Below are 115343 nucleotides of genomic sequence, written 5' to 3' on the forward strand. Positions count from 1 at the left end.
AAACGCGAGAACGTGCGGATTTGGAACGATGCGACCGGCATCTCCTACATGAATACGTCTAATTTCGGATTGGTCCATCTGACCGATACCGCGATTCGAACGGAGCAGGCGGTGAAGGCTCCAGGTTCGGTCGTCATCGACGGCAATGAAGATGCGAACGTTTGGAGCAAAGCGAAGACGATTGCCACGAGCAGACAGGTTAACGGTCAAGGCGGTGCAACAGGTACGGCGAAGGTCATATGGGACGATCAGTACCTCTACGTACTCGCTACGGTAACGGACCCTGTTCTAAGCGACAAGAGCTCCAATCCATGGGAGCAGGACTCGGTTGAGCTGTATGTGGATCGTAACAATCATAAGACGGCTGCATATGAAGCGGATGATGGACAATATCGGATTAACTTCAAAAATGTGCAGTCGGTTGGCGGCAGCGGCGCAAGCTTGTCCCAGCTGACGTCAGCTGCGAAGCTGACCGAGAATGGGTATGTGGTAGAAGCTCGGATCGCACTCCCGGGCGCGAAGGTCGGACAAACGATCGGCTTCGACTTCCAAATTAATGACGACGCGGACGACGATGGGGTCCGTGATGCGGTGCGAATTTGGAGCGACACATCCGATATGTCGTGGAGCACGACGGAGAAATTCGGTCAACTGCTTCTCGTTGCCAACCCGAACGGCAGCGGTAGCGGGCCAGGCAATAGTGGCGGTGGCGGCGGCCTCATTGTAGTTGCCCCCGGCAAGGACGACAGCGGCGATACGAACACGGATGACGGCGATGGAACTGGCAGCAGTGGAGACGATAGCAATAGCAATAGCAATAGCAATAGCAATAGCAGCAAACCGGTCTTTAAAGATGTGCCTGCCAACAGCAGCGCTGCACAAGCAATCGCTCATCTTGTTGAGCTTGGTATTATCAAAGGCGTAACGAACGATACATTCGCGCCGAACGCGCCGATTAACCGTTCGCAGCTCGTCTTGATGCTTGTTCGCGCTTTAAACCTCAAGACAGACAGCAGCAGTCCGTCCGGATTCGTTGACGTCCCTGCTAGCCGAAGCGATGCGTCCGCGATTGCTGCAGCTGTAGAAGCGGGACTCGTCCAAGGAGCGAACGGCAGCTTCCGTCCGAACGACTCGATGACGCGCCAAGAAGCGGTTGTCGTCCTCGTGAGGGCGCTCCGCTATGCGGCTGACAAGCTCGGCCTGGATGCCGGTTCGTTATCGCTTTCGGAGGCTGCAGCTTTCCAAGATGGCAGCTCGATTTCGAAGTGGGCAGCCGACGATATTGCGACTGCGGCATCGCTTGGTTTGGTGAAAGGAGATCCTGCCGGCAATTTCCGTCCGCAGGACGTTATCTCGCGCGGAGAGACTGCGATACTGGTGGATCGCGTTCTGGCCTTGCTGTCGCAGCTGCAAGACAAACAGAATTAAAAGCTAAAGTAGGAATTTAAAAACAGTCGGTCAGAGCAGCGTCTCTGTCCGACTGTTTGTTTGTTCGCCCCCCATTCAGGTGCGACTATGGGGCCGTGCGCTGAATTAAGCGCGGCTGAGCCACGCTTAAAGGTGCGAAACTTTCACCGAGGGTCGAATAAGTGTGGCATCGCCACTCTAATAGTCTTGTCAACGTTTCGCTGCAAGGCTTTATGTCTCGATTGGTTCAATCAATTCAGCAAAATCGTTGCGGACGCTGCCGACCGATGCAGACACCGGATAAGCATCCATCAGCGATTCGTCGAATGGCTGGAACAAATGCTGCAGCCGAGCCGGGTCGCTCACCTTGCGGTCCAGCCATAGCGGCTCGTCCTCTGGACGAAGCAGCACGGGCATCCGATTATGAATCGGTTCCATCAGTTCGTTCGGCGAGGTGGTCAATACGGTGCAGGTGCTCAGCTTGGAGCCATCTGCTGCAACCCAAGTCTCGTATAAGCCAGCCATGGCGAACGGCTGGCGATCGCGCATGACGATGCGCATCGGCTGCTTCGTGCCGTCTTGGCGCGTCTTCCATTCATAGAAGCTGTCGGCAGGGATGAGGCACCGTTTGCGGCGCACCGCTTCTCGGAAGGCAGGCTTGTCCGCTGCGCTTTCGGCGCGGGCGTTGAGCATCTTCGAACCGATCTTCGGGTCGTCCGCCCAAGGCGGTACAAGCCCCCACTTCAGCTCGCCAAGTCGATTCTGCTCCCCGTCATTAATGATTGCGAGCACGAGCTGGCCAGGAGCAACATTATATTGCGGCCGATGGTAGGGCACATTCGTATGCCCAATCATGAACCGGAGCATCATTTCTTCAAGCGAAACGGTTAAGGTGTAGCGTCCGCACATGCAGCAGTCTCCTCCCGAGCTGGATTTCGCACTTTCGCGGTTCTGATCATAGCTATCGCTTATTATACATCGATTACGAGGCATACGCATGTTTGGTTGATGATTATATATGTCAAAGTTAACAGATAATACAATCTGATCGCATCTACAAAGCTTGCGGCTTGTATAGATCGCAGGAGTTGATTGGGAGAGGAAGGATGTGCGTGACGAACGCTCACCGCCGCCGTGCTGCTCGCCTTATACAAGGCGGCGCGGCGCGGCGTCTTGGTGCCGCAGCGGCTGCTGCGGTGCTTCGTGTGCTGCGGCTGCCGATAGATGCTGTTGCTTATGCGATCCGCTACGCGGTAGGCAAGTGGCGTGCCATGTCGGCGTCTCAAACAATGGCGGCTTCGGCTTCTATACTGCCGCTGGATCAGCCGCTTGTCGCAGCGCTGACTGCGTCCTGGCGCAAGCTGGAGCATCCGCAGCAGATGCTTGCTGAAAGCAGCTTGAGTGCCGCTGATCGCACGCTGCTGGACTACATTCGCGGAGAGACGGCACGGCTTAACCGAAACAATGTAACACGCACGATCGCTTATCTAGCGATGTATGAACGGCGCCCCGAGCTGCATTGGGCGCTGCTGGCGCATATGGTGTCACGCAACGGCGGTTGGAATATGACGGATCTGCAAGGCGAATGGCTGCCCCGTTTGCTCAGTGAGCGTAAGCGAGACGACATTTTTTTATTTCTAGAGCGGGCTAATGCACTAATATTCGGTGATGCCTATCCGCAGCTTCTGCTGTACGAACATAGTGTGCGCATCCGCCGCCCGTTGTTTCATTTGCTGCCGCTGCTTCGGGTTTCCTGCTTCATGCAGCCGGTGTGGGAGCAGTTCTGGACAACGCGTAACAGCACGGTGCTGACGGTCGCGCTCATTGTGAATGAACAGAATTATATCGAGAGCCGAGTGGTGCAGCATCCGTACTATCGGAAGAATGTCATTGATACGCTGTTCTTCGGTATGCAGTCACTTCTCCAGCTCAATGCCATTCTGCTGCCATATGCACATGGGCAGAAGCCGCAGGAGCTTCGGCTGGCGGGGCTTATTCTCGAACGATTCAGCAGTCTCTATGAACGGATTGAAATTGGCAAAAGGCTGTACGCGCTGCTGTTCGCTGTACCTCGTATCGGAGAGGGAGTGGCTGCCTTTGCCCGCAGCGTACGCCATACAGGATCGCGTGCCGATTATGCGCCACACCTGTTCGAACGGCTGCGCGAGCGTCCGCCCCAAGTACCGTACAAGGAGCGGCTGCTTGGCGGTCAATTGAAGGCTGGTTCGGAGCGCCCTTACAGCCCGGCACTAGCGGATGCATGGCCAGATCAGAAGATCGAACCGGCAGAGCCAGGGGATTGGTTCACGAAGGCGGCGGACGTCGTCTCGTATTTCGAGCGTCTGCCGCTTCCGAATACGTTCGAGATGACGAACGAATACGGTTTTCTACTCGATAAGCTGGAGCTTGCGGCAGCTGCATCTTTTCGTCCGGAAGCGGAAGTGGAGGAGGAGCTTCGTGAGCCGGGACCACCATCTCACGATCACACGATTGACATGAGGCCCTAATCAATGGTATAAAGGGACGAATACGAACAAGCAACGAAGGGAATTCAGTAGCGTACGTTTCCATGCCTCAGAGAGCCGGCGGTTGGTGCGAGCCGGAGCATGCGCGATTCGCGAATTACGTCCTGGAGCTTCTTCTGTCCGAACCCGCATCATGCGGAAGGTCAAGACGGTCGTCGACCGTTATCCGACAAGAGTGGAATATGCCTCGTGCATGTTCAACATAGGGTGGTACCGCGATGACTCGTCCCTGTCTATTGACAGGAACGGGTCTTTTTTGCGATGTACGGCCAATAATTAGTTCATGTTCAAAAAGTACGGTTTCCAGCACCTGATGCGAGATACGCTTCTTGTGATGCTTCGTGATCAAAAGCGGACTTTTTGAACGACCTCTATTAAGATGAACCATGACGAAGGAGAGATTGTTCTTTATGACGCAACCAACTGCAACGGGCATTGCGACCGATTTCCTGGAAGAACTCGAATATCGCGGCCTTATTCACCAAACAACGAACCGCGAGGCATTGCTGGAGAAAATGAGCAATGACCGCGTCGTGCTGTACTGCGGCTTTGACCCAACGGCAGACAGCCTGCATATCGGCAGCTTGCTTCCGATTCTGATGCTGCGCCGCTTCCAACAAGCGGGCCATAATCCGATCGCACTGGTCGGCGGCGGCACGGGCCTGATCGGCGATCCAAGCGGCCGCTCGACGGAGCGTTCGCTCAACACCGACGAGACGGTAGCGCAGTGGACGGACAGCCTGAAGCGTCAGTTGTCCCGCTTCCTCGACTTCGACGCACAGGATAACCCTGCGAAGCTCGTGAGCAACTACGACTGGCTTGCGCCGCTCGACATCATTACGTTCCTGCGTGATATCGGCAAGAACTTCACGGTCAACTACATGCTGGCGAAGGATTCGGTTGACTCGCGTTTGGCGAACGGCATCTCGTTCACAGAATTCAGCTACATGATTCTGCAAGCGTACGACTTCTACCGTCTGTTGTCGGAGCACAATTGCTCGCTCCAAATCGGCGGCAGCGACCAGTGGGGCAACATCACAGCGGGTCTCGACCTGATCGGCAAAATGGGCGGAGGCGACGCATACGGCATTACGATGCCGCTCGTTACGAAGAGCGACGGCAAGAAATTCGGCAAATCCGAATCGGGCGCCGTATGGCTTGATTCGACCAAAACGTCCGTGTACACGTTCTATCAGTTCTGGATCAACACGGATGACAACGACGTTATTAAGTTCCTGAAATATTTCACGTTCTTGAATCGCGAGCAGATTGCGGCGCTCGAGTCCGAAGTTAGCGAGCGTCCAGAGAAGCGCGCAGCGCAGCGCGAGCTCGCTCGCGAAGTGACGCGTCTCGTGCATGGCGACGCAGCAGTGGAAAGCGCAGAGCGCATTACGGAAGCGCTGTTCTCCGGCGACGTAACGAAGCTGAACGAATCCGAGCTCGTAGAAGCGCTTGCTGGCATGCCAACGGCTGAACAGCCTGCAGGCGAAGAGCCGCTGCTGATCGACCTGCTGATCGCATCGAAGGCGGCACCGTCGAAGCGCCAAGCGCGCCAAGACATCGAGAGCGGCGCTGTCTACGTGAACGGCGAGAAGACGACGAGCATCGAAGCTGTCGTCACCGCTGCGCAGCGTCTGCACGGTCAATACGTCGTGCTGCGCCGCGGCAAGAAGAACTACTACCTGGTGCGTTTCGTTTAATCACTGACGCGCAAGGGTTGAATGAGAGGCGCATATCTCCGAATGGAGGTATGCGTCTTTTTATGTCCGATGCAGGACTTAGCGTGCTAGTGCTGCCCAAAGTGCCGGATGTGCGCGAATAAGGCAGGGAAAAGTATCCTGTCCCCTCTCGAACGCTGGGCCCAGGCGGATAGTATAGATAAAAGTATGCTATCCAACGTTGATCACCGGATGTGCGCGGATAGGACAGGAAAAAGTATCCTATCTCTCCTCGAATACCGGACCCAGGCGGATAGTATAGATAAAAGTATGCTATCCACCTCCGGTGTGCCGGAAGTGTGCGAATAGGGCAGGAAAAAGTATACTATCGACCATCGAACACTAGGCCCGGGCGGATAGTATAGAAAAAAGTATCCTATACACCGCTAGGCACCGGGTGTAGGGCTAATAGAACACTTAAAAGTATCTTATCCATCGCCGACCAGAGCGCCGCCGTCCTCGCAGACAGCCGCACCTTATGCCTGCACATCATCCACACCCCAGCCGCCTACCCAGGCGGCTTTTTCGCGTCTACAGCGGGCCTTCCGTCATATTTTGTCAACGAAAATGGGCTGGTATAGGAACGTGCGTTCTGTATATAATAAGATTGATTAGGGGAACATACGTTTCTGTTCAGGAGGGGTTGGAATGCCGGTTGCACGGAAAGTGGCCGATGGCGATGCACCCTGCGTCCTTAGTGGGACGTTTCGTCCGGTGAAACGCTATGGCTGTTAAACGAACGGTGATGCTTGCGGACTGCCAATCGTTCTATGCCAGCGTCGAGAAATCGCAAAATCCAGATTACGCAGGCAGGCCAATCGTCGTTGCCGGCGACCCGGAGCGGCGCTCGGGCATCGTGCTTGCCGCCTGCCCGCTCGCTAAGGAGAAGGGCGTGACGACGGCCGAACGAGTAGGAGAAGCGGTAGCGAAATGTCCGGAGCTCGTCATTGTCCGGCCTCGGATGTCGGAATACATTCGAGTGTCGCTGCAAATCTCGGATATTTACCGCTCCTACACCGATCTGGTGGAGCCCTACAGCATCGACGAGCAGTTTATCGACGTGACAGGCTCGCTGCATCTGTTCGGCGGGGATGTGCAGAAGATGGCGCAGCACATGCAGCAGCAGGTGCTGTCGGAGACGGGCATCTACTGCCGCTTCGGCATCGCAGAGAACAAAATATTGGCGAAAACCGCGTGCGACAATTTCGCGAAGAAGAACGCTTCGGGCATCTACGTACTGGAGAAGGATCGGTTGGCGGACTCGCTCTGGAAGCTGCCGATCAGCAAGCTGTTCATGGCGGGCAATCGGATGACGTACCATTTTCGCGCGATGGGCATCGAGACGATTGGAGATTTGGCAGCCATTCCGCTGGAGCGGCTGAAGCAGCTGATGCGGCGCAAGTTCGGCAAGAACTCAGACATTAACGCCGAGCTGTACTGGCGGATCGCCAACGGGGTGGACGACAGCCCGGTGACGCCGGGCACGCATGAGTCGCCGCCGCAGTCGATCGGGCATCAGATGACGCTGCCCCGGGATTATGGCACGCTGGAGGAGATTAAAGTCGTCGTGCTGGAGCTGACGGAGCTCGTATGCCAGCGCTGCCGCAGCAAAGGCTTCATGGGCCAGGTGATCGCGGTCGGCTGTCAGGGAGCAGACTTCGATCGGCCGACGGGCTTCTTCCGCCAGTTCAAGATGGCGGATCCGACGAACGTGACCAACCACGTCTATCGGGAGGCGGTTCGGCTGTTGGAGCGGCATTGGGACGGCAATCCGGTTCGCAAGGTTGGCGTGACGCTTGGGCAGTTCAGCAACAGCGAGCAGTACCAGCTGTCGCTGTTCGATGATCGGGAGCGCTTCATGGCATTGGAGCGGGCAACAGATGCACTGAAGGAGAAGTACGGGGATACGGTCATTATGCGCGCAGTTTCGATGACGCAGGCTGGTCAAGCGCGGGATCGTTCCGGCAAAATCGGAGGTCATTACAAATGAGCAAAAAACTTCAAGGCAACGGCCTATGGGAATCGAGCCGGATGATGCTGCCCGAGCACAAGCTTGAGCTGATCAACAGCGCCAAGGAACTGAAGCGCCGCGCACCGGTCGAGCTGGATGAGCATGAGTGGGAGCAGATCGAGCGGCTCATGATGGAGTCGCATCAGCTGCGGCATCCAATCGAGCTGCGAATGTACCACCCGTATGAGGAGACGAAGGTAATCGGAATAGTCGATCGGGTTGACAGCTATCGCGGGCGGTTTATGGTGGACGGCGAGTGGTTTGACATGAGACATATCGAGGGGGCAGAGCGCGAGAGCGGAGAAGTGGATTAGCCGGCACGGGCAGCATAGTCAGGGAAGGCGAAAATAGGTGCAGAAATGCACCTACGAAGAACCGAAGCGCCGCCCAACGGGAACGTAGGTGCAGAAATGCACCTACGAAGAACCGGAGCACCGCTCGGCGGGAACGTAGGTGCAGAAATGCACCTACGTATAACCGGAGCGCCGATCGGCGGAATGTAGGTGCAGAAATGCACCTACGAAGAACCGAAGCGCCGCCTGGCGGGAACGTAGGTGCAGAAATGCACCTACGTATAACCGGAGCGCCGCTCGGCGGGAACGTAGGTGCAGAAATGCACCTACGAAGAACCGAAGCGCCGCCTGGCGGGAATGAAGGAGCCTAAATACACCTGCGTTGAGCCAGATAAGTCGCCTGGCGGGAACGCAGGTGTGTTTAGGCTGTCCTCATTCGTATTATACAAGCCTTGTACATAATTGTCGGACACGCTATCCAAAATAAGAATTAGCTGGAAAATGACTTGGCAGAGGAGGGCTTGCGCTTGTTCGGCTCAAACAAAGGCAACCGAAACGGCAATAAATCGCAGCCGCAAGCGCGGGCGGACGGCAGCAAGCTAGAACCGCTCAGCCCCAATCTGACGGCGAGCCTGCAATCGATTCGCGCCAAGCTGGGCAACAGCGGAGACGTCATGATTCGAGCGCTGCGCAGCGACGCAATGCCCGGTTTGGAAATGGCTGTCGTCTACATTCGAGCGATCGTGGAAGAGGATCATATTCATCAGAACGTCATTCATCCTGTCATGGGTTGGTCGGCTCCGCTGGAGCCGGCGACATGGATGGAGACGCTTCGTCAGCGGGTTATCTCGACGGGCGCAACGAAGCTGATTCATTCCATTGACGATGCGATCTATGCGCTGCTGGACGGTCAATGCCTCGTGATGACGAATGGATTCGGCCAAGCGGTGGCAGCCGAAACGAGCGGGGGCGAGATGCGGTCGGTCTCCGAACCCAATACACAGACGGTTATTCGGGGCCCGCAGTACAGCTTCAACGAAAGTATGACCACGAATGTCGGCTTGCTGCGCCGCATTGTTCGCTCCGCAGATTTTCGGATGAAGACAATCACCGTGGGCCGCAAGACCCGTACGTCGGTCGGCATCATCTATATGGACCAGATTGCGGATCCGAAGGTCGTGGATGAAATCGAGCGGCGCATCAATGAGATCGACATCGATGGCATACTGGAGAGCAATTATATTGAGGAATTTATATCGGATCAGACGTTTACGCCATTCCCGACGATGATGAACAGCGAACGGCCGGACACCGTCGCATCATCGATACTGGATGGACAAATTGCGATACTCGTCGACGGAACGCCATTTGTGTTAATCGGGCCAGCGACGTTTTTTCATTTTTTCCGTTCGGCAGAGGACAATTATCAGCGGTTTGATATTTCCTCCTTTCTGCGGATTCTTCGTTATGTAGCGTTTCTGGCATCGATGCTGCTGCCGTCTCTCTTCATTGCCATCACGACATTCCACCAGGAGATGCTGCCGACACCACTGCTTATTAGCCTGGCGTCACAGCGGGAAGGTATTCCATTCCCAGCTCTAGTCGAGGCGCTGCTGATGGAGTTTACGTTCGAAATATTGCGCGAAGCGGGCGTTCGAATGCCAAGGGCGATCGGTCCTGCCATTTCGATTGTTGGCGCGCTCGTGCTAGGGCAGTCTGCCGTTCAAGCGGGGCTAGTATCGCCAGCGATGGTTATAGTCGTCTCGTTCACGGCCATATCGAACTTTGTGACGCCTCAGATCAGCATGGCAAGCGCGTCGCGCCTTATCCGGTTCACGCTGATGCTGCTGGCTGGTGTGCTCGGTATATTCGGCATTATGGCCGGCGTGTTGTTCCTACTCATTCATATGACAGGGCTGCGATCTTTCGGCGTACCGTATATGGCGCCGTTCGCGCCTGTATATAACCAGGTTTGGCCGGATATGATCATACGATTGCCATGGTGGGCGCGTGTATATCGGCTATTAGCAACAAGCAAAGTGAATCCGCATCGGCAGCAAGGCGGAAGGCCAAGCCATCAGAAGCGGAAGTAGAGAATAGATCATCATGAGAGGGGTAAGCGGTATGCGGTACCGATTGAAATGCACAGTCTGCTGCGTACTGCTGCTCAGTTTATTGTGCATCGTGATAACCGGCTGTGGAAGCCGAACAGAGCTTAACGAGATCAGTATCGTGTCGGCATCGGGTGTCGATTGGAAGGATGGCAAATGGGTTATGTCCTACCAGCTCGTCCTTCCACAAGCGATTTCGAGTCATGGGATGGGGAATTCGACGGGGGCGGCACCGGTTAATGTGTTCTCGACTTCCGGCGATACGATACGTGGTGCGATTAGCAAGGCGAGCTACGAGATGTCGCGGAGGCTCTATTTTTCACAAAATCAGATTATTGTCGTCAGCGAACAAGCGGCGGAGCACGGACTGACGAACTTGTTCGACGCTTATTTGCGTAACCCGGATTCCCGCGAGACGGTCAGTGTATTCCTGACGAAGCTAAGCGCGCGTCAGGTGCTGGAGCATCTCATTCCACTGGAAGAAATTCCTGGTGAGGCTATCGAGCGCATGAGTCTTAATGAAGAGAAGAATGGCTCCACGCTGCCGCATATGTCGATGTACCGTGTGCTGCTTGATCTGCTTGGACCAACCAAAGCGACAGGTGTGGCGAGCATTGATATTTCCGGTGAGGACCCGCTTAATTCCATGCAGAAGATGTCGAAGACCTACTCCAGTTCCAAAATCAAGCTCGGTCAGCTCGGCATTCTGCGGGAGGATAAGCTCGCAGGCTGGATCAGTCATACCAATAGCTATGGCGTGATGTGGATGCGCAACCAGATTCGCAACAGTTCGTTGTGGTTTCCGTGCAGCAGCGAGCAGCCGGCAGAGCAGGCTGTAATGCGCGTGAATCGAACGAAGACGAAGCTGAAGGCGAAGAAGGACGGCGACAGCTGGAAGCTGCACGTCCAAATCCGTGCCAAAGGAACGCTGTTGGAATATCCGTGCGATAGTGATCTGAGCAAGCCTGCAAGTGTGGAAGAGCTGGAGAAAGCCGCCGCAGCCAAGATCGCGATGCTCGTACAAGATAGCTTCAAGGCGGTTCAGGGGGTGAAGGCGGATATTTTAGGCTTCGGCGAAGCGGTCCGACTTCAATACCCGAAGGAGTGGAACGCCATGACATCACGATGGAATGAGGAGATTTTCCCGGAGACGAAGGTGGAGACCGATGTGCAAGTGACCATCGAACGGACGGGTATGAGCACAGACTCGTTCCGCAAAATGCAGAGCAAAGCCGGCTCCTAGGAGATCAGACAGAGGGGGCGCGACAATGAATCGAATCGGAACCTATCAACTGTTCGTGATGGTGATTATGTTTCATATCGGCAGCACCCCCTTGTTCCAGCTTGGGAGTAAGGCGAAGCAGGATTCTTGGCTTGCCGTGCTGCTTGGAGCCGCTGCGGGGCTGCTCGTGATGGTTGTGTTCGTCATGCTGCAGCAGCGTAAGCCGGATGCAAGCCTCGTTGGCCTGATGCAGCTGGCGGTGGGGCGCTGGGCAGCGGCTGCAATCGGGCTGCTGTATGCGGTCTATTTTGCCTATCAATCGATGCGCAATGTGCGTGATTTCGGGGAGCTGACATCCCTATCGCTGCTGCAGAACCATCCGAAGTGGCTCATCATGGCGGTTATCCTGCTCATTGCGTGGTACACGGTAGTGAATGGGAATGAAGCGTTCTTCCGCACAACGCAGCTGCTGTTCATCGTCATGCTGGCCAGCTATTGCTCGCTCGCGATTCTTATTGTAAGCAATAGGCTCTCGCGGCTGAGTATGCTGCGCCCAGTCATGGAAGAGGGACCGATGCCGGTCGTTCATGCCGCGCTGCCAGACATATTCTCGTTTCCGTTTACGCAGGGTGTTATTTTTCTCGTCTTCTGGAAATACGTGGCGAACTGGAAAGCGGTACGCCGCGCCTCCTATTGGGGTTACATTGCCAGTGCGCTGTTCATTGTGTTCATGAATGCGATGAGCATGACGGTGCTGGGACCATTGGCAGCCACATCTTCCTTGCCATTTCTAGAAGTTGTACAGCTCGTGCAAGTAGGGAATTTCATTGAACGGCTGGATGTCGTCGTCACACTGCTGATGTTTATTGGCTTGTATGTGAAGCTGACCGCCTTTTATTTGGCTGCCGTACTTGTTCTGCGCGAAATTGTCCGTGTACGAACGAAATGGACTGCATCAATTCTTGGGGGGATTATTTACGCTGCATCGTTCGCGGAGCGCAACAATACGATCCATCTGTGGCTCGGACTTGGTATCAGCTTGAAGCTTAGCCTTGTGATGCAGGTCGCTATACCGACCGTTCTTCTCGTGCTTGCCCTTCTACGTTTACAAGGGGCGGAGAGACCGGCAGGAGCACAAACGGCGGCAGAAAGGAGCGGTGGCTAAAATGGAGCGCATCGGTTCGCATCAGCTGTATGTCGGTATCATTATGTTCGTTCTTGGCAGCGCTCCGCTTTATGAGCTCGGTGTGGAAGCGAAGCAGAATGCACCGCTTGCTATGCTGGTAGGCGCTTTAGCGGGTCTGCTTCTCGTTGGCATGTATTTATATTTGTATCATCGTGCGCCAGAAGCCGGGCTAACCGAGCTGTATCGACTTCATTTTGGGCTGTGGATCGGCAGCGGCATCGCCTTCGTTCATGGAATGGAGCTCGCCTTCGAGGCGACGCATCTGCTGCGAGAATATGGCTATCTGACGACGCTTACGCTGCTGGAATCGGCTCCTGGATGGCTCATGATGCTGATTGCCTGCCTCCTGGCAGGCTACACCGTTATCAAAGGTGTCGAAGTATTGTTCCGCGTAATCGAAATTTTGTTCCCGCTCACGTTAACGAGCTATATCATGCTCGCGGTCATGCTCTACTTGAACAAGCTGCCGGACCTGCATCGGCTGCTGCCCTTTGTCGGCTTCGGATCGATTATCCGGGCTGCATTGCCGACGATCATGGTATTTCCATTTGGACAAATCATTGTGTTTCTTGCGATTTGGAACTATGTGCGCGAGAAGCAGCGAGTAACGAGAATGACGCTGGCTGGATACTTGACGGTTACGGCGATGCTGACGTATGGCAATGCCATGATTATGGCTGTTCTTGGACCGCAGTTAGCCAAAGGGTCATCGATTCCGCTGCTGCAGGTCGTGCAGCTGATTGAGCTGGGCGGATTTATCGAACGACTCGATATTATTGTGACGCTGCTGCTGTTCTTTGGCCTATACGTAAAGCTTGCGATTGGATTTATGGCGGTCGTGCTGATCGTACAGCCGTTGTTCAAATGGAATCGCACCGTATGTGCGTGGGTGATCGGCACGCTTCTGTTTACGATCGCTCTTCTTGAACGGAACTACACGACGCATGTGTGGCTGGGGCGTTATTTTATGAACAACTATGTGCTTATTTTTCAGCTTGGCATACCGGCCGTTATGCTGTTGATTGGCCTCCGGCGGGGGAAGACACCGATGCCAGCGATAGATTCAGAGATGATTATAAAATAAACCATTCACCTGAGTAAGTTGTCCAATCACAGAAGTCGAACGCGCCATACTGTATAGTATCTTGAATTACAGGAGGTGAATCGCAATGGGTACTTTTTTGGATATGAGAAGTTCCATGAATGCGAATGCATCTGGCTCGATCGGTGTTAGCTTGACGACTGTTCCTCAGTTGTTCGGTATCATCGGTTTGCAAACGAAAAACGTGGCTAACCCAATCGTAACGCTTGCGGGAACGGTTGGCATTAGCGGCGGTCTGCTTGGCAATACGTTCACAATCGAAATCGTTCGTGGTGTAACGGGCGGCACAACGATCTACACGCTGCAATCGGCTATCGCTCTGGACGTGCTGAACGGCTCTACTGAATACAGCTTCCATGCACAAGACTTGTTGGCTCCTGCAGCTGCAGAGACGGTATATAGTGCGTTTATTTCTGGCGGCCCGCTGGCTGTGCTGACAGGCGCGCGCAATGGCCCAGAAACTTTTTACGGCATCGCATCGAGTTCCGAGTAACTTACGTCACTTTCACAACAAAGGAAGAAATATGCGTCCCTGCCCAGGGACGCATATTTTTTTGCGCGATGATGGGCACAGACGTCCATGCAGACCGTACAGGAGCCGCATACGATAGGGAACAGTCTATGCGCGCAAGGAGGTCTTCCGTGATAACGATAAGCTTGTGCATGATCGTGAAGAACGAAGAGGGGGTGCTTGCGAGGTGCCTCGATTCGGTGGCCGATCTTGTCGACGAAATCAACATCATCGACACGGGATCGACCGATGCAACGAAAGAAATTGCGGCGCGGTACACGAGCCGTATTTTCGATTTTGAATGGATTGATGACTTCGCAGCGGCACGCAACTTCGCATTTGAGCAGGCTACCTGCTCCCATATCATGTGGCTGGATGCCGACGATATCGTGCTGGAGAAGGACCGTAAGGCGTTCAAGAAGCTGATTGCCGAAATGCCTGACGATATCGACTCCATTATTATGGAGTACCATTTGGCTTTCGATAAAGCAGGCAATCCGGCTGCCGGCGCCCGCCGCAACCGAATTGTTCGACGTGAGAAGGGCTACCGCTGGTATAACCCCATTCATGAATACTTGGACGTGACCGAAGGCAGAGTATACGTCTCCGAAGTAGCCATCTCGCATGAACGGATGGGCGATCACTCGGTGCGGAACATGGATATTTTCAAGAAGAAGCTGCTTCATGGGGGCGAGAAGCTCGAAGGACGCAATCAGCTGTATTATGCCAACGAGCTCGTCGATCAGCAGATGTATGCGGAAGCAGTTGAGCAATATGAGCAGTTTGTACAAGGTGAGAACGAGACGCCGGAAGATTGCATGTACGCCTATAGCAAGCTGGCGGAATGCTATCATCAACTGAATCAGAAGCAGAAGAAGATGCAGTCGCTGCTGTTAGCCTTGCAGTTCACGGTTCCACGGGCGGACCACTGCTGCTCGATCGGATACAGCTTCGAGGAAAGAGGTCAGTATGACGCAGCGGTCCACTGGTATGAGCTCGCGCTGACGCTGCCAAAGCCGAAGTTTCATATGGGTCTGCTCAATCTCGTGTGCTGGACATGGATGCCGCATGTGCAGCTGTGCATTTGCTATGCCAAGCTGGGCGAGCTCGAGCAAGCTTATAAGCATAACGAGAAAGCACTTGCTTATTTGCCTGACGACGTTAATCTGATCGACAACAAGCTGAGGCTGGAGCAGGCACTCGGGTTAACAACACAGCCGCAGACGGAGGATCTGGAGCAGGTACGCGATACGTCGGAGTCGGTTCGGCCTGAGGGGCCAGACGGCGGGACGGAGGAGCCATGCTGACGAGTATCGTTCTGGTCACTTTCAATAAGCTTGATTATACAAAGCAGTGCATCGAGAGCATTCGGCAGCATACCGAGCAGGGGAGCTACGAGATCATCGTCGTCGATAATGGTTCAAGCGACGGCACGCCGGATTGGCTGGCGCAGCAGGTCGATGTTCGCGTCATCGCCAATGCAGGCAATGAGGGGTTTCCGAGGGCGTGCAATCAGGGGCTGGAGCAGGCAGCGGGCGATCTGCTGATGCTGCTCAATAACGATACGCTCGTCACAGCGCGTTGGCTGGAAGGACTGAAGACAGCGCTGCTCAGCTCGTCGGCAATCGGTGCAGTCGGGCCTGTTACGAATGCAGCCTCTTACTTAACGAGCATTCCGGTGCCTTATCGGGACGGCGAAGGGATGGAGTCGTTCGCTGAATCGTATAACCATTCCGACCCGGCGAAATGGGAAGAGCGGCTGAAGCTGATTGGCTACTGCCTGCTCATGAAACGAGAGGCATACGAGAAGGCCGGGCCGCTCGATGAACGATTCGGCATTGGCAATTACGAAGATGATGATTTGAGTCTGCGAATTTGGCTCGCAGGGTATAAGCTGCTGCTCTGCCATGATACGTTCATTCATCATTATGGAAGCGTGACGTTCGGGGAGAACATGCAGCAGTTTCAAGAGCTGATGAGCGGCAATTCCGAGCAATTCATGAGCAAGTGGGGCTTTCGGCCGGAGCTGGCACTTCAGATACGGATCGATCTGCTAGGCATGATAGAGAGTGAGTTTAAGTCCAAAGGGCCGCTTCGCGTCATGGAGATTGGCTGCGGCTGCGGCGGCACGTTGCTGGCAATCAAGCATCGATATCCGGGCTCGGAGCTGTTTGGTGCAGAGCGGAATGAAGCGGCGGCACGCATTGCGAGTGCGGTTGGCATTAACGTATTCCGCTCCGGTCGGCCGAATGAGTGGGCGATTCCGGATGGAACGCTCGATATGGTGCTTATCGGCGATGCGCATGCCTATGCGGCACTGCCGCAGTCGATGTCGGCGGTTGTACGAAAGCTTCGCATTGGCGGCTGGATCGCAGCAGGCTGCGCGAACCGCCGGTTTTACCGATTCAGCAACCGGATCGCCGAAGGGGAAGCCATCGATACTTCGCTGCTGCTCACTGTGAATGAAGCAGCAGCTGTCATGGCCGAAGCGGGCGTTGGTGGTTTGCGGCCTGCGCTTGCATTGGAGCCGGAAGGCGAGCGCGACCGGGAAGGGATTATACTTGCCAGCGTCAGAGATGACGATGTATCGGACAACGAGAGGATGGCATCCTACTTCGTGCTGCTGGGACGGCGAAGCGCTCCAGCGAAGAGCGTGGGCAATGCGTTCACTGTATCTAAGCCTAATAAACAGAATGAGCAGATAGACAAAGTGATTCAGGGGTCTTTACGGTCGGAGCAGCAAGAGGCTCGCATACCCGCTGCTGCGGGAGATACCGTAGGCAGCGTCGAGGAAATCAAGGAACAGAATGATATCGCTTTTACAGGCGAACGTCTAGTTGTGAACGCAGAAGTGAAAACGCAGTTCCGCGATGTATACGATGAGCATATGGTGCGGTATACAGCTGCGGAGAAATACGTGTCCGGCTTGCATGTACTTGATGCGGCTTGCGGAGCTGGCTATGGCTCGCGCATGCTGTTGGATGCTGGAGCGGCATCTGTCATCGGTGTCGATATTGATGCGGAATCGATTCGGTTGGCGCAACGCGATTACGGCAAGGCCGGCATGGTATTCATGCAGGGAGATGTGCTTCGACTTCCATTCGCAGACGGCACATTCGATGCAGTTGTGTCTTTCGAGACGATCGAGCATGTCGAGGATGGCTATGCATGGGTGCAGGAATCGGCTCGTGTGCTTCGTCCCGGTGGGTTGTTTATGGTGTCGACGCCAAACCGTGAGGTAACGAACGCGTCGAACTATTGGGAAGAGAAGCCGTTTAATCCCCATCATCGGTTCGAGTATAGTATCGGAGAGCTGCTAGGTGACCTGCTGCGAGAATATACCGTTGAAGCACTCTATGGGCAAAATTGGATCGACGATTCCCAGTTTGCCGCCATGCGATGGTTGAGAGAAACGAACGAGATGACAGTGGAACGCGAGGCTTGCTATCGGATTGCTGCGACAGGCAGCGAGCTGCTGCCGTTCCATCAGTTCCGCAGCGGCAAGCCGATGTATATCGTTGCGATCTGCCGCAAACGGATGGGAGGCGCATAAGGGATGAAGGTCGTCATTCTAGCTGGAGGCCTCGGCACGCGGATTAGTGAAGAGTCGCATCTTAGGCCGAAGCCGATGATCGAGATCGGCGGGAAGCCGATTTTATGGCATATTATGAAAATTTACTCGCAGCAAGGGTTCACCGATTTCGTCATTTGCCTTGGATATAAGGGGTTCGTCGTCAAGGAGTACTTCGAGCATTATTTCCTTCACGAATCGGACGTAACGTTCGACTTTCGCGGCGGAGAGCGCACGGTGACGAAGATTCATCGTCATCAGGCTGAGCCGTGGCGCGTTACGTTGGTCGATACAGGGCTTGATACGATGACGGGCGGACGTCTGAAGCGAGTGGCTCGCTATCTCGAGGATGAGACATTCCTGCTCACCTACGGTGATGGCGTGGCGGACATCGATTTGCATCGGCTGCTTGCCCATCATCGCTCGCATGGAAAGCTGGCGACAGTGACAGCTGTTCAGCCCGTTGGCCGATTTGGTTCTCTCGTGCTTAGCAGCGATCTGTCCGTAGAGACGTTCGCGGAGAAGCCGCGTGGGGATGGACACTGGGTGAGCGGCGGGTTTTTCGTATTCGAACCTGGTACGCTGGAGCGGATTGACGGAGACGAGACGATGCTGGAGAAGGAGCCGCTCGAGAGACTGGCGCGAGAAGGGCAGCTGACAGCTTATCAGCATACCGGCTATTGGCAGTCGATGGATACGATGCGGGATAAAGCGCTGCTGGAGGAACAGTGGCGATCGGGCAGCGCACCGTGGCGTCTATGAGGCTGCTAGCCGGCTTATGCTGAGGCGTGAATAGCGTGAAGCGAAGGAAGACTGGGAGGACAGCAGGTGAGCGGAGAGCAGTTGTTTTGGCAGGGGAAGCGGGTGTTTATAACCGGGCATACCGGGTTCAAAGGAACGTGGCTCAATCTATGGCTGCGCATGCTTGGTGCTGAGGTTGTCGGTTATAGCGACGAAATGCCATCGGCGCCAGCCATGTATCGGCTATGCGGTTTTGAGCATGACATACCGTGGGTGCGCGGCGACATAAGGGATGGCGGCAGATTACAGCAGGCGCTGAGGGACGCGAAACCGGATATTGTGTTCCATCTCGCTGCACAGCCGCTCGTTCGTCGTTCTTATGCGGAGCCTGCTGAGACGTTCGCAATTAATGTGAGCGGCACGGCGAACGTCCTCGACAGTGTGAAGGAGCAGTCTTCCGTTCGAGCGGCGGTCATCATCACGTCAGACAAATGTTATGCAGGAACAGCATCGGCGACCGGGTTTATCGAGTCTGACCCGCTTGGGGGCGCTGATCCTTACTCGTCTAGCAAGGCGTGTGCGGAGCTGGCGGTGGATGCCTATCGCCGCTCCTACTTCAGCGATGGCAGCGGAGGCGCATCGATTGCAACCGCACGTGCGGGTAACGTTATCGGGGGCGGCGACTTTGCGGAGGATCGCATTGTACCCGATATCGTGAGGTCGGTGCAAACGGGACATCCAATTAAGCTGCGCAGACCAGATGCGATACGTCCGTGGCAGCATGTGCTGGAGCCGTTGTCCGGCTATATGCAGCTTGCGGAGAAGCTGTATGCGAACGGATCGTCCTATGCAGAGGCTTGGAACTTTGGTCCATCGGTTAACCAGGAAATGACGGTGCGGGAGCTCGCAAGCTCGATGGCAGCGAAGTTAGGAGCGCCGCCGTTAATCATTCCAGACGCCGATGCGCCGCCAGAAGGTCCATATGAGGCAGCCGTATTGCGGCTGGACAGCACGAAGGCGCGCATGCGGCTGAATTGGAAGCCGGTGTGGAGTACAGCCGAAGCGATCGACTATACGGCGGCATGGTATGAACGATGGTTCAAAGGCGCACCAATGCGAGAGCTCGCCATGCGTCAAATTCGGGCGTATGAAACGGCAGCAGCTGTGTGTAACCCAGCAGCGGAAAGCGGGGATTAAGGCGATGGACAACAACGCAGCGGACGAAGCTCAGCCAGTTGTGCAGAAGAATGGCGATAGCGATCATCATGCGTCGACGGTTTCGGCTGCGAACGGAGGAACACATCCGCAAGGGGCAGCACATGCCTGCCGCGTATGCGGAGGTGGACCGCTGACACGCTGGGTGCACCTGCCTGCAATGCCGCTGACGGAGGAGCTTCGTCCGCCTAGTTATTCGGACTCCCCGTATCTCGCCGATATCGATGTGTACCGCTGTGCTGTCTGCGGTGTGTCCCAAACAGTAGGTGAACGCGATCTGTCCCCCTACTATGTGGACTACGGCTATACGGTCGGTCAATCGCCATTCGCCGCAAGGTTCATGCAGCGGCTTGCGGATACAGTGCGCGACCGTTTCGGACTGCAGGAGGGCTTTAAGGTCGTTGAGATCGGTTCGGGAGATGGCGCACAGCTGGCATGCTTCCAGCGCGCTGGCGCCGAAGTGTTCGGCGTTGAACCTTCCGCTGAGCTGTGCCGGGAGAGCCGGGCTCGTGGTGTTCCAGTAATGGAGGCGCTGTTCATGCCGCAGACGGCGGCGCTTCTGCCAGAAGAGTTCCAGCCAGCGGATGTGCTGCTCATGACGTATACGTTCGATCATCTGCCTGATCCGTCCGGTACGCTGGAGGCGGCACGCAGAACGCTGCATCCGGGTCGCGGCTTGCTCGTACTCGAGGTGCATGATCTAACACGTATCGTGGAACGTAGAGAATACTGTTTGTTCGAGCATGAGCATTACACCTACTGGACAGCGGAGACACTGGGATGTGCGCTGGCGCGCAGCGGTTTCCGGCTGCTGACAACAGAGCTGCTGCCAGAGCATGAACGGCGCGGCAATTCGCTGCTCATTGCTGCTGCGGCGATGGATGCGGCACATTCGCCAGAGAGCGAGGTACAGCTGGCTGAGTGGTCTGCGCTTGATTACGATAAGTTCCAGCAAGAAATGGATCAAGGGATTGCAGCGCTGGATGCATTCGTCGAGGCGGAGGCTTCGCAAGGACGTACCGTTGCTGGATACGGAGGCGGCGGAAGAGGTGTCATGACGATGGCGGCCATGTCGTCGGCATGGCGAATTTCCTACGTATGTGATGCGAATACAGGGCTTCACGGGCTGCTTGCTCCCAAATCCCGCGTTCCTGTTGTTGCGATCGATCGGTTGTCAGAGGAGCCGGTCGATACACTCATCGTATTCAGCTATGGCTATATGGCCGAAATTCGTGAAGCCGTTGAGAAGCTGCCAGGAGCGCCGAAACAGATTGTCTCGATGCTTGATATTTTGAAGTGAGGGATCGCGTATGGAACAACAGCAAACGCGAGAGGTCAATCGAGGCCATGTGCGATGCGCCGCCGTTGTCACTGGAGCAGCAGGCTTCATCGGAGCGGCTGTATGCCGCGAGCTGCTCAGCAGAGGATGGCGTGTCTATGCCGTTATCCGTCCGGGTTCAAAGGCCGAGCGGCTGCCGCATGGACATGGGGCGCTGCAGCTTGTGGAAGGCGATTTGATGCAGCCTGCACAGTGGGAGACGCAGCTTGAGACAGCAGCAGCTGCGGGCGAGCGTTTCGACAGCTGGCTGCAGCTTGGATGGGAAGGCGTTGCCGGTTCCATGCGCAATGATGATTCGCAAGCAGCGAACGTTGAAGCGACTGTCGAATCGGTACGTCTAGCAGCGCGCCTTGGTTGCAGCAGCTGGATTGGAGCCGGGTCACAAGCCGAATATGGGCAAATGGAAGGCCGCGTGGATGAAGGAGCAGCAGAAACGCCGACGACAGCTTACGGACGTGCAAAGCTTGCGTCGGGCAGGCAGGCGCTGGAAGAGGCTGCGCTTCATGGGTTAAGCGGCTATTGGGTACGCATCTTCAGCGTCTATGGACCTGGCGATAATGGCAGTTGGCTCATCCCAGGGCTGATTCGTCAGCTCATGGCGGGTGAAAGTCCAGCGATGACGTTCGGCGAGCAGCGCTGGGACTATCTGTACATTGATGATGCAGCAGCTGCATTCGCTGCGCTTGCCGAGCAGTCTACAGCTGCCCGACATAAACAGTTAGCTTCTGAAATGGCGTATGGCGGTGCGAATAATCGAGTGTTTCGTAAGCCTGGACGAAGTTTCTATCCATCGCACGGTGTCTACAATCTTGGATCGGGAGAGAGCCGAACGATTCGTCATATCGCAGAGCTCGTTCGCCAAGCAGTCGCTGCACGGCTTCCTCGCAGTCTGCCGTCGGACAATAAGCGTGTGCCGATGATCCGATATGGCGTCGTGCCTTATCGCGATGATCAGGTCATGATGATGGAGGCGGACATTGCTAAGCTGCAGCGGGAGACGGGCTGGTCCCCGCAGACAATGCTGACTCAAGGTGTTGGGCAGACGGTCGACGCTTATGCCGACGTTATCGATCGAGACCGGGGCGCAGCAGTCAAACGCGCCATCGTCACAATGGCTTATCGTTCCAACTCCTCGCATGTCGGTGCAGCGCTATCTGTCGCAGATCTGCTGCTGGCGCTTTATTACCGTATCCTGCGTGTTGATCCGCAGCAGCCGGCTGCGCCAGATCGAGATAAGCTTGTGTTCTCCAAGGCACATGCGAGTACAGCGCTCTATGCGGTGCTTGCAGAAAGGGGCTACCTCCCGCGAAACGTCCTAGACAGCTATTCAATCGATGGCGGCCAGCTGCCGGGCCACTTGGACCGCAAGTCAGCACCGGGCATTGATAGTTCGGCCGGATCGCTTGGGCACGGACTTTCAATCGGTGTGGGATTCGCGCTAGCGGATCGGCTGGCTGGCCGCGACAGCCGCACGTATGTCGTGTTGGGCGACGGTGAGTGCAATGAAGGATCGGTTTGGGAGGCGGCGCTTGTCGCTGCATCCTTGAAGCTCGATCATTTGATTGCAGTAGTGGACTGTAATGGCTGGCAGGGCTTTGATCGAACAGAGCCGCTGTCGTCAATTGCATCACTCGGGGACAAATGGCGTGCGTTTGGCTGGGAAGTCGATGAAGTCGACGGTCACGATTCGAACGCACTGGTCAAGGCACTGGATACGAGAAGCCAGAACGGTCGTCCGAGAGTCGTACTCGCCCGCACGGTGAAGGGCCACGGCGTGGACTTCATGGCAGACACGCTCGAGTGGCATTATAAATCACCAAACACAGCACAGTGGAAGGATGCGATCGCGCAGCTTGGCGGCGAGGAGGGAAAGGGATGAGGAATGCATTCGTACGGGAGCTGCTGAAGCGCGCTGAGACGGATGAACGCATTTTCGTCATTACCCCGGATCTCGGGTTCTCCGTGTGGGAGCCGTTTCGCGAGCGTTATCCGTCTCGATTCGTCAATGCTGGTATCGCGGAGCAAAATGCAGTCGGCATGGCCGCTGGTCTTGCCCTATCCGGCCATGTCGTGTACGTGTACAGCATCGTCCCGTTCGTGACGATGCGAGCCTACGAGCAGATCCGCGTCGATGCTGCCTACATGAACACCGCCGTCCGTATCGTCGGCGTTGGTGCAGGCTTCGCTTACGGCGGTCAAGGACCGACGCATCATGGGCTGGAGGACGTTGCGCTCATGCGCGCGCTGCCGAATATGACCGTATGCTGCCCGGGCGATGACATTGAAGCGCGTGAGCTTACAGTGGCGAGCTTCGATTGCACAGGTCCAATGTATATTCGACTCGGCAAATCAGGTGAGCCACGTGTGCATCACCCAGACACACGTATTGCAATCGGTGAACCGATCGAACTATTGGCGGGATCGCAGGTCGCAGTACTTGCAACGGGCACTGCGCTTGGCCGCGCACGTGAATGGGTGGAGCGGCTTCGCGTGGAGGAAGAGCCGATCGAGGCGGCGCTCGCGAGCGTGCCGACGGTGAAGCCGTTCCCGGCGGAGCTCATTGTAGAATACGCTAAGCGAGGCATTCCGATTGTCACCGTCGAGGAGCACAGCGTCATCGGCGGGCTTGGCTCTGCTGCGGCAGAGGTGCTGGGAGAGCTGGGGGCGGGCGTGCCGCTGAGGCGGTTCGGTTTGCCGGATGCTTTTTGCCGAGAGGTTGGGAGCCATTCGTATTTGCTGGAGCGTTCGGGCTTTCATTATGAACGATTTAAGGACATCGTGAGAGGAGCATGCGGACAATGACAGAATCGTTCACGCCGATGGGCATGATCGGCAAACATCACAGGCCATCCGATTTCGAGGCGTACCGATTGACGGAGGAGACGTTCGAGCAGTCGCAGCTGTCGGTGTTTAACAAGCTGGAGGCTTTTCCTCGTTTTGCAACGAAGCGCAGTCTGGCGAAGTTTCTGTGTCGTCACGAAATATTCAAGCATGTGCTCGGCGTAACGGGGAGCATCGTCGAATGCGGCGTGTTTAATGGCGGCGGGCTGTTCACGTGGGCGCAGCTGTCCAACATTTACGAACCCTCCAACCATACGCGCAAAATCATCGGCTTCGACACGTTCGCAGGCTTCCCATCCGTATCCGATGAGGATAAAGAGCCTGACGATGAATTTAAAGCGGGCGACTTAAAAGGTGAGACGATCGAGCAGTTGCACCATTCGATCAAGAAGTATACAGCTGAGCGCTACCTGTCGCATATTCCGAACATGGAGCTTGTGCAGGGTGATTTCATGACGACAGCAGATGATTATGTGGCGCGGAACAAGCATCTACTCGTTTCGCTGCTCTATCTGGATTTCGACCTGTATGAACCGACGAAGAAAGCGCTGGAAGTGTTCCTCCCGAGAATGGGCAAAGGGTCGGTCGTCTGCTTCGATGAGCTGAACTGCGCTTCGTTCCCTGGCGAGACGAGCGCGCTGCTGGAAATGCTGCCGATTCGCGATACGACGATCCGTCGGTTTCCGACGGACCCTTGGGTGTCGTATGTCATTCTGTAACGAAATGAGGCCGGTCGGATGAGCGAGGAGGAACGCAAACAGTCTGGAGCAGAGGGCGATGATCCAGACGAGGAATCCGTTGCCGTCGACTCGGTTCGAGGTTTATACCATCTGGGCGAGAACACGATCATTGAAGAGGGCTGTGCCATGCACGGCAGCAAGGAGATCGCCATTGGCAGCCATGTATTCGTACGGACGGGCGCATGGTTTAACATTTGTACCGACGTAACAGGTGAGCGGCCCAAAATAATCATCGGCGACTATTGCCAGTTCAATAAAAGCGTCCTCCTATCAGCTGCGAATCGAATTCGAATCGAACGGTTTGCGATGATTGGTCCTCACTCGTTCATCATGGATACCCAGCATGAATATCGGCATATCGGAATTCCGATTTCCATGCAGGGCATCACCGAGACGGAAGGCGCAACCATTATCGGTGAAAGCACATGGGTCGGCGCAAACTGCGTCATTAGCGGTCCGCTCACGATTGGCAGAGGTTCTGTCATCGGGGGGAACAGTGTCGTGACGCGGGACATTCCCGACTATTGCGTTGCTGTAGGCAGCCCAGCCCGAGTGATCAAAATGTTCGACACCGACACAGCGGATTGGATCGCAGTGAAGTCGAAGGAAGACGTTGCTGCGGTGATGCGCAGGAGACGGGAGCGTCCGGTACTATCGATTTGTATTCCGACCTATAATCGAGCTGCCGACCTGAATCGTTGTCTGCAAACCATCGTTCATCAGATCGGCGACTGCTCGTTATTCGAGGTTGTTGTATCAGATAATGCGTCGCCAGATGGGACACAGCAGGTGCTTGCTGCTTTCGCTGAAGTCTATCCGAATATGAATTTGCGTTACTGGCGCAACGATGAGAATATCGGGGCGGAGCGGAATATTATCAAGCTGCTGGATGATGCGCGTGGGGACTACGTGCTGCTGCATGGTGACGATGACTTCTTCACTGATCTAACGATTATGCCTATGCTGAATCTCATTCAGATGAATCGCGATTGCTCGGTTTTTTTCTTGAATGTGCTCAATGACGATGGCCGGGTCCATCGGATGGAAGGACTGAGCACATTCATTGAGACAGCTTCGCTTCATTCAGGGTTTATTTCCTCCGTTATGATTCAGCGCGAAGCCTATCGCCAAGTTGAGGATAAGACGAAGTTTATCGGCTCCGGCTTCAATCACATTTATTTGCAGTTGGAGGCGCTGCGGTATAATCCGCATTTTGCAGTTGTCAATAAGGCTATGTTTGGGTATGCAGGCAACAAGCCGACTGGCTACAACTTCGGTAAGTTTTTTATCGATGGGTATTTGAGCATATTAGATCATTATCGTTCTTATGGACTGTCGGATGAGGCGCTGCTGAAGGAGAAGCGGACGATGCTGGCAACTACGGTGCTGCCTTGGTATAAGCGAATTGTCGAGGAACAGCTGGGCGCCGACATCAGCGGGTTTGAAGAAATCTATACCGCACATTATAAAGATGAGCCTTATTTCAAAGCGATTCTGGAATGGATAAGAAATATTAAGCCCTTGACGAAGGAGAGTCAAGAATAAAGCCTGCAGACTTAACAGTCGGCAGGCTTCTTATTTGTTGTTTCATGATAGACGAACTTGCGCTGCGTCCAGTAGCTGAACAGGAACAGTACACCTTCGGTAATCAGTTTGGAGATGAGAAGTGGAATGTGAGCAACCTCGTTTAAGCCGTACATAAGTCCGTAATTCAATGTCAGGATGAGCAGCACGAGTGCAAAATATTTCGGCATCGAGCGCCGAACCTGCGACTGTCCTTCATCTGTGAATACGAATCGACGGTTCATCGTGTAATTGACAAGGGAGCTGCACACTCTTGCGCCGACGACTGCGAGCAGCAGGTTCGTTGTTAGCAAATGAATGAGCAGCAGCATGCCATAATCGATCGCTGCACTTAGCAGCGAGGCGCCGCTGAACTTTAATATAGGCAGATAGACGGCGATCGAATCGGCCAATGGACGAAAATGGGACGATTTATTTTCTTCCAAATAGACGGTTTCGATCGGGATCTCCTTCAGGCGATAGCCCGCTGAGCGAGCCTTCAGCAGCATGTTCATCTCATATTCGAACCTGTCGCCGGGAATGGAGCAGAGCCAGTCGAGCATATCGTTGGAAAATCCGCGCAGACCCGTCTGCGTATCATGAATGGCAGAGCCGGTGGTGAACTTATAAATTTTGCGCGTTGCAGTATTGCCGAATCGGCTCCGCAGCGGCACCTCGCCTGTGAATTGTCGGCTGCCCAGCACGATATGGTGCGGCAGCTTGTCCACGGCATCCGCAATGCGCATAATGTCCGCGGGTAGATGCTGGCCGTCGCTGTCTGCGCAAATTACGCCATCGCGTCTGCCTAATTTCTTAATATATTGAAAGCCGGTTTTGAGCGCACGGCCTTTGCCCATATTGTGTTCATGGGTTAGCACGGTGCAGCCAAGCTGCTTCGCTGTTGCAAAGATTGATCGATAATCGTCCCCGCTGCCGTCATCGACGATGACAATATGAGGGGTATCGACTTCGATGAGCTGATGGATAAGACCGATCAGCCGTGCGTCCGGCTCGTAGGATGGAATGAGTACCGTCATGTTATCTCCTCCTTACATGGATTCTAGGTGTCTGATTTATGCACCGACATAGATGATGTCGCTGACGCCGCGCTCTTGGCCTTTACCCTGAGGGTTGTTAATGACTTTGCCCATGAAATACATCGTGGACGAGCCGCCGCCATCGAGATTGTAAGCGTCCGTTGCGCCAAGATCCTTGAACAGATCTGCGAATTCAGTCAGTGTCATACCGCGGCTGTAGTTCTGGGAGCGGCCATCAACAACGACGAGCACATAATGGTTAGCATCAATGATGCCGATACCGGTTCTCGGATTCGCATTTTGAATCGAACGATTGCCGAAGTTTGTGTCGATCTCGACATGCTCGAAGTCACTCGCAACTTCACCGTCTTGCACCAGAATTGGACCGAAGGAGAAAGTATTCGTAACGCCTTGAGCAATCAGATCAGCAGAAGAAACTTCTGTTTCGTCATAGCTCTTCATAGTCCCGTCCTGGAACAGGGCTAAGCCGTCACGAGCAGGCTCATCCCGGTAGAGCGTCCCGTTCCGAATAATGACACCATCGTCTCGGAACCCGTAGTAATCACCATTAATCGCGAGCACCGCATTGCTGCTCTCTGCAATCGTGGAGGTGTTCTCCGTAATGTTGCGGCCGAACTTATTGTCAGCTAGCGCAGTTTGAATAGTAGCGCCGTTCTTCAGCGTGACATCGGCAACGAAGTAGGTAATCATATCGCTGCCAGAGCCGGTCTGGACCTTCTTGATGTTGATCGTCTCGTTGTCGCTGCTGTAATTCCAGTCATCGTAGGTCGCGTGAGCGGATTCGACTGTGGAGGTTGATGCCGTTGTTGTAACGACTGCTTCCACGTGTTCAATCAGATATCGATCGGCCAGCTTGTAGACAACTGTACCGACGGTAAGGACGAGCACTAGTGAGGTGCCAACCCATATTTTTCGAGCGCGGCTCCATTTCTTCAATGTGAGTTCCTTCTTTCATTAGCAAATTGTAAAGGCGTTTGAGGTAACGTCATTGTCGCACCGTCTTCTGAATTGGTTATGAGCCTTGGCTGAACATGCGCTGAAAGAAGAAAAGGGGAAAGAAAAAAGCTCTTCCGACTAGCGGAGATGAACTCCGACTAGCAGAAGAGCTTTGTGGTTGCGCTTGTATCGCAAGTTGATGGGAAGCAGAATCGCTAATCCGTCGTCCATTAGTTTCCGCCGCTACCGCCGTTTGAAGCCAGCCACCAGAACACGGCTAACAGCAAGGAGGTAATGACAACGGATAGGACGACGAATATGCGAGCGAATCGTTGCTCCCTTGTGCTGCCATTCAATTCATAACAAACCCCCGTTTCGTAGCTGCGAAGGTTCGATTATGTAAAGTCGTACCTAACAGCAATTAGGTAGAACATAACAGATATGGCGATAAAGGGGCAACGAAAATCGTTTTGCGGTATTCCGTAAACAGAACTGGAATATCGAGTTAAAACGCCCAATTTCCGTTTATAAGAATAGGCTCTTTGGTACCATCGTGGGTAACGCCGTATATGTTCAGTTCAGCTGATCCGACCATAAAGTCGGTGTGAGCCATGCTTCGGTTGAGTCCGCGTTCCAGCAGCTGTTCCTGGGATAAGTCAGCGCCACCTTTGACGCAGGATGCATAAGCGCTTCCTACGGCCAAATGGCAGGAGGCATTCTCATCGAACAGTGTCTTATAGAACAAAATATTCGACTCCGAGATCGGTGAACGATGGGGTACAAGCGCAATCTCACCGAGATACTTGGCACCTTCATCGGTTTCAAGCAGCCCTTGCAGCGCTTCCTCGCCTTGCTCGGCTGTTGCACTTACGGCACGACCATTCTCGAATGTGAAAGAGAAGCGGTCGATGATGTTGCCATTGTAGCTAAGCGGCTTCGTGCTGGATACGGTGCCGTTAACGCCAGTACGAAGCGGGGCAGAGTAAACCTCTTCCGTTGGCAGGTTCGGCACGAACCAGACGCCTTGGCCGTTCGCTTTGCTGCCGCCGAGCCATACATGATCAGCCGGCATCTCGATCGTGAGATCGGTACCTGGCGCTGTATAGTGAAGCTGCTTATACTGCTTCTCAGTCAAATAAGTTGCTTTCGAACGCAGCTGTAGGATATGTGCCTCCCACGCAGCGATTGGATCTGGCTGATCGGCACGCACCATTTTGAAGATCGCATCCCACAGTGCGGGAACCTGCTCTTCCTGTGGCAGATTCGGAAATACCTTGGCTGCCCATGCAGCGGAAGGTACGGTTGCCAGCGACCAGCTGAACTTGAACGCCTGCGACAGCTGGCGGTACTTCTCGTTCGATTGCCGCAGCACACGGTCGGCATTCCGAATGCGCTCTTGCGGTACGCCTTTCAGTAAATCAGGGTCGGCGGAGCTGATCGTGACGGCTGCGGCACCTTTTTCAGCCATCTCCAGCTTCTCACCAGCGGACCAAGTCGGAACTTCAAGGAATGATTGCTCTGGGGCGAGATCGTATCGAATGCGGGAGACAACGTCATCCATCCAGACGACCTTCACCTGGTAGGCGCCAGCCTCATACGCCTTCTTCACTACAAGCCGCGCCAGCTCCGGCGATTCAATCGTCGCGTTCAGCATAAGCGATTGTCCAGGTTGAATGTTCGCCCCGATCTTTACAATGATGTCTGCGTAGTTATGGAGCTTCTGTTCGAATGTCAGCAATTGAACCATCCTTTCTTTGCCGTGCGTAATGGAATTGTACGCTTCTATTGTAGGGGATTGTGTTAGGAAGATTCAAATGGGAGGGGCCCATGGCGAAGATAATCGTACATATCGCAGAAATTCGCTCCATTCGTGCCGAAAGTAAGTATTTTCTTTTTGAGCAACTTAATGTATGATCACCCCCTTTATTTTCCTGAGGATAACGAAAGGTATAGGCAGAGAAACTCGTGGTGCTCTGGCGGCTGGTTCGTACGCAGCAGGAAATAAAGTAGGATAACTTTTAGCTGCATAGTCAGATTGAGCAGGCATAGTATATCGATAACGGTTGCAACAGGGTAGACGAGTTCAATCATCATTTCGTGGGGGAGATGAAATTATGAAGAAGTTTATTATCGGTTTTCTTGCAGGCGGTTTGATCTTTGGTACAGCGTCAGCTTATGCGGCGGTGAAAATCAGTGTGGATTATAATCGTGTGAATACGGTCTACGTAGATGGTGTGAAGAAGACGATTACAACAACGAATAAGCCGATCTATATCGATAGTACGAACGATGGAAAGGATAATGGTGTTACATACTTCCCGAGCACGCTTCTGCCGGAGCTTGGATATCAGCCAAGCCGGAGCGGCGATACGGTCTTTTTGAACGCGGCAGGCGCAGCCTATTACCCGATTCGATTCAACGATTTTACGCCAAATTCTAATGTCATTGCGGTCGAACAAGTTAATACGACGGGCGCCTTGGCGGATGTTGTGTTCAATGGCGCGGTGCTGATCAATAGTCAATCAGGTGCGACGTATCGAAATTACATGAAAACCGAACTGGGCACGCTTCTCAATAAAACGAAATCGCAAAGTGAATTTACACTTAAGATCGACGAGAAATATCGTAGATTTCAAGGGACATTGTATTTGGGCAAAAGCGATCTGGGTAAGATTCCTTCCAAGCCTGTACAGCTCGAAGTCAACTTGACCGATGACAGTGGCAAATTGATCAAATATAAGACGTATACGGTTAGTAAATTGACACGCACACAGACGATTAACATACCGCTTCGCTATATTAGCAGCATTAGCTTCAAACTATCGAATGACGGCAGTGAAACGGCAGATGCTGCTATTCTTGAGCCTGTGTTTATTAAGTAATGCAACGAAGGAATGATAATGACATGCTAACGGAATAAGGAGGCTGCGATCGTTGCACTGGCTGGTGCAGTGGTCGCGGCTTTTTTTTTGAATCGGAGCTAAATGTTTATTCCATTCGGGAAAGTACTCACTTGTTGATTAGCGCTTCGATAAACGGCTCATCAACAGGAGTAGATGTTCCTCGGCAAGCTCTAGCAGTGTGAAGCTTCTGTCTTCGATCTGGGAAGTAAGCCTAGCTGCTTCTTGTTTGGCGAGGTTATATAACGGTTCATTAATGGACTGATTGGATAGATCTTGCCGGAGCGGGTGGTTTTTTTATAGAGGCAGAAGTACGAGAACTAATGCTCGAGCGAGTGTCGGATTCACTCCATCATCTGCAGCCCACAAGAGGTCAACATCTAGAAGTGTTCGAGCGGATGATGGAGTGGTTGCGTGTGGGTGGAGATATAGGCGTATAAAAAGGTACTGGCGCCGCTTTATCGGTTTTCTCGTCCGTGATTACCTGCAGCAACTTCGGGCAGCGTATGCTCAACTTCCAGCCCATAATCAAGGCAAAGTGCATGTAACCCGCCAAAGTAGCCTTGTCCAATCGGATTGAATTTCCATTCCGATTGATAGCGGTATAGTTCACCTATTATGATAGCGGTTTGTTTGGTCAGTTCTTCTCCAAAATTGAAATAAGCGATTTCTTGATGTGCTGATGGATGGATCAAACGAATCATGATTTCAGATACTTGATCGAAACAATGATTCCGTTCCTCATCCTCATAGATCGACAGTGCGAATGCTAACCGTTGGACATGCAGATCCATTCGGTTGAAATCAATTTGAAAGTGCGCCTTATTCGTATTGATTTTGGTATAAACAACTGACCCACTGCGATGATCAGGATTTCCATAGAAAATGCAGTCGCCGTCCTGTTCGCATGTCCCATTCAGATGGAGTAAGAATGAAGAAGCATCAATATCCATGTCAGGGTTTAGCAAATTCCATTCGACCTCTACTAGAAGACGATTGTTCGGGTTGGAGATACCTATTTTTTGGCCACGTATAAGGTGAGTTCCCGAATGACGTGGTGCCGGGGCAGATTCTGAAGAGACAGTTTTCTTGGCTTTTTTGGCCGATGGCGCTGAGAACGGAGTATAACCGCCATTATACAGCTTTCCGATTTTAAATCCGAAAGATGAGGATAGCGTTCTTGGACTATCGGCATGATGCATGGATAATAATTTCATCAGAAGCAAGGCACATGCATTGGCATCATCAAGGGCATTATGGTGATTCAAGGGTATGTTATTGATTTCCGCTAAGTCATTGAGCCGATAAGATGGCAGATCCGGGGTTAGCCTCTTGCTAAGCTGATACGTACAGTAATATTCCAAATTCGGGTATTCGATATAGCCGTTGTCTAAACAGTAACGTAAGACACTCATGTCAAAGGACGCGTTATGAGCAACGATTGGTTTTCCTTCAATCTTTTCTCGAATGCGCGGCCATAATTCCACGAAGCTTGGCATGTCTCTGACCATTGCAGGCGTTATGCCATGAATACCGATATTGACGGCATCAAACGGTTGTAAGGGATTGATTAGCCAGTGAATCTTATTAACAATTTTACCACCTTGAACCTCAACAAGACCGATGGAACAAGCGCTTGAGCGATTTGAATTGGCAGTTTCAAAATCTATGGCAATGAAGTCCATATCCTTTGGTTCCTCCGAAACGATTATATTAAGAAAATATCAATTATATCATGACTAGGAATGGCAAGGGAGGATCCTTGTAGGAAGTGCGGGGATTTTGTTCTTCTAAATGAGGATAAACGCCTCTCACAAAAAGCCAACCAGCAATCGCTGGTTGGCCTTTTTTTGTACTGTCACATTGTCCGGTTATCTATTCACGTCTACTACTTCTCATCCGAAGGCTCCTGCAATGCTCCGAACAGTCCCGTGATCGTTTCGGCCATATGACTTGCTGACTTCAGCTGTGCCTCTTCTACACGGAATACTCCGCTGCTCTCTCCGTGCTCCTGGAAGGCCAAGCCGAGCCATTCATAATCGTCCGAAGCGGAATTCTTCTTGAAAGCAATCAGATTAGGCGAGATCAACGATCTCTCCGTAATCTCAGGCATGTCCTGTGCAGGGAAGCCCTGTTCGTCTGCCCATTGTTTAAGCGATGGGAAGTAAGAGCCGATATTGCCGATCAAGCAGCCCTGACAGCCCCCGTTGTCAAAATATTGGACGAACTGCTTGTCATCCTCCGGGTCCACAAGCTGAATACTTGTCGAGCCGTTTGCACCAACATCTGCTGATTGAACGATCCATTCTTTGGGCGCAAGCAGAAGAACACCGTTAATCCCGTATCCTTGATTCATCCAATAAACGGCCAACTTATCTTTCAAGTCAGATGGAATTGCGTAATCGATGTCAGCCAAAGGCTGCGCTGGAACGAGCGATCGTGGATGCTCGGGATCATCATCGAAGGCATATTGACCTTGGATACAACGCAAAGGCAATGGCTGCAACTGGTCGTCTTGCCCGACTTGAACCGTACCGCATTCCGTGATTCGACTGACGGTTGCAGTTTCTGTTTGATCCGTTTGTTCAACTTCCTTCTCTCCAGGTTCACCTTGATTGGTCTTAGAGATGGCTGGCGTTGGCGTTTCGTTAGTATCAGTTGCTGTCTTTGATGTACATCCCGTTACGTTTAATGAAAACAATGCTAATAGTACGATAATTGTGTTCGTGAATCGCATAACTATGCTCCTTTATGTAGGTTATCTGACTTAGTCAACAATAAAGACGAAACCTTACCCATAAGGTTGCAGCTCGTTCCAAAATATTACTGAAGTGAAACAAATGATGTTGACAGTTCCAGTTATTTCTACTACTATAATTCATAGTAATTATATTGGAATAATATAATTAGGAGGATGAGAAGTGTGAGCGATGTATTGAAAGAGGTATTGGCTGCAAATGAAACGTATGCCGAATCTTTCGGCGAGAAGTCTGCATTGACGATTCCGCCAGCTCGACGATTTGCCGTTCTCACATGCATGGACGCTAGATTGGATCCAGCGAAGTTTGCAGGGTTAGCCGAAGGTGACGCTCATGTGATCCGCAATGCAGGTGGACGTGCCAGCGATGATGCAATTCGCTCTCTTGTTATCTCTTATAAACTCCTTGGAACGAAAGAGTGGTTCGTCATCCATCATACGGACTGCGGCATGGAAACATTCACGAACGAAACGATTCGCGGCCTGCTCGAGAACAGCCTTGAAACTGCGCAATTGACGGAGCAGGGGTGGAAAGATGTAGGGCAAGGACCAGGCTCCAGAGCGGCTCGTTACATCGAATTTCTGACATTTAATAACTTGGAACAGAGCGTTGTAGACGACGTTGAACGTATTCGTAATCATCCGCTGGTACCGCACGAGATTCCGATTTATGGTTATATCTATGACGTGAGAAGCGGTCGATTGATCGAAGTGCCGGAGGCAACGCGAGTCGGAAGCGCAGCGGCGACTGCTCATGTATAAATGATAGGTTATGATAAAGTGCGGGAAACTTTGCGCGGTTCGCAAGGTTTCTTTTTTTTATTTTCATAAAGAAAGCACCCTCGCAAGGAGAGTGCTTTATATGCCGTATGAAGGAATTCAAACGACAAAATCAACGAACTCTGGCGTACGAAGCATGCCATTTTTAGTCCAATTTCGGGTTCGTACCTGAGCTTTTAGAGGAGGCTGAATGTATACAAAGTCTCGATCCTCAGCACACTTAATCTGTTGGGCTATGCTATAGAATGCCTTGCGAGCCATTGAAGGTACAGCAAACTCAATCACGCCAACTGTTTTACCTTGATACTGTGCAAGCCAACCAAACTGGTTTTTACGGTAACCAGTCAGTTCAACATTGACGTAAGTATAGTTAATAATTTTTAGCCAATCAGAGCTTCGCTCCCCTACATACTTTGAATCCCGTTTCTTCGCAACGATGCCTCCAAGGTTTCTTTGTTTCATAAGATCAAACAGAGCCTTCCCGTGTGCTTCAACATTTAACATAAGGCTGTAGTATGCGTTAGGCTGCATTATCTTCTGTAACAGCAGTTTTCGTTCCCACAATGGTTTAGATCGAACATCCTCACCGTTATAGTATAGGATGTCGAATACGTAATAATGAACTGGCTTAGACTGAGCATACTCACGGATTTTGGTTGATTTAGATGCTCTGAATCGCTCCATGATTAACTCGAAGTCGAACCAACCCTCTTCGTCCATCCTCGCTACTTCACCATCTAGGATAACGTCACAGTCCTTAATCACAGGCACGTTATGTAGTTCTGGATATTGTCTTGTGACCTCATGGCTATGCCTCGTGTAAAGCGTCACCTTACCCTTATTCAATGACAACAGCAAGCGATGTCCATCTATCTTGGGTTCAAATAAATATCGTTCGTCGTCAAAAGGACGTTCGATTTTTTCTAGTAACATTGGTTCAACAAACACAATGCTACACCTCCGTATATCATTGGTGATATACAATTGTATCATGTTATATTCGTAAAATAATTCTGAAACGAATGCATATATATCCAACTCATACCACAAATTATTACCGTAAGAATACTTCTAAGGAGTTGACATATATGGCTAGAAACAATCAACTGGTTGTTCCAGGAGCTAAAGCGGCGCTGAGCAAAATGAAAGTGGAGATTGCACAGGAATATGGAATCGCTTTTACGCCTGATGGTTACAATGGAAACTTAATAACTCGTGACGCTGGTACGATTGGTGGCAATATTACGAGAAGACTTGTTCAGATGGCTGAACAATCTTTGGGTGGACGGATGTAATAAGCAGGAGAGATTGAGCAGACCCCGTCATTTAATGGCGGGGCTTTTCAGATTAATATAAAAAAATCGACCCCCGCTTTTCAGCGAGGGTCTTTCATGGGAGAGGAGAACGAATACTTATGGTACAGATGTGGATGCCGCGTCGTTATTGGGTTTTGTAAGTCAGCAGTAGTGCTCAAAGTAGTCGAAAAGAGTGGGCTTTTGCGAATTTGGTCGACAATCGGTCGACAATCGGGTGGACAGCGATCACTTTTAAATATCGTCGAATACAGACGCAGCTGCCTGATCCACGCTCTCAAAAATATGTCCGTAGATCTCGAGCATTTTTATATTGGAATGCCCAAGGCGCTTGGCAATTGCTTCTGAGTGTATCTTCTTGTATATCATCCATGATGCTGATGTATGTCTCAAATCATGCAGACGTATAGGTTTCAAATTGTATCTTCGATGAAAGTCAATCCACTTCTTAGTAAACCAACCGGGTGAATAAGGTTTACCATCAGGATGGCAAAATACATACGAGTATTTACCGCCTTCCCATTGGTCATCTAGCTCACTTAACTCATCAGCACGCAACTCCTGAAGTGCCTGAAGTTCGGTAATTAATGTTTCGGATAGCGCTATTCTTCGCGACTTCTTATTCTTTGGAGGTTTTCGTAACGGCTCTCCGTCCTTGAATTTAGGAATTGTGTCATCAATATATAAGTGCTTGGCTTCAAAGTTTATCCTGGACCATTCTAGACCGGCTATTTCAGCTCGGCGCATCCCTGTAGTAAACGCAAGCGTTATGAGCGCCCTTATTTGAGCGGATTCATATTCTAATGCATCGAATAGCAGTTTGATTTCTTCCTCATTATAAACTTCCATCTGCTTGATATCGTCTTCCTTCGGCTTTTTAACTCCGACCATCGGATTATCCGTAATTACTTTCCATTCCTCAGCCTTCGAAAATATGCTTTTAAGCACGCGATAATTATAGACAAGTGACGCAGACTTTAGTGGTCCCTTCCCGTCCAACCGGGCATGTGGCTTACGTAAAGAGTCCATGAATGCCAAAATATGCATTGTATTGATATTGTCCATTTGCATATGACCGAAGTGAGGTGAGATTCTTGCATTTGTATGGAATAAATAACTATCGATCGTTTTCTCTTCGAGCTCAACCAGGACGAAATTTTTCTTCCATTCTTCAATAAAACTCGCGAAGCTCATTTTACCTGGCGTGATGTATACACCAGTTTCAACCGATATTTGAAACTTAGTTAGTTCGGTATTTAGATATTCTTCTAGTCGTTTAGGGGCTCGTAAGAGTGCGGGATCTTTAACTCGAATGGTCTTGGTTTTCCTAATGCGATTCCCTTTGGCATCATACCCAAGTTCGGCTGTAAGCAGCCAAGAATTTTCTCCTCTTCTTCGTTTATTAGGCAATGTTTAGCACCTCCTGATTGATTGTGTACTGATGTGAAATCACCAGTCGTACTGTAATCTAACGGTTCTTTGCAGTGCATATTCGATATCTACAATTCGTATTTGTAAGTAATCAATATCATGAGCAGGAAAGGGCAACTTCATATCATCTAGAAATTTCATCACGACGGCCATTCGCACACCAATCAAATTGGGATCTGAGGGGTGCAGTACGTACGCTGAAGCAGGAACCTGAAATGAGAGTGCATCTAGTCCCTGCAGATCCGCTGAAGTTTGTTGATATCTGCTGAGGGTACTTATATAAAGAGTTGAATCCCAATCATACTGATGTACTCTAATAAGCAGGGAAGAAGGCCGGTCATCTTGTAAAACTATAACAGTCCGATCGTCCACATTAGTTTGTTTAAAAGAAGTTAGCTCGGGAGGAGACCAAGATGCTCTCTGCAATTGGGCTGCACTTCGTGTGTGATTTATTCGATGAAGCATTTGTGTGATTCGACGTTCGACAAGCTTGTATGGTAACAGGAATGATTCTGTCAATATTCTAAGAAAGTTAGATTGAGTTGCATAGGGTGTAAATTCTTCAAGTAAGTATGCAGGCATGGATGCATACAGTTGAAACGCTTCTGCTTGTGTTTCCTGTAGTTGACGGAATAGAGGGGACATACAGGGGTCGTTTTGTAGTCCGACATGTCGAACAGGGTGACAGAGTTCGTGGAAAAAGTGCTCACGCATCTTTTTAAGTGGCATTTGATTATTAAGAAACATAAAGCAATATTCTCCCTCATGCCATTGTGCAAAGGATGGCCCTTCATAGATTTTAACCTCAACTTCGTATATAGGAGCAACTCGATCGATCCCCAGATCAGTTGCATTAAATATCCCGGCTGCTTGGTACTTCTTACTGATCCAGCGTTCTAAATCATTTTCTCTATATAAGGAAATGTCAAATGTGCTCATGATGCCCTCCGAAAACGAACGTGTGTTCTAGTTTATGTTGAAAAGAAAACCCCAGAGGGGTAAGAAACTTATTTATCTTGATTCTTTACTTTGCGGAAGGCTTTTATCGCTGCTTCAGCTGCAGCACGAGCTATCTCCAACTCTTCCTCGGAGTATTTGTCTGACCCTCCAAAAAAAGCACGACCAACATCTGTTTCGTAATCTGCTCCCTGTTCTTTAATTCCTCTACCTGTATTGGCTTCACTTTGTAATTCTAAATATTTAGTTACTAATTCATTTTGTGTTCTGCCAAGCAAGAAGTCTACCGATGTTTCATAAAAATCAGCAAGTTTTTGAAGCGTGTTTTGACTGGGCTGTTTCTTATCTGACTCATAATAGGCAATCGTGCTTTGACTTAAGTTAAATCGATCCGCCAGTTCTTGTTGCGATATTCCTTTTCGATCACGTAGTTTTTTTAGCCTCTCACCAAAGGTTGGCATTCAGACAACCCTCCTTATGTACTCATCATATTATTACTATTGGTCATAATAAAGAATTATGACTAACTGGTATAATTACTTGTTGACAACATGACTAACGGTCATATAAAATCAAGTCATAGTTAATGACTTATAGTCATAAAAGGTGGTGGTGTAATTGAAAAACGACCGAATGATTGCTCTTCGAGATAGCAATAATCTTACTCAAGAGCAGCTAGCAGAAGCAGTAGGTCTCTCACAAAGTATGATTGCTCATATTGAAGCTGGTCGAAAAGAGCCCAGTAAAAAATTCAAGATATCAATAGCCAAGCACTTTAATGTTTCAGTTGAATGGCTTTTTTATGAAGAAATTAATGACCAAAAGTCATTATTCTATGTGTCATAGGAGGAACTCGCATGAAAGACAGTTTAAAGTCGTTTGAATCCTTTTTAGTAGCGGCAGCTAGTCCACAACCAGATAATTTAATCGTTATTGCAGAGTACATTAGCTTTGAAGGAAGAGCATTCGCTAAAGAGGTCTCCAATACAATACAGGCACTTGAACAAATCAAAGAAATTGTGAATCAGGTGCTAACTAATAATCATCCTTCGGAAGAGAAAGGAAGAGATAGATGAAGCGCCAAACATTGAACGTTCACGAAGCTGCCGATTTTATCGGAGTATCCAGCTGGCTAATATACGACATGGTGAGACGCAAGGAAATCCCAGCGATCCGCGTTCGGACTCGGATATTCTTCCGCGTTGAAACACTTGAGAAGTGGATGGAAGCGAAGGAAGCTGAAGCAGTTGAAGCAACTGCATTGTAGGAGAAACGCGATGGAGACAATGGGTTGGGTTCCAAACCTAGAAGGATGCCCAGCTGCCGGGGGATCGGCAACTGGGCAATGGATGGAGATAACAGTAGTGGCATTACGAGGTTAACGTACAAGGGGAACAACGGTATGGCTTAATTTTACAACAGAATATCGACCTTTGGTTTACCAATACCCTATGCAATTTTACCAATTTGGTAAAAAGGAAAGGAGGGATGGGGGTTGGAACGCGCACTAGGCTCATTGTTGACTGCCTGCAGAGAACGAGCCGGTCTAAGCCAAGGGGAACTTGCTGATCTAATGAATCGTTCGCAGGCATGCATTTGTAGATATGAAAACAACCGTAGACAACCGGATTTGGATACGATCAAGGAATGGGCAGATGTAACAAATGCACGAGAAGTTATCGTAGCTTACTTGTATGGAGCAGATGGTATTTCCATGATTGATCGGATTTTAAGCCCGACAGGAACGGCTTAAAGGCTTGAGTGTACCAAATTGGTACAAATAGCCCCTGTATTGGTACACCTCGGTACGTAGGGATTTATTACAATTGAATATAGGAGTGATTGAATGATCCACACATGGTGGTGGCAGGCGATCGGGACGCTATCGTTTCTGGCAGTGATCGTCGGAGGGTTTCTTAATATGTTCGAGATTCGGACAGTGGTCGTAAAAAAAGAAAAAAGCCCAGCTGCGAACTGGACTTTAGGTAATACCGCTTACAGAAATTATAACACGAATCGACATAATCAGCAATGGAGGAAATCGTCATGAGAAAACAAGTATACGTGATGGCCTTCTATCGTTGTGAGGTCTGCGAGGACGTGTATGCGATCGACGGAGGCGTTACAGAAGAGCCAGCATGCCCTTATTGCGGACAAACCTATTGCAAACATTTGAAAGATCAGGAGATTTCCTTGCCTGCGAAAATAAAACGAATCAAATAAGCAAGGCGACGAAGGTTGAGATTTACCTTTGTCGTCGGCAGCTCGAAGAGCCGATCGGCTGGATCGAGCGCCGACGATGCAGGTAAGGTGCATCAAGCTCATTGACAACTTCACAGGAGGGATAAGTATGAGTATTTCAAAGAAAGAGCTTCAAGATAGAATCATTGCTCTACTTGCTGAATCTGGATTGACGTTTCTAGAGGCTAGAAAGACATTGTCAGAGACAGCACAGAAATTAGAAACATTAGCTATGCATCAGCAAATGGGGTATCAAGAAGCAAATTAAGACAACATGGGGGAGAGGGAATGGCTAGAGACGGTTGTGTTGACACAGAGACCGCGCTGCTGGACTTCTGCCTGCAGCTAAGACGAGAAAGTACTTTCAACCCTGAAGAGCTATTGGCAGCGCTTGCTTTCTGTGCTGGGAACACAATATCCCGTGATTACGCAAACTGTAAAGGTGATGTACTGGTGGCGTTTAGCAGACTTACGCAGGACGCCGTCAGCGTCACGGATGCACGAATAAAAGGCATTATGGCTCCCATAAGGGGATGAATGGGGAGGGGGAATGATGGCTAAGGAAGCCTATTATTTCTCGCACGACAGTAACGCGCGTCATGACCCAGACATTGGGCAAATGCGCAGCGTATACAAAATGTTAGGGTACGCATGGTTTTGGGTGCTAATAGAAATGATGCGAGATGCAAACGAGCACAAATTATCTATGCAAGGGAAATACATTTGGAATGCATATGCATCCGAATTGCAATGCAATGCAGAAGAAGCAAGACAATTTGTAGAAGATTGCATTAATGAGTTTAACCTTTTTGCATCAGATGGTCGGTTTTTTTGGAGTGAATCGTTGCTTCGCCGAATGGAGAAAAAAACGACGACGAGTGAAAAAAGATCGGCTGCTGCAAAAAAACGGTGGGATAAAGACCGCACCAATACTGAATTTCCCGACGATAACATGCAAATGCATGACGTTAGCAATGCAATTGCAATGCAAGGAAAGGAAAGTAAAAGAAATAAAAGTAAAGTAAAAGAAATAAAAGAAAAAGAAATAAAAGATAAGACCGCATTTGAAGCTTACACTTCAAATCCTGTTTTGCTCAGCTCTCTTAATTCATTTATCGAATTTCGTATGAAAATCAGAAAGCCTATGACAGACAGAGCGGTGTCGTTGTTGCTTTCTAATCTGGACAAGCTTGGGAAAGATGATAAAGAAAAAATATCCATACTGGAGCAATCCATTCTGAACGGGTGGCAAGGGATATTTGCTCTAAAGGATCAGGGAGGTGCAGCTAATGCAAAGCCTAGGGAATTCACTCAAGGGGTTCGATCTGGAGGCCATTCGGGCCAGAGCGAGTATGCTCACCTCGACAAGCCAGGTTGGAGTCGCAGAGCCTGAATACAAGTGTGCAATATGCAAAGACGAAGAAGGCTATATCGTCAAAGATGATGACGACCGGGAATATTGGAGAATTTGCGAGTGCAAATCTATCAGACGAGTTGAAAGGCTCATGAGGTCGAGCCACATAACTGACGAGTTCCGCCAGAAACGGTTTGGAAACTTCAATCATGTTGGTAGACCGCAGGTTGTAGTAGACGCGTTTGAGGCGGCACGAGAGTACGCCAATGTATTCAGAGAGATTCGCAGTAGCCGGCAGAACAGTATAGCTCTTCTAGGACGTCCTGGGTGTGGCAAGACACATTTGCTCATGGCGATTGCTAATAAACTTCTGAGCTCTGGCGTAGGCGTTGCATACTTTCCATGGGTTGAGGGTTTCAACGATCTGAAGAGTGACCTAGACGCGGTTGCTGAGAAAGTATACAGGTTACAACAGGCTGAAGTGCTCTATATCGATGATTTGTTTAAAGGGCGCAAAGAGGTTACACCGTTCCAGATAGAGCAGCTATTTGCAATTATCAACTACCGTTATCTTCAGCATAAGCCTTTATTGATCAGCTCCGAGCGGACAGTTAGCGATATGTGCGAGATCGACGAGGGCATAGGAAGTCGGATTTATGAAATGTCCAAAACCTACAGAGTCACGCTGCAAGGCGGACAAGAGCTTAATTACCGGCTATCTGGAATGTAGGGGGGCGGTATAACGTGAAAGCGTACATAGACGATTACGATCTGTACGATCTGGATTTCAACGAGTGGTTACGCCTAGGGCTTGAAGAGTTTGGGCTAGAAGGGCATCCAGGTGAGTTTGAATAGAATCTTATGGATTGATCTTCCAGAGGAGGGAACCACATGAAGCAAGGGAAACGGCCCACAAGGAAGCAGAAGGAGCTTATGAGCGCATACAAGCTGCATCCTGATAACTGGCTTGTGCTGAGCGACACACCGCAGGAGCTGCTTCTTCTCAATCGAGTAAAAGGAACAACGCGGACCGTTCGAAAGGGAGCCTGATATGCTTGCTAGTCGGCAAAAAATCTACCTAGCCTGTGAAGATATGAATTTCGCCTGGGACGAGGTCGAAGTCCGCAAATTCCATGAGCTATGGAAAGCAGGCGTCGGGATATTCGACATTGCCGAACAGCTTAAACGAGATCCCGATGAAGTAGCGCTACTTATCATTGACCGGAGTAGACAGCATAGAATACAGCCGAGAACAGGCGGCATATGGGGAGAAGAGTACTTTGAGATTCGGAAATACATTGAAAGTCAGAAAGACAAAGGTAAACCACGAAGAAGAAAGGGAAGCGGCGCAAGCAAGGCAACTGTTAGCGACGTTGAAGGCATTGAAGCATCTGAAGCCAGGTGAAGAAACAATGGTAACCATTGCTGAGCAAACATTCATTATTTGCAAAGCGACTGAGGAAGATGTCTTTCGGATCGGCTGCGGCTATTACTGTTTCGATTAGGAGGGAAGCTAGATTGCCAGAATACGAGAAGCAATTCGTGATGATTCAGCGGGCTATTCAGAACTGTCGAGTTAGCATCGAGGTTGTCGCTATAACGACAGATAACCGATTCGCTGCGATTCTGAATGGTGTATTACGAGCATTCGTCGTATCACAGTATTGCAATGCCTCTTATACGTGGCACAGCTCAGGCGGCAGCATTATGGACCGTGGGCCGCTGCAGAGCCTGCCTGACGAATACAAATACGTCGATGATGTAGTCGGTGGCCAGATGGAGTTGGCGCTGTGATGAACTGGACAGTGGCATCGCGGGATGAGCTAGACTTTATCGCCAACCGTGATCCAGAAGCACCGATCGAATACAGGGTTGCGGCAGCTGCTGAGCTGAAGCGGAGAAATCGTCAACGCCGACAGGAGGAAGCACTATGTTTCGCCGCCTTATAGCAGATATCGATGCGAGCTGGTGGTACATTCGCCATTATCGATTAAGTTGGCATTAATGGTTCTATAAGAACCACTAGTGGTTCCATAAGAACCACAAGAAAGGAATGCGGCATGAATCCATTTGATGATTTGGAATATGGTTCCCAAACACTTGAGCTCCTAGCCACAAACCTTAAAGACCCGGATGTTCTGCATGTATTTCAGCAAGTTTGGAAATTTCGAGAGCGGAACGGCTTTAAAAAGACATACCTGCCTGATTGGTCAACGAAACGGCGGCGGTATGACAATTCATTTTTAATCTTAGAGGCAACACGGTTCATCTACAGGGACGAGCGTGGCTCCAGTAACCCATATTTCCCAACAATCAGGGGAAAGCAATTGGCTTTATACCTTATCAATGATATAGGCATGGATAAAAGCGGCTTCGTGAAGCTCAACGACGAACAGTTCGTAGCGTTCATGAGTGCGAGGGGAGGAACCGAGCAGAATGATTAAGTCGAGCTTTAGAGAAATGGACCTTGGAGCGATCCGTTCGGCAATAGCCCCGTTCGCATTGGGAACGGAGGTTGAGCAGCGTCTCAGCAATATGCCGGATATAAACATCGTAACGCTCGGACAGGGCGGTGGACGCAAGGGTGCGGAGCTTGCTCGTTTCGGCTGGGATATATGGATGGTCAACTCAGCAACGGTGGATATGATGGAGCATGACTGGATCGATCGAAAGATTGTCCTAGTTGATCCCGATCGCGGCAAGATAGAGGGGACAGCCAAGAATGCAGCGGTCGGACATGCCATCGCACAAAAGAATATGAAAGAGTTCAAGAAGATTGCCATAGAGACCCAAGATGCTGATCTTGTTGTAATTCCGGTCGCACTTGGAGGAGGACAGGGAAACGGGTCCATCCCAACAGCTGCCGAGTGGATCGTGAAGGTTCGAGAGATGGCTGGTAAGTCGAGAACCGTAGTATTTATTGCATCGCTCCCGTCGCGTGACGAATCGAACCCGGACGTTTGGAAGAATGCATTATCTGGGCTGAAGTACCTGCAAGAACTCATTGCCAGGAAGCAAATCGGATCGGTAATGCTCATAGATAACGAGCTCATCCGTAATTATTACGAAAAAGAGAATCGGCTTAAATACCATAACCGATCGTTCTCCGCACTTGATTATAGCAATATAACCGTGGCGAAGACGTTCTTTGAAATCATGACGCTGCCGCTGCTTGGCGGTCAGGTATCGCTTGACTCGGCTGAGCTAATGGAGATATGGAGCACACCAGGCTGGATCACCGTTAACGAACGGGAGTTCAGTTTTACTGACGAGATCAGCTTAGAGCACGAAATCGAATCACTATTCGGTAAGAATGAGGTACTGGCTTCCCTTAATGTCAGAAACAGTATTGCCGGAGGAATCGCCTTAATTACAGGCAAGGGCAAGAGTGTTTCCCCAGTCATTATAGACCAGGTGAAACCATTGGCGAACAAGTTTCTCGGGAAGCCGAGCGTACTTCACTCGGCGGTCATACAGACCAATTCGATCACGACTCATTCATACCTGATCGGGCTGTCCGTATCTCCGAAGCTGCCGGACTCGCTGCTTGAATCGCTCATGATGAAGTATGAAGAAGAGAAGAAACGTAAGGAGGAGCGAGAAAGCAATGCTCTCCAATCTCTCTCGGCACTTGGTGGGTTCGATAGCGTGTTTGATCAGAAGATGTCAGCATCGGGGAGGAAGCAAGTCTCTCTCGATGATTTGGAGCCGATAAAGGAAACCGGAAAGAAACGGGTCACGCTCGACGAGATATAACAGGTAGGAGTGTGTGTGATGGTCAGAACTAATAAACGTAAGGGGACCGCTACCCCTACCGTTCCTTCTACCCGATCTGTAGCGGGTGCGATATTCAGTTTGAAAGAAACAATGAAGCGTGAACTAGGTATTGAAGCCGAAGTGTCAGTACGCATTCACGGTTGGACATTCCCTGAACGGCTAGCCAAATTAGCCTTGAAGGATATGATATCGGAGGTTATGGAGTGGGAAATCCATTACAACCACTATGACGGTACCCAGCACCTCGAAGAGTATTCCGTTTGGTCAGCACAAAGTGGGGGTGGTCGGGGGAAAGAGCGTATTTCCATATTTACGTCCAAGAAGAAACGCGCTGCTACTCCCTTACCAAGATCCACAAAGAAATATAGCCCCATTGCATATGCTACGCACTGGATTCGGCAGCTTGTTAGGGAACTATACGGGGTTGATGCAGATGTGCGTATATCGGTTCATGTTGATCGTTCTGATTACTGGTTCTCTACACCAAAAAATGCTCACATCAAATCGGAAGAGACAGCTATTGAGCTAATGCAAAAGATTCAGGCGGGTACCAACTGGGAGATACAAGACTTTGAAAAGTATAGTATCTCTAAATACTCCAGAACAGCACGACTGGAGGGAAGCGGAGTCGAGTTTACTTTCTATCTACCTAAGAAGAATGAGCAGGAGATGTTAAGTGAATGAAAAGGAGGACTTATCAATGAGGCAATTAATGCGAGAGATGGTCGTCGATAACTTCGCCGGCGGTGGTGGGGCTAGTACCGGCATTGAACTTGCCATCGGGCGTAGTGTGGACGTAGCAATAAATCACGATCCGGCTGCTATAGCGATGCATAAAGCAAACCATCCCGATACGGAACACTATTGCGAGTCTGTATGGGATGTTGATCCGCGTGAAGTAACGAAAGGTCAGCCGGTAGCGCTGTGTTGGCTATCTCCAGATTGCAAGCATTTCTCAAAAGCCAAAGGTGGCAAGCCACGGGAGAAAGGTATTCGTGGACTAGCTTGGGTGGCGGTTCGATGGGCGGCGACTGTGCGGCCACGAGTGATTATGTTGGAGAATGTAGAGGAATTCAAAACGTGGGGACCGCTGTTAAAGGACGGAATGCCCGATCCAGACAAGAAGGGGCGAACGTTCCAAGCGTTTATCAATGCTTTGAAACGTCAAGGGTATGATGTCGACTATCGGGAGCTGCGTGCATGTGATTACGGAGCTCCAACGATTCGAAAGCGATTCTTCCTCATTGCTCGCTGTGATGGACGTCCGATCATTTGGCCGAAGCCAACACATGGTGATCCGAACAGCATAGAGGTGAAACAAAAAAAGTTGAAGCCTTGGGTGCCGGCAGCTGATGTCATCGATTGGTCACTTGAGTGCATGAGCATATTTGAACGAAGGAAGCCATTAGCTGAGAATACAATGCGCCGGATCGCACGGGGGATTCATAAATTCGTAATCAACAATTCTGACCCGTTTGTTATTAAGGTCAATCATCAGGGTGAGGCATTCCGTGGACAGCAGATTAGTGAGCCTTTACAGACAATTACAGCGAAAAACGGTTGGGGTGTTGTAACACCATACGTCGCAAGAATCGGACAAACCGGATTCGGGGGTGACCGTCTCTCATATGAGATGGATAAACCCTTAACAACGATCACCACGAAAGCAGAGCATTTGCTTGTTACGCCTTTTCTTGCAAAAAACTACGGTGGTAATTATAACGGCCCAGGTGCAGATGTATTAGATCCACTGCCGACTGTGACTACTAAAGACCATCATTCACTTGTCGCTGCATTTCTTGCTCAATATCATAGCGAGACAGCAAGTCATGATGCTCGCGGTCAGGTATTGGATAAGCCAATTCTGACATTAGATACATCAAATCGTTACAGCCTTGTGGCAGCTCATCTCGCTCGACACTTCGGTGAGTCTATCGGCAGTGACGTGGAGCAGCCGGTTGGGACAATAACGGCAGGCGGTGGCGGCAAGACTTCACTAGTTACAAGTCACCTAGTGAAGATGAAGGGAACGAATATTGGACAACCAGTCACCGAACCTATTCAGACAATTACAGCAGGTGGGTTACATTTTGGTGAAGTTCGGGCTTTCCTGATGAAGTATTACGGTACTGGAGAAGGACAGGAGCTGACGGATCCGCTGCATACGATACCGACAAAGGATCGCTTCGGCCTAGTCACGATACATGGACAAGATTACGTGATAGTTGACATTGGTATGAGGATGCTGGAGCCACACGAACTCTTCGCCGCACAGGGATTCCCGAAGGAGTATATCATAGATCGCGATGCAGACGGAAAGAGCTATCCCAAATCGGCACAGGTTGCACGCTGCGGTAACTCGGTACCGCCTCCATTCGCCAAGTATCTCGTCCAGGCGAATCTCCCCGAGTTATGCAAGGAAATTTCATATGGCAGCGAGCATCAGCTCGAGTTGCAGCTAGTCTAATGTATGATTGCCCGTTAGCTGCTCGGAGAATGTCTGAAATGCCTTGTGGCAGTAAGTGAGTCGGCGTTTTCGATTCATTCTAATGGGATGCAAAATAAGGGTTATGTACCTGAATGAATATCAAAAATAAAGAAATAGGAGATGTCGAAAATGACAATGGACCTTAATAAATTGGTGAACAATGCATTAGCTGAATTAACGGAAACTGGTTATGTGGAAAATGTGGTTAAAAAAGCCCTTGAGAAAACAGTCAGTTCAGTTGTTGATGACCTAATTGGTGGATACCGTAGTGAATTCAAAACATCACTCGAAACTCACGTTAAAGAAAACCTGAATGTTGATATGAACAAACTAAACCTGGCTGGCTACAATGTACTTCTTCTTAATGCAGCTCAAGAAATCCTTGATGATCAGATTCAGACAGAGGGGGTTGAACGTGTAAAAAGAGAACTAACAAAGATGTTCTCGCCTCTGGAAAAAAAGGAATGGAAGCTTTCGGAGATTATCGAAAAAATGAAAAGTGAGGAAAACGAAGATCATGAGAAGGACGGCGAATCTATTAGCTTCCATTACGATGATAGTTTCAGCCTTGGTATCCACGTTTACTTCGATCCAGAGGGAAATGAAAGTAAATACGGCTGTAAATATACATTCTATATCTCGCGTGATGAAAAGAACAAAAATGTTGGTCGTCTCAACACTTTGAATATAGGTGGTAAAGAACTTACAAATAAACAGATTCTTAATGGATTCTATGGTTTTGATAAATTCTTGTTCCAGCTCTACGCAACTGGCGCCACAATCATAGCAGATCACGATTATGTTGATGAGGCATATGGGTATGACGATTAATTCTAAGCCTATCAACTGATACAACATATTGAAAAAAAGGAGCGATTTATATGAGAATCAATGAACTCGTTAAGGCAGCGCATGAAAATGCAGTTTCAAAAGGCTGGTGGGAAGAGGACCGTAGCTTCGGTGAAACTATCGCCCTGATCCATAGCGAAGCGTCAGAAGCACTGGAAGATCATCGGAACAAGAAAGATTTTTCGGAAGTTTGGTATGAGTACGAAACGCCTGAAGGTTTTATCGAAGAGACTACTGATCGCGAACTTGGCGACGAGCTTGGTAAACCTTGTGGCATCCCTTCCGAGTTGGCCGACATCGTTATCCGCGTGTTCGACGCATGCGGGCAGTACGGCATTGATCTTGAAACAGCTATTACTGAGAAGATGGCTTACAATGCAACTCGACCGCAGCGGCATGGCGGGAAGAAGCTATAGTAATGCACATCAACATAACGGCAATGATCAAAGACGGCGGGTCCCAGATCGTCAAAGTAACTCCGCATATGCTGAGGAAGCTGGCCGTGGCGATACAGCAGAAGGGTTCGGAAATCATTCATATGCAGAGCGGTTCGGCTGAGGTGGTTGGTTTCCTGGTGCAAGGCAGTCAAGTTGGAGAGCGCGTCATCATTCTGGGGAAAGGTGATCCACAGTGATCAATACAAACGACATAAGCCCAGACTGGAAAGGTAGCACCGAAGCAGAGCGTCGGGCCCTTGATCGTCTTATGCGTTACGAGCAAACGCCACAGGCCGTAGTTGAGTTCAGTAAGCTGCAACATCAGCTCGGCGATTACTGGTATTGGTTCACCCTCAGCACACTCTGGGTCAGCTATTCGGGATTCTCGGACTTGAACCTCTGGCGCAAGTTGTTCCGAGCCAGCAGGAAGAATCGGAATACAAGCATCATGAAGCCGAGCGAGTGGGAAGCATTCAAACAGCTGTCGGCGACGATCACAGTGTACCGTGCTCACCGACCGAATGAAACGGATTGGATCAGCTACACGACAGATAGGGCGCTAGCGGAGCGATGGGCGACGCAGCGTGGTGGATACGTTCGGCAGTACAAGCTTAAGAAGGTTGATTGCCTTGCGTTGTTCCTGCGGCGCGGGGAGAACGAGATCATAATGCTTAATCTCAAAAAGGCACGTCCAGTTGTCGAGCGTAGTGATACATCTCAATGAATAGCGATTGACCATGACAGGAGGGAACGGGCATGGAAGTAGTGCAGCCTATCAGGAGCGTTGAGAAATTGGAGAGGATGAAGGCGGCGCTGCGGAAGCGCTCGGAGCGCGACTGGTTCCTACTGGTGATGGGCATTAACGTTGGGCTGCGGATCGGTGATCTGCTGAAGCTGCACGTCCGCGATGTTCGGAACAAATCGCATATCCGAATCATCGAAGGCAAGACGAAGAAGAAAAAGCGGTTCCCGATCAATTCGGAGCTGCGCGAAATCATTAACGCTTATACGAAGGGCATGCCGGACAGTGCACCGCTGTTCCTGAGTTATCGGACCAAGCAAAACATTGGGCGCGTCCAAGCATACCGCATTCTTAATTATGCGGCTGCAGAGGTCGGGCTGGTCGAGATTGGGACGCATACACTGCGCAAGACATTCGGCTATCATTTCTACCGGAAATACAAAGACGTGGCGCTGCTGCAGGAGATATTCAACCATTCGGCGCCGTCGATCACGATGCGGTATATCGGCATCAACCAGGACATTATTGACGAGGCTGTTGGTGGCTTCCATCTGTGAGGTGAGCAGCATGCTCGAATTACAACCAACTACGTATTCAGAAGCGTGTGAGTTTGTTACGCAATACCATCGGCACCATCCGGCGCCACAAGGGCATAAATTCAGCATTGCGGTTGCGGACGAGGAAAAGGTTGTCGGAGTGATTATGGTAGGCAGGCCAGTGGCGAGAGGCTTCGACAACGGACGGACCTTGGAAGTTATTCGCTGCTGCACGGACGGCACAAAGAATGCGGCATCAATGTTGTATGCAGCTGCGTGGAGGGCCGCACGATCGATGGGCTACCGTCGGATCGTAACATACACACTAGCGCAGGAACCAGGTACAAGCTTGCGGGCAGCCGGTTGGCGAGAGCTTTACAAGACGAAGGGTGGAAGCTGGGACTGCCCGACACGGCCACGGATCGACAAGCATCCGACAGGCCAGAAGACGCTTTGGGAATACCTAGCGGAATGAACATTGCGTGAATACGGAAGGACATGAGGAGGAAATTCAATGTATAACACAACCAAAGTCAAGACGTGGCAGCCAATTATTCCTGCTGGAACTGGCCCAGTTTTACTGACGGCTGATGATGCTGTAGAAGAGATTTTAAATGATTTGGGAGAACAGGCAAAGGTGAAATTTAGATTTACCGAGCTGCTGATTATGAAACGGACTGTTGTGGATGGTCTTAAGATAACTGATTGGATAGACGGCGAGTATCCTTTGTTCCCTGATTATGCGATCAAGGTGCACACCTACCAACAAGGACAACTGGATGAAATGCCAGAGTTCGGCGGCTACTGACGGACAGGTCTGAATACGGAAGGACATAAAGTAACCCGTGTAAGGACCAGTTACACGGGTGGGGGTAGATTATCAATACCATATTATTCGGCAATAAGACCGGTTGTGTCAAAGTCTGAATATTGGATGACATGGGGGAATGCACTTGAAGGCCTGGTACGTTAGCGATCCGAGTAACGAAATGGCGCAAATTGTATTTGCTGCTAAACGATCAGCTGCTATCCAATCTAGCGAAGCAAGAAGCTGGCACGATTACATTGATATTCGTGCGACACGAATGCCGGAATACGATCAGTTTGCAACGGAAGGAACCGTGCCTAAGCAAACATTATTGGAGGATGGTTGGTGGTTCGAATGTTGCGGTTACAAAGCCGAGCCGCGAAGAAGATGCTGTGCCGTTCAAACGGTTGAAGACAATCCGATCGTAATAGACGACGAAGTTTACTGTCAGGACTGCGCAGCACACATGCAGCTGAATACAGAATAACATGGAGGATTTATGAGCCAAGCAGCTCGCATTATGAAGCTCCAGCAAGAGCGATGGGAGTACGAGAAGGGAATGGCTGATACACTAGTTCTGTTAGCAGAAGCACACAGCGTATTGGAATGGTATGCGAACGAAATGAACTGGACTCAAGGACGATACGAGGGTGGTTTGTTCTTCACAGTAGCCGAAGATGACCAAGGCAACCGTGCCCGTAATTTGCTTGCAAAACACGACAAACAGATGTGAATACGGATGTACATGGGAGGCTTTACATGGAAAAGAATAAGCTGTTAAGGCACCTTGAAAACGAGATTATCCTATATATGAAAATGGGTATAGATTTTTCCGAGCGCATGCACGAATTGGTCAGTCTTCGGCAGCGTGTATGGAGTGGCGAGTTCGATGACGCGACTAAAGAATTTGATCCACCGAAAGGTCAGATGCTTTGGGAACTCATGCGAGATATTGAACAGTACCCTGCAGGAACGTCATTCGTAACAAGTGTGCCAGGCTGGGGTGCTGAGATTGCGGTAGTTAATATCAACGGACATCATATGCAAGGAAAAACTCTAAAGTATACGCAGCACACCACTAATCCAAAACTCGTCGGTAAGCCTGTTAATCTTGCAGGCAATGCCATAAAGTGGCCGTGGTACATGAAAATCGAAGAAAATACACCGGATGAACACGGAAGAGCATAAGGTAAACGGATGCCAACAGTCTATATCAAGCGGACCATCAGAAAGTTTTATGCAGATGATGACGGCGATGTAGTGTACGCAATGTATGAGGACGTTGATTCATATGTGCATTTTTATTATCTCAATCAGCCAGGTACTAGAGACAAGATGATAGAACCGATCTTTTTCAAGGAATATAAGCAAATAGAAGAGCCAATTTCAATTGAATATTGAGGAACATGGAGAGTGAACAAGTTATGGCTATCACATTAGGGAAGATGAACCAGTTGGACATTAAGTTTAAGAACCTTGTAATTAAGGCGGTCGAAACATCGAAGAGTCCCCGGGGTACCAAGATGGTCGAAGTAATGGCTATTGAATACCAATCGAAAGGCTTGCGAGATAAGCTCAGCCAAGGCCTTAAAGAAGTAAACGCGCTTTGGGATGAGCGCAAGGATCGTCCAGCCGGTTACATCGTTGCTGCATCAATTGATCGTGGAGACGGTGTTACGATTTCTGTCATGGTGACGGAAGAATGGTTCGAGGAAAACCGCAAAAAATTTGATGCTAAGAAGGCTGAATGGGCGGCCAATCTGTGAGCGAGCATCCTGAATACTGAGGAACATGGGAGGGCTTAGGATTGATTGAATGGATAAAGTACGAATCGAGGTTGCCAGAAAGTCATGTATTGCATTTAGTCTCTGGTGGGTTATGGATCGGCTTCGGTATGCATCAGATTGACACAAATGATCGTGTTTATAGGTGGTTTGGTGTTGACGGTGAACCAATTACCGATGTAACCCATTTTGCAATAATTAATTATCCGGGAAAATGAACGTAGTTTGAATACGCAAATATATGGGAGTGAAACGAAATGGGCAATGAAAAACTGTTAGTGTTATCTGATGACAAAAAAGCAGTATGTCTTAAATCAATCAAGGACTTATTCTTCGCGGCTAAGCAGCTACACGATTGGCTCGATAAGGACGAACTAACTCAGGAAATGAGCGGCATACTGCCTAGTCTTATAGAGAGCCATTTCAGTGAAATAGCTAAAGCTTTGAACTATGAGAGTGTTTTGACTAAAGAAAAGACAGAGCGACATCAACAGATTCGCAAGGCAAATGAACGTATACGTGTACTGGAAAAGCAGCTTGGGGAAGGCAAACCGATCGATGGTTTAAAAGAGCAACTTAAATATTTGGCAGATATCGTTTCAAAATGGTGGGATGTCTATGGCTTTCATCATGTTTCGGACGAGGTGTTTTCCGAGCACGGTCACTATAAAGCACGTTTTTGCTTCATGCTTGATCATATTTCGATGTACAGCGATACGCCAGAAACTGATAAAAAGAACGCAAAAGACCGGATCAATCAGCTTATTGAGGAGGGTTACGATATTGTTTTTGAAAATGGTGATCGACATCCTCGTCTGATTGATAACGACAATAACAGGACGCGTGTGGTCAACCTAATCCAGTCCAGATTCCCTTCAGCTAAAGTATGGACAACCAAAAATCATTATGATGATCGCAACGGAGTTTACTTCTTCCGAGATGTAGAAGTGTACATCTACGATCTTCGGGACATCCCTGTTGGAACTGAAAATTGAAGAACGAGGGGAGAACCTTTAATGAAATGATTAGGCTGTGGTCAAGAAACTGAGATGAAAGATATGTCTGATGCTGCTGGTTATTGCAATTGGTGTCTGGAGGCTTCACAAAACGAATACACAGGAGGGTTAACCTTGATTCCAATTATGGTGTTGCGAAATAAAACTAATCCAGAACGTTACTTAGCTGCGAACATTGATGTTGGTGACTGGGAAGATGAAAATTTGGATGTAACATTGGAAGATATCCAAAATGCATATATGATCATTCGCAAAGATCTGGCTGTACCGACTTTACAAGATTTTGAGGAACACAAGAATTTTCATGCTGAAATGAAGAGAATGTTAATCGAAAAATTCGGGCCTGATCCTTTTATTTCTTTAGATTTTGAATCCGTATGCGAAGCGTATGAACCATTCAATACGGAGATAACGCAAGAGCAATATGATTTCGCAAAAGAATTAATGGAGTGACTCTTCGATGAATCAGATCGCCTTGCAAATGATTGAGGCAGCACTTGATCAGTTGACTCGGATTGGTAGGAGAATTGAGAGTTTGAGACTGATAGTTTCGGGAGAATCCACACTTGCAATGTACAGCAGTGTAAATACTGTATTCGGTGAATTACAAATCGAAGTAGGCGGATATGTGCCAAAGGGGTATTCATACATCATAGAAGAGCCGACAGGCGGCAAGCCAAGAGCGTTCCAATGGGTGACAAAGCCTATGAAGAAGAGGGGAGGAAACGAAGTTGCCTAATGATAAAGGATGGTATACGAAAGACGAAGTCATTGCAACGAATTTGCCTTATTGGATCGCTGCATCGTCCCGATGGACTAGCGAACCTTATAACTTTGCAATACTGCTTAGCAAAACGAGATGCCAGGAACTCGGCGCACCGATCCTGAGTAACGGACGCGAGCATCCGTCAGCCTTTCGGTATGCTGCCGCAGCTGGGAAAGGAGATAACCGGCATAGGTACATTCCATTGTATGATCGTACAGAAATGTATTCAACGATTATAGCTGAGAATATACGCTTGTACAATTACGAGCAAATGGGAGCGGCTAAATAAAACGAAGCCCCCGTGGACGTTGGGGAACAGAATCGGGGGCCTTCGACAAGAACCTACTCACCCAGATTATAGCACATGTGCTGCGAAAGGGTGAGGGGATGATGGCATTGGCATGGGATCGGTATGAGGGACAGGTAGAGTTATTCCCAGTTGCAACTGTTGAGGAGATCCGAGCGGCAAAATCGTTGCTCTCTCGGTATCGCCGGATGCAGTCAGTCGTTGAAGATATTGAGCGTAATGGCCTTGATGGGATTGCCCCTAAAGCTTTAGCAAGATATAATGCGTACAAGTTGAAGCTTCAGAGGACGGATCGAGCAATTCGGCTCATTCAAAATGAGGAGATTCGACGAATGATCGAACTTCGTTACATTAATGGGCTATCATACACTACTACGGTCGAAAGATTTTATTGGCACCGATCGACGGTTGATCGAAAGATCAATCGGGGGATCGAAGCGGTAGCCAATACCCTTCAGATGTGGGAATGACGCGAGAAAATGCGCGTAAGTTGCGCGTAAGTTGCGGCCAAAATGCGACAAATTACGAGGTACAGTAATAGCAGAAGCACAAATGCTTCCAGCTACTACTGTACCTTTTTTTGTTCATTGAAAACTAAATAAGTCGTGCGAAAAAAAGTAGCCAGGGAAACGTAGGTGCGGTATCCGTAAGTTAATCGGAGGTTCAGATGCCTTGCCCTGAAAAGCGACTCTAAATAATTCGAATCTTGTTCAATGAATCCATGTATGTATGGGGAAATTGAAGAAGAATCGACAAAAAAAGCATGATTCTATTGGGGGAGGAAGCTGACTTGGAACAACACACGACTCGATCTAAGAGAGTAAAACCACCTAGAATTTATGAACCGGAAATCATTAATACGAATTCGAAACAAGGTAGGCGCTGGATGGGATGGAGAACGTCAGATGGTATCCGAAAGAAAGTGTTAACCTACAAAATCGGTGACCATAGAGCATTATAGTCCAATTCAGTAGTCGAAAAATAAGAAAGTGAGGGGGATATTGATGCTACGAACTGTGATTAGTAAAATAATCGGATTGTTTAGAAGAAAAAAAGCAACCTCATCTATGAAAAATGAGGCTGCCATAATGAGTAAGCATTATCACCCTAACAAACCATGGGGATGAGAGATCCCTACTCGTTCGCAATGAATCCGATCCGGCGAGCGGGTTGTTCTTGATCCATTTTAGGGACAGCAGTTAGAAGAAAACTTAACTGCGAAACATGTTGGACCAATTCAGCCTTCTGACCATTAACGAATCCGTAGAAATGAATAAGTGATGGATTGCTATAGCCTATGTCAACCACATTCATCAGAATGGATTGACCGAAAGCAGCGAGTTGAATGGCAACTTCAGTTTCCTCATCAAGATTGCTTTCAAATCGAGCTATAGTTTCACCGAGGATTTCGTACTGGTAATCGGCCAATTGATAGTTTCTAATAGGATCTATGTTTGGCACTCTAATTTCAGGCATTTTGAACTCAGGCATCGAGAATCTAAAATCCGACATATTAACACCTCCTTTCTAAAATGCTTTTGGTTCTATCGGATATTATACGTTTGGTTCTAGCGAACTACAATTTCAAAATAATAGATGTCATGTAAACGAGGTGGTGAAATGAAGGTTGTCCAGCCGATCCGTGACCAGGCAGCCATAGATGGAATCAAGTATTACCTACGAATTAGAAGCATGAGAGATTATCTATTCTTTTGTTTTGGCATATACAGTGGTCTCCGCGTCTCTGACTTACTTCGGCTTCAAGTCAAGATGGTTAGAGGGAAGACCCATGTGCAAATAACAGAGAAGAAGAACGTACATGATAAGCAGTTCATCATACATCCATCAATCCGCGAGGATCTAGAACATTACATCAAGAACATGAAGGACGACGATTTTATATTCCCAAGTCGGCAGATTAAGACGAAGGAAAGACTTAGAAAACAGCCATTTCACCGGAGCACAGCGTACCGGATGTTGAACAAGGCAGCTAGACGATTCGGGCTTCGACAAATAGGCTGTCATACACTTCGAAAGACCTGGGGATATCAATTATACGTCCGCGATCCGAGGAACATCGCGTTACTAATGAAAATGTACGGACATCGCGATTCTATGATCACATTGGATTACATTGGCATGACACAAGACCTGATGGACGAGGCAATTATGGGCTTATAAACGCTGTTGAGTGCATCACAATAACAGCTATTGTGCACTCGATATCGAAAAGTGGGTTGAAGCCTTGAAAACACTGAAGAAGTGGTCTTAGTGCGAGTGCAACACAATACGGATTGAAGTTCACTCAGGAGTAAGTAAATGTAAGAAGAAGGCTGGGAATACCAGCGAATTTCAGGCCGATTTTTAGCGTCGTCGAGCGTCAAAAATAACGATTTCAATGGTAACGCTCAGGTCGGAGCGTTCCATTCTAACTCGAATACTCGAAATGACGTGCAGAACGACCGAATGCGGCCTTTCAAACGGAAATTGCGGCATCAGGTCACACGGCCAGAAGATCGCTTAGAAACGAAGAGAGATGCCTTACACGGCATCTCTTTTTTTGTGCCAATAGAAAGGAGTTCAGATAATATGCGATTGAAATTTAAGCTAGAAGACGGCGTGATGATTACTACTGGTGAAGAGGACGCTGAAAAACTGCTGGACATGTTCAATAGAAACAGGTTGAACAACGAAACGATGATCCACATCGTTTGTGCTACTGTCGAGACAATTCACGTAGGCATTGAACCGATGGGACCAGAACGTTTCGTGTCAGAGGCCGAATACATCTTTAGCATGAGTAAAGTCGTGTGGATCAAAGTCATTCGATAAACAGGCGGTGATGCATTGAAGTGGCACGGGAGAGAAGCACGAACCGGACAGCAGCCCTCAAGCTATGGCTAAAGAGTGGGCGAACGATGAAGCTGGGCGAGATCGCGGACGAGCTTAGCGTAAGTGCTGCGCTCATTCGTAAGTGGAAGTTCCTCGATAAGTGGGACGAGGTGCCAGAGAATCGACGAAGAGGCGGGCAGCCAGGCAATAAGAACTCCGTAGGAAATGCAGGTGGTTCCGGCGCTCCGATCGGCAACGATTACGCGCTGAAGCATGGCTATTACGCCAAGTACATACCGGAGGCAGTCATGCAGATCGTCGAAGAGATTCAGGAATCAGATCCTGATCCGCTAGACATGATCTGGAACCATATCATCGTTCTTGAGGCTATGCTGCTGCATGGACAAAAAATTACCCATGTCAGCGATCGTGATGACATGACGAAAGAACTGAAAAAGAAACGTTCTGGTAAGCATGGCACGGAAACAGAATACGAGATCCAGTTCGCACATGATAAGTTTGCAAATGCGTCTAAGACCAATGTGCTGATGATGCGTGAATTCCGTTCTTCTATGAAGCAATTCCTAAGCATGGCGCCAGAGAATGACGAGCGCCGCAAGAAGTTGGAGCTTATGGACGTTCAGATCGCACAAGCTAAGCTGAAGATGGAGAATGCCAAGAAGGATGATAAGAAGTCAGACGCTGAGGAATGGACCGAATCTCTTAAGCAGGTCGCTGAGCGTCGGAAAGCTATGGGGAAAGAGACATGAGTAATCGCAAGAAGAAAACATCTCCATTAGTAGACATCATCGACGTGTATTGGGACGATCCTGTCGCATTTGCAATCGACATACTCGGCTTCGAACCGGATGAATGGCAGCGTGGTGCAATGCAGGACGTTGCAGAGGCGAAGAGGGTAAGCATCCGATCAGGACAAGGCGTAGGTAAGACAGCATTCGAAGCTGCACTCGTTATTTGGTTTTTGTGCTGTCGTCCGAATCCGAAGGTCATCTGCACCGCGCCGACACGACAGCAGCTGCACGATGTGCTATGGGCCGAGGTTGCCAAGTGGCTTGAATCATCACTTGTGAAGCGAATCCTTAAATGGACCAAGACCAAGGTATACATGGTCGGCCATGAAGAGCGCTGGTTCGCTACTGCTAAGACAGCAACAAAGCCAGAGAACATGCAAGGCTTCCACGAAGACCACATGCTATTCATCGTAGACGAAGCATCTGGTGTTGCAGATAAGATCATGGAAGCAATCGACGGTACGCTCTCAGGTGATGATAATAAGCTCGTTATGTGCGGCAACCCAACGCGGACAAGCGGCTATTTCTACGATTCGCATAACAAGGACCGCGAGAACTTCCGAACACGCAAGGTATCGAGCTTAGACAGCAAGCGAACGAGCAAGGACAACATCGCCATGCTGAAGCGTAAATACGGTGAAGGCAGCGACGTCTATCGCGTTCGCGTCGAGGGCGAGTTTCCGCGTGGTGAGTCAGATAGCTTCATTGCACTGGAGCTGGCTGAGTTTGCGGCGAAGGAAGTCAAAGCAATACCTAGCGGCAGCGTTCTGACAGTAGGGTGCGACGTTGCTCGATTTGGCGACGATGAAACCTCTATCTATATAGGGATGGGCAAGAAGGTCGTTGGTGAGAAGCACCATCATAAAGAAGATACGATGGTCACTGCCGGCTGGGTTGTGCGCCTTGTCAAAGATACGCTTATCACGTATCCGTACATTGACCGTGTAATTATACGAGTCGATGATACGGGCGTTGGCGGCGGCGTCACCGATCGGCTGAACGAAATCGTTGCTGAAGAGGGGTTAGGCTGGGAGATCGTCCCGATCAACAATAACGGCAAGACGCTGGATAGCTACTACGGAAACCTTAGCGCTGAAATGTGGGGATCAATTCGATCAACGCTCGAAGCGAATATGTCGGATTTCATAAACGGTCATGTTCCAGAGTTCGAGCTTCCCAATGATGATCGTTTAATCTCTCAGCTCACTTCCCGAAAATGGCGTGTGAATTCGAAAGGGAAGATCATGTTGGAAAGTAAAGACGACATGAAGAAGCGCGGGCTTAACTCACCCGACCGTGCAGATGCCTTTGTTCTGGCGTTTGGAGAATACCTTGTCGAACCGGATGAACATATTATGGTTCCGAGCATCGGCAGCGTAACGATGCGAAGAGGCAGACAGTAACTAAGCGTAGTTTCGGAAAGGGGTGAACAAACATGAGATGGTATCAAAAGGTCATATATTCCTTGGCAATGAATGTACTTCCTGAAGCGATTAAAAGGCAGATGACAGGAACAGGACGCTTAACCGTTCCAAATGGCGTTAACCCATTCAGTATTTTCAACTGGCTGCCTAAGAAGCATCAGCATGCACATAATGTGGACCTCACAAAGCTACAGAGTTATACGGCAGAGGAATTGTTAGAGCTGCTAATATCGGTTCATCCCGATGTGTCCTATGCCCTCTATACGTACTTGAGAATGGGCGAGACCGGGATAACCTTTACAGCCAAAAAGGCACAAGGAGATAATGACAGCGCTGGTCAACGAGTGTTGGACGACTTGAAGAGCATGCTCAATTCGCCGCTGCCGTCACCTGGTTATCAGCATGGCCGATCATTGGACAAGCTCGATACGATTCAACGAATGATGGTCATGGTTCGCGGGGCATGTGCAGGTGAGGTCGTGCTGAACGAGGCATGCAATGATGTGATAGACATTGTTCCAGTCGATCCATCACTCATATGGTTTCGGCGTGAAACAGGAACATCGCGGCTTACGCCTTGGCAATTCGTAAAGAACCCGTCGCCGAGATCGGGAGAAGAATGGTTCGGCTCCTATAAGAAGATCGACACACCGACATTCATCTACGAAGAGTTTGACCCAATGGTTGATGATCCCTATGGACGAACGCCAATGCTTCCTGTTCTTCAAGTCGTTTTCTTCCACCTGCAGGTGCTGCAGGACTTGAAGGCGGTTGTACATAATCAGGGGTACCCTCGTCTCGATATATCGATGATGGAAGAAATCATGCTGAAGAACATGCCAGCTCAGATCAAAACCAACCCAGCTGCTCAGCAAAAATGGTTGAAAGAGCGTATGGATGAAATAACGAATCATTTCAACTCGCTTCATCCAGATGATGCGCTAGTCCATTGGGACAGCGTAAAGGTTGATTATCTTAAAGGCGGTAATTCAGGGCCGATGATTGACATTAAGAAGCTGATCGATATTATCGATACGCAAATGGCGACATCGCTTAAAACGCTGCTAACAATCCTATCACGACATCAGGGGTCAACAGAAACGTACAGCTCCATTGATACACAAATCTATATTAAGAATGTCGAGTCCGCGCGGAGCGTTACAAAACGCTTTTGGCAGCGGGCTTTTTCTATGGGAGCCAGAGTACGCGGCACCCAGACAATAGTTGAGGTTGATTACAGTCCCATCGATCTGCGTTCTGAAAATGAAGTCGAGAAGGATCGAAAGGTGAAGATGGAAAACTTGCTGACGGCAGAACGTGAGTTTTACATCACACCTAAGGAAGCAGCAGAAGAAGCAAGATGGACGCTTGGATTCCAATCGACGATCCCTGAAGAGCTTATTGGCCCATTGGAACAAAAGCGGGTACAGGGCTTGGCAACGAACGACGAGGCTCACACACTACCACCAGAGAGAGGAGGTGATTAGACAATGGCAAAGCCAACAGAAGAACAATTAGTACGTATTAATCAACTGGCGCTGGTGCCACTTACCGCAGATGAAACTTACGTATTTCCAGCAAAGCTAATCGGAGATCAACTGATCGAAAGCCGATACTTCCGAATGACACCTAACTTCCTGCGAAAAATGGCGGTTCAGGCTAAAGCAGGGATATCGCTACTGCTGGATCATTCATGGGCCAATCTTGGAATCATGACGATCCCGATCGGTAGGACATTCGATAGCCGGTTGCAAATGGATGGCGATGAGCTTGCACTCTATGCCGATCACTATATGAAGCTCGGGCAAGAAGTGGGAGATATCAAAGTTGACCAAATCGCTAATGGAATTGATGCGGGCACCATATTCGATACTTCAATCGGATTTACGGTATCCAGCCAGACATGCTCCATTTGCGGACAGGAATATTTCGGCGGATCATGTCCCCATATCCGGGGCAGAGAATACGACTCCAAGCTATGCTTCGTGGAGATTAATGACGGCCATCTAATGGAGAACTCCCTTGTGTTTGACGGAGCGTATCCAGGTGCTGGCGTGGTCGGCATGAGCAATGTCGCTTCAGAACCTGCAGGTGCGAAGTGGGAAGCCCTATCAGAAGATGCGAAGTCGCTGCCAAGCGATGGACGCATCTTCTATTCGTTTAGCGGAAGATCGGGATTCGAGGGATATGTGCTGAAGCAGGAAAATGAAAATAGATTATCCGAACCGGATAAAGGAGATGGAAGCATGACAGACGCACAAAAGGCAGCATTGGCAGGTCAACCGAACCAAACGGGAGCAGAAGAATTGCTGGGACAGATTAGGTTGTCACTCAATGTTCAGCAAAACGGTGAAATCCTTGGGAGATTGATTGCTTTGCATGCACAGGCAGCAGATGGACTTGCCTATAAACAAAAAATCACGGATGAGGCTTGCGGTGCAGGCGTTCGTGCGCTTGGCGAAGCATTCAATGTGGATTCCATGAAAGCCGTGTTGTCCCAGCTCCCTGTGACAGAGATTGAGAAGATCGCTAATTCGTATGAATTGCAGGCCAAATCCGTTCTTGGAGGCGGGGGCCGCCATACGCAAGGCGATAACCTTGATCTTCCGAATGGTGCGCTCAGCGGATCTACCCCAGGCAATCCCCAAGCAGCACAAGACGATGACGAAGAGACGCAGCGATTGAAAGCAAGGGAAGCGGCGATCGCTACACTGAAAAGTACAGGCCGCGGGAATTTGATTAAGGAGGGTTAATGGATATGAATAACAGACCGTATTATGGTGCGCCGGGTCCGGGTCCGGTATATACCCAAGAATTCATTGAAGTGTTGGCTTCGACCGATTTGCAAGCCAAGCTGCCTGGTGGCGTCTTGCTCGCACAAGGGAATGGCGTTGTCAAAAAAGGGACGGTCTTGGGTAAGGTTACGGCCACTCAGAAGTATGTTCCTTATGATGCTGACGCTTCGGACGGTTCGCAGGTAGCTGTTTGTATCTTAGACAATGATCGCGATACGACTGAGACTGACATTGGCGCGTCTGCATGGATTGCAGGCATCTTCACAGAGGACAAATTAACGGGTATCGACGCAGCAGCCAAGACAGCTCTTAAGCTTTGCTATTTCGTTTAATAGGGGGATATATCACATGGCTATTAATGTACTTGATCCATTGTTTCTTACAGAAGTCGTTCAAAATATTCGAACGGATATCAATTCGTTTCGGGGAGCGCAGCTATTAACTGGTGGCGTTGACCTGAAGCCAGAACGCGGCCTGACGATTGAATATGACATCACGTATGACGACACAGGCATGACGCCTCCAACTGGCCTAAACGATCCATCACCTATTCACACGCCGCCAGTCGTGAAGAATATGTCATTCACGAACCAAGAATGGCGTGAAAAAGTGGTCGTTGACCGCGAAAAGATGGCCACTTTGCGTAAGCCAGGGAATAAGCTCGACCAGCTTTGGGCGGAAGAGTATATGATTGATCGAATGATTGGCCTGAATACGAGGCTGGAAACACGGTTTGAGTGGATGCGTTGGCAATCACTTACGGGATCGCTTACGATTCCAGCCACAAAAACGAAGCCGGCATTCACCATTAATTACGGCGTGCCAGCAGGCAACAAACCTACGGCTGCTGTGCTTTGGAGTAATACGGCGACAGCTGATCCGTTGAAAGACCTGGATGAGTGGACGCTGAAGTTCAGAGGCAGCGGTGCGAGAGCCGTTCGAATTGTAGCGAATAAGAAAGTGGATTCACTGCTTAAGCAAAACGAGAAAATTCGGGACTTGATCAAACAAACACTCGGCAAAGAGCTTGTTACTTCTGAAACATTGGCAACAGTCATCGGTCAGAGTATTAATGGTCTGGAGTACGAGGTTTATGACGGTGGTTATATTGACGAAGCGGGAATCTTCTATCCGTTCATTCCGGACAATGCCATCATTATTCTTGGACAAGGCGTCTCCGGTACCATGATGGACCTGGTAACAAGCCCGAATAACTACGAAGATATTTTCACGGGGCATATTGGCAAGTTTGCACTGCCGAAGCTGATCAAGGGCGATCCCGATCAATGGCAAGTGATCAATGGAGCCACGGTGCTGCCAAAGCTGAAATATGTGAACTGGCATATTTTCGCCACAGTAGCGTAAGGGAGGCGTTCATATGGTCATCGTAAAAGTATTGGTCGATGCTGTAGGGACATATAACGCAGGGGATATCGTAACTGATGCCCCTGCAGGTCTTGTTGAAATTGCTCAGAAGGAAACCCGAAATGCTGCAACTGGTGAGCTATTAGCAGTTATCGTGGAAGATGACAATCAGACAGATGACAACACGGTTAATGGCGCAGGTGGGAGCAAAGAAGAAGACAACAGGGGAGAACTGGATGAACTAAAGGCCGTGGCAAAGAAGCTTCACATTTCAGGGTACACCAAAATGAATCTTGAAGAGCTTCAACAAGCGATTGCTAATGCTGGCGGTAGCACTGATGGTCAATAGGATTCTCACGAGCGACACGTACCATGATGAAGTGCGGGCGCGGCTTGGAGTAGGTGAAGATGTCCTATCGAACACCACTATCGATGCACCGTCCATACTGTCTATTTCGGAGGCTAAAGTCATAGCCAGCATCCCTTTCTATACCGAGCTGACAGGTGATGATGCCAACTTTGTGTATGCCGCTGCTGTATGTATGGTAGCGGCTACGCTTGCGCCATCCATGGCTGCTAGATATACAAAGCTAAAGAAAGATTTTGACTTCTCGATAGAGACGCATACGGTCAATTGGATGCAGAAGGCGGCTAGTCTATTTGATGAAGCAATGGAGTTAATTAGCCTTGTAGCAATCAATGGTGAGGGAACGAATAGCCCTCCTGTCATATCTGCATCTGGACCTACTCGATTGAAGGCTATGAACAGGATGAGGTGATGCTAATGTTTCATCAGTTCGCGCATCGGCACACTCCGTGCCAGATCAACGGACAAGCAGAAGCTGTTATCCTCTCACGGGAAACCAAGGGAACGACGGTTATGGGTAAGGAATACGTTTATAACGGATTATTCGCACCTGATTCAATTGTTCAACGGGGCGACATCGTTCAGACAGATGACCAATTCCTTGTGTTGACGATTCGTAATACAACTGAACTGGATTTATGTGCATCCTTGCTGAAGACAAATGTAGCGGTGGATCTGCAGCGGCATACGCAGGAATATGACGGGAATGACAATCCGATTGGAGGCCCGCAGTTTGTAACTGTGTCGGAAGATGTGCCAGCCTTCGCACAGCTTGTCTCGGCAAGTCTGCTGCGAGATGAGCCAGGACTGCTGCCAACAACGAAATATGTACTGACATTGCAGACGAGCGTGCCCGTGAAAGAGCCGAAGGATGCGGAGCTGATTTCCCCCGATCGAATCATGCTTGCAGGACGTGCTTACCAGGTCGATGTTGTGGATCGGATCAAGTACCCGAATCTGCTTCATGTACAGCTGTCGGAGGATATGCGATGAGTGACGGCTATGTTGGATATGACAGTTCAACGGCAACGCGGGACTTACGTAATGCGCTGCTGTCGGAGATTATTCAGCTGTCACAGCTTGTGGCAGAGACGGCCAAGGGCAATGTCCGATACTATCCCGAGGTACGCGAACATATTCGGCAGCACCTGGAGACGCTTGCGTCAGACATGTTCTCGATGCATATCACAGCAGACTATTGGCAGGCGTGGCTTGAGCAGTTCGGTAAAGGATCGCTCATGGCCGACTCGAGTCAGAACGCTGGGCTTGTGCGCTACATGAGCAGCGATAGTTGGAACGCTCTGAGGCCAAGCGGCAGTCATGTGGTCGTCGGTCGTGGCAAGGGTCGATATAAGAGCATTGACGGCAGCATAAAGCAATCGGGCGGCTCGTATGCGGGCGTTGACTTGGAGGAGTTGGCAGCACGAGGCGATATCGACAAGAGCTTTGGGCCGACGCCTCCGACATTCTTCCTTCGTATCGCACTGCAGGCGAATCGAAAGCGCATCTTAGAGGGGCTGCAGCGCGTCATTGACAATTTTCCGTATCACAAATACTTCAAGATGAGGTGAGGCAGTGAGTCAAGGGCTAATCGACGCGGTATATAGCGTGCTGAAGCAAGACGAGCTCATCCTAACTTATCTGGGACTACAACGCGGATCGCCGCCTGAACTGCTGACGAAGCGGTTTATTAAAGGGATCGAAACCGACGCGGTCACCATCTCTGAGAATGTGCCTCAGATCCAGACCTACATCATGCCAGGACGCTTCGGTCATAATCATATGGTTTATGCGGGAAAGTTCTGCATCGACTGCTATGCCAAAACAAGTGTTGATGCTCGTGTAATGGCAGATCGTGCCTTCAAACTGCTGCATGATGAGTATATTGCGCATGAGTCATTCCGTTCATTCCGCTGCCATCTAGCCTATGATACAGACTTTGCGACCGGTATTACTGGAATCAAAGGATACAAGGCCATTTATGATGTAGATTATGTCCGGAAATGAGGTGATGACAAGTGAAGCAGGATGAGACAGAAGCAAGCAGCACAGCGGAGCAGCCGAAGCCATCGGAAGCGGACAAGCTGAAGCAAGAAAAGATCAAGCTTGCGAAGAAGATCGGCTTATGGGGTACTTACGCTCCAGAGAAGGGCTACAGACAAACCAATGAATATCAACGCATTAAAGAAATCGACAAACGCTTATCCGAAATCTCAAACGGATAGGCGTTTTTTATTGACGGGAGGAACTACAAATGCCAGAAATGTCCACCAAGCAATGGGTTGTAGATGATATTTCGAACGCAGCGCTGTTTGATGAGAATGATAACCCTAACGCATTCTTTGAGCGTTTGAACAAATTGACCCTGAACATTGATTCTAAGCAGTCGAGGGTCTATGGCGGTCAGAGTAAGTACGCGTTTCACTTGACAGAGCAGGATGCGGAGTCCGGCATCCAACTGGAGAATGCACAGCTCGACTTTAATATGCTGGTAGCAGCAACAGGGGCGACACTTGTTACAGGTGCAACAATGGAGGTGCCGTTCTATGAAACGCTCACGGTGAAGGCTGGATCAACGATCACACTTGAGAGAGCAGCCACTCTTGTTGCAGATTCTGAGCGAGTGGTTGTCGTTTCCAAGGACCATGAGAGTGCTGGCAAGCAATTGGAGCGGGTAGCAGCTGCACCAACAGCTGAGCAGTATACGGTTGCGGCTGGCGTTATTACATTCGGTGATGAATCGCTTGTCGGCAAAGATGTGCGGGTATTCGGTTCGTATACTTCTACGACGGCGCAATCGGCATCGCTTACGACAACGACACGGAATAAATCGTACAAGTTCGTCGCTTACGGTCGAGCACTGGATGATGAAACAAGAGAATACTTCGACGTCATTATCGTCGTTTACAAAGCTCAGCTGCTTGGCACCTTCGCCATTGACCAGCAGCGTAAAACGGCAACGGCCAACTCGCTTGAGCTGGCAATTTTGGATGCGAACCGCAGTGATGGCAAAGTAATCGACATCATTACGGTCTAGTTGTTTTCATTATCACGAGCGGGAGAGTAAATGCTCTCCCTGTCTTGTCTTACAACACAAATATGAGGAGGACTAAACAATGCAACAACAAGACTTGGATCTTATTATGGGGATCGGACCGATCGTTCAGTTTTCTACAGAGATTAAGAAGCAGGTCCGTGTGGGTACGGTTAAGCAGATCAAAGAAGTGGGCGAGCTTTACACATCCGGCTTGAAAACCTTGAAGTACGCATTAGTATTCACGAATAAGGAAAACCCGGATGCTGACATTGAAAAGTGGCTCGAAATCCTCAATATGATCCTGATTGAAGGTATTACACGAGAGGAACTGAACGATTGCATTCCAGAGCTGGTGGAAGCGGCGGTCGAACGATTTCTATTTGGTAAGCAAGGCACCGAGTAAGGAGCCTTCAGGAGAAAGCAAGCCCATGACGATGGCCGAGATGTATGGGCGGCTTTCTCGTCGGAAGCTCGTGAAGCCGTGGTATGACCATAACTGGCACGAGATCACAGCGATCATAGAAGATATGGAGAACGAAATGAAGGAGCAGATCCGCTTACACGGCGGTGAAGTGAAGGAACCGAAGAAGCTGACTCGCTCGGCTATCGGGCAGATTCTTGGACACTTCAATCGAGGGGGGTGATAGACGTGGACGATAATAGGGACGTGGTCGGGGCCCGATTGAAGCTGGACACCTCGAAGTTAACACCAGCATTCAAGGTAGTCGACGGTGGTGCTCGTCAAAACGCAGAGTCATTTAAGAAGCTGAACGCTGAGATTAGCGTTACAGAGAAGACATATGTGTCTTTGGCACGGGCGATGGACAAGACGGCCCTGAGTTCCGAGCAGCGGCAAAAGAAGATCCAGGACGAGTCGAACGCACTCGTTGCTCAGCGGCGTGCGCAGGCAGAGCTAATAAGCGCCAAGACGGCCGCAATGAACAAGACTAACACGGTAGTCGATGAGAAGATGAGAGCGCAAGCAGCTATTGTGTTAAGGCGTGAGCAGGCGATTGAGCAGCAAGAGAAGCAACATCAGGCACGAATGCAGACTTTGCAAAATCGGGCGAATGCATCTGCAAATACCGATCGACTCGTGCAGGCTCGTCTTGATCGTCAACTGCAGATCACTCGAACGGCTCAAACGAAGCTGGAACAGCAGACAGCCGCGCACCAGGCTCGATTGAACCGGCTTAACCAGCAGGCAGCGGGAAATACGGTGTATACGACCAGTTTGGCCGACAAGTTCCAGAACGCAGTTATGCATGCAACCGTGTATCAAGCGCTTTATTCGGCTATTCATGTTGCGCAGGCAGCCATTAAGGAGGGGCTTGTCGGTATCGAGTCGAATATGGCCGGCTATATGCAGACGAACGAGGCTTATTTTGTCTCATTCAACGAAGGTACGCATGAGATGGTCGTGAACACGCAGCGGCTGCATGAAGAGACAACGAAGTTCATTCAGACGGCGCATGACCTTGGTGCGCAGATCGGTGATGTGACCGAATCCGCTCGCTTATGGGGCCGGATGTATAAAGACGTTGGTATCGTGCAGGAGCTTGTTCGCCAATCGACACAGCTATCTGTTGTAGACATGGTGTCACTCGAAAGCGCAACGAAGGGCATGGAGTCCGTACTGTCGCAGTATGGCGTGCAGATTGAAAACACCAACGATGCAATGGTAATCGGTAATCGTGTTCTCGATAGCTGGTCGAAGGTCGCGCATGACACGATGGCGCCGGCGAAGGACTTGGCTGCTGCATTCCAGCGGACGGGTAAGATCGCATCGGAGACAGGCGTATCGTTCGACTTCATGAACGGCCTGATCGCGTCTGGTGTTCGAAACACGGCATTATCAGGCGAAAACCTCGGTAACATGTGGAAGACCGTACTCGGTACGATTCGGACGGACAAAGCCGTCAAGGAAATCGAGAGTTTAGGCGTTGCGACAACCCAAATGGTAGACGGAATGGAGCAATGGCGTAAAGCTGAAGACATTCTGCTTGATCTATCCATTGCAGTGACGAACAAGAACTATGACCTAACAGAGTCTTATGCGGCTATTTCACGCGGCGTGTATCAATATGCGAAGCTGGCGGCATCACTCAATGCAGGCGACATCTTGCTCGGTACCGCATCATCGATCGGATCATCAGGGGCTACGCTGGAATACCTGCAGGTGCAGATGGATACGATATCCCGCAAGGCTAGCCAGGTCAAAACATCGTTGCTTGAGATATTCAACCAAGCAGGCGACGATGGGCTCCGTAGAAGTATCAAGGATGTACTGGATGCGCTCGACCGGCTGATGATCGGTCTTACGAAGGTACCGACAGGCGTTTATGCAATGACTGCCGCGCTTGGCGGGGCATTACTCGCATATAAGGCATTGAAGGCTCCGGTCCTTAACCTTATGACGGCTGTTAGTGTGCTGACGACAGCGAAGACAGCTGATGCGACAGCAACGGCAGCATCTACGGCTGCCAACGAGGTCAATACAACGACAACGATTGCTTCGACGGTGGCACAGACGGAGCGGGCGGCGGCGAGTACGGCCGGAGCGGCAGCTCAGATGAACGTTGCAAGAGCAACAACGGCTGCGACTGCAGCGATGTCCGCTGAAGCAGCGGTTATGACGGTTGTTACAGGCGGACTCGTGCTGCTTGGCGCAGCTTTTGCTGGCGTGGCTTTTGCGATGGGAGCAGACGAGAAGGCGCGGCGGGATCGGGTTCAGGCGCTGAAAGACGAGGATTCGGTTAACCAGCAGCTCGTTAGTCAGTATCAGCGGCAGATTGATTTACTGCCGAAGCTGGTCAATGCGCATAACTCCTATCAGCAGATGCTTGATAGTGGCACACTTGCAGAAGATCAAGCCGCGAGGGTGAAGAAGCAGCTCGATGAGGTTTCTCAAGCACTCGTTATTACTCTCGGCTCCGAAGGTGCTGCACAGCTAAAAGCGGCGGGATATACGGAGCAGGCTGTTCGCCAGCAGGTAGATGCGCTAAATGGTCTGATTGCCGCGAAGAAGGAAGCGAGCAAGGCCGTACTGGAAGATCAGCGAGATGAGTTGCTGATACAACAGTCGAACACGCAAGCGGCAATCGATAAGAAGCAGAAAGAGCTTCAAAAGGCAACGGAGTCACTGGAGAGGTCACGCAAAATTTTCAGCAGTGTATGGCTAGGCGGGGACACTTCCGCTGAAGAAAAGAAGGTCCAAGATCTTACGGACCAGCTTAGCGACCTTACCGCAGAGAATAACAAGCTTATCGAATCACTTGCAGATGTGAATGTATCGTATGCGGAAGCGGCTCTCGCTGCCGATCAGCTGGCCGGTTCGAATGGGAAGGCTACGGACAGCACGGAAGAGGCAGAAGAGGCTCTTGCGGATCTGAAGGATCAGATTCAGAACAATGGCTCCGCGGTTAGTCAGCTTAACCAGGTGCTCAGCGACTTGCGTAAAGCACAGTCCATGAATGCCGAGAACGCAGCGGACCTTATCATTCAATATCCGCAGCTTGCAGACAAAATCTACAAGACAGCGGACGGCTGGGCGTTTGAAACCGATGCGGTTGAAGAGCTTCGTAAGGCGAAGATCCAGAAAGCCATAGATGATCTGAATTCAGAGAAGTCATCGGAGCTGAGCACGCTCACAGCGACTCAAAACCGGATGAAGGCATACGGCATCGAAATGCAAGGAATCAAAGACCTTGCGACTTATAAGGCGAAGATGAATGAGGCAGTGGATAAGCGTAATAAGCTGGAGTCAAGCTTGAACGGAACATTCGCAAGCAGTATGAATGCCAATTCAAGCACACCGTTCAGCTCATTGTTTGGCGTAAGTGAAGCGACTAAGGGGATTGTCCAGCAGTATGTCGCTGAAGAAGATGCAGCGTTAGATGCGATATCGAGTGTGTACGACGAGTACTTTGAGAAGATGGACGAGTATGATCAGAGGATCGGAGCTCTAACGAAGCTGTACAACGATCCTAACTATGGTGTAAGTTCGGATTCCTCTTCCAGTTCGAAGGATAAGTCTTCATCTTCATCATCATCCAATGATGATCCGCAGGCCAAGGCTTTTGAGGCATCCCAAGATTGGATTGATCATCGCAAAAAGATGGGGCAGCTCACGCTTGAACAAGAGCTCCAGGCATGGCAACGGATACAGTCGCAATATGCGCAAGGCACCGAATGGCGAAAGAAAGCAGACGAGCAAGTCTACAGTCTTCAGCAGCAGATCTTAGAGAAGAAGCAAAATGCCGAGAAGGAAGCATATGATGCTTCGATGAATTGGCTGTCTCATCAGAAGGCCATTCGAGAAGTGTCGGCTTCTGAAGAACTTGCGATACTGGAGAAGCTGCAGGCGCGATATAAGGTCGGTACCGAAGAGCGAATGAAGCTGGACGAGCTCGTATATGCTGCGAAGAAGGCTGCACTAACGGAGTCAATGAGCCAATCAGAAGCCTACTTAGCACACGAGAAGGCAATGGGCCGGTTAAGCCTTGAGGCGGAACTGAAAGCATGGGAACGAATCCAGCAGCGCTATGTCAAAGGGTCGGAAGAGCGGATGAAAGCGGACGAGCAGGTCTATGCGCTCAAAAAAGAGCTAATGGAGCAAGAGCAGACGGCAGCGGAGAAGCTCGCAACGAATCAGAAGTCCATCATTGATAAGCTGCAAAAGGCTGAACTTGAGCGAATCAAGGCTGAGAAAGAAGCGTACATTGCGGCGAAAGATGCTGAAATTGAGGCGTTGGATGCATTGCTTGACGCTGAGGAAGAAGCCAATGAGGATGAGGATTTCGAGAAGGAGCTAGCTAAGAAGCAGGCTCGTCTTGCTGAACTTGAGTCAGCGGTTGGCCCGGATGGATTAAAAGAGCGTCGTGAGCTGCAGGAAGAAATTGCGGACATGCTGGTCGATCGCCAGCGGACGCTATACAAGCGGGAAATTGAAGCCCAGAAGCAGCAGCTTGAGGACGAGAAGGATCTGAAGACGCAGGAATATGATGATCAGATCGAGGCATTAGAGGATCACTACCAGGAGCTTTTGGACGCTTTCGATTCCTTCTCGTCAGATACTGCCGAACAGGCTGAATCGCTTAAGCAGTTGCAGATCCTGAAGGAGTCCGAGAAGAACGAAGCCATCTTGGATCAACTCGATTCGTTTATTGCGAGCTATCAAGCTAAGATGAGCACATTGTCCAGCTTGTCATTGTCGCAAGAAGATCAGGATTTGGCCGAGTACAACAGCAACAAGGATGCCTATGAGGAAGCGAAGGCTCAGGGTGACGCAGCTGAGATGGCAAGGCTGACAGCGCGTAATGCGGCGCTTCGTGCGCAGTATGGCATTACAACGGACACAGGCAAGCTGCAGCACTTCAGCGAAGGTGGAGAGGTGCAGGGCAGGACTGGCGAAGCGGTACCCGTTATTGCACATGCAGGTGAGATCGTCTTAAATGGTTCCCAGCAAAGCAATTTGATGCGGCTGCTTAACTTCCAGATGCCGCAATTGAGCTATGATACGCCGACATACGAGAAGCCATCACAGCAGAGTGTAACCAACCATAACTATTACACGGTGTCGACGGGTGACGTAACGATCGATGATGCGTCAACGGCCACAGTGTTCTGGTCCGAGCGAGACAGCTACATGCGTAATATCCAATCGAGAGCGGGGGATAAGCAACGATGATAGATGGCAGAATCGAAGGAAGCGGGCTATCTGTGACGTTCTCCGAGCTAGGGCTTGGCATCAAACGGCGCGATATCCCCGTGCTGCCAGAAACGCGGGACTACAGTGTCGCGATAGCGGGCGTTGATGGTGAGGTTGATTTCGGGTCGGAATACGGCCCGCGAATCATTTCACATGAATGTGTCGTAATGGCAAACGATTCGACATTGGATTATCATGCAAAGCTGGCGCGGATCGCACAGGTATTCAACGCTAAGCGTGGGGATCTAATTGTTACATATAGTGATCTGCCGAAAAGGCGGTACCGGATGCGATATGCCGGAACGATGCCCATTGAAAAGCTCATATTCGACGGCAATATAACGATTCCAATGAAGATGCATGATCCATTTCCAGAATCGCTTCAAGACACAGAGCGGAGGGAATACGACCAAGGACTTGAGTTCGGTCAAGGCTATGAATACAATAATTCCTTCTTTCACATTACGACCAGCGGGCAGACGATTGAGATCGAGAATCAGGGCTCTATTGATGTTCGTCCGCTTATTCGAATAATCGGATCACTACAGCAGCTGGAGCTATCCGTTGATGGACAGACCTTCACATTCGGCGGCGTCATGCAAGCAACGGACACGCTTCTGTTAAACGGAGATCGGTATACCGTCAAACTCAATGATATGAACGCCTATTCGCAAACGAATGGCGTTTTTTTATCGTTGAAGCCGGGGGTTTCAACGATCACCTGCACAGCGTCGAACCCTGACTTTACGATCGAGTTCATATTCAGACACAAGTACCTATACTAAGGAGGGAGCACTTCATGCCTTTCATACCGCGTATTATCAATAAAGACTTGGATTCTGAGAATCTGCAGAAACACAATGACAACTTCTTGGAAATCAAAATAGAACTAGATAAACACGATCAAATTACAAGTGAATCGAAAGACCGAATAGAAGATTTAGATATACGTTTCGATGGTCTAATTGCAAATGCGGGTAATAGTAACGCCGAGATAGTAGATGCTCGACATGACCCTATCACTGGAGTTTCATATCCAATTTTACAATATCGACTTAATGCAACTTCTGAACAGATGGCTACAAAGGCAAATCAATCTGACCTTACTTCTACCATTGCTACCATTGCGACAAAGGCAGAAAAATCAGAGGTTTATAGCATGATTGTATCTGTATCTGATGGTACACCGGAGGCATTTAAGGATCTACCTGCTATTCAGTCCGCATATCCAACCGGATCGAACCAAGCGAAGTTAAATATAGCAGATGGATATGTGTACAACTGGAATGGATCAGCGTGGTTGCAGGGGTGGATGTATCAAACTTCCGGCATCTCTAACGGGAGCATTACTCCTGCAAAAACCAACTTTTTTAAGATATCGACCAACCTGTATAATCACGACACGAGTACTCAAAACTTAACAATAAGCAGTGCAGGGGTAGAGACGGTTAATACAGACTATGTCGTTTCTGATTTTATTGCAGTCAATCCTAACTCTGATATGTCGTTCAATCCAGTTGGCAACGCGAACGGGTTCCTGTATTTTGCGGAGTACGATTTGAACAAAGTATTTATCACAAGACGGGATTGTTCAGCCACTAAGACATTAGGAAGCAGTACGAGATATATCCGTGTAATGGGGCAAAAAATCTATATCAAAGCTGCAACAGCACAAGTCAATGCTGGCAATGCCATTTTACCTTTTGAACCTTACTATGTAACAGTGGATGAGGGATTTGTCGGACAAATCATTGGTACCAAAAATCTAAAGGACAAGACTATTACGGAAGAGAAGATCGGCGATAACGCCGTTTCACCGAAAGTAGATGTATCTCAGTCTGCATTAAGATATAAGGCAGATAAACTCATTAGACCTTCATTCGAAATTGGAGCGCTCAGCACTTCAAATGGTACTAACTTAGACACAGATGTTGGATGTATTAGAAGTGTTGACTACTTTAGCATCTCAAGCAAAGAGATCGTTAATGTATATTTGAGAGATAAGGAAAACTATCACTGGGCCTATTTCCAATATAGTCTGGATGGCACCTATATTAAAAACAATGCATACACAAGAAATGATCTTCACCTGGAAAGTGGCTATAAATATAAAATTCTTGTAAGAAAATACCCAACGGATTACACAACAAATGTTACAAGTCAGTTGGCTAGTATAGCCGCACAGATGTGTATAACGTACAATGAAAAGTCTTATTATTTTAGTCCCGAACCAATAAGCGGATGGTTTGAAGCGCCTGTTGTCAGTAGCTTCGGCAGCGGGAACACGATAGATGCAATTTACAACATATATGATGGCCTTGCAGCGGAACACCCTGATGATATTAGCAAATCATTCTTAGGTAACGATAGCACCGGATTACCGATTTACTCGTATCAATTTAAAGGCAGCGAAGTAAAGCAACGGTCTAGTTATTCGTCATTTTATACTCGTAGCCTGCCGAAAATCATTATTGCAACAAACATACACGGTGACGAAAAAGCATCCACTTATGCGATTGCAAACCTTATGAAGCTGATTTATACGAATTGGGGAAGCAGCCCATTATTAGAGTATTTAAGGTTTAATGTGCAGTTCGTCGTGGTTCCTATTGTTAATCCATATGGATTTAATAATGTTACAAGACGAAATGCAAATGGTGTGGATTTGAATCGAAATTTCGATTACCGTTGGAGCGCTTCTACGGATGACTATAAAGGGGCATCAGCCTTCAGTGAAGTGGAAAGCCAGTATATAAGAACACTAATCACAAACAACTTAGATGCGATGTGTTTCCTTGACTTTCATATGAACGGTTCAAGCGGGTATGATTGGACTGAAACTTATTGGTCTAATATCAATCAAGTTATTCCTGAAAATCAGATATTTGATCCAGCAAGCAGGTTCATTATTAGTAAGATGACCAGAAGAGGGCAGTCAACATATAACGTTCCCTCTGACAGCGGAATCATAGGCCGGATATCTTACGACAATGATACTCCGTTGATGGCTGCATGGGTTGCAAAGCAAGGGATTCCAAGTGTGCTCTGCGAGTGTGCAATGAAGCTGCCTTCAGAGTCAGAAAGCTACACAGTAACTGTTCATCAAATGAACTTGGAGTACGTAACAAATATGCTACTTTCGATCGTTAACCAATTTAAAACAGCGTCTTTATAGTGCTGTTGGGGGTTACTATGCTAACGATTTTAAACAAAAACCAAGAACCGATCGGCGTCCTTCCCGATGCATCTGACGTCAAGCGACGGCGCCGCATCAATTCTGATTATGAGCTGTCCTTTGTTCTTCCGATGACCAGTGATGACTACAAAAAAGTAGCCATCAAAGGTCATGTCATGGATGACCGAGGGCAGCTCTTCGTCGTTAATGACCGTGCACGGAAGCGGGACGGGAAAAAGCGTCTTGTGGAGTTTACCTGTATGCATGTCATGTTCAAACTGACGGACTTTAAATTCCCGTATGCGTCTTACATCGAAGAAGCCTATGGCGTCAGTATCGAGACGCTGCTGACATCAATATCAGCTGCTACAGGCGGCAAGTTTACTTTCTCGCTAGATGACAGCTTCGACCTTAAGGACATCAAGGACTTCGGCCAGGGGAATACGCTGGAGGCGCTGAACTTTGTCCTGGACAAGTACGAGGCTGAGATTGAGCCAGATAACTTCGTGATTCATGTGCGCAAGCAGATCGGCACCGATCGTGGGCTGCAGTACCGGTACCAGAAAAACATCATCAGCAATAACTTTAAAGATAGCTCACGGGCACTGACAACGCGCCTGTTCGCCCAAATGAAGGACGGTCGCACCTTCATAGGGCTTGCGGCCAGCAACCTGACGGACGAAGAATATGAGCTGCTTAACGCCGTTCCTGGTGCGATCGTTGACGGAGAGATCCGCGTCAACTATCTTATTTCGCCATATGCAGAGTATTGGGCGAATAACACGAATGACTATTACGACAACGAGATTATCGATCAGGATATTGAAGATCCGCTGGAGCTGCTGCAGCTGACACGCAAATCCTTAAGAGAACAAGAAGTACCGGCTATTGATATATCCGTGTCCGCCGCCGCACTGCACCGAATCGACGAAGAGGAGCCTGAGGCTTATCTGGGAGATACGGTGACTTTGATCGATGAAGAGATGGAGATTGACCACATCACCGCGCGTGTTATGGAAGTGACGGACTACTTGTTCGACAAGGACAAGCACCCGGATGTCAGTCTGGCCAACTTCTATTTGCGTGATTACTACGACATCATTGCCGATCTAAACAGTACCAAAAAGACCGTCGACAGCATTATGAGCGGCGGCAAGGTCCGAACCAACTCGTTTGAGAACTTCGCTGCACAGGCAGTATATGACATCGATAATTCGAAGTCTCAGGTCATCTATGACGAACGCGGGATTGTACTGCAGAGTCTGGATAATCCGCTGCACCAGGTTGTTATGTCATCAGGTGGCTTATATGTAACAGAAGACGGCGGCAATACAGCAGAGGCGGCGCTGACGGCGATGGGGCTTGTTGCGGAAAAGGTTGTCGGGACGCTGGGTAACTTCATCGAGATCGAGATCGGAAGCGGGAACAACGTCTTCAAGGCGAACCAGACGGGGATTCACCTCGGTCATCAGGATTTTGAAAGTGCACCGTTCCGTGTAGACATGTTAGGCAGGCTCATTGCGACTCAGGCAACGGTTACAGGAACGATCAATGCAACGGGTGGAACGTTCTCGGGGAACATTGATGTAACGGGTAAAATAAGCGGCGGGGTAATCGAAGGTGCAACCATGAGGACTGCATCTTCAGGCGACTATGTGCAGCTAACATCAGGTCTTGCGACGATTGATCTATGGATTGACAATGCACAAGCTTTTCAGATCAATAGGAGTGGCGGCGGGGTTCTGTTATGGAGTCCGAATAATTTGGGGATGTATACACATCAAGGGGATACATGGTACTTCCGCTCCGCTAGCTACTTTACAGGTTATACAGAATTTAACGCGGGGGTGAACTTTCAGTATGCTAGTGTTTCGGGGTTAACAATTAACAAAGTGACAGGGCTTCAAGCAATACTAACATCACTTCAAGATCAGATTAATGCACTGGGATAGTTATAAAATATCGTAGATTTATTAAAAATTGAATGGTCATACGTTCTGATGCATGATAACATATTGTAAATTACCATGTATTAGGGGGTTATAGCGTGAGGAAAATTTCAATCTTACTGCTTGGCGTGATTATAGGTGTGCTTATCAGTATAACAACAAGTGTATATGGAGAATCCTTGCGAAGCCTAGTTGGCCAGAAGATTCAGGGTGAAATGAAGGTTGTCTTGAATGGACAGCAATTCGATACAGCCATCGTAGTGAATGGCAAGAGCTATGCGCCATTACGTAACACTTTCGAAAGTGCGGGGTACAGCGTCTCTTTATCTGAAAAAACAGTTATTTTGACGGAATCAACCGCTGGTGCCGTAGAAACAAGCGATGTTACGGATTCAGTTATTGACGGGGGAGTTACAGTGGACGATTCTAATTCTAGCTTAAATCCGTATCGAGGATATACTCTTAAACAGATTAATGAATTAATTGACTCGGATAATGATACGATTGCATATCTAGAAAAGCTGATTTCCGAGTATCCAGATGTTGAAGGATACAAAAAATCTTTAGAAGCTAGCAAACAATCACTTGCTTTGCTTCTAGAGAGAAAAGCAGAGCTCGAAGCAGAAGCTGCAGCTGCAGCTCAAGAATAATAGTGCATACAGAAGACCCTCGATCGACTCAGATCGGGGGCTTTTCTATTTAGAGGGGAGGTGAAGGGTAATGAAAGCAAGAGCGCTACTAGAACTCGTTGTGGACACAGCAAATCCAGTCGAGGAAATCCAAGCATGTATTGCAACGATCTCCTTGCAACACGGGCCTAAACAATTACAGATCCTGAAGGATATTGAGATGTGGCTGAGTGAAACAATTATTGAGATGGAGATTAAGCAATCTTCACTTGAGAAGCCAACTAACCAAGATATGAAGTCATAATACAAAGCGTTTGTAAATTCGAGGTCGGGCAGATGCTCGGCCTCTTTACGTTGAGGGGGCGAACCGTATCAGTACACAGATCATCGCAATAATTATATCAGCTATGGCCGCATTTAGCGGCGTCATCCTGGGATGGACAAGTAAGTCAAGGACAGTCAAGCAAGATACGGCAGCCGATGCAAGTAAGGATGCGCTGCTTCGCGCAGATATGGACTACATCAAGCGCGGTGTTGACGACATGCGCGTCGAGATTAAGGTACAAGGACAGCGGTACGACGCTCTCGCCGAGCGCGTTACACGAGTCGAAGAGTCAGCCAAGCAAGCACATTATCGGATTGATCGGATTGACAAAGAGAGGGGATAAGTCAATGACAACTTGGATCAAGGCAGCAACTATTCGCGCCATTAGGACGGCAGCTCAAACAGCTATCGGTGCTATCGGTGCGGCAACGGTATTTAATGGTGTGGATTGGAGAGTAGTGGGCGGTACCGTCCTGCTCGCCACGATTATGAGCTATTTAACGAGCCTGGCGGGATTGCCAGAGACTTCGAAAGAGGGCACGACATATGAGTCGTAAAATCTCGCAAGCGGGCATTAGCCTAATCAAGTCATTCGAAGGCTGTCAACTTACGGCGTACAAGCCTGTAGCTACCGAAACCTATTACACCATAGGCTGGGGCCATTACGGCTCTGACGTCAAGGCAGGCATGACAATCACACAGGCGCAGGCCGACGCGATGTTCCTGTCCGACATCGTGCGCTACGAGAATCCTGTGAACGACCTTAACTTGCAGCTCAACCAGAACCAGTTCGACGCGCTGGTCAGCTTCTGCTACAACTGCGGCGCGGGCAACCTTCGAAAGTTGTGCCTTGGACGCACCATCGAGCAGATCGCCGCAAGCCTGCCCGAGTACAACAAGTCCAGCGGAACAGTGCTAGCGGGATTAACGCGTCGGAGAGCTGCTGAGCTGGCTTTGTTTAATACACCAGATACAAAGGAGGAAGAAGATATGACACTGAGCAATTACCAATGGGGTGTGCTGGAGACGAACGTAAGCAAGTTACTGAGCAATAAGACGATCACGGATGCGGCGTGGCTAGATAAGGTTAAGCAGCGGACGCTTACTGTATCGGAGTTGTCCTGGTTAACCTTCGTTGTCTCGATACGCTAAACACCGGATTGGTAATAATACCAAACGCTTGTGATTATCAGAAAAGCCTCTCGTTAGCCAAGGCTAGCGGGGCTTTTTGTCTTGATATAGGAACGTATGTTCTGGTAAAATGAGTGCATACATCTTAGCGAGGTGATTACGATGCAAAAGTACGTTGGAAAACTCGTGCAGTTGATATATATTGATCGCAAGCGTCAGGTTAGCATCCGAAACGTTCGAGTACTGTCTGTACAGGGAAGTCGCCTTAAGGCATATTGCATGACTGCTAGGGCTCCGCGTGTATTCAATATAGATAGCATTGTCGATGTTGAGCTGATACGAAGTGTTGGATGATACTACCCGGAAGGTGTTACGAATATTATTCAACTTGAACCGGCAACAGTGGGCGAAACTTGATACTGATCGGCTACAGCTTTTATCCGGACGGACTAGACAGCAGGTGGAGATATCGCTGCAGCAGTTGAGTAAACTGGGATACATTGAGCAGCATACAGGTCTGATTCGCGTGATCGAAGGATGGGAGAAACCGATAATACAGAAGACATCGGTCTCCAGATTTATGAATTGGACAGGGTAACAACAAGAGGTCGCTTCGCATGAAGCGACCTCTTGTTGTTTATTTCTTTATCTCTCGGTATATAGAGCGAACCCAGATACATGTGTTCACTGCCTTTATTGCTTTGGTCGACAATTGGTCGACAATAATATATTAATGAAGTAAAACGGAAATGATTTTGTGGAAGAAAAGCCTTTAAATAAGGGGTTTTTTATAAAACTATATAACAAAAATCGGACGCCCCTTTCGGGACGTCCTTTCATGGGAGAGGAGAAACCGGACGAAGAGCTTATGGGGAAACGTAAGTCTTCTCCGCGGTTGTCTACGGCATCTCTCGACGCCGATAATTGTAGGATTGCCGGAATTACCCGATTTATACCTCTGTTTCCAAAAATGTTTATGACACTCCTTCGACCGCCCCCGTGTGCAACCATCCAGCTATAAAATCCGTTCGCCAAACAAAGAAGCGATCAGCTCGACGGCAAGCCGCGCGGTGCGATGGCCGTTATCGAGCTGAGGGTTCACCTCGACGACATCGGCGGAGGTGACGATGCCGGACTCCGCCAGCATCTCCATCGCCAGATGCGTCTCCCGATACATCAACCCGCCGCGCACCTTCGTTCCGGTGCCCGGAGCTTCGCCTGGATCGACGGAGTCGATATCGAAGCTGAGGTGGACGCCGTCCGTGCCGTCCGACACGATAGCGATCGCTTCGTCCATGACCGCGGCCATGCCGCGTCTATCGATATCGTGCATCGTGAAGCAGAGGATGCCTTCGGAGCGAATAAGCTGCCTTTCGCCTTCGTCCAGCTCGCGAGCACCGACGAGCACCGTACGATCGGCTTGCACCTTCGGATAGCTGCCGCCGATGGACGTTAATCGGCTGTCGCCATGGCCGAGCGAGCAGGCGAGCGACATGCCGTGTATGTTACCGGACGGTGTCGTGCTCGGTGTGTTCAGATCGCCATGCGCATCGATCCAGAGCACGCCGAGTCGTCGGCGGCTCTTCGCAGCGCCTGCGACCGACCCGATCGCAATGCTGTGATCGCCGCCGAGCAGCAGAGGAAATTGCCCAGCCGCAGCGGCTTGCGCCGTTTTCTGAGCGATCGCTTCATTGATCGCAGTTATTTTGCCCCAATGGCGCAGATGAGGCTCATTTCGATGATCCAACGACACATCGGGGAGATAGTCAGGTGATTCCACGACGTATTGCAGTCCAAGCTGCTGCAGCTTGCGTTCCAGTCCAGACAGTAGAATAGCCTGTGGTCCTTGTGAGGCGCCGCGGCGGCTCGCACCCCAGTCGAATGGGGCAGGGATAATGGCGATGGGCCGCAATGTACCTGGTGAAGTACGAGTCATCGATGTGCACCTCCTTTGGTCAAACACCTATTCGCGTTAACGACGTTTCAGCAAGCTTCGAACGACGAACCCGACATTGGCAGGACGTTCGGCCAGCCGCCGGACAAAATAGGGATACCACATCGTCCCGTAAGGAACGTAGCTGCGAACCGTATAGCCTTGCTCGGCAAGCGACAGCTGGAGCGGCGTTCGAATGCCGTATAACATTTGAAACTCGAACGCGGTATTCGGAATGCAGCGCCGTTTCACGTATGCTTTGACCCAATCGATAATCTTCTCGTCATGGGTAGCGATAGCCGTATAGACGCCGCTGTCGAGCCGCGAACGGATGAGACGTTTGAAATTGGAATCAACGTCCTGCCGTTTCGGATACGCGATACGTGCAGGCTCTTTGTATGCGCCTTTCACTAATCGGACATTGGTGCGAGTGGAGGTGAGAGACTTCAGGTCATGATCACTGCGTCTAAGGTACGCCTGGATGACCGGTCCTACGTTCGTCAGACCCTCGGCACGCAGCTTCGCTACGATGCGCAGCGTTCGATCCGTATACGGACTGTCCTCCATGTCCAAGCGGACGAACATCCCACAGCCCGCCGCAGTCTGTGCAATCGATCGAATTCGTGCGTACGTCCGTTCTTCGTGCAGAGCGAGCCCCATCTGGGTCGGTTTCAGTGAAACGTTGCCCTTAATGCCGCGTTCCTTCATCGCCGTGATGAGCGCGCAGTATTCCGTCCGATAGCCATCCGCCTCGGTATCGGTTCGCACGCCTTCACCAAGATGATCCATCGTCACGACCAGCTTTTGGGCGTTCAGTTCTTGTGCACGGTTCAGTGCCTCATCCCGTGTCTGTCCGGCGACGAAGCGCCCTGCGCCGAGCTTCATCCCATACTTGCGCGAGAGGGCTGCCGCTGCTGGATTGCCGGCTAGCCCAAGGATGACCGAGCGAAACAGTCGAATGCCGATTTCCATTCTCGCCTGCTCCTTTCCCTCCGTTATTGTTTATGTGATCGTCCCCGTTCCGTAAGCAAGCTGTCATGTTTTTAGATGTGGATGCTTATATATAGACAGGAACTGGTGCCGTCATTCCATATGTACAGGCGGCAACTTACGACAAATGGGAGGCGGCTTTTGATGATGGGTCCATTTAGCAATGAGCCGATGACGGATTTCAGCCTGGCAGACAACCGCCGTCTGCTTGAGTCAGCGCTCGATGATATCAAAAGAAGCTACGGCCAGCTGTACCCGCTGCTGATCGGTGGACGCGAGATTATACCTGAAAGCATGAAGCAATCGATCAATCCGGCAAGACACGGAGAGACGCTGGGGATTGTTGCACAGGCGGATCGGAAGCGTGCTGCCGAAGCGGTTGATATTGCAGCGGCTGCGTTCGAACGCTGGAAGCGTGTAGATCCGGCAGCCAGGGCTCGGACGCTGTACAAGGCGGCAGCATTGCTGCGTCGGAGGAAGCATGAATTCTCGGCGTGGCTCGTTGCAGAAGCGGGCAAAACATGGGTGGAAGCGGACGTCGATACAGCAGAAGCGATTGATTTTCTCGAATATTACGGCAGAGAAGCCGAACGGCTGTGTGCCCCTCAGCCGCTTGTTCGCATTCCAGGCGAAGATAATGAATGGACGTATGTGCCACTTGGCGTCGGCATCGTCATCCCGCCGTGGAATTTCCCGCTTGCGATTATGGCAGGCATGACCGCATCTGCTGTTGTCGCTGGGAACACCGTTGTACTCAAGCCGGCTTCGGCGACGCCAGTGATCGCTGCACGGTTCGTTCGGCTCATGCATGAAGCGGGCCTGCCCGAGGATGTCATCCAGTTCGTTCCGGGCTCGGGCGGGGAAATCGGCGATTCGCTGATCGATCATCCGCTGACACGATTCGTTAGCTTCACGGGTTCGATGGAGGTCGGACTACGAATCGTTGAACGGGCTGCTCGGCTGCAACCGGGACAACGGTGGATCAAGCGCGTTATCGCGGAGCTCGGCGGGAAGGATGCAATTGTCGTCGACCGAGATGCAGACTTGGTTGCTGCTTCGCAAGGGATCGTGCAGTCGGCATTTGGCTATGCGGGGCAAAAATGTTCAGCTTGCTCACGTGCGATCATACATGCGGATGTGTACGACGAAGTGACGGAGCGCGTTACGGCCCTAACGAGGCGTCTGACGATCGGCGATCCTGCGCTGTACGGCACCGACGTCGGGCCTGTTATCGACCGTGCGGCTTATAATAAGATTCGCCAATACGTAACCGCAGGGAAGCAGCAAGGGCGACTGCTGATAGGCGGGGGGATGGATGATGGTGCAGGTTATTTTGTAGAGCCGACGATTATTGCCGATGTTGACTCGCAGGCTACTCTTGCACAAGACGAAATATTCGGTCCGGTGCTTGCGTGTATCCGGGCTGACGATTTCGGCCACGCGCTTGCCATTGCGAATGACACGCCATACGGCTTGACTGGTTCGGTCTATTCGAATCGAAGAGAGCGGCTTGAGCTTGCTAGAGATTTGTTCCACGTCGGCAATCTTTATTTCAATCGGAAATGTACCGGTGCTTTGGTCGGCGTTCATCCGTTTGGAGGCTTCAACCTGTCCGGCACGGATTCAAAAGCAGGCGGCCCTGATTATTTGATCCAATTCATGCAAGGCAAGGTCGTTTCAGAACGTATGTAGCGATAAAAAATGCAAATAAACAGCCGTTCGAATCCCATTCGAGCGGCTGTTGCTTTGTTCAAACCTAAGATATCACCCTATACATACGTTTGGATTTTTCCGGAATCAAAAGCGTTATGCTGCTCAAGCGGAGGCTGAAGCCTTCAAGCGCTTTATTACAAACAATCAAATGTGGTACGATATAGCCGATATTGATAGAGAGTGTTTTGTTTGTTAGGGGGCAACAACGTGAGAGTGATTGCAGGAACAGCCAAAGGGCGTCCGCTCAAAGCGGTGCCAGGCATGAATACGCGACCAACAACGGATAAGGTCAAGGAAGCGATCTTCAGCATGATCGGTCCTTATTTTGACGGAGGGCTCGCGCTTGATCTGTTCGCAGGCACAGGAGGACTAGGCATTGAGGTGCTTAGCAGAGGCGCGGACAAGGCGATTTTCATCGATCGTGAGAAAATAAGCATTGATGTGATTCGGCAAAATGTAAATGCAGCGAACCTAGCGGACCGCAGCGAGATTTACCGCAACGATGCTGATCGCGCAGTGAAGGCGATGGCGAAGCGGGGAGAGCAGTTCCGATACATATTTCTAGACCCGCCATACAAGATGACGAACATGGACGAAATGCTGCTCAGCATCGCCGCGCATAACTTGGTGGAACCAGATGCCATCATCGTCGTTGAACACGATTCTTCGCACCTGTATCCCGAACAGTTCGGAGGATTCATCCAACGAAAATATGCGAAGTACGGCGAGACGGCTGTGACCATTTATGATTATCAGCCTGAGCAGCAAGTCAATGACGCATCCGAGGATGGAGGAAACGCAGATGAATAACAGTCAGCTAGAGCCAAACAATCGTATCGCCGTTTATCCGGGAAGCTTCGATCCGGTTACCTACGGCCATCTGGACATCATCGCGCGAGCATCGAAGCAGTACGATACGCTGATCGTGGCGGTGCTGAACAATACGAGCAAAAGTCCGATGTTCTCTGTCGATGAGCGGAAGGCGCTCCTGCAAGAAGTAACGCGAGAGTTTCCGAATGTACAAATTGATAGCTTCCGCGACCTGCTCGTTCGGTTTATGAAATCGAAGGGAGCCGGTACCATTGTGCGTGGCATCCGCTCTGTATCGGATTTCGAATATGAGCTGCAGATGGCTTCTACGAACCATTTGCTCGAACCGAGCATTGAGACGATTTTCATGATGACGAACCCGAAGTACTCGTACTTGAGCTCTAGCATTGTCAAAGAGATTGCTCGGTTCCAAGGTGATGTGTCGGAGCTCGTTCCGTCATATGTGAGAACGAAGCTCGAAGAGAAAGTGTTGTCTCAGCTTGGTTAATTAATAGTTGCAGCGATCCCATTAACGCTTGAGCTTAATTCGTAATGGCAGCGACAATACGGCGGCTAACAATACTACTATTGCGAACGCCAGTAAGGCAGCCGGGATGTAATGCCAGAGCGTCGATAGATCGGATGTATGAATAAGAACGTCGTTGATCCATCGATCCGCGTTATCGGGTAGAAGGCTCGTATTGTCAAAATGCGCAGCGGACAGCGCGCCTGCATGCTGCTTGATGAGTGAAGTGAATGGCCGCCATAGCAGGAACACGAGCGCGGCAGCAAGAAGGGCATGAACGGCTCGCGCTGCAATAAAAGGCAGCAGCCGAAGGTCAGTGCCTTGTATGGCTGCGCTCGTCTGCGCGATTGCGCCAAGTCCGCTCCAAGACAGTGCTGCGGCAGTCGCCGCTACGGGAATAGCGGCACTGATAGAGCCGCCGAACGAACTGGACACCGAGTATGCGCCAAGATGGCTTTCTAATAGAGCTGCTAACACCCAATGCGGCAGATGAAGCAGCAGGCTCGCCGCATCCCACAGTGGCTCGAGCAGCCGGACAAGGACGGCACATATGATGATGATGCCGCCCGCTGCAAGCAGCTTTTGAACTGCGCTGATCGTAGCATCGCCCAGCGCTTGGCCGAACGAACGTCCATCGCGGTTATGCGCTTCCTGCATCGCAGTTGTCGCTTTTGTTAGCAGATTACGCTGATCGCTGTTCGGTTTCTCGCCTGAGCTGAGCGCTGTCTCCCTGCTGCGACCGGGAGACAGCCTTTGTTTGATTCCGCCGGCAATGGCGGGAATCATGCTGCTCGTCCAAATCGCAATGAGAGCTAAGAAGCCATAGGCTGGCTGCTTCATAAATCCCACGCCGACTACGATGATGATGAACAGCGGATTCGGCATATGCGCTAGTGCCAGAAGGCGCTGGCCTTCTGAACGGGTTACATCCCCGTTACGGCGCAGCAGTGCCGTCGCTTCCGATCCGGCCGCGTAACCGCCGGACCAGCCTGCAGCAATCGCAAGTCCTGCCGAACCTGGCAGACGCAGCAGCCTTCTTGTCAGCGGCTCCATTAGGTGACCAGCGAGCGTCGTAACGCCAAATGCAACCATGAGCTCGAACAGTACCAAGAATGGCATTAAGCCAGGGAATACAATCGTCCACCACAGCGTCAATCCTTGCAGCGATGCTTGGAAGGTCGCATCGGGCTGCCGAATGACAGCTGCTACGAGCAGGATGGAGACGATCGCAAGCACAATTGTGCGGCGCATGTGCAGTCTCCTTTCATTAAGTACGAAGTACGGTTACTATCGGTTCCTACGTAAGAGGACGGGCAATCCGTACATTGTACGTGCTCAAGACGAATGATAGACCTTGGATCTGTTCGTTCTACGCAAATAGCCATGACAACCGGTTAGGTTGTCATGGCTATAATCGTGTTGTTATGACGCTATTCAGCTGCAGCAGTTGCATCCATGCCAATGCGAATGGGCTGCTCATAATAATCGCGCAGCAGATCGCGTGAGGAAGCGTTGGCCCCGCGTCCCAGTGCATACACTGCCGTCGCTCGGATATCAAGGGCAAGATAAGGCAGTTGATCCAGAGCTCCCGCAGCGCTCATTAAGACCGGCCAGCGGGAGGACGTACGCATCTTCTTCAGCAATGCTTGTCCTGTTGGGGTAAAACCAAGCACTCGTATGTAACCAGGTCCTTCGGCAAGCTTATTTGATGCGAAGTCGCTCTTCTTATGATTGAGTAGAACGGCAAGCAGCGCGCGCTGCAGCTTGGTGCGAGTATAGCGTTTCGTTTTAAGCTGCTCCAGCAGTGATTCGAATCGAACTTCACTCAACTGGCGCACGGTATGGAGCAAGCGATGCTCTAAACCCTCTGTCATTTCATGGATCTCGCCGAGCTCTTCAATGGATCGCGTCATAATGGAATGAAGCAGCTGCTTCTCGAATAGACGCCAATCCGCCGCGATGCGGCCCATATCCCGGTCGCGCTTCATTAGCGTCAGCGTCGTCTGCGGTACGAATGGACGAGCGGCATCCAGATCGCCTGCTTCAAGCAGCAGCTTGCGGATGGCCGTTGCGCTTGCGATCGATTCATCTGACGGAGTCTGGTCATTGTAGCCGGACTTCTCGCGCCGAATCGTATAGGGATTAATGGCACTTCCAATTCGCTCTATTGCGAGTGTATAATGCAGTCCTAACGAATTGTTGGGCTGTGCTACAGCAAGCGGAGGAATGCCTTGCTCTGCGGCATGAGCGGACAATGCGTATTCGTAAGCAGCAGGATAAGGGACGCCTTCTGCCAGCCGGTCATTCAGCGCTTGTTTGAATGAGGCAGGCTCCTCACGCAGGAGCTGCGCCGCGGCGCGGAACGAACGGATGTCGCCCGATTCGCTGCCGAAGCAGAGCGCATCGACAACGCCTGTTGCATCAAGCGTCGCAACCGCGCCGCGAGCGAACCATTCCGCTGACTGTGTCGAATAGGCTGCCGGCAGCTCCAACACGAGATCGCAGCCGCCGCGCAGCGCCATCTCAGCGCGTGTCCATTTGTCCAGCAGCGCGGGTTCACCGCGTTGAAGGAAATGTCCGCTCATGACGGCGACGACGGCATCTGCGCCCGTTATTTTTCGAGATTGCTGTACATGATAGTAATGTCCATTATGAAAAGGATTGTACTCGACTACAATTCCGACCGTGCGCATGGAGTTCCTCCATTTCGGTTGCTTATCATTTAAATCCAAGTAGGTATGTGTTACTCTCATACTTACTCTTGTCTTTCTCTGGCATGAAACGTATTTCGCCGCCATTAAGACAGTGGCAACTATTTTGCCTTGGTTAGTACCATCATATCATGCGCTGAAAATGTTGACAAAACCATTGTCGAGTCGATATAATAATCTTTGTTTGTTTGGGGTGATCTCATGCAATTTCGTATTCAAGAAGTATTGAACAAAGGGAAGCTTCCTATTATCCGCGAGACGGTTCAGGTTGATTCGCTGTTGAAGGGTCGCAGAGATGTGTTGTCGGCAAGTCCGATACAGGTCGAGCTTAACGTTTCAGCAGAAGAAGGCTTGATTCACGTTGAAGGACATTTGACTTCCGAGCTTGAGATGGCTTGTTCCCGTTGTTTGAACCCGGCCGCTGTTAAGGTGGACGTGCCGTTCCATGAACAGTTCAAACAAGTCGCTGAGCTGTCGCCCGAAGATGAAGAATCGGATGATGATACGATTGAAGTGATCGGTGATGCCATCGACCTGAAGCCGTACGTTGAAGATTTGTGGCTGCTTGAGCTGCCCTTCGTGCCGATGTGCAGCAGTGATTGCAAGGGACTATGCTCTGAATGCGGGCAAAACTTGAATGAACATGAATGCGGCTGTCACCGTGGATCGATTGACCCGCGGCTCGCTGCTCTTAAAGATTTGTTCATTGACGACAACAACAAATAACTAGCCGCCCCGAGCGGCTTGTAATTCTGTGAAGGAGGTGGGAAACATGGCAGTACCACAACGAAGAACTTCCAAAACTCGCCGCGACAAACGTCGTACGCACTTTAAACTGGCGGTGCCAGGTATGGTGAAATGCGAGCAATGTGGAGAATTGAAACTTGCTCACCACGTATGCAAAGTGTGCGGGTATTACAAAACGAAAGAGATCATTTCGCAATAAGCCGGTTTCCCACTCGTAGTGCTTCATCTCGCGATGAAGTGCTATTTTTTTCAAAAGCGAGTGAGATCTGCGATTGATGCTGTAGATGATCGGACGGCGCGCGCAAAATCGATCGGTTCTGCACAAGAACTGAATCGGTGCTGCTAGCGCCGTCTTTTTTTACTACATAAGAACATTTTCTTATTGGCGATAAAACCTACCTCTAGGCGCGGACGCCAACCTTGGAGTTGCCTCGATAGGGGATTTCTCACCAGATAAGAATTTATAGGTCTCCGAGGTATTTTAGGAAAAACAAATTCTTATTGGCGATAAAACCTACCTTTAAACGCGGTCGTACACCTTGGAGTTGCCTCGATAGGGGATTTCTCATATACTGATTTAGTACCAGGTTATAATAGCTGACTTCATTTTTGCGATTTTCGCGAATAATAAATAAAGTATCATGCACGATTACAAAGTAAAGGAGGTGCCAGCCATCGAACGTTTGCCTAAACGTCAGCGGCATCAACAGCTATCCAAGCTGATCGAAGAGAATCCGTTCATTACAGATCGTGAGTTGACACGACTGCTGAAGGTCAGCATCCAGACAATCAGGCTTGACCGGCTAGAGCTTGCTATTCCAGAGCTGAGGGAGAGGCTGAAGCTGATGGCTGAGCGATCCTATGATTCGGTCCGCTCGCTGCCGCTGCATGAAGTCATCGGTGATATCGTCGATCTGCAGCTTGATCGAAGCGGTATTTCGATGTTTGAAATCATGCATGAGCACGTCTTTTCCCGGACAGGAATTGCGAGGGGGCACCATGTGTTCGCACAAGCCAACTCGCTGGCAGTCGCTGTTATTGATGATGAAATCGCGCTTACAGCAACGGCTGATATTCGGTTTATTCGATCGGTCAAGCTTGGCGAGAAATGTATAGCGAAAGCTTATGTACGGTCTATCTCCGGGGAGAAAAGCAAAGCAAAGGTAGAAGTGTTCACATACGTTGGAGAAGAGATGGTGTTTCAAGGAAACTTTGTCATCTATCGGTCCGCGGGAGAGCACATCGATGAGGGAGGAATAGAACGTGCGGATCGTCATTGATGCGATGGGCGGAGACCACGCACCAGGATTAATCGTCCAGGGTGCACTGGATGCTGCAGCCGAATGGCCGGATATTCAGCTTGTGCTCGTAGGAGACACGGCAGCCATTCAAGCTTGTATTCAGGGAACGAAGCCGTCCAACGTGACAATTGAACATGCGGATGAAGTGATTGGGCCTGATGAAGAGCCTGTAAAGGCTGTTCGCCGCAAAAAGCAATCGTCCATGGTTATTGCAGGTCAGCTCGTGCGTGAAGGTCAAGCGGATGCTATGATCTCTGCCGGCAATACCGGCGCGCTCATGACGACAGGCTTGCTCGTCGTTGGCCGTATGGAGGGCATTGAGCGTCCTGCACTTGCACAGCTCATGCCAACAATGGATAATATCGGCGTCTTGGCGATGGATCTTGGCGCGAACATGGATGCAAAGCCGGAGCAGCTATTGCAGTATGCAACGATCGGCAGCATCTACCGGAAGCAGGTAGATGGTCTCAAGGAGCCTCGTATTGGCCTGCTTAATGTCGGTACGGAAGAACGCAAAGGCAACGAACTGACGAAGGCGGCTTACGATCTGCTGGAAGCGTCGCCGCTTAATTTTATCGGCAATGTAGAAGCACGCGATGTTCTGCAGCGTAATTGCGATGTTCTAGTATGCGACGGCTTCGCAGGGAACATTATGCTTAAAGCGATGGAAGGTACGGCGAGCACGATCATGGGTACGCTCAAGACCGAGTTCAAGCGCTCCATACTCACGAAACTAGCCGCGGCAATTATGATGCCAGGCTTGCGTTCGCTCGGTAAAAAGATGGACTACAAAGAACATGGCGGCGCGCTGCTGCTTGGCGTTAATGGCTTAGTAGTGAAAGCTCATGGCTCTTCTGATGCCAGAGCGGTTAAGAATGCAATCCGTCAAACGCGCAGTGCGCTCATCAGTGACGTTACGGCATGCATGGCTAAAGAAATTAGTGGGAAGTGAGAGGACTATCATGTTGAATACGCAATCGGTCGGTATAATCGGAACAGGCAAATACGTGCCGGAGCGCGTATTGACGAATGCTGAACTCGAACAAATGGTCGAAACGAATGACGAATGGATCGTCACGCGTACCGGTATTCGCGAACGTCGTCTGGCTGCGCCAGATCAGGCAACTTCGGACTTAGCGCTGCAAGCATCGAAGGAAGCACTTCGTTCGGCAGGGCTGACTGCTGAAGATATTGATCTTATTATTGTTGCTACGATTACGCCAGATATGTTCTTCCCATCGACGGCATGTTTGCTGCAAGATAAGCTCGGCGCGAAGAAAGCCGCGGCTTTTGATCTGTCGGCAGCTTGCTCTGGATTTATTTACAGCTTGGCAACTGCTTCGAGCATGATTGCAACGGGTATGTACAAACATGCGCTTGTCGTTGGTGCGGAGTGCTTGTCGCGCATCACGGACTATACGGATCGCAACACTTGCATCCTGTTCGGCGATGGCGCCGGCGCAGTAGTGCTTGGTCCAGTCGAAGAAGGACGCGGCTTCAAATCGTTCGAGCTTGGCGCGGACGGAAGCGGCGGCGAGCTGCTCTGCATTAGCGGCGGCGGTTCCCGACTGCCGGCAACGGCAGCATCGATTGACGAGAAAAAGCATTTCATCCATATGGCGGGCAACGACGTATTCAAATTCGCTGTTCGCATCATGGGCAGTGCAGCCGAAGAGGCACTCCGCAAAGCGGGCCTCGAGAAAAGCGATATCGACCTTCTCGTTCCGCACCAAGCGAACATTCGCATCATCAACTCGGCTATCAACCGGCTTGATCTGCCAGAAGACAAGTGCATGATCAACCTTGATAAATACGGCAACATGTCCGCTGCATCGATCCCAGTCGCACTGGCCGAAGCAGTCGAACAAGGCCGAGTCAACAAAGGCGACACAATCGTCCTCGTCGGCTTCGGCGGCGGCCTAACATGGGGCGCATCGGTGCTGAACTGGTAAGATAATTAGTTCTCGGTTTGGTTTAAGGTTTGGCTTTTAGATTTTGTCTTTATTTTTCTGTTATCGCTCTATCTCTTAAGACTTTCTGTCTTAGTCTTACGCAAATGTTGATCACACAGTGATCCATTTGCCTCAATCACTGGTCCCGAAGGGACCTACATAATCTTTTCGCATTTGGTTTGCTCTTGCATTCGGTTTGCTCTTGCATTCGGTTTGCTCTTGCATTCGGTTTGCTCTTGCATTCGGTTGGTCCCGCAGGGACCCGAATGCCCGCACTTAAATGCTGGCGCGGCCGTTTAGGCCATCGCGCCTCCACAGGCAGGAGCGCCAATTGTAGAGCGTGTCCCGGCAGGGACGACAAGCGGCTCACAGCAGGAAGTCACCCCAGGTGCGCCGAACCTAGTGTGCAGACGCTCGAACACAAATAGACACGTACGCGTGGAGCTTTATGAGCTTGTTGGTTTGTCCCGATCAGGGACGAGCATCAACAAGCTCATAAAGCGGGCACACGCACCAACCCCAGCTAGACCCGTCCTGCGGGTGTCCAGAGGGCCGCGGCCCTTGGGGCCTTCCCTTCGGGAAGGGAGGGTTTGGGTGGGTTGAGAAAACTAAATGAAGGGGGCTGGACAACCATGTCCAAAGTGGCATTCGTCTTTCCAGGCCAAGGCGCTCAAGCCGTCGGCATGGGAAAAGACGCATTCGACACATTCGAAGGCGCGCGCCGCGTATTTGAACAAGCAGACGAAGCACTTGGCTTCGCTATGACGGATATTATTTTTAACGGACCAGATGATGTACTGAAGCAGACGGCGAACACACAGCCTGCATTGCTGACAGTCAGTGTTGCACTGCTTGAGGCTCTCAAAGGCCGTGGTCTTACGCCAGATTATGTTGCAGGCCACAGCCTCGGTGAGTACAGCGCTCTCGTTGCAGCAGGTGTTCTATCGTTCTCCGATGCTGTACGTACAGTACGTGCCCGCGGCGAATACATGGAGCAAGCTGTTCCAGGTGGCACTGGTGCAATGGCAGCAGTCCTCGGTGCTGAGCGTGATGCGCTTGCTGCGCTGTGCAGCTCCGTATCTGCTGAAGTTAGCGCAGTGGAGCTGGCTAACGTCAACTGCCCAGGTCAAATCGTTGTATCCGGCACGGCTGCAGGTGTACAAGCTGTTGTTGAACGAGGTAAGGAAGCGGGCGCGAAGCGCGTTATTTCCCTTGAAGTAAGTGGTCCGTTCCACTCCTCGCTCATGAAGCCAGCAGCAGAGAAGCTTGCTGACACGCTTGAGACGGTAACGTTTGCTGATGCATCGGTGCCTGTCATTGCGAATGTAACGGCCGAGCCTGTGACAGAAAGCGCAGCGATCCGTCAATTGCTTATAGAGCAGGTATATTCGCCTGTGCTGTGGGAAGACAGCGTGCAAAAACTGATTGCGCTTGGTGTCGATACGTTCGTAGAGATCGGCTCCGGCACTGTGCTTGCAGGCTTGATCAAGAAAATCGACCGCAATGTGAAAATTATTTCGATCAACAGTGTTCAGTCACTTGAAGCTGCAGTCAATCCGATTGTTTAGGTCGGTAAACGGATAAGCGTATGCTTACGATGCAAGCAATTTACTTGCAGGTAGTAGTTTCAAAGAAGAACTTTAAGGAGGTCTGTTCATGTTTGCAGGTCTGGAAGGTAAAGCAGCGCTCGTAACGGGCGCATCGCGTGGTCTTGGCCGCGCGATTGCTATTGCACTCGCAGAAGCTGGCGCGGATGTCGCAGTCAATTATGCGGGCAGCGAGGCTGCTGCAGCTGAGACGGCAAGTGCCATTGAGGCGCTTGGCCGCCGTGCGATTCTCGTGCAGGGCAATGTAGGCAAGTCCGATGAGTTCGAAGCGATCGTCAAGAAGACGATTGAAGAGTTCGGCAAATTGGATATTTTGGTGAATAATGCCGGCATTACTAGAGATAATTTAATCATGCGCATGAAGGAAGAAGAGTTCGATCAAGTCATTGAGACGAATCTCAAAGGCGTGTTCAATGGTATCAAATCCGTTACGCGTCAGATGATGAAGCAGCGTTCGGGCCGCATCATTAACATTTCTTCGGTTGTAGGATCGCTCGGGAACCCGGGGCAAGCTAACTATGTTGCTGCAAAGGCTGGCGTGATCGGCCTGACGAAGTCGGCGGCGCGTGAGCTTGCGTCCCGTGGCATTACCGTGAACTGCATCGCACCAGGCTTTATCGAGACGGAAATGACGGATAAATTGTCCGATGAAGCGAAAGCGCATCATACCGGACAAATTCCGCTGGCTCGCATGGGCCAGCCGGACGATATCGCACAAGCTGTTCGTTTCTTGGCATCCGATGCTGCGTCCTACATGACTGGCCAAACCATTCATATTGATGGTGGCATGTACATGTAACATTTGTAAACCTTTCATTAAGGGTACAAATGAAACGGTTACGCTGGCATTTTGTCCGCAATTCTCGTATAATACCAAGGAGGAGGTGAACCGGAATGTCCGAAGTACTGGATCGCGTTAAACGCATCGTCGTTGACCGCCTCGGCGCTGAAGAATCAGAAGTTACGCTAGAAGCGAGCTTCAAGGATGACCTCGGCGCAGACTCGCTCGACGTAGTTGAGCTGGTTATGGAGCTGGAAGACGAGTTTGACTTGGAGATTTCTGATGAAGACGCAGAAAAGATCACCACTGTGGGAGAAGTAGTAAATTACATACAATCTCATACGTAAGGTTCGTAAGTCCCGTTATTATAACGGGACTTCTCTCCATCATATAGTCTTTTTTTTTGAGCCATTAGGCAATGTTTACGAAACAAATTCGTTCTATATACATTCGCACAACGGTGGTAACGCCTAGCGTTGCTATCAATATCGCTGTCCGTAGAGGTGAACACAATGAAACAGAGAGTTGTCGTAACAGGCATGGGGGTCATGACCTCACTCGGTAACGATTTGGAGCAGTTCTGGGGTAATTTGATGGAAGGAAAGTCGGGCGTATCGCTTATCGAAGCGTTCGATGTATCCGAGTATCCGACGCGTATCGCAGCGGAGATTAAAGGCTTCAACCCAGAGCTTTATGCAGATAAGAAAGAAGCGCGTAAGATGGACCGTTTCGTCCAGTTTGCAGTTGCTGCATCGAAGAAAGCAGTTGAGGATGCAGGTCTGACAATTGGCGAGAATGCGGATCCAGAGCGTGTTGGTGTTATGATTGGTTCCGGTATCGGTGGTCTAGGTACGTGGGAAGATCAACATAACATCCTGCTGGAGAAAGGTCCGAAGCGCGTCAGTCCATTCTTTATTCCGATGATGATCGCGAATATGGCGTCCGGACAAGTGTCGATGGCAACAGGGGCGAAAGGTCCAAACAGCACGGCTGTAACAGCATGTGCAACGGGAACCCACTCCATTGGCGACTCGTACAAAATGATTCAACGCGGCGATGCCGAAGTAATGATTTGCGGCGGCGCTGAAGCGACGATCAGACCAACGGGGATGGCTGGATTTTGCGCCATGCGCGCGATGAGCGTACGGAACGACGAACCAGAGAAAGCAAGCCGGCCGTTTGATACCGACCGCGACGGTTTCGTCATGGGCGAAGGCTCTGGCGTACTCGTACTTGAGTCACTTGAGCATGCACAACAGCGCGGTGCACGCATCTATGCTGAAGTGATTGGCTATGGCATGAGCGGCGACGCTCACCATATGACAGAGCCAGATCCAGACGGCGCAGCACGCTGTATGACGCGTGCACTGAAGGATGCTGGACTCGCGCCAGAAGAGATCGATTATATCAATGCGCATGGCACGTCGACACCAGTCGGCGACCGTTCGGAGACGCTTGCTGTGAAGAAAGCGTTCGGCGACCATGCTTATAAAGTTGCGATCAGCTCGACGAAGTCGATGACGGGTCACCTGCTCGGCGCTGCCGGCGGCGTGGAAGCTGTTATTCTCGGCTTGACGATTAAGAACGGTATTATTGCACCAACAATCAACTTGGACAACCAAGATCCAGAATGCGATCTTGATTATGTTCCGAATACGCCGCGTAAAGCGGACGTGCGCACGGCACTGTCCAATTCCTTTGGTTTCGGTGGTCACAATGCGACGATTGTGATGAGAGCGTATGAGGCATGATGCACTAGATCAACTGCAGAACCGGCTTCTTATTCGTTTTCGCCAGCCGCGGTTGTTGAAACAAGCATTTACTCACACCTCGTATGTGAATGAGCATCGAGGCAAACCAATCGAAGATAACGAGCGGCTGGAGTTTCTCGGCGATGCTGTCCTTCAGCTGCTCGTCTCAGAGCATTTGTTCCTGACGTATCCGAATCGCCCAGAAGGCGAGCTCACTCGGATGCGTGCATCGATTGTATGCGAGCCATCGCTTGCACGGTTCGCGGAACTGCTTGGACTTGGTGCTTGTGTCATGCTGGGACGTGGTGAAGAGCAGTTGGGCGGCCGTCATCGGCCTGCGCTTCTGGCGGATTTGTTCGAGTCCTTCATCGGTGCGATTTATTTGGACCAAGGGTTCGAACGGGTACGGACGTTTCTCTCGGAGCAGGTATTCCCGCATATCGAAGAGAACGGTTCGCTGCTCGTGAAGGACTTCAAGTCGAAGCTGCAGGAGAAGGCGCAGCATGGCGCACTTGGACCTGTTGAATATCGTATCGCAGAAGAACGAGGACCGGCGCATGATCGGGAGTTTGTCGTCGAGGTACGAATCGGCGAGCAGACGTACGGTGTAGGTGTTGGACGGACGAAGAAAGAAGCTGAGCAGCGTTCCGCAGAAGCGGCCTGCACGCAGCTTGAGCAGCAATAGTAAATGAAGGAAAGGCGCTGCGCAGCGGAATAATTGAAGCTGTCGCAGCGCTTTGTTGTGTTTATCACCTTAAATACGTGTTCAAAAAGTTCGGTTTTCAGCACCTGATGTCGAATGCACTTCTTGATGAAGCTTCTTGATCAAAAGCGGATTTTTTGAACAACCTCAGCAAGGCGTATCACAGCTCAGTCCTGACCTTTCCACTGCATTATGGTACAATAGTCGATGAGGTGAATCCGAGAACATGTTCCTGAAACGGATCGAACTATCAGGTTTTAAGTCGTTTGCCGATAAAACAGAGCTGGATTTTGTGCGCGGCATTACAGCCGTCGTCGGCCCTAACGGCAGCGGCAAGAGCAACATTTCGGACGGCATTCGCTGGGTGCTTGGCGAACAAAGCGCCAAGAGCTTACGCGGCGGCAAGATGGAAGATATTATTTTCGCTGGATCGGACGCACGTAAGGCGGTCAATTTCGGTGAGGTATCGCTGACGCTGGATAATGGCGACAACGCACTGCCGCTCGAATATGATGAAGTGACGGTCACAAGACGCGTGCATCGAAGCGGCGAAAGTGAATATATGATCAATAAACAGCCATGCCGGCTGAAGGATATTACCGAACTGTTCATGGATACCGGTATCGGCAAAGAAGCCTACTCGATTATCGGACAAGGTCGGATTGAGGAAATTTTAAGTACACGCTCGGAAGATCGCCGCGGTATTTTCGAGGAAGCTTCCGGCATTGTAAAGTTTAAATCACGTAAGCGTGAAGCACAAAAGAAGCTTGATGATACGGAACAGAATCTGCTGCGTATTCATGACTTAGTATCGGAGCTGGAGGATCAGGTTGAGCCGCTGCGTAAGCAGTCGGAGAAGGCAATCAAGTTCAAGTCACTCCGTGAACAGCTGCAAACGCAGGAAATATCGATGTACGTTCATCAGATTGAGACGGTGCATGCTTCGTGGAATGCATCGACTGCTAAGCTCGCCGAACTCGAACGCGAGCGGCTTTCGTATGCTTCCGTTGTGAGTAAGCATGACGCGTTGCTCGAGAAAGATCGGCTGCGCCTCCGTGAAGTCGAGTTGGAGCTTGATCAGCTTCATGAGCTGATGCTTCAGCTTAGTGAAGACTATGAGAAATGCGAAGGCTACGGCGAAGTACTGAAGGAACGTAAACGCAATCTGGAGCAGAACAAGCGCCAGTTGGAAGAGTCGATGTCGGCTCTTGATGAGCGCATCGCTACCTTAATGAAGGAAGAGGCTGATTTCCGTGCGAAGTCGGCATCTCTAGAAGAAGAGATTGTACGTTTGCGCACGCAGCTTCAAGAAGAAGAATCTCAATTAGCTGGTACGGTTGGAGAAGCGGGCACAGAAGCAGAAGAATCGCTTAAGACGGAGCTTCTCGACGTGCTGAGCGCTATGGCGCAAGCGCGCAATGAGATTCGATACACAGAGCAGCAGAAGGACAATGTCCAGCGTCGAATCGAACGCATTGGTGATGAGGAAGCGAAGTGGAAGCAGCAGCAGGAAGAGCTTACGGCAAGCCGTCACGAGCTGTCGGCACGTTTGAAGTCAACCCTGGAATCGCTGCAGGAAGCGAAGCAGAAATACACCGATGAGAGCGAGCAATCTCAGACGCTGTATCAAGTGTATGAGGAAACGCAGCAGACGGTACGCAAGTGGGAGCAGCGTCTCGACGCGCTCGTATCCCGCCGGGATACGATGAAAGAAATGCAGGATGCGCTGGATGGCTTTATGCATGGCGTTCGTGAAGTGCTGAAGGCATCGCGCAAACAGCAGGGCGGCTTGAATGGCGTTCACGGTGCCGTAGCCGAGCTCGTCCGTGTACCAGAGAAGTATGAGACAGCGATCGAGACGGTTCTCGGCGGTGCCCTGCAGCATGTCGTTATGGAGAATGAAAGCACAGCGCGTGCAGCAATCAGCTTCCTGAAGTCCCGGCAGCTCGGTCGCGCTACATTCCTTCCGCTCGATGTTATTCGCGGCCGGCATGTACCGGAGTCCGATCGCCGTAACGTTTCCGCGATTAGCGGTTTCGTGGGTATTGCGGCTGATCTCGTAACGAGCGACCGCCAGTATGAGAGCATCGTCTCGAGCTTGCTCGGCAATGTCATTATTGCGGAGAATCTCGAACAGGCGAATAAGATCGCGTCGCAGTGCCAATACCGTTACCGTGTTGTAACGCTTGAAGGTGACGTCGTCAATGCCGGTGGTTCGATGACAGGCGGCAGCCTTCAGAAGAAAGGCGCTAGCCTTCTTGGTCGTCAGCGCCAGATTGAGCAGATGGACGATGAGATTGCAGAATGCAGGGCGCAGTCTGATAAACTCCGGCAGAAAATGCAAGATCTTCGCAAAGAGCAATCGATCCGCAGCCAGAACATCGAGGAGCTTCGCGAGCGCGGCGAGCAGCTTCGTATCGAAGAGCAGCAGCTGAAGGCAGAATTGCTGCAGCTTGATAAGCAGCTGCAGCAGTTGACGGAGCAGCTTCAATTGTACAGCGCAGACCGTTCTGGACAAGCAGAAGAACAACGTGATCTTGTGGCAACTGCCGAAGCTGCTCGTGTGCGGCTCGAAGAGCTGTCAACACGAGAAGCGAAGCTGCAGGTTGATATCCAAGCAGCTGAAACGCGTCGTAAAGCTTCCGAGACAGCTCGTGAGGAGCTGCAAGGACAGCTGACTGACCTGAAGATTGCGGTTGCGAAGACGGAGCAGGAGAAATTCTCGTTCGAGGACCATGCGGCAAGAATCCGCTCCGATGTGAACCGTGCGAAGCAGGAATTGACGACGCTAAGAGGCGTGCAGCAGCAATTGAAGGAAGATGATGAGCGCCATGGCGTGGAGTCGGTCGGCCAAATTGAGCAGCTCAACTCGCTTAAGCTGAAGAAGGACAATTGTGCCGAACGTACGGATTTGATGCGCGCACAGCGTGCTGATATGATCAAAGGACTCGAGGATGGCGAAAGCGAGACGAAAGAACAGCGCGCATTGCTGAGGGAAACTGAGGACAAGATGCGTCAGACGGAAATTGCGGTTAATCGCCTCGACGTGGAGCTCGACAACCTGCTGCGTAAGCTGAGCGAGGAATATGAGCTTAGCTATGAGCTGGCGAAGGAACGCTACCCTCTTCCAGAGGACATCACCGCTACGCAGAATGCGGTCCGCGATCTGAAACGTCAGATTTCTTCGTTGGGTGAAGTAAACCTCGGTGCAATTGACGAGTATCTGCGGGTGAAAGAGCGGTATGAGTTCCTTGACGCACAACGAATTGACTTGATCGACGCGAAGACGACGCTGTACCAGGTCATCAAAGAGATGGATGACGAGATGGCGAAGCGGTTCCGCACGACGTTCGAAGCGATTCGTGGACACTTCGTTGTCGTATTCGCCAAGCTGTTCGGCGGTGGTCGCGCTGACCTGATTCTTGCCGAACCAGACCGTGTGCTCGATACCGGTATCGATATCGTGGCACAGCCGCCAGGGAAGAAGCTGCAAAATCTGCAGCTGCTGTCCGGTGGTGAACGCGCGTTGACCGCTATTGCGCTGCTGTTTGCTATTTTGCAAGTGAAGCCGGTTCCGTTCTGCGTACTTGACGAGGTTGAAGCAGCGCTTGATGAAGCGAACGTATCTCGTTTTGCACAATATCTACGAGAGTTCTCGGACTTGACGCAGTTTATCGTTGTGACGCACCGTAAAGGTACGATGGAAGAAGCAGACGTTCTCTACGGGGTTACAATGGAAGAAGGCGGCGTATCGAAGCTCGTATCTGTACGGCTTGAAGACGAGTCGTTCATGGAAGACGGATCGGAGACAGCTTAACCATTACCGATATGTGAATAGGAAAGGAACGGCATAATATGAGTTTCTTTAAACGGTTGAAAGAATCGATTGCTTCGAAGACTGAAGCGGTCACTAATATTTTTAAAGAAGGTCTAGTTAAGACGAGCAAGGCCATCGTCGAGCGTGTTGAAGAGCTGATTACGCGCCGCAAGAAAATCGATGAAGAGTTTTTCGAGGAGCTCGAAGAAATTCTCATTAGTGCTGACGTGGGTGTTAACACAGTCGTTGGACTGATCGACAGCCTGCGTGCAGAAGTGAAAGCCCGCAAGATCGAAGAAGCTTCCGAGCTGCAGCCGATTCTGTCCGAGAAGCTGGTTGAAATCTTGAAGGGCAAAGACGATCCGGAGCTGCGAATGGCAGAGAGCGGCTTGACCGTTATTCTGTTCGTTGGTGTTAACGGTGTCGGCAAAACGACGACGATCGGCAAGCTTGCCCACAAGTTTAAATCCGAGGGCAAGAGCGTTCTCATGGCAGCGGGCGACACGTTCCGTGCAGGCGCGATCGAGCAGCTTGAAGTGTGGGGTCAGCGTGTAGGCGTTGATGTCATCAAGCAAAGTGCGGGTTCAGACCCAGCAGCCGTCATGTACGATGCGGTGCAAGCGGCTAAACAGCGCGGCGTTGATGTCCTGCTTTGCGATACGGCGGGACGACTGCAGAACAAGTCGAATCTGATGGATGAGTTGAATAAAATTTTCCGGGTCATCCAGCGTGAAGTGCCAAGCGCGCCGCATGAAGTACTGCTCGTGCTGGATGCAACGACGGGCCAAAATGCACTCAGTCAAGCGAAGCTGTTCGGCGAGAAGAGCGGCGTAACCGGCCTTGTTCTTACGAAGCTGGACGGAACGGCAAAGGGCGGTATCATCATTGCTATCCGCAATGAACTGAACCTGCCAGTGAAGCTTGTTGGTCTTGGCGAGAAAATGAATGACCTTCAGGTGTTCGATTCCGAGCAATTCGTTCATGCGCTGTTTGCTGGACTTATTCAAGGCAAAGATGAGCCAGCAAGTGAGGATGAACAACAACAGTAACGTTCATGAACGTATATTTCGCTCGTTGACAGTCATTTCACCTTGCTGACAAGTATAAAAGCTTGACACCCTTACATTCGCCCTGTATGATAGGAGAAGTTAAGTGAGTGTCAAGTAATTTTACTTGACGGAAGGGGACGTACTCGTGACCAGCGCCCACACGGATGCGCTCGAGAAGACGAATCGCATGAACATGCTGTTTGATTTCTATGAGCCGCTGCTGACGGATAAGCAACGAACGTTTCTGATGCAGTATTTCATCGAAGATTTTACGCTTGGCGAGATTGCGGCGGAAGTTGGCATTAGCCGTCAAGCGGTTTACGAACATATAAAGCGAGCAGAAACCGTTCTTGAGAATTACGAAGCGAAGCTTGGTCTTCTAAGCCGTCATTCGGCATTGCGAAATGCCATGGATGAGCTTGAGACACAGATCGCGACGATGCCGCAGGACGGAACACATACAAGTAAGCTGATGCAGATTGCAGAATCACTTCGGCAAGCGGAGCAAGCGAGAAACAAATAGTGAAGGCAGGTGAATCATCATGGCGTTTGAAAGCTTGACGAACAGGCTTCAGAATGTGTTCGGCAAATTGCGGGGCAAAGGTAAGCTTTCGGAGGATGACGTTAACGAAGCGATGCGCGAAGTCCGACTAGCTCTGCTGGAAGCGGACGTAAACTTCAAGGTCGTCAAAGATTTTGTCGCCAAGGTGAAGGAGCAGGCTGTTGGCGTTGAAGTTCAGAAGAGCTTTACACCGGGCATGGTCGTCGTTGACATCGTTCATAAAGAGCTCATCGAGCTCATGGGCGGATCGGCAACGAAGATCGCGAAGGCTAGCAAGCCGCCGACTGTCATTCTGATGGCGGGTCTGCAAGGTGCCGGTAAGACGACGACGACAGCGAAGCTGGCGATGATGCTCATGAAGGGCAATCATAAGCCGCTGCTCATCGCGGGTGATATTTATCGACCAGCCGCAATTAAGCAGCTTCAAGTGTTGGGCGAGCAGATCAAAGCACCGGTATTTACGCTCGGCAACGATGTGTCGCCGGTAGAGATCGCACGTCAAGGCCTTCAATTCGCTAAGGCGAACAGTCACGACTATGTCATCGTCGATACGGCAGGTCGTCTGCAGATCGACGAAGCGCTTATGGAAGAGCTTAAGCAAATCCATGAGGTCGTACAGCCAGATGAAGTGCTCCTCGTTGTCGATGCAATGACGGGTCAAGAAGCGGTTAACGTGGCGAAGAGCTTCCACGAGCAGCTTGAACTGACAGGCGTTGTACTGACGAAGATGGATGGCGATACGCGCGGTGGTGCAGCGTTGTCTGTCAAGGCTGTTACAGGATGTCCGATCAAGTTCGTCTCGATGGGAGAGAAGATCGAGCCGCTTGAATCGTTCCATCCGGAGCGTATGGCATCCCGTATTCTCGGCATGGGCGACATGCTGTCGCTGATCGAGAAAGCGCAATCGAGCATCGATGCTGATAAAGCAGCAGAGATGGAACGGAAGATGCGCAATGCCGAGTTCACGTTCGAGGATTTCCTCGAGCAGATGGAGCAGGTCCGCAAGCTTGGTCCGTTGGATCAGCTGCTTGACATGCTGCCAGGGATGAACAAGGTCAAAGGCATGAAGGACATGAAGGTCGATGACAAGCAGATCAACCGCGTTGAAGCGATCGTACGCTCGATGACAACGGATGAGAAGCGTAATCCAGACCTGTTGAACTATAGCCGTCGCAGACGGATTGCTGCCGGCAGCGGCACGAATATTGCGGAAGTCAATCGTCTCATCAAGCAGTTCGAAGAGATGCGCAAGATGATGAAGCAATTCTCGGGCATGATGGGCAAAGGCGGCAAAGGCATGAAAGGCTTGAAAGGTCTTATGGGTAAAGGGATGAAATTCCCGCGCATTTGATCAAGGGCAGTTGATTCTTGTAAGGAGGTGAAACAAAATGGCAGTTCGTATTCGTCTGAAACGTATGGGTGCTCACAAAGCTCCTTTCTATCGTGTAGTCGTATCCGATTCCCGTTCCCCACGTGACGGCCGCTTCATCGAAGAGATCGGCACTTACAACCCGGTTGCACAACCGGCACAAGTGAACATCGATGAAGAGAAAGCACTGAAATGGCTGCAAAACGGTGCGCAAGCATCCGACACAGCTCGCAACCTGCTTTCGCAAGTAGGCGTCATGAAGAAGTTCCATGAGCTCAAGCAACAGAAATAACTGTTGAATTGCGGAGGGCCTGAAGATGAAAGAATTAATTCTTGTCATAGCGAAGGCTTTAGTGGATAATCCGAATGACGTTCGCGTCAGTGAGAAGGAGGACGCACGAGGTAATCTCGTGTTTGGCTTGTCCGTCCATCCTTCCGATGTCGGTAAAGTAATCGGCAAGCAGGGCAAAATCGCAAAGGCGCTGCGCACAGTCGTATCGTCTGCTGCGGTGAAATCCGGCCGCCGGATTACGATCGACATCGATTCATAATCGAACAAGCCATGTGAAGGGTTAGGATGAATGTCCTAACCCTTTTTCAATACATAACTGCATAACAATTTATTGGTTTCCGACTAGATTGGAAACAATAATTTTGACTTTAAAAAGTCGACTATTGAACACGAGCCCGCCTCTGGTGCTGAATAGCCGACTTTTTAATAAATAAGAAGGCAAGTTCGCTAACGTAATTAAAGAGCTGCTCATCTTCGAAAGGCCTCGATTGAGGTTTCTCATATGCTGATAAAGGTAACGTTATAGTCGGGAAAGGAACGAATGGAATATGGCAGACAAATGGTTTACAGTCGGTAAATTAGTTAATACGCATGGTATCCGTGGTGAAGTGAAAATATGGCCACAGACCGATTTTCCAGAGGTACGCTTTGCCAAAGGAAATGTATTGACGCTCGTGGATGAAGAAAAGGGTGCTCCAAGCTTCCAGGTAGAAATCGTGAGCGCTAGATTACAGAAAAACGTGTATATTGTGAAGCTGAAGGGCTATGACAATATTAATGATATTGAGAAGTACAAAGGCTGGACGTTCAAGGTATCGGAGAACGATCTCGTTGAGCTCCCAGAGCACGAGTATTACTACCATCAGATTATTGGTTGCACCGTCGTAACGGACGAGGGCGTAGAGCTTGGTCAGGTTACAGAAATCCTGTCGCCAGGCGCTAATGATGTATGGGTAGTCAAAGGCAAGGATGAGCGTGGTAAATCCCGTGAAGTGCTGCTGCCTGTCATTGACGAAGTGCTGTTGAATGTGGATGTAGAAGCCAAAGCGATTAAAGTAAAGCTGCTGGAAGGGCTGATTTAACGCTGTGCGGATCGACGTATTAACACTTTTTCCTGAAATGTTCGATGGCGTGTTCAGTTCCAGCATTTTGGGCAAGGCAAGGGAGAAAGGGATTGTATCGCTGCAAGCGGTCAACTTCCGCCAGTTCTCGACGGACAAGCACAGCACGGTGGACGACTATCCTTATGGCGGCGGCGGAGGGATGGTTCTTAAGCCTGAACCGATGTTCGCAGCGGTTGAAAGCCTTGTACCAGCAGACGGTCCGCGCCCGCGCATTATTCTCATGTGCCCGCAGGGTGAGACGTTCACGCAGCAAAAGGCAGAACAGCTGTCGAATGAGGAGCATCTCATTTTCGTTTGCGGCCATTATGAGGGCTATGATGAACGCATTCGTGAGCATCTCGTAACCGACGAACTATCCATTGGCGACTACGTGTTAACTGGTGGAGAGCTTCCGGCTATGGTCGTTATCGATAGTGTTGCTCGTTTGCTTCCAGGCGTACTGGGCAATGAAACATCCGCTGTCACCGATTCTTTCAGCACAGGTCTGCTGGAATACCCGCATTACACGCGTCCCGCTGTGTTCCGAGACTGGGAAGTGCCAGAGGTGCTCCTGTCAGGCCATCACGGCAGAATCGAGGCGTGGCGGCGTGAACAATCGCTTCTAAGGACGCTTAAGCGGCGTCCTGATTTACTGGAACAGGCAGATTTGTCCACGAAGGAACGCGCGTGGCTGCAGGGCCTTCGAGAGCGTGAAGAGCGTCTGATGGAACGTCCTTCTGCCCATAAGAATGAACAAGGTGATAAATAATAATAGATATGTTATTGTGTTTTATCGCATACTGTGTTAAAATTTCAAATGTTGTGTGAAAGTCGGACGGTCCGCTATAAGCCATGACCTGACTTGCATTCCGGAGTCGGTGAGTTTATAAGAACGTCTATGGGGAAGGAGTGAATACAAGATGAACATTGTACAAGCGATTACGCAAGAACAACTGCGCAAAGACATCCCTAGCTTCCGTCCAGGCGATACGCTGAAGGTATACGTTAAAGTCATCGAGGGTTCGCGCGAGCGTATCCAGCTGTTCGAAGGCGTCGTTATCAAGCGTCGTGGTGGCGGTATCAGCGAAACGTTCACGGTTCGTAAGATTTCTTACGGCGTAGGCGTGGAAAGAACGTTCCCAGTGAACTCGCCGAAGATCGATAAACTCGAAGTGGCTCGTCGTGGTAAAGTTCGCCGTGCGAAACTTTATTACCTGCGTGAACTTCGCGGTAAAGCAGCGAGAATTAAAGAAATCCGTTAATCGGATAGTCGAGAGGGGCTTGCCAATACAAGCTCCTCTTCGCGTTTTATGGGTATAATTATAGTAACGGCTGCGGGAGTTTCTGCACGCATGTCATGCTGATAAGATTGAGCGAAGAAGGTGAGCATATGGACAACAATCGATTCGAAAGCGAAGAAGAGCAGCATCAAGCTTCAACGGAAGTAACGGAAACAAAGCATGATGTTGAAGATGCCGGTGTACAAGCTGGTCAGGCAACAGCAGCTGCTGGAAGCAAGTTCGGCAAAGAGATTTTTGAATGGGTTAAAGCGATTGCGATCGCGGTCATACTCGTGCTCATCATTCGCTGGTTGCTGTTTATGCCCTTCATTGTCGATGGACCGTCGATGCAGCCGAATTTTCAGACAGGTGAACGCGTCATCGTCAATAAAATTTTGTACAAAATCCGCGAGCCTAAGCGTGGTGAGGTCATCGTATTCCACGTTCCGGAGGAAGGTCGCAATTTCATTAAGCGTGTTATCGGTGTTGAAGGCGACACGATTCGTTACGAGGGCGACGACTTGTATGTGAATGGCGAGAAAGTGAACGAGACGTACATACAGGAAGCAATTGACCAAGCTCACGCGGAAGGCCATGACTATAATAATAGTCAGTTCTCTCAGAACTTCCCGAATGACAGCTTTACGGAGTCCGTTGTACCGGAAGGTCATATCTTTGTCCTCGGAGACAATCGCCCGGAGAGTAAGGACAGCCGCATGATTGGCTTCGTCTCACTCGATGAGGTGATCGGCCGAAGCGACGTAATCTTCTGGCCGCTCAATAAGGCGAAGATTGTTACAAATCATTGAGAAAAATGACATGCCTCGTGGATGCTGCGAATGCAGAGGTCCGCGAGGCATGTTGGCTACTGAGGTGACGTAAATGACGATTCAATGGTTCCCGGGGCATATGACAAGAGCCCGGCGACAAATTCAAGATAAGCTGAAGCTAATTGATCTGGCTGTTGAACTGCTGGATGCGAGAATTCCGCTGTCGAGCCGAAACCCAATGATTGATGATATTTTGCTGAATAAACCTCGACTGATCGTGCTTGGTAAGAGTGATCTTGCAGATCCACGAGAGACGGAAGCGTGGATAGAGCGTTTTAAATATGAGGGGCATGAATGTATCGCGGTTGATGCGTCTACGGGTACACGCGTTGGCGAGATTCCTGATCTGGCAAGACAGCTGATGCAGGAGAAAATTGACCGTCAGTTGGCGAAAGGGATAAATCCACGCGCGGTACGTGCGCTAATCGTCGGTATCCCCAACGTAGGGAAATCAACGCTGATTAACCGTCTTGCAGGTCGTAACATTGCAATTACAGGTGACCGTCCAGGCGTTACCAAGGGACAGCAGTGGATTAAGGTCGGCAAAGAGATGGAGCTGCTGGATACACCAGGTATTTTATGGCCGAAGTTCGACGATCCGATCGTTGGCTATCGACTCGCGATGACAGGTGCGATTAAAGAGCAAATTCTCGATATTGAAGATATTGCTTTCTACGCAACACGCGAGCTTATTAATCGATACTGGGATACGCTTGTTGAGCGTTACGGTATCGAGGAGGAGCGTCCAGAAGATACAGAACAAGCCGATGAGATCGTTCGTATTATGGAAGCGATTGGCCGCAAACGCGGGTGTCTCATTAGTGGCGGGCGTGTTGATCTTGAGAAGACGTCGGGTATTATTTTGCGCGAGATGCGTGCTGGTAAGCTTGGCCGTTTGACTCTTGAATCGGCATCAACGTATTAAGGCAAGGCCAGAAATAACCGTCATGGGAGATGCGGGAATGCTGGATTATGAAAAGCAATTATGGGAGCAAGGCTGTACACTTATTGCGGGAATTGATGAGGTAGGGCGGGGCTGCCTGTTCGGAGACGTTGTCGCAGCAGCGGTCGTGCTTCCTCCGGGATTGATTCTAGATGGAATCAACGATTCCAAGAAACTATCCGAGAAGAAACGCGAGGAGCTGTATGGTGTCATCCTAGAGCATGCATTATACTGGTCGGTCGCTCGTATTGATTCGGTTGAGATTGATCGTATTAATATTAAGCAAGCTTCTAGACTAGCAATGAAACGTGCGGTAGAGACGCTGGGCGCTGATCCAGAGCATTTGCTCATAGATGCGGAGAAAATCGATCTGGATATTCCGCAGCAGGCGATCATTAAAGGGGATGCGACGAGCCAGTCGATTGCTGCAGCGTCTATCCTTGCGAAGGTGACGCGTGACCGACTGTGCAAGACGGAATGGGAGATGCTCTATCCCGGCTATGGGATCGCCATACATAAAGGGTATGCGACGAAGCTTCATCGGGAAAGTATATTGTCGCTTGGTCCAACCCCTATGCATCGACAATCGTTTCTTGGTAACATTTTGGCGGAGATGGAGCAGCAAGTGCTGTTCTAATGCAGCAAATATCGAAATGAACTCGCCTCGAAGGCATGCTTCTTATGAGAAGCACTGTCGACCGGGGCGATTTTTTTATTCGTAATGGTGTAGTCTCGCTCACCGAATGCCGATATATCGTTTATATAGATTCGTGAAGATTGAGGGGAATTGAGACACCTTGAACATTACACAAATGATGAGAGGCTTGCTGGGCGACGTAAAGAGCGGCGATAGCCGCAAGGTGGAGCTGAAGGCTGGACAGGTCGTGCGCGGCGTCGTCATGCAAGTCGACAACGAAACGAAGGACGCCATCGTCCAAATCAATGGCTTACAAGTGCGAGCTAAGCTGGAGACACCTTTGTCTCAAGGGCAGACGGCTATGTTGAAGGTGCAGCCGGAATCGACAGCAGAGACGATTGTTTTGAAGCCGGTAGAGATGGCTGGAGATCAAGCATCCGAAGATTCGATTCGTCAGCTTGTGAAGGCATCGGGTATGCCTGAGGCAAAGTGGGCGACGGATCTGGTTAAGGATATGAAGCGGGATGGCATACCGCTGACACGTGAGGTTGTGCAAGCGTTGAAGCAGGCGGTTGAATCTATGCCGAAGGGGACAGACCCAGAGGAATGGATGAAAGCGGCTGCAGTTGCACTCCGTCGGGGCATGCCTGTTACGGAGCAGACTGTTGCTGGCATGCGGCAGGTGATGTACGGTAAGCCTGTGGATCAGCTTCTCGCTGAGCTGGAGACACAGTTGGCTGACTTTATTAGTGCAGATGAAGGCGAAGCCGGGACAGCACAACAAGGCTCCAAAGGTGCTGTTCGCAGTCAAAGCGGCGGGCTGGCGGATACTGCGGCACGTTTGAAGGCGATCTTGTCAGAGATGAAACAATCGACAGCAAATCTAGCTAACGTCGAGCAGTCAGATGCAAGTTCAGAAGAAGCCGCAGGTAACGTGCAGCGCTGGAAGCCTGAGCAGCTAGGCTCAAATGCGAAATCGTTTAATCCCGTTTCTTTGCAGAAAGCTGCGTATGAGGCGATGGAGATGCCGGATGATGTCGTAGAGCCCATGACGAATAAAGGTAATGCAGCACAAGGGCAGGTAGACAATACGGCAGCAAGGGCAGCGGTATCGCCATCTTCAACAGCGCAAGCCGCAACAGTTGGCGGTGGGAATGAGTCGAGTGCCTGGATCGGCAAAATATTGCAGCTGCTTGGCGTTAATCATGAGCAGCAGCTTCTTCATGAAACGGCAAGACAGCTCGCCTCAAGTGTTAGCGACAATAAGGCTGCTGCAGCTGACGCAGCGCAGTCTGCACAGGAAACAGAAGGCACAGCTGTCCAGACGAAGCAAACAGCTGCAGCGAGCACTGTCATTACTGATCATGATACGCAACCTCCAACCGTTCGTCCTGCGGAGTCAAGTTCGGCTAGCATTGTAGCAGATAGGAATGAAAATGAAGCAGTTGATGATGGTGAACCAGCCAAACCAGCAAGCGACCGACCCGTTAACGGACAGGTGCAAGCGCACGCTTCAACGACGGTTCAAGGACGTCCAGCAGCCTTGCTCCAAGATATCCATGGATCACAGCAGTTGATGGACGATGGAACGCCGGCGACGCTGCAGCATGGGATTCGGTCAGCCGATAGCGCAGTTTCTGAAACGTTGAAAAGTGCATTGCTCTCATTAGCAACAATGGATGATGCGCCAGCGCCGCTGAAAGAAACAGCGCAGCAGCTCATTCACCAAATTACAGGGCAGCAGCTCATGCTTGCACCGGAACGTAATGGGTCGGTTCTGACTCATGTGACATTGTTCATCCCCATTCAAGATGAGAACGGCAGCCAGACGGCATCCGTCCATGTACAGACGCGAAGAGGGGCAAAGAACGAGCTGGATGCTGCGAACTGCCGATTGTTGTTCGATTTGCACTTGAAAGTGCTCGGAGACACGGTTGTTGATGTACATGTCGTGGACAAAATCGTCAATTTGAATGTGTGGAATGATCACCCCGTTATGGGCCAAATTGCTGACAATGAACGTGGAGCAGTGGCAGAAGCGTTGAACAGTGCTGGTTATCAGCTACTCACGTTTAATGTAAGACCAACGAAGCGCGATGCATCTGCTGGCGATTCAGTAGGGGATCTCTTGGGCGGCAGCGATCTGACGCTGCCGGACTTTCCGCCGTATGGCGGTATACCGTATAAAGGAGTCGATCTTAAGATATGACACGCAAGCCATCATCATCGACTCCGTCATCCTCTACAGCTACGGAACAACCAGCGGAACGTGTGCGCAGAGCCGTCGCCTTAAAATATGAGCCTGGAGAACGGTCAGCACCGGTCGTTGTCGCAAAAGGGAAAGGTTATCTCGCAAATGCAATTGTTGAGAAGGCTTCAGAGAACGGCGTTCCGGTTCAAGAGGATGCATCGCTTGTTGAAGTACTCTCCAAGCTGGATATTAATCAAGAGATCCCGCCAGAGCTATATGCGCTTGTGGCAGAGATTCTAAGCTTTATCTACCGATCAGACAAGCAAGCAGGAGGATGGGATGATTAGACCGAAGAGGAGCCGAATCGAGACTGGGCGGCTAGGAGAAGAAGCGGCAGCCGCCTATCTGGCGACTGCCGGTTATCGAATCTTATCGCGTAATTGGCGCTGCAAGGCAGGCGAAATGGATATCGCTGCGGAGCATAACGGAACGCTGGTTATTGTGGAAGTAAGAACTAGGACTTTAGGATCATCCTCTGCTTTCGGTATGGCAGTGGAGTCCATTGACGCTCGCAAAGCATACAAAGTAAGGCTCGTTGCTGAAGCTTATATCCAATCAAACAAGCTATATAACATGCCCGTTCGGTGCGATGCCATTACCGTCACGCTAGCGCAAGATGGGACTGCAGCAGATATTACACAGCTGCAAGGCGTGTTCTAATCGCTAATCGTTTATTCCCCGATGGTTTCACCGGCACGTCGGTATTGAATCGCTTCCGACATGTGTAATTCCTGAATTTCGGCACAACCGTCAACGTCGGCAATCGTTCGAGCCAGCCGCAGCAGCCGGTCATGCGCGCGGAAGCTGATTCCTAGCGTGTCAAAGGCGTGGCGGAGCAGCAATGAAGATTCACTGGTTAATTTGGCCGCACGATGTAGGGAAGCACCGGCAAGCTCTCCATTGCTTCGGACGCCGATTTCCTTCGCGCGATGCCGCTGCCGCTCGACCGCGGCCATGACGCTGTCATGCATCTCTGCGCTGGACATGCCGGGTTTCGCTGCTTGAATAGAAGCGGGGCGTGGTACCTCCAACAGCAGATCAATGCGGTCGATGAGCGGTCCTGATATTTTACTCCGATATCGTAGTACCGCGGTGTCAGAACACGTGCATCGACGATCCCCAGACTCGTTCCCCCAATAGCCACATGGACAAGGATTCATTGAAGCCGCGAGCATGAATCGAGCAGGGAAACGCGTGACCGCCCGCGTTCGAGCGATGGTTACCTCACGATCCTCTAAAGGCTGGCGAAGTACCTCTAATGAGGGGCGTGAAAACTCCGGCAGCTCATCAAGAAATAACACGCCGCGATGTGCGAGCGTTGCTTCACCCGGACGTGGAATCGTTCCGCCGCCAATGAGGCCACCGCTTGAAATGGTGTGGTGCGGGGCGCGAAAAGGTCTCGTGCGAATGAGCGAGGATGGACTGCTGCCTAGTTTGCCAGCCACACTGTAGATTTTGGTTACCTCGAGCGCCTCTTCATCAGATAGTGGAGGAAGGATCGTTGGCAGCCTTTTCGCCAGCATCGTCTTGCCTGTTCCGGGAGGACCGCTCAGCATCAAATTATGGTTGCCGGCTGCTGCAATGAGCAGCGCACGTTTTGCACCGTGTAAACCAAGTACATCCGCATAATCCAGCATAGCTTGTCCGCTGTCAGCCGCACTAACCGTAGATAGGCGACTCGCAGCACGCTCCGAATCGAATAAATATGCTTTCCACGTATCTCCATTCCCCCATGCAGCCAGCTCATTCAAATGATCAATGGCATACACTTCAAGTCCTTGAATTAATACAGCTTCTGCTGCATTGCCCTGTGGAAGCACAACGCGACGGATGCCGCTGCGCATCGCTTGTTCGACCATTGGCAGCACGCCAGTAACAGGACGAAGCTCCCCATTTAGCGATAGTTCCCCAATCAGCATCGTGTTATGGAAGGGCTCGGCAGGCAGCTGTTCGCTTGCCACCAGTATCGCACCGGCAATGGTCAGATCGAAGGCGGTGCCTTCTTTGCGCAGATCGGCAGGAGCGAGATTGACTGTAATTCGACTCATTGGGAATTGAAAGCCGCAGTTTCGAATAGCTGCACGCACACGTTCAGATGACTCTCGAATCGCGCTGTCGGGCAGTCCAACCAAGTTCATTTGAGGCAATCCGCCTGCAATATCCGCCTCAACTGTGATCATAATGCCTTCTACGCCGCTGACGCTTGCCCCTAACATTTTGGCATACATAAATAAAAAAACACCTCCGCCATGAATCGGACGAAGGTGCTTCCTTACTGTTCCGTACAATTGTTTTAATTTGTAATCATCATAATAGGAGAACAATTGCCTGTCAACGACTGGATACGGTAACCATGCGAAAAAAGCTGTAATCCCGCGTTATTCAAGGCATTTCGGGATACACTACAGTGGTAATGAAATGTTACTATCATATCAAATCTAGATGAATTTCATATCAAAAGAGTAGATTTTATTTTTATTAAAATAGAGGTAAGAATTAACGTTTAGTGATAAACTATAGTTGTTTGTTTGCACATTAACATTGCTTGATTCAGTTTGCGGATTGGAGGATTTCGTTAATGAATATCCATGAGTACCAAGGCAAAGAAGTCCTGAAGCAATATGGGGTTTCGGTGCCGGAAGGCAAAGTAGCCTTTACCGTTGACGAGGCAGTTGAGGCGGCTAAATCGCTCGGCACTTCTGTCATCGTAGTAAAAGCGCAAATCCACGCAGGTGGTCGCGGTAAAGCAGGCGGCGTTAAAGTCGCTAAAAACCTTGATGAAGTAAAAGCTTACGCGAGT

At 50.2% G+C, this 115343-nt stretch carries 126 protein-coding genes and 1 other annotated feature (2 of these 127 running past the window's edge); of the genes, 110 read left to right on the forward strand and 16 right to left on the reverse strand.

What is annotated here, in order from left to right; genetic code table 11:
- Positions 1-1428, forward strand: partial view of a sugar-binding protein gene (locus tag DFQ01_RS05835; RefSeq protein WP_174812421.1) — the end only. It extends 3075 nt beyond the left edge of the window; only the last 1428 of its 4503 coding nucleotides appear in the window; its start codon lies off the left edge, out of view; it ends in the stop codon at positions 1426-1428.
- A 210-nt stretch (positions 1429-1638) separates the two neighbouring features.
- On the opposite strand, the gene DFQ01_RS05840 is transcribed toward DFQ01_RS05835, so the two are convergent.
- Positions 1639-2316: an SOS response-associated peptidase gene (locus tag DFQ01_RS05840; protein ID WP_110042941.1), complete on the reverse strand. Its 678-nt coding sequence runs from the start codon at positions 2314-2316 to the stop codon at positions 1639-1641.
- A gap of 197 nt (positions 2317-2513) precedes the next feature.
- Here DFQ01_RS05840 and DFQ01_RS05845 point away from each other — a divergent pair, with 197 nt between their 5' ends.
- The 18 genes from DFQ01_RS05845 to DFQ01_RS05930 all read left to right on the forward strand — a co-directional run bounded on the left by DFQ01_RS05845 (position 2514) and on the right by DFQ01_RS05930 (position 26078).
- Positions 2514-3914 carry a DUF2515 domain-containing protein gene (locus tag DFQ01_RS05845; RefSeq protein ID WP_110042942.1) on the forward strand — a complete coding sequence of 467 codons (1401 nt, stop codon included), beginning with the start codon at positions 2514-2516 and terminating at the stop codon, positions 3912-3914.
- Between the two features lie 24 nt (positions 3915-3938).
- Positions 3939-4166, forward strand: a binding site (T-box leader).
- Between the two features lie 176 nt (positions 4167-4342).
- Entirely contained in the window at positions 4343-5632 is a 1290-nt protein-coding gene (gene tyrS / locus DFQ01_RS05850) for a tyrosine--tRNA ligase (protein ID WP_110042943.1), read from the forward strand.
- A gap of 742 nt (positions 5633-6374) precedes the next feature.
- A complete protein-coding gene (locus tag DFQ01_RS05855; RefSeq protein ID WP_110042944.1) occupies positions 6375-7640 on the forward strand; it encodes a DNA polymerase IV in 1266 nt (421 codons plus the stop codon).
- On the forward strand, positions 7637-7975 hold the full coding sequence (locus DFQ01_RS05860; RefSeq protein WP_110042945.1) for a YolD-like family protein: 339 nt from the start codon (positions 7637-7639) through the stop codon (positions 7973-7975). Before DFQ01_RS05855 ends, DFQ01_RS05860 begins: the two co-directional genes overlap by 4 nt.
- Before the next feature lie 506 nt (positions 7976-8481).
- Positions 8482-10047 (forward strand): spore germination protein, encoded by a 1566-nt coding sequence (locus tag DFQ01_RS05865; protein WP_245946557.1) that lies wholly within the window; start codon positions 8482-8484, stop codon positions 10045-10047.
- Between the two features lie 31 nt (positions 10048-10078).
- Positions 10079-11308, forward strand: a complete 1230-nt coding sequence (locus DFQ01_RS05870; RefSeq protein ID WP_174812420.1) for a Ger(x)C family spore germination protein — start codon at positions 10079-10081, stop codon at positions 11306-11308.
- Positions 11309-11333: 25 nt separating this feature from the next.
- Positions 11334-12452 carry a GerAB/ArcD/ProY family transporter gene (locus DFQ01_RS05875; RefSeq protein WP_110042947.1) on the forward strand — a complete coding sequence of 373 codons (1119 nt, stop codon included), beginning with the start codon at positions 11334-11336 and terminating at the stop codon, positions 12450-12452.
- Between the two features lies 1 nt (position 12453).
- Positions 12454-13557 (forward strand): GerAB/ArcD/ProY family transporter, encoded by a 1104-nt coding sequence (locus DFQ01_RS05880; RefSeq protein ID WP_110042948.1) that lies wholly within the window; start codon positions 12454-12456, stop codon positions 13555-13557.
- Positions 13558-13642: 85 nt separating this feature from the next.
- Positions 13643-14068, forward strand: a complete 426-nt coding sequence (locus tag DFQ01_RS05885) for a hypothetical protein (RefSeq protein WP_110042949.1) — start codon at positions 13643-13645, stop codon at positions 14066-14068.
- A gap of 149 nt (positions 14069-14217) precedes the next feature.
- Positions 14218-15393, forward strand: a complete 1176-nt coding sequence (locus DFQ01_RS05890) for a glycosyltransferase (protein ID WP_110042950.1) — start codon at positions 14218-14220, stop codon at positions 15391-15393.
- Positions 15387-17639 (forward strand): methyltransferase domain-containing protein, encoded by a 2253-nt coding sequence (locus DFQ01_RS05895; RefSeq protein WP_110042951.1) that lies wholly within the window; start codon positions 15387-15389, stop codon positions 17637-17639. Before DFQ01_RS05890 ends, DFQ01_RS05895 begins: the two co-directional genes overlap by 7 nt.
- 3 nt (positions 17640-17642) lie before the next feature.
- Positions 17643-18419, forward strand: a complete 777-nt coding sequence (gene rfbF / locus DFQ01_RS05900; RefSeq protein WP_110042952.1) for a glucose-1-phosphate cytidylyltransferase — start codon at positions 17643-17645, stop codon at positions 18417-18419.
- 66 nt (positions 18420-18485) lie between these two features.
- On the forward strand, positions 18486-19595 hold the full coding sequence (gene rfbG / locus DFQ01_RS05905; protein ID WP_110042953.1) for a CDP-glucose 4,6-dehydratase: 1110 nt from the start codon (positions 18486-18488) through the stop codon (positions 19593-19595).
- 4 nt (positions 19596-19599) lie between these two features.
- Entirely contained in the window at positions 19600-20913 is a 1314-nt protein-coding gene (locus DFQ01_RS05910; protein WP_174812419.1) for a class I SAM-dependent methyltransferase, read from the forward strand.
- 10 nt (positions 20914-20923) lie between these two features.
- Positions 20924-22831, forward strand: a complete 1908-nt coding sequence (locus tag DFQ01_RS05915) for an SDR family NAD(P)-dependent oxidoreductase (RefSeq protein WP_110042955.1) — start codon at positions 20924-20926, stop codon at positions 22829-22831.
- Complete coding sequence (locus DFQ01_RS05920) at positions 22828-23754, forward strand: transketolase family protein (RefSeq protein ID WP_110042956.1); 927 nt, start codon at positions 22828-22830, stop codon at positions 23752-23754. Before DFQ01_RS05915 ends, DFQ01_RS05920 begins: the two co-directional genes overlap by 4 nt.
- A complete protein-coding gene (locus DFQ01_RS05925; protein WP_110042957.1) occupies positions 23751-24512 on the forward strand; it encodes a TylF/MycF/NovP-related O-methyltransferase in 762 nt (253 codons plus the stop codon). The genes DFQ01_RS05920 and DFQ01_RS05925 overlap by 4 nt, the downstream gene beginning before the upstream one ends.
- Positions 24513-24530: 18 nt before the next feature.
- Positions 24531-26078: a glycosyltransferase gene (locus DFQ01_RS05930; RefSeq protein ID WP_110042958.1), complete on the forward strand. Its 1548-nt coding sequence runs from the start codon at positions 24531-24533 to the stop codon at positions 26076-26078.
- A gap of 11 nt (positions 26079-26089) precedes the next feature.
- Here DFQ01_RS05930 and DFQ01_RS05935 read toward each other — a convergent pair whose 3' ends face one another.
- The 3 genes from DFQ01_RS05935 to DFQ01_RS05945 all read right to left on the reverse strand — a co-directional run bounded on the left by DFQ01_RS05935 (position 26090) and on the right by DFQ01_RS05945 (position 29828).
- Positions 26090-27133, reverse strand: a complete 1044-nt coding sequence (locus DFQ01_RS05935) for a bifunctional glycosyltransferase family 2/GtrA family protein (protein ID WP_110042959.1) — start codon at positions 27131-27133, stop codon at positions 26090-26092.
- A gap of 36 nt (positions 27134-27169) precedes the next feature.
- Positions 27170-28090, reverse strand: a complete 921-nt coding sequence (locus DFQ01_RS05940; RefSeq protein WP_110042960.1) for a phosphodiester glycosidase family protein — start codon at positions 28088-28090, stop codon at positions 27170-27172.
- Positions 28091-28595: 505 nt separating this feature from the next.
- Positions 28596-29828 (reverse strand): aminopeptidase, encoded by a 1233-nt coding sequence (locus DFQ01_RS05945; RefSeq protein WP_110043273.1) that lies wholly within the window; start codon positions 29826-29828, stop codon positions 28596-28598.
- Positions 29829-30204: 376 nt separating this feature from the next.
- Here DFQ01_RS05945 and DFQ01_RS05950 point away from each other — a divergent pair, with 376 nt between their 5' ends.
- Positions 30205-30972 (forward strand): hypothetical protein, encoded by a 768-nt coding sequence (locus tag DFQ01_RS05950; RefSeq protein ID WP_110042961.1) that lies wholly within the window; start codon positions 30205-30207, stop codon positions 30970-30972.
- Positions 30973-31448: 476 nt separating this feature from the next.
- Here the strand turns inward: DFQ01_RS05950 and DFQ01_RS05955 are convergent, their stop codons facing one another.
- Positions 31449-32675: a TerD family protein gene (locus DFQ01_RS05955; RefSeq protein WP_110042962.1), complete on the reverse strand. Its 1227-nt coding sequence runs from the start codon at positions 32673-32675 to the stop codon at positions 31449-31451.
- Between the two features lie 203 nt (positions 32676-32878).
- Positions 32879-33727, reverse strand: a complete 849-nt coding sequence (locus DFQ01_RS05960) for a DUF4850 domain-containing protein (protein WP_110042963.1) — start codon at positions 33725-33727, stop codon at positions 32879-32881.
- Positions 33728-33913: 186 nt separating this feature from the next.
- On the opposite strand from DFQ01_RS05960, the gene DFQ01_RS05965 reads away from it, so the two are divergent.
- On the forward strand, positions 33914-34510 hold the full coding sequence (locus DFQ01_RS05965; protein ID WP_110042964.1) for a beta-class carbonic anhydrase: 597 nt from the start codon (positions 33914-33916) through the stop codon (positions 34508-34510).
- A 117-nt stretch (positions 34511-34627) separates the two neighbouring features.
- Here the strand turns inward: DFQ01_RS05965 and DFQ01_RS05970 are convergent, their stop codons facing one another.
- Positions 34628-35476 (reverse strand): ATP-dependent DNA ligase, encoded by an 849-nt coding sequence (locus DFQ01_RS05970; RefSeq protein ID WP_110042965.1) that lies wholly within the window; start codon positions 35474-35476, stop codon positions 34628-34630.
- Positions 35477-35616: 140 nt separating this feature from the next.
- On the opposite strand from DFQ01_RS05970, the gene DFQ01_RS05975 reads away from it, so the two are divergent.
- Positions 35617-35823, forward strand: a complete 207-nt coding sequence (locus DFQ01_RS05975) for an alpha/beta-type small acid-soluble spore protein (RefSeq protein WP_110042966.1) — start codon at positions 35617-35619, stop codon at positions 35821-35823.
- 252 nt (positions 35824-36075) lie between these two features.
- Here DFQ01_RS05975 and DFQ01_RS05980 read toward each other — a convergent pair whose 3' ends face one another.
- The 3 genes from DFQ01_RS05980 to DFQ01_RS05990 all read right to left on the reverse strand — a co-directional run bounded on the left by DFQ01_RS05980 (position 36076) and on the right by DFQ01_RS05990 (position 38690).
- The gene (locus DFQ01_RS05980; RefSeq protein ID WP_110042967.1) at positions 36076-37251 is read right to left on the reverse strand and encodes a tyrosine-type recombinase/integrase; all 1176 of its coding nucleotides are present in this window, start codon (positions 37249-37251) and stop codon (positions 36076-36078) included.
- A gap of 39 nt (positions 37252-37290) precedes the next feature.
- Positions 37291-38211: an ImmA/IrrE family metallo-endopeptidase gene (locus DFQ01_RS05985; protein ID WP_110042968.1), complete on the reverse strand. Its 921-nt coding sequence runs from the start codon at positions 38209-38211 to the stop codon at positions 37291-37293.
- A gap of 68 nt (positions 38212-38279) precedes the next feature.
- On the reverse strand, positions 38280-38690 hold the full coding sequence (locus DFQ01_RS05990; RefSeq protein ID WP_110042969.1) for a helix-turn-helix domain-containing protein: 411 nt from the start codon (positions 38688-38690) through the stop codon (positions 38280-38282).
- Between the two features lie 157 nt (positions 38691-38847).
- Between DFQ01_RS05990 and DFQ01_RS05995 the strand changes: the two genes are divergently transcribed.
- The 33 genes from DFQ01_RS05995 to DFQ01_RS06150 all read left to right on the forward strand — a co-directional run bounded on the left by DFQ01_RS05995 (position 38848) and on the right by DFQ01_RS06150 (position 55804).
- Entirely contained in the window at positions 38848-39075 is a 228-nt protein-coding gene (locus tag DFQ01_RS05995; protein WP_219993691.1) for a helix-turn-helix transcriptional regulator, read from the forward strand.
- Between the two features lie 11 nt (positions 39076-39086).
- Complete coding sequence (locus DFQ01_RS06000) at positions 39087-39305, forward strand: hypothetical protein (RefSeq protein ID WP_110042970.1); 219 nt, start codon at positions 39087-39089, stop codon at positions 39303-39305.
- On the forward strand, positions 39302-39496 hold the full coding sequence (locus DFQ01_RS06005; protein WP_110042971.1) for a helix-turn-helix domain-containing protein: 195 nt from the start codon (positions 39302-39304) through the stop codon (positions 39494-39496). The genes DFQ01_RS06000 and DFQ01_RS06005 overlap by 4 nt, the downstream gene beginning before the upstream one ends.
- A 228-nt stretch (positions 39497-39724) precedes the next feature.
- Complete coding sequence (locus tag DFQ01_RS06010) at positions 39725-39982, forward strand: helix-turn-helix domain-containing protein (RefSeq protein WP_110042972.1); 258 nt, start codon at positions 39725-39727, stop codon at positions 39980-39982.
- A 293-nt stretch (positions 39983-40275) separates the two neighbouring features.
- Positions 40276-40452: a hypothetical protein gene (locus tag DFQ01_RS30980; protein ID WP_174812418.1), complete on the forward strand. Its 177-nt coding sequence runs from the start codon at positions 40276-40278 to the stop codon at positions 40450-40452.
- A 127-nt stretch (positions 40453-40579) separates the two neighbouring features.
- Positions 40580-40738, forward strand: a complete 159-nt coding sequence (locus DFQ01_RS30985) for a hypothetical protein (protein ID WP_174812417.1) — start codon at positions 40580-40582, stop codon at positions 40736-40738.
- Between the two features lie 282 nt (positions 40739-41020).
- On the forward strand, positions 41021-41863 hold the full coding sequence (locus DFQ01_RS06025) for a DUF4373 domain-containing protein (protein ID WP_110042975.1): 843 nt from the start codon (positions 41021-41023) through the stop codon (positions 41861-41863).
- Complete coding sequence (locus DFQ01_RS06030) at positions 41823-42554, forward strand: DnaA ATPase domain-containing protein (RefSeq protein WP_245946558.1); 732 nt, start codon at positions 41823-41825, stop codon at positions 42552-42554. The genes DFQ01_RS06025 and DFQ01_RS06030 overlap by 41 nt, the downstream gene beginning before the upstream one ends.
- Before the next feature lie 161 nt (positions 42555-42715).
- Positions 42716-42874, forward strand: coding sequence for a DUF6906 family protein (locus DFQ01_RS30990; protein WP_174812416.1), 159 nt, complete (start codon positions 42716-42718; stop codon positions 42872-42874).
- Between the two features lies 1 nt (position 42875).
- Positions 42876-43229: a hypothetical protein gene (locus DFQ01_RS06035; protein ID WP_110042977.1), complete on the forward strand. Its 354-nt coding sequence runs from the start codon at positions 42876-42878 to the stop codon at positions 43227-43229.
- A gap of 113 nt (positions 43230-43342) precedes the next feature.
- Positions 43343-43618 carry a hypothetical protein gene (locus DFQ01_RS06040; protein ID WP_110042978.1) on the forward strand — a complete coding sequence of 92 codons (276 nt, stop codon included), beginning with the start codon at positions 43343-43345 and terminating at the stop codon, positions 43616-43618.
- The gene (locus DFQ01_RS30995) at positions 43618-43773 is read left to right on the forward strand and encodes a hypothetical protein (RefSeq protein WP_181394737.1); all 156 of its coding nucleotides are present in this window, start codon (positions 43618-43620) and stop codon (positions 43771-43773) included. The genes DFQ01_RS06040 and DFQ01_RS30995 overlap by 1 nt, the downstream gene beginning before the upstream one ends.
- Before the next feature lie 111 nt (positions 43774-43884).
- Positions 43885-44268 (forward strand): hypothetical protein, encoded by a 384-nt coding sequence (locus DFQ01_RS06045; protein WP_110042979.1) that lies wholly within the window; start codon positions 43885-43887, stop codon positions 44266-44268.
- Positions 44261-45580, forward strand: coding sequence for an FtsZ/tubulin family protein (locus DFQ01_RS06050; protein ID WP_110042980.1), 1320 nt, complete (start codon positions 44261-44263; stop codon positions 45578-45580). Before DFQ01_RS06045 ends, DFQ01_RS06050 begins: the two co-directional genes overlap by 8 nt.
- A gap of 18 nt (positions 45581-45598) precedes the next feature.
- Positions 45599-46285, forward strand: a complete 687-nt coding sequence (locus DFQ01_RS06055) for a hypothetical protein (RefSeq protein ID WP_110042981.1) — start codon at positions 45599-45601, stop codon at positions 46283-46285.
- A gap of 16 nt (positions 46286-46301) precedes the next feature.
- A complete protein-coding gene (locus DFQ01_RS06060; protein WP_110042982.1) occupies positions 46302-48068 on the forward strand; it encodes a DNA cytosine methyltransferase in 1767 nt (588 codons plus the stop codon).
- Positions 48069-48218: 150 nt separating this feature from the next.
- Positions 48219-48920, forward strand: a complete 702-nt coding sequence (locus tag DFQ01_RS06065; protein ID WP_110042983.1) for a hypothetical protein — start codon at positions 48219-48221, stop codon at positions 48918-48920.
- 50 nt (positions 48921-48970) lie between these two features.
- Entirely contained in the window at positions 48971-49354 is a 384-nt protein-coding gene (locus DFQ01_RS06070) for a nucleoside triphosphate pyrophosphohydrolase family protein (protein ID WP_110042984.1), read from the forward strand.
- A gap of 2 nt (positions 49355-49356) precedes the next feature.
- Positions 49357-49572 carry a hypothetical protein gene (locus DFQ01_RS06075; protein WP_110042985.1) on the forward strand — a complete coding sequence of 72 codons (216 nt, stop codon included), beginning with the start codon at positions 49357-49359 and terminating at the stop codon, positions 49570-49572.
- A complete protein-coding gene (locus tag DFQ01_RS06080; RefSeq protein ID WP_245946559.1) occupies positions 49569-50099 on the forward strand; it encodes a hypothetical protein in 531 nt (176 codons plus the stop codon). Before DFQ01_RS06075 ends, DFQ01_RS06080 begins: the two co-directional genes overlap by 4 nt.
- 32 nt (positions 50100-50131) lie before the next feature.
- On the forward strand, positions 50132-50674 hold the full coding sequence (locus tag DFQ01_RS06085) for a site-specific integrase (protein ID WP_110042986.1): 543 nt from the start codon (positions 50132-50134) through the stop codon (positions 50672-50674).
- Positions 50675-50684: 10 nt separating this feature from the next.
- Entirely contained in the window at positions 50685-51128 is a 444-nt protein-coding gene (locus DFQ01_RS06090; RefSeq protein ID WP_110042987.1) for an XF1762 family protein, read from the forward strand.
- A gap of 39 nt (positions 51129-51167) precedes the next feature.
- Complete coding sequence (locus tag DFQ01_RS06095; protein ID WP_110042988.1) at positions 51168-51461, forward strand: hypothetical protein; 294 nt, start codon at positions 51168-51170, stop codon at positions 51459-51461.
- Between the two features lie 145 nt (positions 51462-51606).
- Positions 51607-51948 carry a hypothetical protein gene (locus DFQ01_RS06100; protein WP_110042989.1) on the forward strand — a complete coding sequence of 114 codons (342 nt, stop codon included), beginning with the start codon at positions 51607-51609 and terminating at the stop codon, positions 51946-51948.
- Between the two features lie 12 nt (positions 51949-51960).
- Complete coding sequence (locus DFQ01_RS06105) at positions 51961-52194, forward strand: hypothetical protein (protein WP_110042990.1); 234 nt, start codon at positions 51961-51963, stop codon at positions 52192-52194.
- 26 nt (positions 52195-52220) lie between these two features.
- Positions 52221-52649, forward strand: coding sequence for a hypothetical protein (locus DFQ01_RS06110; RefSeq protein ID WP_110042991.1), 429 nt, complete (start codon positions 52221-52223; stop codon positions 52647-52649).
- Positions 52650-52885: 236 nt separating this feature from the next.
- Positions 52886-53227, forward strand: a complete 342-nt coding sequence (locus DFQ01_RS06120; RefSeq protein WP_110042993.1) for a hypothetical protein — start codon at positions 52886-52888, stop codon at positions 53225-53227.
- A gap of 41 nt (positions 53228-53268) precedes the next feature.
- The gene (locus DFQ01_RS06125) at positions 53269-53463 is read left to right on the forward strand and encodes a hypothetical protein (protein ID WP_110042994.1); all 195 of its coding nucleotides are present in this window, start codon (positions 53269-53271) and stop codon (positions 53461-53463) included.
- Between the two features lie 39 nt (positions 53464-53502).
- Positions 53503-54240, forward strand: coding sequence for a hypothetical protein (locus DFQ01_RS06130; RefSeq protein WP_110042995.1), 738 nt, complete (start codon positions 53503-53505; stop codon positions 54238-54240).
- Between the two features lie 135 nt (positions 54241-54375).
- Complete coding sequence (locus DFQ01_RS06135; protein ID WP_110042996.1) at positions 54376-54714, forward strand: hypothetical protein; 339 nt, start codon at positions 54376-54378, stop codon at positions 54712-54714.
- 7 nt (positions 54715-54721) lie between these two features.
- A complete protein-coding gene (locus DFQ01_RS06140; RefSeq protein WP_110042997.1) occupies positions 54722-55000 on the forward strand; it encodes a hypothetical protein in 279 nt (92 codons plus the stop codon).
- Complete coding sequence (locus DFQ01_RS06145) at positions 54993-55316, forward strand: hypothetical protein (protein ID WP_110042998.1); 324 nt, start codon at positions 54993-54995, stop codon at positions 55314-55316. Before DFQ01_RS06140 ends, DFQ01_RS06145 begins: the two co-directional genes overlap by 8 nt.
- Before the next feature lie 98 nt (positions 55317-55414).
- Positions 55415-55804, forward strand: coding sequence for a hypothetical protein (locus tag DFQ01_RS06150; RefSeq protein ID WP_110042999.1), 390 nt, complete (start codon positions 55415-55417; stop codon positions 55802-55804).
- 664 nt (positions 55805-56468) lie between these two features.
- On the opposite strand, the gene DFQ01_RS06155 is transcribed toward DFQ01_RS06150, so the two are convergent.
- The gene (locus DFQ01_RS06155) at positions 56469-56846 is read right to left on the reverse strand and encodes a DUF6173 family protein (RefSeq protein WP_110043000.1); all 378 of its coding nucleotides are present in this window, start codon (positions 56844-56846) and stop codon (positions 56469-56471) included.
- Between the two features lie 180 nt (positions 56847-57026).
- Between DFQ01_RS06155 and DFQ01_RS32095 the strand changes: the two genes are divergently transcribed.
- The 26 genes from DFQ01_RS32095 to DFQ01_RS06285 all read left to right on the forward strand — a co-directional run bounded on the left by DFQ01_RS32095 (position 57027) and on the right by DFQ01_RS06285 (position 80906).
- Entirely contained in the window at positions 57027-57515 is a 489-nt protein-coding gene (locus tag DFQ01_RS32095) for a tyrosine-type recombinase/integrase (protein WP_425452372.1), read from the forward strand.
- A 408-nt stretch (positions 57516-57923) separates the two neighbouring features.
- Positions 57924-58166, forward strand: coding sequence for a hypothetical protein (locus DFQ01_RS06165; RefSeq protein WP_110043002.1), 243 nt, complete (start codon positions 57924-57926; stop codon positions 58164-58166).
- A gap of 20 nt (positions 58167-58186) precedes the next feature.
- Complete coding sequence (gene terS, locus DFQ01_RS06170; RefSeq protein WP_174812461.1) at positions 58187-58936, forward strand: phage terminase small subunit; 750 nt, start codon at positions 58187-58189, stop codon at positions 58934-58936.
- The gene (locus DFQ01_RS06175) at positions 58933-60381 is read left to right on the forward strand and encodes a DEAD/DEAH box helicase family protein (protein WP_110043004.1); all 1449 of its coding nucleotides are present in this window, start codon (positions 58933-58935) and stop codon (positions 60379-60381) included. The genes terS and DFQ01_RS06175 overlap by 4 nt, the downstream gene beginning before the upstream one ends.
- A 32-nt stretch (positions 60382-60413) precedes the next feature.
- The gene (locus DFQ01_RS06180; protein WP_110043005.1) at positions 60414-61889 is read left to right on the forward strand and encodes a hypothetical protein; all 1476 of its coding nucleotides are present in this window, start codon (positions 60414-60416) and stop codon (positions 61887-61889) included.
- A gap of 3 nt (positions 61890-61892) precedes the next feature.
- Complete coding sequence (locus DFQ01_RS06185; RefSeq protein ID WP_110043006.1) at positions 61893-63155, forward strand: hypothetical protein; 1263 nt, start codon at positions 61893-61895, stop codon at positions 63153-63155.
- 5 nt (positions 63156-63160) lie between these two features.
- Positions 63161-63529, forward strand: a complete 369-nt coding sequence (locus tag DFQ01_RS06190) for a head decoration protein (RefSeq protein WP_110043276.1) — start codon at positions 63161-63163, stop codon at positions 63527-63529.
- 16 nt (positions 63530-63545) lie between these two features.
- Positions 63546-64562, forward strand: a complete 1017-nt coding sequence (locus DFQ01_RS06195) for a major capsid protein (protein ID WP_110043007.1) — start codon at positions 63546-63548, stop codon at positions 64560-64562.
- Between the two features lie 13 nt (positions 64563-64575).
- The gene (locus DFQ01_RS06200) at positions 64576-64911 is read left to right on the forward strand and encodes a hypothetical protein (protein WP_110043008.1); all 336 of its coding nucleotides are present in this window, start codon (positions 64576-64578) and stop codon (positions 64909-64911) included.
- Positions 64901-65341, forward strand: coding sequence for a hypothetical protein (locus tag DFQ01_RS06205; RefSeq protein ID WP_110043009.1), 441 nt, complete (start codon positions 64901-64903; stop codon positions 65339-65341). The genes DFQ01_RS06200 and DFQ01_RS06205 overlap by 11 nt, the downstream gene beginning before the upstream one ends.
- A 5-nt stretch (positions 65342-65346) precedes the next feature.
- Positions 65347-65922: a hypothetical protein gene (locus DFQ01_RS06210; RefSeq protein ID WP_110043010.1), complete on the forward strand. Its 576-nt coding sequence runs from the start codon at positions 65347-65349 to the stop codon at positions 65920-65922.
- A complete protein-coding gene (locus DFQ01_RS06215) occupies positions 65919-66500 on the forward strand; it encodes a hypothetical protein (protein WP_110043011.1) in 582 nt (193 codons plus the stop codon). Before DFQ01_RS06210 ends, DFQ01_RS06215 begins: the two co-directional genes overlap by 4 nt.
- A 4-nt stretch (positions 66501-66504) precedes the next feature.
- Complete coding sequence (locus DFQ01_RS06220) at positions 66505-66936, forward strand: hypothetical protein (protein ID WP_110043012.1); 432 nt, start codon at positions 66505-66507, stop codon at positions 66934-66936.
- Positions 66937-66947: 11 nt separating this feature from the next.
- Complete coding sequence (locus DFQ01_RS06225; RefSeq protein ID WP_110043013.1) at positions 66948-67154, forward strand: hypothetical protein; 207 nt, start codon at positions 66948-66950, stop codon at positions 67152-67154.
- 29 nt (positions 67155-67183) lie between these two features.
- Positions 67184-67966 carry a hypothetical protein gene (locus tag DFQ01_RS06230; RefSeq protein ID WP_110043014.1) on the forward strand — a complete coding sequence of 261 codons (783 nt, stop codon included), beginning with the start codon at positions 67184-67186 and terminating at the stop codon, positions 67964-67966.
- 79 nt (positions 67967-68045) lie between these two features.
- Entirely contained in the window at positions 68046-68369 is a 324-nt protein-coding gene (locus tag DFQ01_RS06235; RefSeq protein ID WP_110043015.1) for a hypothetical protein, read from the forward strand.
- Between the two features lie 25 nt (positions 68370-68394).
- Positions 68395-68610: a hypothetical protein gene (locus DFQ01_RS06240; protein WP_110043016.1), complete on the forward strand. Its 216-nt coding sequence runs from the start codon at positions 68395-68397 to the stop codon at positions 68608-68610.
- A gap of 5 nt (positions 68611-68615) precedes the next feature.
- A complete protein-coding gene (locus DFQ01_RS06245; protein WP_110043017.1) occupies positions 68616-73655 on the forward strand; it encodes a phage tail tape measure protein in 5040 nt (1679 codons plus the stop codon).
- Complete coding sequence (locus DFQ01_RS06250) at positions 73652-74461, forward strand: phage tail domain-containing protein (protein WP_110043018.1); 810 nt, start codon at positions 73652-73654, stop codon at positions 74459-74461. The genes DFQ01_RS06245 and DFQ01_RS06250 overlap by 4 nt, the downstream gene beginning before the upstream one ends.
- A 14-nt stretch (positions 74462-74475) precedes the next feature.
- Positions 74476-76851 carry a M14 family metallopeptidase gene (locus tag DFQ01_RS06255; RefSeq protein ID WP_110043019.1) on the forward strand — a complete coding sequence of 792 codons (2376 nt, stop codon included), beginning with the start codon at positions 74476-74478 and terminating at the stop codon, positions 76849-76851.
- Between the two features lie 17 nt (positions 76852-76868).
- Positions 76869-78803, forward strand: coding sequence for a phage tail protein (locus DFQ01_RS06260; RefSeq protein ID WP_110043020.1), 1935 nt, complete (start codon positions 76869-76871; stop codon positions 78801-78803).
- A 95-nt stretch (positions 78804-78898) separates the two neighbouring features.
- Complete coding sequence (locus DFQ01_RS06265; protein WP_110043021.1) at positions 78899-79450, forward strand: hypothetical protein; 552 nt, start codon at positions 78899-78901, stop codon at positions 79448-79450.
- Positions 79451-79520: 70 nt separating this feature from the next.
- A complete protein-coding gene (locus DFQ01_RS06270; protein WP_110043022.1) occupies positions 79521-79733 on the forward strand; it encodes a hypothetical protein in 213 nt (70 codons plus the stop codon).
- Positions 79734-79836: 103 nt separating this feature from the next.
- Positions 79837-80097, forward strand: a complete 261-nt coding sequence (locus DFQ01_RS06275; RefSeq protein WP_110043023.1) for a hypothetical protein — start codon at positions 79837-79839, stop codon at positions 80095-80097.
- A 4-nt stretch (positions 80098-80101) separates the two neighbouring features.
- Positions 80102-80311 carry a holin gene (locus tag DFQ01_RS06280; protein WP_110043024.1) on the forward strand — a complete coding sequence of 70 codons (210 nt, stop codon included), beginning with the start codon at positions 80102-80104 and terminating at the stop codon, positions 80309-80311.
- Entirely contained in the window at positions 80301-80906 is a 606-nt protein-coding gene (locus DFQ01_RS06285) for a lysozyme (protein WP_110043025.1), read from the forward strand. The genes DFQ01_RS06280 and DFQ01_RS06285 overlap by 11 nt, the downstream gene beginning before the upstream one ends.
- A gap of 994 nt (positions 80907-81900) precedes the next feature.
- Here the strand turns inward: DFQ01_RS06285 and rocF are convergent.
- On the reverse strand, positions 81901-82821 hold the full coding sequence (rocF, locus tag DFQ01_RS06305; protein WP_110043029.1) for an arginase: 921 nt from the start codon (positions 82819-82821) through the stop codon (positions 81901-81903).
- 36 nt (positions 82822-82857) lie between these two features.
- Positions 82858-83790 carry a proline dehydrogenase family protein gene (locus DFQ01_RS06310; RefSeq protein WP_110043030.1) on the reverse strand — a complete coding sequence of 311 codons (933 nt, stop codon included), beginning with the start codon at positions 83788-83790 and terminating at the stop codon, positions 82858-82860.
- A 162-nt stretch (positions 83791-83952) separates the two neighbouring features.
- Here DFQ01_RS06310 and pruA point away from each other — a divergent pair, with 162 nt between their 5' ends.
- The 3 genes from pruA (at position 83953) to coaD (ending at position 86839) form a co-directional block, all read left to right on the forward strand.
- On the forward strand, positions 83953-85500 hold the full coding sequence (gene pruA, locus DFQ01_RS06315) for an L-glutamate gamma-semialdehyde dehydrogenase (RefSeq protein WP_110043031.1): 1548 nt from the start codon (positions 83953-83955) through the stop codon (positions 85498-85500).
- A gap of 228 nt (positions 85501-85728) precedes the next feature.
- Positions 85729-86331: a 16S rRNA (guanine(966)-N(2))-methyltransferase RsmD gene (gene rsmD / locus DFQ01_RS06320; RefSeq protein ID WP_110043032.1), complete on the forward strand. Its 603-nt coding sequence runs from the start codon at positions 85729-85731 to the stop codon at positions 86329-86331.
- Complete coding sequence (coaD, locus tag DFQ01_RS06325; protein WP_110043033.1) at positions 86324-86839, forward strand: pantetheine-phosphate adenylyltransferase; 516 nt, start codon at positions 86324-86326, stop codon at positions 86837-86839. Before rsmD ends, coaD begins: the two co-directional genes overlap by 8 nt.
- Positions 86840-86860: 21 nt before the next feature.
- Here coaD and DFQ01_RS06330 read toward each other — a convergent pair whose 3' ends face one another.
- Together DFQ01_RS06330 and DFQ01_RS06335 are read right to left on the reverse strand one after the other, a co-directional pair.
- Positions 86861-88108, reverse strand: coding sequence for a nucleoside recognition protein (locus DFQ01_RS06330; protein WP_110043034.1), 1248 nt, complete (start codon positions 88106-88108; stop codon positions 86861-86863).
- 179 nt (positions 88109-88287) lie between these two features.
- Positions 88288-89550 carry a nucleotidyltransferase gene (locus DFQ01_RS06335; protein ID WP_110043035.1) on the reverse strand — a complete coding sequence of 421 codons (1263 nt, stop codon included), beginning with the start codon at positions 89548-89550 and terminating at the stop codon, positions 88288-88290.
- Between the two features lie 219 nt (positions 89551-89769).
- Between DFQ01_RS06335 and DFQ01_RS06340 the strand changes: the two genes are divergently transcribed.
- The 25 genes from DFQ01_RS06340 to DFQ01_RS06460 all read left to right on the forward strand — a co-directional run bounded on the left by DFQ01_RS06340 (position 89770) and on the right by DFQ01_RS06460 (position 113203).
- Entirely contained in the window at positions 89770-90294 is a 525-nt protein-coding gene (locus DFQ01_RS06340; protein ID WP_110043036.1) for a YceD family protein, read from the forward strand.
- A gap of 46 nt (positions 90295-90340) precedes the next feature.
- Positions 90341-90514, forward strand: a complete 174-nt coding sequence (rpmF, locus tag DFQ01_RS06345) for a 50S ribosomal protein L32 (protein ID WP_006036546.1) — start codon at positions 90341-90343, stop codon at positions 90512-90514.
- A gap of 484 nt (positions 90515-90998) precedes the next feature.
- The gene (gene fapR, locus DFQ01_RS06350) at positions 90999-91595 is read left to right on the forward strand and encodes a transcription factor FapR (RefSeq protein ID WP_174812758.1); all 597 of its coding nucleotides are present in this window, start codon (positions 90999-91001) and stop codon (positions 91593-91595) included.
- A complete protein-coding gene (gene plsX, locus DFQ01_RS06355; protein WP_110043038.1) occupies positions 91579-92568 on the forward strand; it encodes a phosphate acyltransferase PlsX in 990 nt (329 codons plus the stop codon). Before fapR ends, plsX begins: the two co-directional genes overlap by 17 nt.
- 13 nt (positions 92569-92581) lie before the next feature.
- Positions 92582-93568 (forward strand): beta-ketoacyl-ACP synthase III, encoded by a 987-nt coding sequence (locus tag DFQ01_RS06360; protein ID WP_110043277.1) that lies wholly within the window; start codon positions 92582-92584, stop codon positions 93566-93568.
- A gap of 632 nt (positions 93569-94200) precedes the next feature.
- Positions 94201-95136: an ACP S-malonyltransferase gene (gene fabD, locus DFQ01_RS06365; RefSeq protein WP_110043039.1), complete on the forward strand. Its 936-nt coding sequence runs from the start codon at positions 94201-94203 to the stop codon at positions 95134-95136.
- Between the two features lie 88 nt (positions 95137-95224).
- Positions 95225-95974 (forward strand): 3-oxoacyl-[acyl-carrier-protein] reductase, encoded by a 750-nt coding sequence (fabG, locus tag DFQ01_RS06370; protein WP_110043040.1) that lies wholly within the window; start codon positions 95225-95227, stop codon positions 95972-95974.
- Between the two features lie 95 nt (positions 95975-96069).
- The gene (locus DFQ01_RS06375) at positions 96070-96303 is read left to right on the forward strand and encodes an acyl carrier protein (RefSeq protein WP_110043041.1); all 234 of its coding nucleotides are present in this window, start codon (positions 96070-96072) and stop codon (positions 96301-96303) included.
- 165 nt (positions 96304-96468) lie between these two features.
- Complete coding sequence (gene fabF, locus DFQ01_RS06380) at positions 96469-97707, forward strand: beta-ketoacyl-ACP synthase II (RefSeq protein WP_110043042.1); 1239 nt, start codon at positions 96469-96471, stop codon at positions 97705-97707.
- Complete coding sequence (gene rnc, locus DFQ01_RS06385; protein ID WP_110043043.1) at positions 97697-98392, forward strand: ribonuclease III; 696 nt, start codon at positions 97697-97699, stop codon at positions 98390-98392. The genes fabF and rnc overlap by 11 nt, the downstream gene beginning before the upstream one ends.
- 244 nt (positions 98393-98636) lie before the next feature.
- A complete protein-coding gene (gene smc, locus DFQ01_RS06390; RefSeq protein WP_110043044.1) occupies positions 98637-102227 on the forward strand; it encodes a chromosome segregation protein SMC in 3591 nt (1196 codons plus the stop codon).
- A 38-nt stretch (positions 102228-102265) separates the two neighbouring features.
- Positions 102266-103276: a signal recognition particle-docking protein FtsY gene (ftsY, locus tag DFQ01_RS06395; RefSeq protein ID WP_110043045.1), complete on the forward strand. Its 1011-nt coding sequence runs from the start codon at positions 102266-102268 to the stop codon at positions 103274-103276.
- A 187-nt stretch (positions 103277-103463) separates the two neighbouring features.
- A complete protein-coding gene (ylxM, locus tag DFQ01_RS06400) occupies positions 103464-103799 on the forward strand; it encodes a YlxM family DNA-binding protein (protein ID WP_245946570.1) in 336 nt (111 codons plus the stop codon).
- 19 nt (positions 103800-103818) lie between these two features.
- Entirely contained in the window at positions 103819-105189 is a 1371-nt protein-coding gene (ffh, locus tag DFQ01_RS06405; protein WP_110043046.1) for a signal recognition particle protein, read from the forward strand.
- 37 nt (positions 105190-105226) lie between these two features.
- Positions 105227-105499, forward strand: coding sequence for a 30S ribosomal protein S16 (gene rpsP / locus DFQ01_RS06410; RefSeq protein ID WP_110043047.1), 273 nt, complete (start codon positions 105227-105229; stop codon positions 105497-105499).
- Positions 105500-105524: 25 nt separating this feature from the next.
- Entirely contained in the window at positions 105525-105758 is a 234-nt protein-coding gene (locus DFQ01_RS06415; protein WP_110043048.1) for a KH domain-containing protein, read from the forward strand.
- A gap of 289 nt (positions 105759-106047) precedes the next feature.
- Positions 106048-106581 (forward strand): ribosome maturation factor RimM, encoded by a 534-nt coding sequence (gene rimM, locus DFQ01_RS06420; protein WP_110043049.1) that lies wholly within the window; start codon positions 106048-106050, stop codon positions 106579-106581.
- Between the two features lie 4 nt (positions 106582-106585).
- Positions 106586-107371, forward strand: a complete 786-nt coding sequence (gene trmD / locus DFQ01_RS06425) for a tRNA (guanosine(37)-N1)-methyltransferase TrmD (RefSeq protein WP_110043050.1) — start codon at positions 106586-106588, stop codon at positions 107369-107371.
- 151 nt (positions 107372-107522) lie between these two features.
- Complete coding sequence (gene rplS / locus DFQ01_RS06430; RefSeq protein WP_110043051.1) at positions 107523-107864, forward strand: 50S ribosomal protein L19; 342 nt, start codon at positions 107523-107525, stop codon at positions 107862-107864.
- 128 nt (positions 107865-107992) lie between these two features.
- A complete protein-coding gene (gene lepB / locus DFQ01_RS06435; protein ID WP_110043052.1) occupies positions 107993-108691 on the forward strand; it encodes a signal peptidase I in 699 nt (232 codons plus the stop codon).
- 73 nt (positions 108692-108764) lie between these two features.
- Entirely contained in the window at positions 108765-109637 is an 873-nt protein-coding gene (gene ylqF / locus DFQ01_RS06440) for a ribosome biogenesis GTPase YlqF (RefSeq protein ID WP_110043053.1), read from the forward strand.
- 37 nt (positions 109638-109674) lie between these two features.
- Positions 109675-110292, forward strand: a complete 618-nt coding sequence (locus DFQ01_RS06445) for a ribonuclease HII (RefSeq protein WP_110043054.1) — start codon at positions 109675-109677, stop codon at positions 110290-110292.
- A gap of 160 nt (positions 110293-110452) precedes the next feature.
- Positions 110453-112501 carry a hypothetical protein gene (locus tag DFQ01_RS06450; RefSeq protein WP_110043055.1) on the forward strand — a complete coding sequence of 683 codons (2049 nt, stop codon included), beginning with the start codon at positions 110453-110455 and terminating at the stop codon, positions 112499-112501.
- Positions 112498-112830 (forward strand): EscU/YscU/HrcU family type III secretion system export apparatus switch protein, encoded by a 333-nt coding sequence (locus tag DFQ01_RS06455; protein ID WP_110043056.1) that lies wholly within the window; start codon positions 112498-112500, stop codon positions 112828-112830. The genes DFQ01_RS06450 and DFQ01_RS06455 overlap by 4 nt, the downstream gene beginning before the upstream one ends.
- Complete coding sequence (locus tag DFQ01_RS06460; protein ID WP_110043057.1) at positions 112823-113203, forward strand: YraN family protein; 381 nt, start codon at positions 112823-112825, stop codon at positions 113201-113203. The genes DFQ01_RS06455 and DFQ01_RS06460 overlap by 8 nt, the downstream gene beginning before the upstream one ends.
- A gap of 11 nt (positions 113204-113214) precedes the next feature.
- Here the strand turns inward: DFQ01_RS06460 and DFQ01_RS06465 are convergent, their stop codons facing one another.
- The gene (locus DFQ01_RS06465) at positions 113215-114771 is read right to left on the reverse strand and encodes a YifB family Mg chelatase-like AAA ATPase (RefSeq protein ID WP_110043058.1); all 1557 of its coding nucleotides are present in this window, start codon (positions 114769-114771) and stop codon (positions 113215-113217) included.
- Positions 114772-115121: 350 nt separating this feature from the next.
- Between DFQ01_RS06465 and sucC the strand changes: the two genes are divergently transcribed.
- On the forward strand, positions 115122-115343 hold the start of the coding sequence (sucC, locus tag DFQ01_RS06470; RefSeq protein ID WP_110043059.1) for an ADP-forming succinate--CoA ligase subunit beta. Its footprint extends 939 nt past the window's final position; only the first 222 of its 1161 coding nucleotides appear in the window; it begins with the start codon at positions 115122-115124; its stop codon lies beyond the right edge, outside the window.

Source organism: Paenibacillus cellulosilyticus (assembly GCF_003182255.1).
GTDB lineage: Bacteria > Bacillota > Bacilli > Paenibacillales > Paenibacillaceae > Paenibacillus_T > Paenibacillus_T cellulosilyticus.

What these genes read in the sequence shown, in the direction of transcription:
- DFQ01_RS05875 (WP_110042947.1), top strand. Translation starts at nt 11,334, where the DNA reads ATGAATCGAATCGGAACCTATCAACTGTTCGTGATGGTGATTATGTTT.
- DFQ01_RS05840 (WP_110042941.1), bottom strand. Translation starts at nt 2,316, where the DNA reads ATGTGCGGACGCTACACCTTAACCGTTTCGCTTGAAGAAATGATGCTC.
- DFQ01_RS05985 (WP_110042968.1), bottom strand. Translation starts at nt 38,211, where the DNA reads ATGAGCACATTTGACATTTCCTTATATAGAGAAAATGATTTAGAACGC.
- DFQ01_RS05915 (WP_110042955.1), top strand. Translation starts at nt 20,924, where the DNA reads ATGGAACAACAGCAAACGCGAGAGGTCAATCGAGGCCATGTGCGATGC.
- DFQ01_RS06310 (WP_110043030.1), bottom strand. Translation starts at nt 83,790, where the DNA reads ATGGAAATCGGCATTCGACTGTTTCGCTCGGTCATCCTTGGGCTAGCC.
- DFQ01_RS06070 (WP_110042984.1), top strand. Translation starts at nt 48,971, where the DNA reads ATGAGAATCAATGAACTCGTTAAGGCAGCGCATGAAAATGCAGTTTCA.
- DFQ01_RS06110 (WP_110042991.1), top strand. Translation starts at nt 52,221, where the DNA reads ATGGAAAAGAATAAGCTGTTAAGGCACCTTGAAAACGAGATTATCCTA.
- DFQ01_RS06025 (WP_110042975.1), top strand. Translation starts at nt 41,021, where the DNA reads ATGATGGCTAAGGAAGCCTATTATTTCTCGCACGACAGTAACGCGCGT.
- ylxM (WP_245946570.1), top strand. Translation starts at nt 103,464, where the DNA reads ATGAACATGCTGTTTGATTTCTATGAGCCGCTGCTGACGGATAAGCAA.
- DFQ01_RS05955 (WP_110042962.1), bottom strand. Translation starts at nt 32,675, where the DNA reads ATGGACTTCATTGCCATAGATTTTGAAACTGCCAATTCAAATCGCTCA.
- DFQ01_RS05935 (WP_110042959.1), bottom strand. Translation starts at nt 27,133, where the DNA reads ATGACGGTACTCATTCCATCCTACGAGCCGGACGCACGGCTGATCGGT.
- ylqF (WP_110043053.1), top strand. Translation starts at nt 108,765, where the DNA reads ATGACGATTCAATGGTTCCCGGGGCATATGACAAGAGCCCGGCGACAA.
- DFQ01_RS06180 (WP_110043005.1), top strand. Translation starts at nt 60,414, where the DNA reads ATGAGATGGTATCAAAAGGTCATATATTCCTTGGCAATGAATGTACTT.
- DFQ01_RS06035 (WP_110042977.1), top strand. Translation starts at nt 42,876, where the DNA reads ATGCTTGCTAGTCGGCAAAAAATCTACCTAGCCTGTGAAGATATGAAT.
- DFQ01_RS05975 (WP_110042966.1), top strand. Translation starts at nt 35,617, where the DNA reads ATGGCTAGAAACAATCAACTGGTTGTTCCAGGAGCTAAAGCGGCGCTG.
- DFQ01_RS06460 (WP_110043057.1), top strand. Translation starts at nt 112,823, where the DNA reads ATGATTAGACCGAAGAGGAGCCGAATCGAGACTGGGCGGCTAGGAGAA.
- DFQ01_RS06105 (WP_110042990.1), top strand. Translation starts at nt 51,961, where the DNA reads ATGAGCCAAGCAGCTCGCATTATGAAGCTCCAGCAAGAGCGATGGGAG.
- rnc (WP_110043043.1), top strand. Translation starts at nt 97,697, where the DNA reads ATGAGGCATGATGCACTAGATCAACTGCAGAACCGGCTTCTTATTCGT.
- DFQ01_RS06270 (WP_110043022.1), top strand. Translation starts at nt 79,521, where the DNA reads ATGAAAGCAAGAGCGCTACTAGAACTCGTTGTGGACACAGCAAATCCA.
- DFQ01_RS06150 (WP_110042999.1), top strand. Translation starts at nt 55,415, where the DNA reads ATGATGGCATTGGCATGGGATCGGTATGAGGGACAGGTAGAGTTATTC.
- DFQ01_RS06455 (WP_110043056.1), top strand. Translation starts at nt 112,498, where the DNA reads ATGACACGCAAGCCATCATCATCGACTCCGTCATCCTCTACAGCTACG.
- lepB (WP_110043052.1), top strand. Translation starts at nt 107,993, where the DNA reads ATGGACAACAATCGATTCGAAAGCGAAGAAGAGCAGCATCAAGCTTCA.
- DFQ01_RS06190 (WP_110043276.1), top strand. Translation starts at nt 63,161, where the DNA reads ATGAATAACAGACCGTATTATGGTGCGCCGGGTCCGGGTCCGGTATAT.
- DFQ01_RS06215 (WP_110043011.1), top strand. Translation starts at nt 65,919, where the DNA reads ATGAGTGACGGCTATGTTGGATATGACAGTTCAACGGCAACGCGGGAC.
- DFQ01_RS05960 (WP_110042963.1), bottom strand. Translation starts at nt 33,727, where the DNA reads ATGCGATTCACGAACACAATTATCGTACTATTAGCATTGTTTTCATTA.
- DFQ01_RS06415 (WP_110043048.1), top strand. Translation starts at nt 105,525, where the DNA reads ATGAAAGAATTAATTCTTGTCATAGCGAAGGCTTTAGTGGATAATCCG.
- DFQ01_RS32095 (WP_425452372.1), top strand. Translation starts at nt 57,027, where the DNA reads ATGAGAGATTATCTATTCTTTTGTTTTGGCATATACAGTGGTCTCCGC.
- DFQ01_RS06335 (WP_110043035.1), bottom strand. Translation starts at nt 89,550, where the DNA reads ATGCGCACGGTCGGAATTGTAGTCGAGTACAATCCTTTTCATAATGGA.
- DFQ01_RS06095 (WP_110042988.1), top strand. Translation starts at nt 51,168, where the DNA reads ATGTATAACACAACCAAAGTCAAGACGTGGCAGCCAATTATTCCTGCT.
- rfbF (WP_110042952.1), top strand. Translation starts at nt 17,643, where the DNA reads ATGAAGGTCGTCATTCTAGCTGGAGGCCTCGGCACGCGGATTAGTGAA.
- DFQ01_RS06060 (WP_110042982.1), top strand. Translation starts at nt 46,302, where the DNA reads ATGAGGCAATTAATGCGAGAGATGGTCGTCGATAACTTCGCCGGCGGT.
- DFQ01_RS06185 (WP_110043006.1), top strand. Translation starts at nt 61,893, where the DNA reads ATGGCAAAGCCAACAGAAGAACAATTAGTACGTATTAATCAACTGGCG.
- DFQ01_RS06120 (WP_110042993.1), top strand. Translation starts at nt 52,886, where the DNA reads ATGGCTATCACATTAGGGAAGATGAACCAGTTGGACATTAAGTTTAAG.
- DFQ01_RS06375 (WP_110043041.1), top strand. Translation starts at nt 96,070, where the DNA reads ATGTCCGAAGTACTGGATCGCGTTAAACGCATCGTCGTTGACCGCCTC.
- DFQ01_RS05845 (WP_110042942.1), top strand. Translation starts at nt 2,514, where the DNA reads ATGTGCGTGACGAACGCTCACCGCCGCCGTGCTGCTCGCCTTATACAA.
- DFQ01_RS06140 (WP_110042997.1), top strand. Translation starts at nt 54,722, where the DNA reads ATGAATCAGATCGCCTTGCAAATGATTGAGGCAGCACTTGATCAGTTG.
- rpmF (WP_006036546.1), top strand. Translation starts at nt 90,341, where the DNA reads ATGGCAGTACCACAACGAAGAACTTCCAAAACTCGCCGCGACAAACGT.
- DFQ01_RS30985 (WP_174812417.1), top strand. Translation starts at nt 40,580, where the DNA reads ATGAGTATTTCAAAGAAAGAGCTTCAAGATAGAATCATTGCTCTACTT.
- DFQ01_RS06445 (WP_110043054.1), top strand. Translation starts at nt 109,675, where the DNA reads ATGCTGGATTATGAAAAGCAATTATGGGAGCAAGGCTGTACACTTATT.
- rocF (WP_110043029.1), bottom strand. Translation starts at nt 82,821, where the DNA reads ATGACTCGTACTTCACCAGGTACATTGCGGCCCATCGCCATTATCCCT.
- DFQ01_RS06280 (WP_110043024.1), top strand. Translation starts at nt 80,102, where the DNA reads ATGACAACTTGGATCAAGGCAGCAACTATTCGCGCCATTAGGACGGCA.
- DFQ01_RS05860 (WP_110042945.1), top strand. Translation starts at nt 7,637, where the DNA reads ATGAGCAAAAAACTTCAAGGCAACGGCCTATGGGAATCGAGCCGGATG.
- smc (WP_110043044.1), top strand. Translation starts at nt 98,637, where the DNA reads ATGTTCCTGAAACGGATCGAACTATCAGGTTTTAAGTCGTTTGCCGAT.
- rplS (WP_110043051.1), top strand. Translation starts at nt 107,523, where the DNA reads ATGAACATTGTACAAGCGATTACGCAAGAACAACTGCGCAAAGACATC.
- DFQ01_RS06175 (WP_110043004.1), top strand. Translation starts at nt 58,933, where the DNA reads ATGAGTAATCGCAAGAAGAAAACATCTCCATTAGTAGACATCATCGAC.
- DFQ01_RS06250 (WP_110043018.1), top strand. Translation starts at nt 73,652, where the DNA reads ATGATAGATGGCAGAATCGAAGGAAGCGGGCTATCTGTGACGTTCTCC.
- DFQ01_RS05870 (WP_174812420.1), top strand. Translation starts at nt 10,079, where the DNA reads ATGCGGTACCGATTGAAATGCACAGTCTGCTGCGTACTGCTGCTCAGT.
- DFQ01_RS06165 (WP_110043002.1), top strand. Translation starts at nt 57,924, where the DNA reads ATGCGATTGAAATTTAAGCTAGAAGACGGCGTGATGATTACTACTGGT.
- DFQ01_RS06330 (WP_110043034.1), bottom strand. Translation starts at nt 88,108, where the DNA reads ATGCGCCGCACAATTGTGCTTGCGATCGTCTCCATCCTGCTCGTAGCA.
- DFQ01_RS06045 (WP_110042979.1), top strand. Translation starts at nt 43,885, where the DNA reads ATGAATCCATTTGATGATTTGGAATATGGTTCCCAAACACTTGAGCTC.
- DFQ01_RS30980 (WP_174812418.1), top strand. Translation starts at nt 40,276, where the DNA reads ATGAGAAAACAAGTATACGTGATGGCCTTCTATCGTTGTGAGGTCTGC.
- DFQ01_RS06065 (WP_110042983.1), top strand. Translation starts at nt 48,219, where the DNA reads ATGACAATGGACCTTAATAAATTGGTGAACAATGCATTAGCTGAATTA.
- DFQ01_RS05950 (WP_110042961.1), top strand. Translation starts at nt 30,205, where the DNA reads ATGAAGAAGTTTATTATCGGTTTTCTTGCAGGCGGTTTGATCTTTGGT.
- coaD (WP_110043033.1), top strand. Translation starts at nt 86,324, where the DNA reads ATGAATAACAGTCAGCTAGAGCCAAACAATCGTATCGCCGTTTATCCG.
- DFQ01_RS06005 (WP_110042971.1), top strand. Translation starts at nt 39,302, where the DNA reads ATGAAGCGCCAAACATTGAACGTTCACGAAGCTGCCGATTTTATCGGA.
- DFQ01_RS05895 (WP_110042951.1), top strand. Translation starts at nt 15,387, where the DNA reads ATGCTGACGAGTATCGTTCTGGTCACTTTCAATAAGCTTGATTATACA.
- rimM (WP_110043049.1), top strand. Translation starts at nt 106,048, where the DNA reads ATGGCAGACAAATGGTTTACAGTCGGTAAATTAGTTAATACGCATGGT.
- DFQ01_RS05855 (WP_110042944.1), top strand. Translation starts at nt 6,375, where the DNA reads ATGGCTGTTAAACGAACGGTGATGCTTGCGGACTGCCAATCGTTCTAT.
- pruA (WP_110043031.1), top strand. Translation starts at nt 83,953, where the DNA reads ATGATGGGTCCATTTAGCAATGAGCCGATGACGGATTTCAGCCTGGCA.
- DFQ01_RS06205 (WP_110043009.1), top strand. Translation starts at nt 64,901, where the DNA reads ATGGTCAATAGGATTCTCACGAGCGACACGTACCATGATGAAGTGCGG.
- DFQ01_RS05930 (WP_110042958.1), top strand. Translation starts at nt 24,531, where the DNA reads ATGAGCGAGGAGGAACGCAAACAGTCTGGAGCAGAGGGCGATGATCCA.
- DFQ01_RS06085 (WP_110042986.1), top strand. Translation starts at nt 50,132, where the DNA reads ATGGAAGTAGTGCAGCCTATCAGGAGCGTTGAGAAATTGGAGAGGATG.
- DFQ01_RS06285 (WP_110043025.1), top strand. Translation starts at nt 80,301, where the DNA reads ATGAGTCGTAAAATCTCGCAAGCGGGCATTAGCCTAATCAAGTCATTC.
- ftsY (WP_110043045.1), top strand. Translation starts at nt 102,266, where the DNA reads ATGAGTTTCTTTAAACGGTTGAAAGAATCGATTGCTTCGAAGACTGAA.
- DFQ01_RS05885 (WP_110042949.1), top strand. Translation starts at nt 13,643, where the DNA reads ATGGGTACTTTTTTGGATATGAGAAGTTCCATGAATGCGAATGCATCT.
- DFQ01_RS06055 (WP_110042981.1), top strand. Translation starts at nt 45,599, where the DNA reads ATGGTCAGAACTAATAAACGTAAGGGGACCGCTACCCCTACCGTTCCT.
- DFQ01_RS06275 (WP_110043023.1), top strand. Translation starts at nt 79,837, where the DNA reads ATGGCCGCATTTAGCGGCGTCATCCTGGGATGGACAAGTAAGTCAAGG.
- DFQ01_RS06195 (WP_110043007.1), top strand. Translation starts at nt 63,546, where the DNA reads ATGGCTATTAATGTACTTGATCCATTGTTTCTTACAGAAGTCGTTCAA.
- DFQ01_RS06030 (WP_245946558.1), top strand. Translation starts at nt 41,823, where the DNA reads ATGCTCACCTCGACAAGCCAGGTTGGAGTCGCAGAGCCTGAATACAAG.
- DFQ01_RS06200 (WP_110043008.1), top strand. Translation starts at nt 64,576, where the DNA reads ATGGTCATCGTAAAAGTATTGGTCGATGCTGTAGGGACATATAACGCA.
- ffh (WP_110043046.1), top strand. Translation starts at nt 103,819, where the DNA reads ATGGCGTTTGAAAGCTTGACGAACAGGCTTCAGAATGTGTTCGGCAAA.
- rpsP (WP_110043047.1), top strand. Translation starts at nt 105,227, where the DNA reads ATGGCAGTTCGTATTCGTCTGAAACGTATGGGTGCTCACAAAGCTCCT.
- fabF (WP_110043042.1), top strand. Translation starts at nt 96,469, where the DNA reads ATGAAACAGAGAGTTGTCGTAACAGGCATGGGGGTCATGACCTCACTC.
- DFQ01_RS06130 (WP_110042995.1), top strand. Translation starts at nt 53,503, where the DNA reads ATGGGCAATGAAAAACTGTTAGTGTTATCTGATGACAAAAAAGCAGTA.
- DFQ01_RS06075 (WP_110042985.1), top strand. Translation starts at nt 49,357, where the DNA reads ATGCACATCAACATAACGGCAATGATCAAAGACGGCGGGTCCCAGATC.
- DFQ01_RS06240 (WP_110043016.1), top strand. Translation starts at nt 68,395, where the DNA reads ATGACGATGGCCGAGATGTATGGGCGGCTTTCTCGTCGGAAGCTCGTG.
- DFQ01_RS06260 (WP_110043020.1), top strand. Translation starts at nt 76,869, where the DNA reads ATGCTAACGATTTTAAACAAAAACCAAGAACCGATCGGCGTCCTTCCC.
- DFQ01_RS06210 (WP_110043010.1), top strand. Translation starts at nt 65,347, where the DNA reads ATGTTTCATCAGTTCGCGCATCGGCACACTCCGTGCCAGATCAACGGA.
- DFQ01_RS30990 (WP_174812416.1), top strand. Translation starts at nt 42,716, where the DNA reads ATGAAGCAAGGGAAACGGCCCACAAGGAAGCAGAAGGAGCTTATGAGC.
- DFQ01_RS06050 (WP_110042980.1), top strand. Translation starts at nt 44,261, where the DNA reads ATGATTAAGTCGAGCTTTAGAGAAATGGACCTTGGAGCGATCCGTTCG.
- DFQ01_RS06000 (WP_110042970.1), top strand. Translation starts at nt 39,087, where the DNA reads ATGAAAGACAGTTTAAAGTCGTTTGAATCCTTTTTAGTAGCGGCAGCT.
- DFQ01_RS06090 (WP_110042987.1), top strand. Translation starts at nt 50,685, where the DNA reads ATGCTCGAATTACAACCAACTACGTATTCAGAAGCGTGTGAGTTTGTT.
- fabG (WP_110043040.1), top strand. Translation starts at nt 95,225, where the DNA reads ATGTTTGCAGGTCTGGAAGGTAAAGCAGCGCTCGTAACGGGCGCATCG.
- tyrS (WP_110042943.1), top strand. Translation starts at nt 4,343, where the DNA reads ATGACGCAACCAACTGCAACGGGCATTGCGACCGATTTCCTGGAAGAA.
- DFQ01_RS05990 (WP_110042969.1), bottom strand. Translation starts at nt 38,690, where the DNA reads ATGCCAACCTTTGGTGAGAGGCTAAAAAAACTACGTGATCGAAAAGGA.
- DFQ01_RS30995 (WP_181394737.1), top strand. Translation starts at nt 43,618, where the DNA reads ATGAACTGGACAGTGGCATCGCGGGATGAGCTAGACTTTATCGCCAAC.
- DFQ01_RS06235 (WP_110043015.1), top strand. Translation starts at nt 68,046, where the DNA reads ATGCAACAACAAGACTTGGATCTTATTATGGGGATCGGACCGATCGTT.
- DFQ01_RS05880 (WP_110042948.1), top strand. Translation starts at nt 12,454, where the DNA reads ATGGAGCGCATCGGTTCGCATCAGCTGTATGTCGGTATCATTATGTTC.
- DFQ01_RS05910 (WP_174812419.1), top strand. Translation starts at nt 19,600, where the DNA reads ATGGACAACAACGCAGCGGACGAAGCTCAGCCAGTTGTGCAGAAGAAT.
- DFQ01_RS06255 (WP_110043019.1), top strand. Translation starts at nt 74,476, where the DNA reads ATGCCTTTCATACCGCGTATTATCAATAAAGACTTGGATTCTGAGAAT.
- fabD (WP_110043039.1), top strand. Translation starts at nt 94,201, where the DNA reads ATGTCCAAAGTGGCATTCGTCTTTCCAGGCCAAGGCGCTCAAGCCGTC.
- DFQ01_RS05925 (WP_110042957.1), top strand. Translation starts at nt 23,751, where the DNA reads ATGACAGAATCGTTCACGCCGATGGGCATGATCGGCAAACATCACAGG.
- DFQ01_RS06465 (WP_110043058.1), bottom strand. Translation starts at nt 114,771, where the DNA reads ATGTATGCCAAAATGTTAGGGGCAAGCGTCAGCGGCGTAGAAGGCATT.
- DFQ01_RS06230 (WP_110043014.1), top strand. Translation starts at nt 67,184, where the DNA reads ATGCCAGAAATGTCCACCAAGCAATGGGTTGTAGATGATATTTCGAAC.
- DFQ01_RS05920 (WP_110042956.1), top strand. Translation starts at nt 22,828, where the DNA reads ATGAGGAATGCATTCGTACGGGAGCTGCTGAAGCGCGCTGAGACGGAT.
- DFQ01_RS06340 (WP_110043036.1), top strand. Translation starts at nt 89,770, where the DNA reads ATGCAATTTCGTATTCAAGAAGTATTGAACAAAGGGAAGCTTCCTATT.
- DFQ01_RS06155 (WP_110043000.1), bottom strand. Translation starts at nt 56,846, where the DNA reads ATGTCGGATTTTAGATTCTCGATGCCTGAGTTCAAAATGCCTGAAATT.